At 52.6% G+C, this 115343-nt stretch carries 105 protein-coding genes, 1 tRNA gene, 2 other RNA genes and 2 pseudogenes (1 of these 110 running past the window's edge); 55 read left to right on the forward strand and 55 right to left on the reverse strand.

The annotated features are described in order from the left end of the window. The first annotated feature begins 488 nt into the window (after positions 1-488). From dnaA to RAHAQ2_RS00035, 6 genes are all read left to right on the forward strand, one after another. Positions 489-1880: a chromosomal replication initiator protein DnaA gene (gene dnaA, locus RAHAQ2_RS00010; protein WP_014333276.1), complete on the forward strand. Its 1392-nt coding sequence runs from the start codon at positions 489-491 to the stop codon at positions 1878-1880. Between the two features lie 4 nt (positions 1881-1884). After that, positions 1885-2985 carry a DNA polymerase III subunit beta gene (gene dnaN, locus RAHAQ2_RS00015; protein ID WP_013573353.1) on the forward strand — a complete coding sequence of 367 codons (1101 nt, stop codon included), beginning with the start codon at positions 1885-1887 and terminating at the stop codon, positions 2983-2985. A gap of 9 nt (positions 2986-2994) precedes the next feature. Next, positions 2995-4083 carry a DNA replication/repair protein RecF gene (gene recF, locus RAHAQ2_RS00020; RefSeq protein ID WP_014333277.1) on the forward strand — a complete coding sequence of 363 codons (1089 nt, stop codon included), beginning with the start codon at positions 2995-2997 and terminating at the stop codon, positions 4081-4083. Positions 4084-4102: 19 nt separating this feature from the next. Next, positions 4103-6517, forward strand: coding sequence for a DNA topoisomerase (ATP-hydrolyzing) subunit B (gyrB, locus tag RAHAQ2_RS00025; protein ID WP_014333278.1), 2415 nt, complete (start codon positions 4103-4105; stop codon positions 6515-6517). A 156-nt stretch (positions 6518-6673) separates the two neighbouring features. Next, on the forward strand, positions 6674-7489 hold the full coding sequence (gene yidA, locus RAHAQ2_RS00030) for a sugar-phosphatase (RefSeq protein WP_014333279.1): 816 nt from the start codon (positions 6674-6676) through the stop codon (positions 7487-7489). Positions 7490-7514: 25 nt separating this feature from the next. After that, on the forward strand, positions 7515-8777 hold the full coding sequence (locus RAHAQ2_RS00035; protein ID WP_014333280.1) for a YidR family protein: 1263 nt from the start codon (positions 7515-7517) through the stop codon (positions 8775-8777). 41 nt (positions 8778-8818) lie between these two features. Here RAHAQ2_RS00035 and RAHAQ2_RS00040 read toward each other — a convergent pair whose 3' ends face one another. Continuing rightward, entirely contained in the window at positions 8819-9196 is a 378-nt protein-coding gene (locus RAHAQ2_RS00040; RefSeq protein ID WP_014333281.1) for a YceK/YidQ family lipoprotein, read from the reverse strand. 380 nt (positions 9197-9576) lie between these two features. On the opposite strand from RAHAQ2_RS00040, the gene ibpA reads away from it, so the two are divergent. Both ibpA and ibpB read left to right on the forward strand, forming a co-directional pair. Then, positions 9577-9987, forward strand: coding sequence for a small heat shock chaperone IbpA (gene ibpA / locus RAHAQ2_RS00045; RefSeq protein ID WP_014333282.1), 411 nt, complete (start codon positions 9577-9579; stop codon positions 9985-9987). Positions 9988-10143: 156 nt separating this feature from the next. Then, positions 10144-10578, forward strand: a complete 435-nt coding sequence (gene ibpB, locus RAHAQ2_RS00050; RefSeq protein WP_014333284.1) for a small heat shock chaperone IbpB — start codon at positions 10144-10146, stop codon at positions 10576-10578. Positions 10579-10655: 77 nt separating this feature from the next. Here ibpB and RAHAQ2_RS00055 read toward each other — a convergent pair whose 3' ends face one another. Then, positions 10656-11909 (reverse strand): valine--pyruvate transaminase, encoded by a 1254-nt coding sequence (locus tag RAHAQ2_RS00055; protein WP_014333285.1) that lies wholly within the window; start codon positions 11907-11909, stop codon positions 10656-10658. A gap of 258 nt (positions 11910-12167) precedes the next feature. Between RAHAQ2_RS00055 and RAHAQ2_RS00060 the strand changes: the two genes are divergently transcribed. After that, a complete protein-coding gene (locus RAHAQ2_RS00060; protein ID WP_014333286.1) occupies positions 12168-13376 on the forward strand; it encodes a hypothetical protein in 1209 nt (402 codons plus the stop codon). A gap of 62 nt (positions 13377-13438) precedes the next feature. Here the strand turns inward: RAHAQ2_RS00060 and ghrB are convergent, their stop codons facing one another. From ghrB to RAHAQ2_RS00110, 10 genes are all read right to left on the reverse strand, one after another. Beyond that, positions 13439-14416, reverse strand: coding sequence for a glyoxylate/hydroxypyruvate reductase GhrB (gene ghrB, locus RAHAQ2_RS00065; protein ID WP_014333287.1), 978 nt, complete (start codon positions 14414-14416; stop codon positions 13439-13441). Further along, on the reverse strand, positions 14413-15705 hold the full coding sequence (locus RAHAQ2_RS00070) for an MFS transporter (RefSeq protein WP_014333288.1): 1293 nt from the start codon (positions 15703-15705) through the stop codon (positions 14413-14415). Before RAHAQ2_RS00070 ends, ghrB begins: the two co-directional genes overlap by 4 nt. Before the next feature lie 43 nt (positions 15706-15748). Then, positions 15749-16498: a sugar phosphate isomerase/epimerase family protein gene (locus RAHAQ2_RS00075; protein ID WP_014333289.1), complete on the reverse strand. Its 750-nt coding sequence runs from the start codon at positions 16496-16498 to the stop codon at positions 15749-15751. Between the two features lie 213 nt (positions 16499-16711). After that, positions 16712-17746 carry a LacI family DNA-binding transcriptional regulator gene (locus RAHAQ2_RS00080; protein WP_014333290.1) on the reverse strand — a complete coding sequence of 345 codons (1035 nt, stop codon included), beginning with the start codon at positions 17744-17746 and terminating at the stop codon, positions 16712-16714. A gap of 67 nt (positions 17747-17813) precedes the next feature. Then, complete coding sequence (locus RAHAQ2_RS00085; protein WP_014333291.1) at positions 17814-19100, reverse strand: MFS transporter; 1287 nt, start codon at positions 19098-19100, stop codon at positions 17814-17816. Between the two features lie 59 nt (positions 19101-19159). After that, on the reverse strand, positions 19160-21286 hold the full coding sequence (locus RAHAQ2_RS00090; RefSeq protein WP_014333292.1) for an alpha-galactosidase: 2127 nt from the start codon (positions 21284-21286) through the stop codon (positions 19160-19162). Between the two features lie 141 nt (positions 21287-21427). Next, positions 21428-22435 carry a substrate-binding domain-containing protein gene (locus RAHAQ2_RS00095; protein WP_014333293.1) on the reverse strand — a complete coding sequence of 336 codons (1008 nt, stop codon included), beginning with the start codon at positions 22433-22435 and terminating at the stop codon, positions 21428-21430. Positions 22436-22539: 104 nt separating this feature from the next. Then, positions 22540-23202, reverse strand: coding sequence for an OmpA family lipoprotein (locus tag RAHAQ2_RS00100; protein WP_014333294.1), 663 nt, complete (start codon positions 23200-23202; stop codon positions 22540-22542). Positions 23203-23422: 220 nt separating this feature from the next. Further along, positions 23423-23866, reverse strand: coding sequence for an N-acetyltransferase (locus tag RAHAQ2_RS00105; RefSeq protein ID WP_014333295.1), 444 nt, complete (start codon positions 23864-23866; stop codon positions 23423-23425). Continuing rightward, entirely contained in the window at positions 23863-24435 is a 573-nt protein-coding gene (locus RAHAQ2_RS00110; RefSeq protein ID WP_014333296.1) for a DNA-3-methyladenine glycosylase I, read from the reverse strand. Before RAHAQ2_RS00110 ends, RAHAQ2_RS00105 begins: the two co-directional genes overlap by 4 nt. A 191-nt stretch (positions 24436-24626) precedes the next feature. Here RAHAQ2_RS00110 and RAHAQ2_RS00115 point away from each other — a divergent pair, with 191 nt between their 5' ends. The 15 genes and pseudogenes from RAHAQ2_RS00115 to RAHAQ2_RS00185 all read left to right on the forward strand — a co-directional run bounded on the left by RAHAQ2_RS00115 (position 24627) and on the right by RAHAQ2_RS00185 (position 43010). After that, a complete protein-coding gene (locus RAHAQ2_RS00115) occupies positions 24627-26633 on the forward strand; it encodes an autotransporter domain-containing esterase (RefSeq protein ID WP_014333297.1) in 2007 nt (668 codons plus the stop codon). Positions 26634-26799: 166 nt separating this feature from the next. Beyond that, a complete protein-coding gene (gene glyQ, locus RAHAQ2_RS00120) occupies positions 26800-27714 on the forward strand; it encodes a glycine--tRNA ligase subunit alpha (protein ID WP_014333298.1) in 915 nt (304 codons plus the stop codon). A gap of 9 nt (positions 27715-27723) precedes the next feature. Further along, a complete protein-coding gene (glyS, locus tag RAHAQ2_RS00125; protein ID WP_014333299.1) occupies positions 27724-29793 on the forward strand; it encodes a glycine--tRNA ligase subunit beta in 2070 nt (689 codons plus the stop codon). Between the two features lie 459 nt (positions 29794-30252). Beyond that, a complete protein-coding gene (locus RAHAQ2_RS00130; RefSeq protein WP_014333300.1) occupies positions 30253-30975 on the forward strand; it encodes a DUF3053 domain-containing protein in 723 nt (240 codons plus the stop codon). 328 nt (positions 30976-31303) lie between these two features. Continuing rightward, positions 31304-31750, forward strand: a pseudogene (cmtB, locus tag RAHAQ2_RS00135) (PTS mannitol transporter subunit IIA). 30 nt (positions 31751-31780) lie between these two features. Continuing rightward, complete coding sequence (locus tag RAHAQ2_RS00140; protein ID WP_014333302.1) at positions 31781-33184, forward strand: PTS mannitol transporter subunit IIBC; 1404 nt, start codon at positions 31781-31783, stop codon at positions 33182-33184. Next, entirely contained in the window at positions 33181-34449 is a 1269-nt protein-coding gene (locus tag RAHAQ2_RS00145; RefSeq protein ID WP_014333303.1) for a zinc-binding dehydrogenase, read from the forward strand. The genes RAHAQ2_RS00140 and RAHAQ2_RS00145 overlap by 4 nt, the downstream gene beginning before the upstream one ends. A gap of 42 nt (positions 34450-34491) precedes the next feature. After that, entirely contained in the window at positions 34492-35019 is a 528-nt protein-coding gene (locus RAHAQ2_RS00150) for an MltR family transcriptional regulator (protein WP_014333304.1), read from the forward strand. After that, the gene (locus tag RAHAQ2_RS00155; RefSeq protein ID WP_014333305.1) at positions 34997-35704 is read left to right on the forward strand and encodes a nucleoside/nucleotide kinase family protein; all 708 of its coding nucleotides are present in this window, start codon (positions 34997-34999) and stop codon (positions 35702-35704) included. Before RAHAQ2_RS00150 ends, RAHAQ2_RS00155 begins: the two co-directional genes overlap by 23 nt. 114 nt (positions 35705-35818) lie before the next feature. Next, positions 35819-36613 (forward strand): DsbA family protein, encoded by a 795-nt coding sequence (locus RAHAQ2_RS00160; RefSeq protein ID WP_014333306.1) that lies wholly within the window; start codon positions 35819-35821, stop codon positions 36611-36613. A 233-nt stretch (positions 36614-36846) separates the two neighbouring features. Then, complete coding sequence (locus tag RAHAQ2_RS00165) at positions 36847-37026, forward strand: hypothetical protein (RefSeq protein WP_014333307.1); 180 nt, start codon at positions 36847-36849, stop codon at positions 37024-37026. Between the two features lie 33 nt (positions 37027-37059). Next, entirely contained in the window at positions 37060-38619 is a 1560-nt protein-coding gene (locus tag RAHAQ2_RS00170; protein ID WP_014333308.1) for an anti-phage dCTP deaminase, read from the forward strand. A 501-nt stretch (positions 38620-39120) separates the two neighbouring features. Next, complete coding sequence (locus RAHAQ2_RS00175) at positions 39121-41034, forward strand: PTS mannitol transporter subunit IICBA (RefSeq protein WP_014333309.1); 1914 nt, start codon at positions 39121-39123, stop codon at positions 41032-41034. A 142-nt stretch (positions 41035-41176) separates the two neighbouring features. Beyond that, positions 41177-42325, forward strand: coding sequence for a mannitol-1-phosphate 5-dehydrogenase (locus RAHAQ2_RS00180; protein ID WP_014333310.1), 1149 nt, complete (start codon positions 41177-41179; stop codon positions 42323-42325). 136 nt (positions 42326-42461) lie between these two features. Beyond that, complete coding sequence (locus RAHAQ2_RS00185; protein ID WP_037040815.1) at positions 42462-43010, forward strand: MltR family transcriptional regulator; 549 nt, start codon at positions 42462-42464, stop codon at positions 43008-43010. A 132-nt stretch (positions 43011-43142) separates the two neighbouring features. Here the strand turns inward: RAHAQ2_RS00185 and RAHAQ2_RS00190 are convergent, their stop codons facing one another. Continuing rightward, entirely contained in the window at positions 43143-43751 is a 609-nt protein-coding gene (locus tag RAHAQ2_RS00190; RefSeq protein WP_014333313.1) for a LysE family translocator, read from the reverse strand. Between the two features lie 144 nt (positions 43752-43895). Between RAHAQ2_RS00190 and RAHAQ2_RS00195 the strand changes: the two genes are divergently transcribed. Then, complete coding sequence (locus tag RAHAQ2_RS00195; protein WP_014333314.1) at positions 43896-45389, forward strand: aminotransferase-like domain-containing protein; 1494 nt, start codon at positions 43896-43898, stop codon at positions 45387-45389. On the opposite strand, the gene RAHAQ2_RS00200 is transcribed toward RAHAQ2_RS00195, so the two are convergent. Continuing rightward, positions 45358-45780, reverse strand: coding sequence for a hypothetical protein (locus RAHAQ2_RS00200; protein WP_014333315.1), 423 nt, complete (start codon positions 45778-45780; stop codon positions 45358-45360). The genes RAHAQ2_RS00195 and RAHAQ2_RS00200 overlap by 32 nt on opposite strands. A 166-nt stretch (positions 45781-45946) precedes the next feature. Here RAHAQ2_RS00200 and RAHAQ2_RS00205 point away from each other — a divergent pair, with 166 nt between their 5' ends. Then, positions 45947-46306, forward strand: coding sequence for a YibL family ribosome-associated protein (locus tag RAHAQ2_RS00205; RefSeq protein ID WP_014333316.1), 360 nt, complete (start codon positions 45947-45949; stop codon positions 46304-46306). Between the two features lie 83 nt (positions 46307-46389). On the opposite strand, the gene RAHAQ2_RS00210 is transcribed toward RAHAQ2_RS00205, so the two are convergent. From RAHAQ2_RS00210 to fdhD, 6 genes are all read right to left on the reverse strand, one after another. Continuing rightward, a complete protein-coding gene (locus tag RAHAQ2_RS00210; protein ID WP_014333317.1) occupies positions 46390-47328 on the reverse strand; it encodes an IS110 family RNA-guided transposase in 939 nt (312 codons plus the stop codon). 330 nt (positions 47329-47658) lie between these two features. Further along, the gene (gene yiiM / locus RAHAQ2_RS00215; RefSeq protein WP_014333318.1) at positions 47659-48339 is read right to left on the reverse strand and encodes a 6-hydroxyaminopurine reductase; all 681 of its coding nucleotides are present in this window, start codon (positions 48337-48339) and stop codon (positions 47659-47661) included. Positions 48340-48445: 106 nt separating this feature from the next. Then, positions 48446-50392, reverse strand: a complete 1947-nt coding sequence (locus tag RAHAQ2_RS00220) for a methyl-accepting chemotaxis protein (RefSeq protein ID WP_014333319.1) — start codon at positions 50390-50392, stop codon at positions 48446-48448. Positions 50393-50663: 271 nt separating this feature from the next. Next, the gene (gene sodA, locus RAHAQ2_RS00225) at positions 50664-51284 is read right to left on the reverse strand and encodes a superoxide dismutase [Mn] (protein WP_014333320.1); all 621 of its coding nucleotides are present in this window, start codon (positions 51282-51284) and stop codon (positions 50664-50666) included. A 240-nt stretch (positions 51285-51524) separates the two neighbouring features. Next, positions 51525-53066 carry a fibronectin type III domain-containing protein gene (locus RAHAQ2_RS00230; protein ID WP_014333321.1) on the reverse strand — a complete coding sequence of 514 codons (1542 nt, stop codon included), beginning with the start codon at positions 53064-53066 and terminating at the stop codon, positions 51525-51527. A gap of 202 nt (positions 53067-53268) precedes the next feature. Then, positions 53269-54111 carry a formate dehydrogenase accessory sulfurtransferase FdhD gene (fdhD, locus tag RAHAQ2_RS00235; RefSeq protein WP_014333322.1) on the reverse strand — a complete coding sequence of 281 codons (843 nt, stop codon included), beginning with the start codon at positions 54109-54111 and terminating at the stop codon, positions 53269-53271. Positions 54112-54256: 145 nt separating this feature from the next. Here fdhD and fdnG point away from each other — a divergent pair, with 145 nt between their 5' ends. The 17 genes from fdnG to RAHAQ2_RS00320 all read left to right on the forward strand — a co-directional run bounded on the left by fdnG (position 54257) and on the right by RAHAQ2_RS00320 (position 74324). Further along, the gene (gene fdnG, locus RAHAQ2_RS00240) at positions 54257-57304 is read left to right on the forward strand and encodes a formate dehydrogenase-N subunit alpha (RefSeq protein WP_014333323.1); all 3048 of its coding nucleotides are present in this window, start codon (positions 54257-54259) and stop codon (positions 57302-57304) included. 12 nt (positions 57305-57316) lie between these two features. Next, positions 57317-58228: a formate dehydrogenase subunit beta gene (fdxH, locus tag RAHAQ2_RS00245; protein WP_014333324.1), complete on the forward strand. Its 912-nt coding sequence runs from the start codon at positions 57317-57319 to the stop codon at positions 58226-58228. Further along, positions 58225-58878: a formate dehydrogenase cytochrome b556 subunit gene (gene fdoI, locus RAHAQ2_RS00250; RefSeq protein ID WP_014333325.1), complete on the forward strand. Its 654-nt coding sequence runs from the start codon at positions 58225-58227 to the stop codon at positions 58876-58878. Before fdxH ends, fdoI begins: the two co-directional genes overlap by 4 nt. Continuing rightward, positions 58875-59789, forward strand: coding sequence for a formate dehydrogenase accessory protein FdhE (gene fdhE / locus RAHAQ2_RS00255; RefSeq protein ID WP_014333326.1), 915 nt, complete (start codon positions 58875-58877; stop codon positions 59787-59789). Before fdoI ends, fdhE begins: the two co-directional genes overlap by 4 nt. An 85-nt stretch (positions 59790-59874) precedes the next feature. Then, positions 59875-60516, forward strand: a complete 642-nt coding sequence (locus RAHAQ2_RS00260; protein ID WP_014333327.1) for a glutathione S-transferase — start codon at positions 59875-59877, stop codon at positions 60514-60516. Positions 60517-60617: 101 nt separating this feature from the next. Beyond that, the gene (exaC, locus tag RAHAQ2_RS00265; RefSeq protein ID WP_014333328.1) at positions 60618-62156 is read left to right on the forward strand and encodes an acetaldehyde dehydrogenase ExaC; all 1539 of its coding nucleotides are present in this window, start codon (positions 60618-60620) and stop codon (positions 62154-62156) included. A gap of 345 nt (positions 62157-62501) precedes the next feature. Continuing rightward, positions 62502-63095 carry a DsbA family protein gene (locus tag RAHAQ2_RS00270; protein WP_238532047.1) on the forward strand — a complete coding sequence of 198 codons (594 nt, stop codon included), beginning with the start codon at positions 62502-62504 and terminating at the stop codon, positions 63093-63095. Between the two features lie 26 nt (positions 63096-63121). Further along, a complete protein-coding gene (locus RAHAQ2_RS00275; protein ID WP_238532048.1) occupies positions 63122-64042 on the forward strand; it encodes a lysophospholipid acyltransferase family protein in 921 nt (306 codons plus the stop codon). A gap of 18 nt (positions 64043-64060) precedes the next feature. Continuing rightward, the gene (locus RAHAQ2_RS00280; protein ID WP_014333331.1) at positions 64061-66199 is read left to right on the forward strand and encodes a peptidase domain-containing ABC transporter; all 2139 of its coding nucleotides are present in this window, start codon (positions 64061-64063) and stop codon (positions 66197-66199) included. After that, complete coding sequence (locus RAHAQ2_RS00285) at positions 66196-67368, forward strand: efflux RND transporter periplasmic adaptor subunit (RefSeq protein ID WP_014333332.1); 1173 nt, start codon at positions 66196-66198, stop codon at positions 67366-67368. The genes RAHAQ2_RS00280 and RAHAQ2_RS00285 overlap by 4 nt, the downstream gene beginning before the upstream one ends. Further along, positions 67355-69307, forward strand: a complete 1953-nt coding sequence (locus RAHAQ2_RS00290; RefSeq protein ID WP_014333333.1) for an ABC transporter permease — start codon at positions 67355-67357, stop codon at positions 69305-69307. Before RAHAQ2_RS00285 ends, RAHAQ2_RS00290 begins: the two co-directional genes overlap by 14 nt. Beyond that, positions 69304-70734, forward strand: a complete 1431-nt coding sequence (locus RAHAQ2_RS00295) for an efflux transporter outer membrane subunit (protein WP_014333334.1) — start codon at positions 69304-69306, stop codon at positions 70732-70734. Before RAHAQ2_RS00290 ends, RAHAQ2_RS00295 begins: the two co-directional genes overlap by 4 nt. Further along, positions 70727-71980, forward strand: coding sequence for a beta-ketoacyl-[acyl-carrier-protein] synthase family protein (locus tag RAHAQ2_RS00300; RefSeq protein ID WP_014333335.1), 1254 nt, complete (start codon positions 70727-70729; stop codon positions 71978-71980). Before RAHAQ2_RS00295 ends, RAHAQ2_RS00300 begins: the two co-directional genes overlap by 8 nt. Then, a complete protein-coding gene (locus RAHAQ2_RS00305; RefSeq protein WP_014333336.1) occupies positions 71980-72780 on the forward strand; it encodes a MaoC/PaaZ C-terminal domain-containing protein in 801 nt (266 codons plus the stop codon). The genes RAHAQ2_RS00300 and RAHAQ2_RS00305 overlap by 1 nt, the downstream gene beginning before the upstream one ends. A 17-nt stretch (positions 72781-72797) precedes the next feature. Continuing rightward, on the forward strand, positions 72798-73049 hold the full coding sequence (locus RAHAQ2_RS00310; protein ID WP_014333337.1) for an acyl carrier protein: 252 nt from the start codon (positions 72798-72800) through the stop codon (positions 73047-73049). Further along, the gene (locus RAHAQ2_RS00315; RefSeq protein ID WP_014333338.1) at positions 73049-73786 is read left to right on the forward strand and encodes an SDR family oxidoreductase; all 738 of its coding nucleotides are present in this window, start codon (positions 73049-73051) and stop codon (positions 73784-73786) included. The genes RAHAQ2_RS00310 and RAHAQ2_RS00315 overlap by 1 nt, the downstream gene beginning before the upstream one ends. Before the next feature lie 355 nt (positions 73787-74141). Continuing rightward, on the forward strand, positions 74142-74324 hold the full coding sequence (locus RAHAQ2_RS00320) for a DUF4762 family protein (protein ID WP_014333339.1): 183 nt from the start codon (positions 74142-74144) through the stop codon (positions 74322-74324). Between the two features lie 69 nt (positions 74325-74393). Here the strand turns inward: RAHAQ2_RS00320 and RAHAQ2_RS00325 are convergent, their stop codons facing one another. Then, positions 74394-75629 (reverse strand): MFS transporter, encoded by a 1236-nt coding sequence (locus tag RAHAQ2_RS00325; protein ID WP_037040782.1) that lies wholly within the window; start codon positions 75627-75629, stop codon positions 74394-74396. Positions 75630-75867: 238 nt separating this feature from the next. On the opposite strand from RAHAQ2_RS00325, the gene RAHAQ2_RS00330 reads away from it, so the two are divergent. Beyond that, positions 75868-76863, forward strand: coding sequence for an acyltransferase (locus tag RAHAQ2_RS00330; RefSeq protein ID WP_014333341.1), 996 nt, complete (start codon positions 75868-75870; stop codon positions 76861-76863). A 19-nt stretch (positions 76864-76882) separates the two neighbouring features. Here RAHAQ2_RS00330 and RAHAQ2_RS00335 read toward each other — a convergent pair whose 3' ends face one another. From RAHAQ2_RS00335 to RAHAQ2_RS00360, 6 genes and pseudogenes are all read right to left on the reverse strand, one after another. Further along, positions 76883-78874 (reverse strand): RNA-binding domain-containing protein, encoded by a 1992-nt coding sequence (locus RAHAQ2_RS00335; protein ID WP_014333342.1) that lies wholly within the window; start codon positions 78872-78874, stop codon positions 76883-76885. A 100-nt stretch (positions 78875-78974) separates the two neighbouring features. Further along, positions 78975-79889 (reverse strand): GlxA family transcriptional regulator, encoded by a 915-nt coding sequence (locus RAHAQ2_RS00340; RefSeq protein WP_014333343.1) that lies wholly within the window; start codon positions 79887-79889, stop codon positions 78975-78977. Positions 79890-79936: 47 nt separating this feature from the next. Continuing rightward, positions 79937-80479 (reverse strand): annotated as a pseudogene (locus RAHAQ2_RS00345) (isochorismatase family protein); the annotation flags it as partial. A gap of 131 nt (positions 80480-80610) precedes the next feature. Then, positions 80611-81207, reverse strand: a complete 597-nt coding sequence (locus RAHAQ2_RS00350) for a DJ-1/PfpI family protein (protein ID WP_014333345.1) — start codon at positions 81205-81207, stop codon at positions 80611-80613. Between the two features lie 87 nt (positions 81208-81294). Next, positions 81295-82326 (reverse strand): L-idonate 5-dehydrogenase, encoded by a 1032-nt coding sequence (gene idnD, locus RAHAQ2_RS00355; protein WP_014333346.1) that lies wholly within the window; start codon positions 82324-82326, stop codon positions 81295-81297. Positions 82327-82448: 122 nt separating this feature from the next. After that, positions 82449-83651 (reverse strand): benzoate/H(+) symporter BenE family transporter, encoded by a 1203-nt coding sequence (locus RAHAQ2_RS00360; protein ID WP_014333347.1) that lies wholly within the window; start codon positions 83649-83651, stop codon positions 82449-82451. Positions 83652-83789: 138 nt separating this feature from the next. On the opposite strand from RAHAQ2_RS00360, the gene RAHAQ2_RS00365 reads away from it, so the two are divergent. Together RAHAQ2_RS00365 and RAHAQ2_RS00370 are read left to right on the forward strand one after the other, a co-directional pair. Beyond that, positions 83790-84356 (forward strand): helix-turn-helix domain-containing protein, encoded by a 567-nt coding sequence (locus tag RAHAQ2_RS00365; RefSeq protein WP_014333348.1) that lies wholly within the window; start codon positions 83790-83792, stop codon positions 84354-84356. Between the two features lie 28 nt (positions 84357-84384). Continuing rightward, positions 84385-84837 carry a GNAT family N-acetyltransferase gene (locus RAHAQ2_RS00370; RefSeq protein WP_014333349.1) on the forward strand — a complete coding sequence of 151 codons (453 nt, stop codon included), beginning with the start codon at positions 84385-84387 and terminating at the stop codon, positions 84835-84837. Here RAHAQ2_RS00370 and RAHAQ2_RS00375 read toward each other — a convergent pair. From RAHAQ2_RS00375 to RAHAQ2_RS00395, 5 genes are all read right to left on the reverse strand, one after another. Then, the gene (locus tag RAHAQ2_RS00375; protein ID WP_238532049.1) at positions 84834-85307 is read right to left on the reverse strand and encodes a GNAT family N-acetyltransferase; all 474 of its coding nucleotides are present in this window, start codon (positions 85305-85307) and stop codon (positions 84834-84836) included. The two genes, RAHAQ2_RS00370 and RAHAQ2_RS00375, sit on opposite strands and share 4 nt — an antisense overlap. Positions 85308-85318: 11 nt before the next feature. Beyond that, on the reverse strand, positions 85319-85858 hold the full coding sequence (locus RAHAQ2_RS00380; protein ID WP_014333352.1) for a hypothetical protein: 540 nt from the start codon (positions 85856-85858) through the stop codon (positions 85319-85321). Positions 85859-86073: 215 nt separating this feature from the next. Further along, positions 86074-86553: an Hcp family type VI secretion system effector gene (locus RAHAQ2_RS00385; protein WP_014333353.1), complete on the reverse strand. Its 480-nt coding sequence runs from the start codon at positions 86551-86553 to the stop codon at positions 86074-86076. A 22-nt stretch (positions 86554-86575) separates the two neighbouring features. Beyond that, a complete protein-coding gene (locus RAHAQ2_RS00390) occupies positions 86576-86767 on the reverse strand; it encodes a hypothetical protein (protein ID WP_037040778.1) in 192 nt (63 codons plus the stop codon). A gap of 21 nt (positions 86768-86788) precedes the next feature. Next, complete coding sequence (locus RAHAQ2_RS00395; RefSeq protein WP_014333355.1) at positions 86789-87439, reverse strand: hypothetical protein; 651 nt, start codon at positions 87437-87439, stop codon at positions 86789-86791. A 295-nt stretch (positions 87440-87734) separates the two neighbouring features. On the opposite strand from RAHAQ2_RS00395, the gene yfcF reads away from it, so the two are divergent. After that, entirely contained in the window at positions 87735-88364 is a 630-nt protein-coding gene (yfcF, locus tag RAHAQ2_RS00400) for a glutathione transferase (protein WP_014333356.1), read from the forward strand. Here yfcF and RAHAQ2_RS00405 read toward each other — a convergent pair. The 3 genes from RAHAQ2_RS00405 to bhsA all read right to left on the reverse strand — a co-directional run bounded on the left by RAHAQ2_RS00405 (position 88356) and on the right by bhsA (position 89871). After that, positions 88356-88802 (reverse strand): GNAT family N-acetyltransferase, encoded by a 447-nt coding sequence (locus RAHAQ2_RS00405; protein ID WP_014333357.1) that lies wholly within the window; start codon positions 88800-88802, stop codon positions 88356-88358. The two genes, yfcF and RAHAQ2_RS00405, sit on opposite strands and share 9 nt — an antisense overlap. 19 nt (positions 88803-88821) lie before the next feature. Beyond that, the gene (locus RAHAQ2_RS00410) at positions 88822-89457 is read right to left on the reverse strand and encodes a LysE family translocator (protein WP_014333358.1); all 636 of its coding nucleotides are present in this window, start codon (positions 89455-89457) and stop codon (positions 88822-88824) included. A gap of 156 nt (positions 89458-89613) precedes the next feature. After that, a complete protein-coding gene (bhsA, locus tag RAHAQ2_RS00415) occupies positions 89614-89871 on the reverse strand; it encodes a multiple stress resistance protein BhsA (protein WP_014333359.1) in 258 nt (85 codons plus the stop codon). 404 nt (positions 89872-90275) lie between these two features. Between bhsA and RAHAQ2_RS00420 the strand changes: the two genes are divergently transcribed. Then, positions 90276-90524 (forward strand): GlsB/YeaQ/YmgE family stress response membrane protein, encoded by a 249-nt coding sequence (locus RAHAQ2_RS00420; RefSeq protein ID WP_014333360.1) that lies wholly within the window; start codon positions 90276-90278, stop codon positions 90522-90524. Positions 90525-90584: 60 nt separating this feature from the next. Here RAHAQ2_RS00420 and RAHAQ2_RS00425 read toward each other — a convergent pair whose 3' ends face one another. From RAHAQ2_RS00425 to atzF, 11 genes are all read right to left on the reverse strand, one after another. Beyond that, positions 90585-90923 (reverse strand): type II toxin-antitoxin system RelE/ParE family toxin, encoded by a 339-nt coding sequence (locus RAHAQ2_RS00425; RefSeq protein WP_014333361.1) that lies wholly within the window; start codon positions 90921-90923, stop codon positions 90585-90587. A gap of 1 nt (position 90924) precedes the next feature. After that, positions 90925-91185 (reverse strand): type II toxin-antitoxin system Phd/YefM family antitoxin, encoded by a 261-nt coding sequence (locus tag RAHAQ2_RS00430; RefSeq protein ID WP_014333362.1) that lies wholly within the window; start codon positions 91183-91185, stop codon positions 90925-90927. 89 nt (positions 91186-91274) lie between these two features. Then, a complete protein-coding gene (locus tag RAHAQ2_RS00435; RefSeq protein ID WP_231572399.1) occupies positions 91275-91655 on the reverse strand; it encodes a hypothetical protein in 381 nt (126 codons plus the stop codon). 88 nt (positions 91656-91743) lie between these two features. After that, positions 91744-92442: an urea ABC transporter ATP-binding subunit UrtE gene (gene urtE, locus RAHAQ2_RS00440; protein WP_014333364.1), complete on the reverse strand. Its 699-nt coding sequence runs from the start codon at positions 92440-92442 to the stop codon at positions 91744-91746. Positions 92443-92453: 11 nt separating this feature from the next. Continuing rightward, positions 92454-93251 carry an urea ABC transporter ATP-binding protein UrtD gene (urtD, locus tag RAHAQ2_RS00445; protein WP_037040789.1) on the reverse strand — a complete coding sequence of 266 codons (798 nt, stop codon included), beginning with the start codon at positions 93249-93251 and terminating at the stop codon, positions 92454-92456. Positions 93252-93259: 8 nt separating this feature from the next. Continuing rightward, positions 93260-94333, reverse strand: coding sequence for an urea ABC transporter permease subunit UrtC (gene urtC / locus RAHAQ2_RS00450; protein ID WP_014333366.1), 1074 nt, complete (start codon positions 94331-94333; stop codon positions 93260-93262). Further along, positions 94333-95901 (reverse strand): urea ABC transporter permease subunit UrtB, encoded by a 1569-nt coding sequence (urtB, locus tag RAHAQ2_RS00455; protein ID WP_014333367.1) that lies wholly within the window; start codon positions 95899-95901, stop codon positions 94333-94335. Before urtB ends, urtC begins: the two co-directional genes overlap by 1 nt. 190 nt (positions 95902-96091) lie before the next feature. After that, positions 96092-97360 carry an urea ABC transporter substrate-binding protein gene (gene urtA, locus RAHAQ2_RS00460; protein ID WP_014333368.1) on the reverse strand — a complete coding sequence of 423 codons (1269 nt, stop codon included), beginning with the start codon at positions 97358-97360 and terminating at the stop codon, positions 96092-96094. Between the two features lie 85 nt (positions 97361-97445). Next, positions 97446-98168: a GntR family transcriptional regulator gene (locus RAHAQ2_RS00465; protein ID WP_014333369.1), complete on the reverse strand. Its 723-nt coding sequence runs from the start codon at positions 98166-98168 to the stop codon at positions 97446-97448. A gap of 28 nt (positions 98169-98196) precedes the next feature. After that, entirely contained in the window at positions 98197-101829 is a 3633-nt protein-coding gene (uca, locus tag RAHAQ2_RS00470) for an urea carboxylase (protein ID WP_014333370.1), read from the reverse strand. Positions 101830-101839: 10 nt separating this feature from the next. After that, entirely contained in the window at positions 101840-103687 is a 1848-nt protein-coding gene (gene atzF, locus RAHAQ2_RS00475) for an allophanate hydrolase (RefSeq protein ID WP_014333371.1), read from the reverse strand. 285 nt (positions 103688-103972) lie between these two features. On the opposite strand from atzF, the gene RAHAQ2_RS00480 reads away from it, so the two are divergent. The 7 genes from RAHAQ2_RS00480 to RAHAQ2_RS24725 all read left to right on the forward strand — a co-directional run bounded on the left by RAHAQ2_RS00480 (position 103973) and on the right by RAHAQ2_RS24725 (position 108964). Beyond that, entirely contained in the window at positions 103973-105418 is a 1446-nt protein-coding gene (locus RAHAQ2_RS00480) for an alpha/beta hydrolase (protein ID WP_014333372.1), read from the forward strand. Positions 105419-105484: 66 nt separating this feature from the next. After that, entirely contained in the window at positions 105485-105949 is a 465-nt protein-coding gene (locus RAHAQ2_RS00485) for a MarR family winged helix-turn-helix transcriptional regulator (protein ID WP_014333373.1), read from the forward strand. Positions 105950-106083: 134 nt separating this feature from the next. Continuing rightward, positions 106084-106506, forward strand: a complete 423-nt coding sequence (locus RAHAQ2_RS00490; protein ID WP_013573432.1) for an organic hydroperoxide resistance protein — start codon at positions 106084-106086, stop codon at positions 106504-106506. Between the two features lie 271 nt (positions 106507-106777). Beyond that, complete coding sequence (gene eptB / locus RAHAQ2_RS00495) at positions 106778-108457, forward strand: kdo(2)-lipid A phosphoethanolamine 7''-transferase (RefSeq protein ID WP_014333374.1); 1680 nt, start codon at positions 106778-106780, stop codon at positions 108455-108457. A gap of 100 nt (positions 108458-108557) precedes the next feature. Next, a tRNA-Pro gene (locus tag RAHAQ2_RS00500) sits at positions 108558-108634 on the forward strand. A 35-nt stretch (positions 108635-108669) separates the two neighbouring features. After that, a non-coding RNA gene (locus RAHAQ2_RS24720) (RtT sRNA) lies at positions 108670-108799 on the forward strand. A gap of 35 nt (positions 108800-108834) precedes the next feature. Next, positions 108835-108964: non-coding RNA, RtT sRNA (locus RAHAQ2_RS24725), on the forward strand. A gap of 64 nt (positions 108965-109028) precedes the next feature. Here RAHAQ2_RS24725 and RAHAQ2_RS00505 read toward each other — a convergent pair. From RAHAQ2_RS00505 to RAHAQ2_RS00545, 9 genes are all read right to left on the reverse strand, one after another. Further along, positions 109029-109508, reverse strand: coding sequence for a type II toxin-antitoxin system YhaV family toxin (locus RAHAQ2_RS00505; RefSeq protein WP_014333375.1), 480 nt, complete (start codon positions 109506-109508; stop codon positions 109029-109031). A 6-nt stretch (positions 109509-109514) separates the two neighbouring features. Continuing rightward, positions 109515-109859, reverse strand: coding sequence for a type II toxin-antitoxin system PrlF family antitoxin (locus RAHAQ2_RS00510; protein WP_014333376.1), 345 nt, complete (start codon positions 109857-109859; stop codon positions 109515-109517). A gap of 81 nt (positions 109860-109940) precedes the next feature. Continuing rightward, positions 109941-110270, reverse strand: a complete 330-nt coding sequence (locus RAHAQ2_RS00515) for a type II toxin-antitoxin system RelE/ParE family toxin (protein ID WP_014333377.1) — start codon at positions 110268-110270, stop codon at positions 109941-109943. Then, positions 110239-110475, reverse strand: coding sequence for a ParD-like family protein (locus RAHAQ2_RS00520; RefSeq protein ID WP_014333378.1), 237 nt, complete (start codon positions 110473-110475; stop codon positions 110239-110241). The genes RAHAQ2_RS00515 and RAHAQ2_RS00520 overlap by 32 nt, the downstream gene beginning before the upstream one ends. 211 nt (positions 110476-110686) lie before the next feature. After that, positions 110687-112066, reverse strand: coding sequence for an MmgE/PrpD family protein (locus tag RAHAQ2_RS00525; protein ID WP_014333379.1), 1380 nt, complete (start codon positions 112064-112066; stop codon positions 110687-110689). A gap of 19 nt (positions 112067-112085) precedes the next feature. Next, entirely contained in the window at positions 112086-112823 is a 738-nt protein-coding gene (locus RAHAQ2_RS00530; RefSeq protein WP_231572400.1) for an ABC transporter ATP-binding protein, read from the reverse strand. A 44-nt stretch (positions 112824-112867) separates the two neighbouring features. Continuing rightward, complete coding sequence (locus tag RAHAQ2_RS00535; RefSeq protein WP_014333381.1) at positions 112868-113734, reverse strand: ABC transporter ATP-binding protein; 867 nt, start codon at positions 113732-113734, stop codon at positions 112868-112870. Next, positions 113727-114662 carry an ABC transporter permease gene (locus RAHAQ2_RS00540; protein ID WP_014333382.1) on the reverse strand — a complete coding sequence of 312 codons (936 nt, stop codon included), beginning with the start codon at positions 114660-114662 and terminating at the stop codon, positions 113727-113729. Before RAHAQ2_RS00540 ends, RAHAQ2_RS00535 begins: the two co-directional genes overlap by 8 nt. Continuing rightward, positions 114659-115343: the 3' portion of an ABC transporter permease gene (locus tag RAHAQ2_RS00545; protein ID WP_014333383.1), read on the reverse strand. Its footprint extends 401 nt past the window's final position; the window shows 685 of its 1086 coding nt (coding positions 402-1086); the start codon falls outside the window, past its right edge; the stop codon is at positions 114659-114661. Before RAHAQ2_RS00545 ends, RAHAQ2_RS00540 begins: the two co-directional genes overlap by 4 nt.

Here is a 115343-nt window from a genome sequence, read left to right on the forward strand (position 1 = left end):
TGGTTATGACCATCAGGAACACAGGCTTCACACGTAGGGCTGAGGATTATACGGACTCTGCTATAAATCGCAAGGATCCTCGGCTGATCCTTATCCACAGGCGTGAGATCTTTCTCGCAGTATGATGAAATTTAACTCAGCGGACTCCTATTTTTTCAGCAGAGTGATGATTACATCGCCTAATTTAAAAAGGATCGGCTAAGCTTACCCACTTGCCGATTGCTGCCTGTGGATAAAAAGGATCTAAACTGTCAGGAAGGGGAGGATCTCTGTGCCGGATTGCGTTATGATCCGCCATTCCGATCGCGATCCCGGCTGGGATGCTTTCGACAAAAACCGCAAAAAGCGGTTCGCACGTGACTTTACGCCGCTGACAGGGTGGTGAGAGAAATTTCCCCCATTGACGGGCGGAACGTGCGCCAAAAATCATGATTTAAAAAACATCCTGATCCTTTTCTTTTTTGATACTTGTTCGAGTGGAGTCCGCCGTGTCACTTTCGCTTTGGCAGCAATGTCTTGCCCGTTTGCAGGATGAACTACCTGCCACAGAATTCAGTATGTGGATACGCCCCCTGCAGGCGGAACTCAACGACAATACGCTGGCGCTGTATGCCCCGAATCGTTTTGTCCTGGATTGGGTTCGTGACAAATACCTAAACAATATTAACGGCTTGCTTAACGATTTCTGCGGCACGGATGCACCGTTGCTGCGTTTTGAAGTCGGCAGCAAGCCGGTGATCCAACGCGTCAGTCAGCCTGTCGCAGCCAGCGTCAGTTCACAGGCTGCGCCTGCGATTCCGCGTCTGGCACCTTCCCGTCCAAGCTGGGACAGTTCACCGGCTCAGCCCGAGCTATCCTATCGCTCTAACGTCAACCCGAAACATACCTTTGATAACTTCGTAGAAGGTAAATCTAACCAGCTGGCTCGCGCGGCGGCGCGTCAGGTGGCGGATAATCCGGGTGGCGCGTATAACCCGCTTTTCCTTTATGGTGGCACCGGTCTGGGTAAAACCCACTTATTGCATGCAGTCGGTAACGGCATCATGGCGCGCAAAGCCAATGCCAAAGTGGTGTATATGCACTCCGAGCGTTTTGTGCAGGACATGGTCAAAGCTCTGCAAAACAACGCCATTGAAGAGTTCAAACGTTACTACCGTTCTGTTGATGCGTTGCTCATCGATGACATCCAGTTCTTTGCTAATAAAGAACGTTCGCAGGAAGAATTCTTCCACACCTTTAATGCCCTGCTGGAAGGCAATCAGCAGATCATCCTGACCTCGGATCGTTATCCAAAAGAGATCAACGGTGTTGAAGATCGTCTGAAATCGCGTTTTGGCTGGGGCCTGACGGTGGCGATCGAGCCGCCTGAATTAGAAACCCGCGTGGCGATCCTGATGAAAAAGGCGGACGAGAACGATATCCGTCTGCCGGGCGAAGTTGCCTTCTTTATTGCTAAACGTCTGCGTTCTAATGTGCGTGAGCTTGAAGGCGCACTGAACCGCGTGATTGCCAACGCCAACTTTACCGGCCGTGCGATCACTATCGACTTCGTTCGTGAAGCGTTGCGCGATTTGTTAGCGCTTCAGGAGAAGCTGGTCACTATCGATAATATTCAGAAAACAGTGGCCGAATATTATAAAATCAAGGTCGCTGACCTGCTTTCCAAACGGCGCTCCCGTTCGGTAGCCCGCCCACGCCAGATGGCGATGGCGCTGGCGAAAGAGCTGACCAACCACAGCCTGCCAGAAATCGGCGATGCGTTCGGTGGTCGGGACCATACCACGGTGTTGCACGCCTGCCGTAAAATCGAGCAGTTGCGTGAAGAAAGTCACGACATCAAAGAAGATTTCTCCAACTTAATCAGAACATTATCTTCCTAGCGCTATGAAATTTATTGTTGAACGTGAGCATTTGCTGAAACCACTGCAACAGGTCAGTAGCCCGCTGGGTGGACGACCAACGTTGCCTATTCTGGGTAACCTGTTATTACAGGTAACGGATGGCGCGCTGTCGCTGACCGGGACGGATTTGGAAATGGAGATGGTGGCGAAAGTCGCGCTGTCTCAGCCACATGAAGCGGGTGCCACCACGGTGCCGGCGCGTAAATTCTTTGATATTTGTCGGGGATTGCCGGAAGGCGCGGAAATTTCCGTTGCTCTCGACGGCGATCGCATGCTGGTCAAATCAGGCCGCAGCCGTTTCTCGCTGTCGACCCTGCCGGCAACAGATTTCCCTAATCTCGACGACTGGCAAAGCGAAGTAGAATTCACCCTGCCGCAGGCTACGTTGAAGCGTCTGATCGAAGCCACGCAGTTTTCTATGGCGCATCAGGACGTTCGTTATTATTTAAACGGTATGCTGTTCGAAACCGAAGGTGAAGAGCTGCGTACTGTTGCGACCGACGGGCACCGTCTGGCTGTGTGTTCTATGCCAATCGGTCAGTCTCTGCCGTCACATTCGGTGATCGTACCGCGAAAAGGTGTGATGGAACTGGTGCGGCTGCTTGACGGCGGTGACACCACATTGCAACTGCAGATCGGCAGCAACAATATCCGTGCTCACGTCGGCGACTTCATCTTTACCTCCAAACTGGTTGACGGTCGTTTCCCTGATTATCGCCGCGTATTGCCGAAAAATCCGGATAAAACGCTGCAAGCCGGGTGCGATTTGCTGAAACAGGCGTTTGCCCGTGCGGCCATCCTGTCCAATGAAAAATTCCGCGGCGTGCGTTTGTATGTCAGCCATAACCAGCTGAAAATCACCGCAAATAACCCGGAACAGGAAGAAGCAGAAGAAATTCTGGATGTCGGCTACGAAGGCACTGAAATGGAAATCGGCTTTAACGTCAGTTACGTCCTGGATGTGCTCAACGCGCTCAAGTGCGAAGACGTTAATCTTCTGCTGACAGACTCCGTTTCCAGCGTACAGATCGAAGATGCTGCGAGCCAGTCAGCGGCGTACGTTGTCATGCCTATGAGGCTATAGTCTGAATTAATGGCTTTAACGCGCTTACTGATAAAAGATTTCCGCAACATCGAGGCGGCGGATTTAGATCCGTCGCCCGGTTTTAACTTTCTGGTCGGTCCCAATGGCAGCGGTAAAACCAGCGTGCTCGAAGCGGTCTATACGCTGGGGCATGGCCGCGCTTTTCGCAGTTTGCAGGCCGGACGCGTAATTCGTCACGATCAGCCGGAGTTTGTTCTCCATGCGCGTGTGGATGACGGCGGTGATCGTGAATTGTCGATTGGTCTGAGCAAAAGCCGTCAGGGCGACAGTAAAGTACGCATTGATGGCAGTGACGGCCACAAAGTATCTGAACTGGCGCAGATGCTGCCAATGCAACTTATCACACCCGAAGGCTTCACCCTGCTTAATGGCGGGCCGAAGTACCGGCGGGCGTTTATTGACTGGGGTTGTTTTCATCACGACCCCGGTTTTTTTATCGCCTGGAGCAACCTGCGACGGTTACTCAAGCAGCGCAACGCCGCGCTGCGACAGGTGGGTCGTTATGCGCAAATTCGTGCCTGGGATCAGGAACTGATCCCGTTAGCCGAACGCATTAGCGAATGGCGGGCAGCCTACAGCGAAGCAATCGCGGCTGATATCAGCGCGACCTGCGCGCAGTTCCTGCCCGAATTCGCCCTCAGTTTTTCTTTCCAGCGTGGATGGGATAAGGAGACTGAGTACGGTGAGTTGCTGGAGCGTAATTTTGAACGCGACAGAGCTTTAACGTATACCGCATCAGGCCCGCATAAAGCGGATTTCCGCATTCGTGCCGACGGCACGCCGGTGGAAGATTTACTGTCCCGTGGGCAGCTGAAGTTACTGATGTGTGCGCTGAGACTGGCGCAGGGTGAGTTTCTCACCCGACAGAGCGGGCGGCGTTGCCTGTATCTTCTTGACGATTTTGCCTCTGAGCTTGACGCCGACCGACGTCGGTTGCTGGCCGATCGCCTGAAAGCCACCCAGGCACAGGTTTTTGTCAGCGCGATAAGCGCTGAGCAAGTGACCGATATGATGGGTGAAAAGGGCAAGATGTTCCGCGTGGAACAAGGTAAAATAGCCGTTCTATCACAGGACTAAAAATGAGCGAGAAACGTTGATGTCGAATTCTTATGACTCCTCAAGTATCAAGGTATTAAAAGGGCTGGACGCGGTGCGTAAGCGCCCCGGCATGTATATCGGCGATACCGATGACGGCACTGGTCTGCACCACATGGTATTCGAGGTTGTGGACAACGCTATCGACGAAGCCCTCGCGGGCCACTGTAAAGAGATTCAGGTCACGATCCATGCGGATAACTCTGTTTCCGTACAGGATGATGGTCGTGGTATTCCGACCGGCATTCATGAAGAAGAGGGCGTTTCTGCTGCTCAGGTCATCATGACCGTTCTTCATGCTGGCGGTAAATTCGACGATAACTCGTATAAAGTCTCCGGCGGTCTGCATGGCGTGGGTGTTTCCGTCGTTAACGCCTTGTCGGAAAAACTGGAACTGGTTATCCGCCGTGAAGGCAAAGTGCACACCCAGACTTACGTGCACGGCGAACCGCAGGATCCGCTGAAAGTGATTGGCGATACTGACGCAACCGGCACCACGGTACGTTTTTGGCCGAGCTTCAACACCTTCACCAATCACACTGAATTCGAATATGACATTCTGGCGAAACGCCTGCGTGAACTGTCATTCCTGAACTCCGGCGTGGCAATCCGTCTGCTGGATAAACGTGATGGTAAGAATGATCACTTCCATTATGAAGGCGGTATCAAAGCCTTCGTGGAATACCTGAACAAAAACAAAACCCCAATCCACCCGACCGTATTCTATTTCTCTACGATGAAGGACGATATTGGCGTTGAGGTTGCGTTGCAGTGGAATGATGGTTTCCAGGAAAACATTTACTGCTTCACCAACAATATTCCACAGCGTGATGGCGGGACTCACTTAGCCGGTTTCCGTTCGGCGATGACCCGTACCCTGAACGCGTACATGGATAAAGAAGGCTACAGCAAGAAATCCAAAATCAGCGCCACCGGTGACGATGCCCGTGAAGGCCTGATTGCTGTTGTTTCTGTGAAGGTGCCGGATCCTAAGTTCTCTTCACAGACCAAAGATAAACTGGTTTCTTCTGAAGTGAAAACGGCCGTTGAAACGCTGATGAACGAGAAACTGGTGGATTACCTGATGGAAAACCCATCAGACGCCAAAATCGTTGTCGGTAAAATCATCGATGCTGCGCGCGCCCGTGAAGCGGCCCGTAAAGCCCGTGAAATGACCCGCCGTAAAGGTGCGCTGGATCTGGCTGGTTTGCCAGGCAAACTGGCAGACTGTCAGGAACGCGACCCGGCGCATTCCGAACTGTACTTAGTGGAAGGGGACTCAGCGGGCGGCTCAGCAAAACAAGGCCGTAACCGTAAGAACCAGGCGATTCTGCCGTTGAAAGGTAAAATCCTTAACGTAGAGAAAGCGCGCTTCGACAAAATGCTCTCTTCTCAGGAAGTGGCCACACTGATTACTGCTCTCGGTTGCGGCATTGGCCGTGACGAATACAACCCGGACAAACTGCGCTATCACAGCATCATCATCATGACCGATGCCGACGTCGATGGTTCACACATCCGTACCCTGTTGCTGACTTTCTTCTACCGTCAGATGCCTGAAATTGTCGAGCGTGGTCATGTGTTTATCGCACAGCCGCCGTTGTACAAAGTGAAAAAAGGCAAGCAGGAACAGTACATTAAAGATGACGAGGCAATGGATCAATATCAGATTTCCATTGCGATGGACGGGGCAACGTTACACGCCAACGCCCATGCTCCGGCCCTGGCGGGTGAACCGCTGGAGAAACTGGTCGCTGAACATCACAGCGTACAGAAAATGATTGGCCGTATGGAACGTCGTTATCCGCGTGCGCTGCTGAACAACCTGATTTATCAGCCAACCCTGCCGGGGTCAGATCTGACCGATCAGGCCAAAGTTCAGGCCTGGATGGAATCGCTGGTCGCGCGTCTCAATGAGAAAGAGCAGCACGGCAGTTCTTACAGCGCAATCGTGCGTGAAAACCGCGAACATCAGCTTTTCGAACCGGTTCTGCGTATCCGTACGCACGGTGTCGATACTGATTATGATCTCGATGCTGACTTCGTTCAGGGTGGCGAATACCGCAAAATCTGTGCACTGGGCGAACAGCTTCGCGGCCTGATTGAAGAAGATGCCTTCATCGAACGTGGTGAACGCCGTCAGCCGGTGACCAGCTTCGAGCAGGCACTGGAATGGCTGGTGAAAGAGTCCCGTCGTGGTCTGTCGATTCAACGATACAAAGGTCTGGGCGAAATGAACCCTGATCAGCTGTGGGAAACCACCATGGATCCTGAACAACGTCGCATGTTACGTGTGACAGTGAAAGACGCCATTGCTGCTGACCAGTTGTTCACCACGCTGATGGGCGATGCGGTTGAACCGCGCCGCGCCTTCATTGAAGAGAACGCCCTGAAAGCTGCCAATATCGATATCTGATATTAATAGCTGATTGGCGGCATGAGCTGATAAAGAGTCCGAACCGGGAAACCGCTTCGGACTTTTTTTTCGTCTGGCGCGCTCCGTATTCCGGCTGGCTTTACAGCGGCTGATCGCGTTAGCATTGATGCATGTTATTTAAATTCTGAGGATGCTATGGCTATTGAATTAATTGCAATTGATATGGATGGGACGTTGCTCAATCCGCAGCATGAAGTGACACCGGCCGTTAAAAAAGCGTTGTCAGAAGCACGGGCGAAAGGCGTGCAAATCGTTCTGGCGACCGGCCGTCCTTTTATCGGTGTGCAGCGTTATCTGATGGAACTGGATTTACAGCAGGAAGGGTGTTACTGCATCACCAATAATGGTGCGCTGGTTCATAATGCCAAAGATGGCAGCGTGATCGCCGAAATAGCCCTCACAATTGAAGATTATCATTACTTTGAAGAGCTCGCCCGTCAGCTCGGTGTTCATTTCCACGCGTTGACAAAAACCGACCTGTTTACGGCCAACCGCCATATCAGCAAATACAGCGTGCATGAATCCTTCACCACCGGTATCCCGCTGCAATTCTGCCCGGCAGAGGAAATGGATCCGGCGCTGACCTTCCCGAAAGTGATGATGATTGATGATCCACAACTGCTGGATCGCGCTATCAGCCAGATTCCGGCGGAAGCAAGGGAACGCTACACCATCATGAAAAGCTCACCGTATTTCCTCGAAATTCTCGATAAACGGGTGAATAAAGGCGAAGGCGTGAAGGCGCTGGCGGAAAAACTGGGTATCGCGCGGGAGAGCGTGATGACGCTCGGTGACCAGGAAAACGACATCGCGATGCTGGAATACGCCGGAATTGGCGTCGCGATGGGAAATGCGCTGGACAGCGTAAAAGCCGTCAGCCAGTTCGTGACCAAAACCAACATGGAAGACGGCGTGGCCTTTGCCATTGAGAAATTCGTACTCAACGTCTGATCCTGCCCTGAGGAGCCTCACGGCCATGGAAAAACAGCTAACCGCTGATGCCCGCGGGCACCAGCTGACCAACATTAACGTCTGGACGCCGGACAGTCAGTGGCTGGTGTATGACGTGCGCCCGCATGGCGGTTCTTTTACCGGCTCAACCATTGAGCGGGTAAATGTCGAAACGGGTGAGGTACAAGTGCTTTATCAGGCACCTGATGGCGCACACGTGGGCGTGGTGACCGTCAGCCCGGATCTGCCCGCCCGTTATGCGTTTATTCATGGCCCGGAAAATCCGGATGAAAGCTGGCAGTATGATTTTCATCACCGTCGCGGTGTCATCGTCTCAGAGCCCGCGCGCGAAAAGGCTGTCACGCTGGATGCGATGGACATCACCGCGCCTTTTACCGCCGGAGCCTTGCGCGGTGGCACACATGTTCACGTCTTCAGCCCGGACGGTTCACGTCTGAGTTTTACCTATAACGATCATGTATTGCATCAACACGATCCGGCGCTCGACCTGCGCAACGTCGGCGTTGCTCTGTCAGGTTATCCGGTAGTTTCTCCCAAACATCATCCGCGTGAATACGATGGTAGCCATTTCAGCATACTGGTCAGCGAAACCACGCCTTATCCTCACCCCGGCAGCGATGAAATCAACCGTGCTTACGAAGAAGGCTGGGTGGGGCGTGAGGGCTATCTGAAGCCGGATGGCCGCCGTCAGCGGTGGGCACTGGCTTTTATCGGCGACACCCTTTCTGTCCGTGGCGAAAAGCACCCTGAAATCTTCGTGGTGGATTTGCCGCACAATGATAAAGATTACCGTCAGGCGGGTGATAACCCTTTGCAGGGCACGCCGGAATTACTGCCTGCGCCACCCGCGGGCGTGAAACAGAGACGGATTACTTTTACTGAAAATGGCATTGCCCTGCAACCACGTCACTGGTTGCGCGCATCACCGGATGGCGCACAAATAGCGTTTCTGATGAAAGACCGAAGCGGGGTCGTACAGGTCTGGACGGTTTCACCGAATGGCGGCGAACCGGTGCAAATCAGCCATTCCGGGCAGGGGATTCAGTCTGCGTTCAGCTGGAGTCCGGACGGAAAATCGCTGGCGCTGGTATGCGATAACAGTGTGATGCGGCTGGATTGGGAAAGCGGAAAGATGCAGCGGTTAACGCAACGATCAGAAATCGCGCCGTGCGCCGATGCCGTAGTGTATTCACCGGATGGCAGCAAAGTGGCGTTTATGCGTCAGTGTGAAGGCTATTCACAGATTTGCGTGGCCGACAGCCATTAACGAGCGGTAAGAACCGGCCTGTTCCGGCCGGTTTATTGCGACTATTTCTTATGTGTTGGCGATTTTTGCTGACGCGGCGTGGTCGTCATGGGCGGGATGTGATCGATATCGACACCGTTGCTCATCGCAATATTGTGTTCTTCACTGGCTTTGACGCGATCGCGCGTGGTCACCTTTCCGCTGCGAAAATAGTCATAAGGCAGCAGTACCGTATCCAGCAAGGCGCTGAACGGCAAATCAATTAACAGTAGTGGCGTCATCGCCCAACTGGTGTCATCGCTTTTCATCATATTCACATCAGCGCGTGCGCCTGAATAATATCCGGTATCACCACCTGTATGGCTCATTACGCTGGAGCAACCGCTCGTCGCTAAAAAAACACATCCTGTCATCAGCGGCGTTAATGCAAATTTCATCATGTTAGAACTCATCTTATGCTGTCAGGCTGAGCTTATACGTCAATGTGACTTATACCACTCGGCCCAAAAAATTAACAAAGCAAGCTGTAGCTCTGTGGCTGCGATCCCATTAAGTGTAATTACTATTTGAAATCTTGCAGGAATCTGTCTGTTCCCCCTGGCTTTTTGCCCTGGCCCGTCATGTATTTTGGCTGTCAGCCTATAAACAACAGCCAAATTTTTTGTTTTTTCTGGCTTGAAATACGCCCTTTCGTCTCCATTTTTACTGTACGACGCAGGAGGAGCAACGCCGGAAGGGTTCTTCTGTCATCACTGCGGAGCGGGTCGGTCCGCCTGGAGGACGACTCAACAATACTCGCTGAATATCAGGAGAAGTTGTAATGCGTAATTTTGATTTATCCCCGTTATACCGTTCTGCCATTGGCTTTGACCGTTTATTTAATCTTATCGAATCGGGTCAGAATCAGGGCGGCGGTTATCCCCCTTATAATGTCGAGTTGGTTGACGAAAACCATTACCGGATTGCTATCGCGGTCGCAGGTTTTGCCGAATCTGAGCTGGACATTACTGCGCATGACAACATGTTGCTGGTCAAAGGTGCGCATGCACCGGCCGACACCGGGCGGACCTATTTATATCAGGGCATTGCTGAGCGTAATTTCGAACGTAAGTTCCAGTTGGCGGAGCATATTCAAATAAAAGCCGCCAATTTGTCGAACGGTTTGCTGTATATCGATCTGGAGCGCGTCGTTCCTGAATCATCCAAACCGCGGCGTATCGAAATCCGCTGATTTACCGGCAATAAGTACCGGCAATAAGTCACCGGCGGCCATCGTTATTGACCGCCAGAAAATGAAAAAGTTTAGGCTCGCCGTCAGGGAGCTGTACCGTCACATCCAAAACGGATGAAGGCATTAATCATCTCGCTTCAAAGAAGGAGTAACATTATGCGTAATTATGATATTTCCCCATTACTGCGTCAGTGGATTGGTTTCGATAAATTAGCCAGTTCAATGCAGGGTGCTGATCAGGTTTTTCCTCCTTACAATATTGAAAAGTCTGATGACAACCATTACCGCATTTCACTGGCGCTGGCCGGTTTCCAGCAAAGTGAACTGAATATTGAAGTCGAAGGGCCGCGATTAACGGTCAGCGGCACACCGGCTCAGCCTGAAAACCAGGTGGAATATCTGCATCAGGGGTTAGTGATTAAGCCTTTCACGCTGAGTTTCACTCTGGCAGAGCATATGCGCGTATCGGCCGCTGAATTTACCCATGGCCTGCTGCATATCAATCTGGTGCGTGAAGTACCGGAAGCGCTGCAACCGCAAAAAATTGCGATTGGCACTGAGAAACCTGCGCTGGAAAACCAGTCTGAATAAGACGATTCCAGCCCGATAAAAGAAAAGGGGAGGACATTAATTTGTCCTCCCCTTTTTGTCTGCAAAATATCGCGCCGTTAAAGATTTTCCGCGTGCGCCTTCTCCACCTCTTCCGCCAGGATCTTCACGCCGCGCTCAATTTGTTCGGCGTCAGGCACGTAATTCATCCGCATACACTGATGGGTGTGTGGCCACGGATGTTCCAGCCCCGGGAAGAAGTAATCGCCCGGTACCATCAGCACGCCGCGCTGTTTAAGCCGCTGATACAGCACTTCGGTGGTGATTGGCAAATCCTTAAACCACAGCCACAGGAAAATCGCGCCTTCCGGTTTGTGGATCAGACAACGTTCTTCCGGCAGATAACGGCGCAGCGTGGCAATGGTTTCCTGCACACGCTGGAAATAGAACGGTTTGATCACGTCTTCACTAAGGCGCAGTAAATCGCCACGGACAATCATTTCATGAGCAATCGCGGGGCCGACACTGCCCGGCGACAGGCTGATAATCCCGTTCATATTACTGATCGCTTTGATGATTTTTTCATCAGCAATGACGATACCGCAGCGTGAACCCGGCAGGCCGAGTTTCGACAGACTCATGCACAGGATAATATTTGGATTCCACAACGGTGTGGCATCCGTAAATACGATGCCCGGGAACGGCACGCCATAGGCGTTATCGATTAATAACGGAATATCTTTCTGTTGCGCCAGGGCATCGAGTCGGATCAGCTCTTCGTCGGTAATGACGTTGCCGGTCGGGTTGGTCGGGCGTGACACGCAGATCAGGCCGATGTCATCAGTGATATTGAGATGATCGAAATCGACGTGATATTTGAATTGCCCTTCCGGCAGCAATTCGATGTTTGGCTTGGCTGACACAAACAGATTTTCATCCAGACCGGCGTCGGCATAACCGAGATATTCCGGTGCCAGCGGGAACAACACTTTTGACATACTGCCATCGGCGCGACGTCCGGCGAACAGGTTGAACAAATAGAAGAAGGCGCTCTGGCTGCCGTTGGTCAGCGCGATATTCTGTGCATCGAGCTGCCAGCCCAGTTCTTTCTGTAACATTTCTGCCAGCGCATGACGCAATACGTCTTTACCCTGCGGTCCGTCGTAATTGCACAGTGCTTCGGTCAGCATGCCTGCGGCCAGCATTTCCGTCAGCAGCGTCTGGAAATAATCCTGCATCTCAGGAATTTGCGCCGGATTGCCGCCGCCCAGCATCACCGCGCCAGGGGTGCGTAAACCGTCATTCATATCGCCCATCAGGCGTGTGATGCCTGAAAAACGGGTAAATTTGTCACCGAAAGCAGAAAACGTCATAGAAAGCTTTATATGTTATCGAAATGTGATGACCACCATAACGCCTGCGGCAGGGCAGTGCAATCCGACCACCGGGTTTTGAAGCAGCATTCTTTTTCAGGGTGTTACCAGGAACGGGTGAGAATGAATGCAAGGAATTTGTACATACCTTTTACTTTATTATGTTTTGCTTACTGACAGAGTAATAAAACGCGTCTGTGTTTTCACTTTTCTCAATGGCATAATTATTTTTTAAAATATATACACCAGGTTAATGTAATGAAGAAAAGCATAATTATTATGAATTTAGTTATGGCGGGCGGAGGAGATTATGCCCTTGGGAAGAAAATAAAAGAGATTGCCCGCAGCACACAGGCAGAAGGAATGCTTTTTACTGTTGATGCAGAATCGAGACATTCCCGTATAAAAACACAAGAGCATTTTAATCCTGGAAAACCGGTGAATTACACCAACCCGATTATTATTGTGACGCCGCACAGTATCATGACGCCCCATATTTTAGCGTCTGTGTTAAAAACGTTTCTTTATGAAAATAAGATAAACGCCACAACAATTATACTTATTGATGAAATGGATGCCCTTCGGGATAATGAATCAAATGACTTGGATTATAAAGCTGTTCTCAACCATTTAGGCTTCAAGAACATCATCATTCATTCCCTGGGGTTCAGTGAGAAATCTCTGGGATATCTCCCCATGCCTGAGCAAGAGGTCATCAGCATAAAAAAATCGGCAAAGCAGGACGTTATTAAACTACTGGATAGTTATAATTTATCCCTGCCGGAAAGCTGCGCGTTGTATTTTGCTTATTTAAGTTCAGATGCCGAGGTGACTTGTTCTCAGGTTTTTATTATTAATACATTGATTGAGGAAAAAGATTTTCAGAATAATTCAGCGTATGTCTTCGTCTGCAGGGAGAAAAACGCTATTACGCGTGTGCTGAAGGGGCTAAATAATTGTTTTTCAAAACCGCCTTATAATGATCTCTTTTCTGAATGCCATTTCTCAACAATGAAAGATGAAAGTACGATCATGAGTCACGGGAATATCAGAGGGACAGGGAATAAAAAAATACATATCTGTATCACTACAACACTTCCTTCCACGACGTTCAAAAATCTTACCAGTGTGAGTAAAACCGGCATGATGTCTGGTGATCAAAGTCTTTCTGATTACTTATCATTGAAAGAAAGCTTACCTTATTACGACAAGCAAAGCTGGAAAGAGCCTCTTATCGATGGCTTGAACGCGCGCGCCCGCGAGCTGGGGGGGGAAGAATTATTCAACAAGCTTCAGACAATGGTCGCCGGAAGAAGGCCCTTCACTGGTACTATCACCTTCAAACTTTTGACAGCCGGTGATGTGCCCACTCCGACGCTGAAAAACAGCCTTTTAGCTTTTAACAATGAAATATATGCAAGAAAAGCTGACAGAAACATCAGAGAGATGTTAATGAAATATCTTTGACCTTTCAAAAAAACACAGCCAGACCGGCCACTGGGCAACACCCGGGCCGGTCTTTGTTACATTTATTTCTTCAGTACTTCCGGATTAACGCAGAATTGTTTTACGTCGCCTTTCAGCGCTGCAATCAGGTTATCCACGGCGCAGGCAGCCATGTCATAACGGGTTTCATGTGTTGCAGACCCGATGTGCGGCAGGGCCACCACGTTCGGCAGGCTCAGCAGCGGTGAATCTTTTGGCAGGGGTTCGGTTTCAAATACATCCAGACCGGCGCCATAAATGGTTTTGGCTTTCAGCGCGTCAATCAGTGCGGGTTCATCAATGACCGGGCCACGGCCAGCGTTAATCAAAATGGCGCTGGATTTCATTTGCGCCAGTTCGTTTTTGCCAATCAGATGGAAAGTCTGTTCCGTCATTGGCAGCAAAATACACACGAAATCAGACTCTTTCAGCAGTTCATCCAGCTCGCATTTACGCGCGCCAAACTTCTCTTCCGCTTCTTTATGCTGGCTGCGTGCATTGTACAAAATCGGCATGTCGAAGCCGAAATGCGCACGTTGCGCCAGCGCCAGACCGATACGCCCCATGCCGACGATGCCCATGGTTTTATGATGAACGTCGGTGCCGAACCAGTCTGCGCCAATGTTATCGTTCCATTCACCGGCTTTTACACGTTCGGCCACGTTGACCACACGACGGGCGGTGGCCAGCACCAGTGCCATCACCGTGTCAGCGACGGTATCGGTCAGTGCGGTCGGGGTATGCATCATCGGGATCTGGCGACGCGTCAGTTCTTTTACGTCGAAGTTATCATAACCCACTGAAATAGTTGAGACAGCCCGCAGGCGCGGCGCATGGTCGAAAAGTTCTTTATCAATTTTCCCGCCGGAACCCAGTAACCCTTCGGCATTTTGCAGCGCATCAAACACCTGCGAGCGGTTTGACTCCGTGATGCCATCAAATTCAGTGATGGTGAAATGCTCTTCCAGACGCTGATGCAAATCTGCGGGTAATTTTTTATACAAAACAATAGACGGCTTCATGACTTACTCCCTTGGGTTAAGGAAACTTCTTTCGGCGGAATGTTGGCCTTTCGCGGTCTCACCAGCAGGGTTAAGCCTGCAGAAACCAGTAACGACACGGCCATGAAAATGAAGGAGGCTGCCGGGCTGCCTGTATTGCCGTTGAGATAACCGACAAACCAGGAACCAAAAAACGAGCCAAGCGCGCCCAGACTGTTGATTAATGCCATTGCGCCACCGGCAACATTCTTCGGCAGCATTTCAGGAATAATGGCAAAGAACGGGCCATACGGGGCATACATTGCCGCAGCGGCGATCACCAGTAAACTGTACGAAAGCCAGAAATTATTTGTGCCAGCGGCCCATGAACCAAAGAACGCCAGCGCACCGACCAGCAATAACGGCCAGACAAATAACTTACGGTTTTGCATTTTGTCTGATGCCCAGGACACCAGGATCATGGCGAGGGTAGCGGCCAGATAAGGGGCGGAGGATAACCAGCCCGCTTCGACCATCCCCATCGATTTGCCGTCGCGTAAAATTGACGGCAGCCAGAGCACAAAGCCATATACGCCGATGCTCCAGAAGAAATATTGCAGACAAAGCAGCACGACATTGCGCGAGCGGAAAGCCTCGCGGTAACCGCCGACCGCCTGAATGTTTTTCTGCTCTTTTTCCAGCTGTGCGGCCAGCGCCTGTTTCTCCCGATCGCTCAGCCAGCTGACTTCTTCGGGTTTATCCTTGACGGTGAACCACCAGATAACTGCCCAGGCAATCGCCGGAATGCCTTCGAAGATAAACATCTCGCGCCAGCCAAACGATTTGATCAGATAGCCGGAAAGTACCGACATCCACAGCACCGTTACCGGATTGCCGAGGATCAGAAAGGTGTTTGCGCGGGAGCGTTCGGATTTGGTGAACCAGTTGCTGATATACACCAGCATGGCGGGCATAACGGCGGCTTCGACCACGCCAAGCGCGAAGCGGATCACCGCCAGCATCGGAATATTGGTTACCACGCCGGTTAAAGAGGCGAATCCCCCCCATAGCAATAAACACCAGAAAATCAGTTTCTTAACGCTGCGACGCTCGGCGTAAATCGTGCCGGGGATCTGGAAAAAGAAATAGCCCAGAAAAAACAGGGCACCCAACAGGGACGACATCCCTTTGGTAATGCCCAAATCGTCGTTGATACCGGCCGCCGAGGCAAAGCTGAAGTTCGAACGGTCGACATACGCCAGACTGTAAGTGATGAACACGATCGGCATGATGTACCACCAGCGGCGGGCGGCGATCCTTGACTGGTTCATAACTGTTTCTCCTGATAGTGCGTCAGCACGGTCCCGGTTCGGCTTACTGACGTAACAGTTCTACGTAATGGTGCGTCACCGCAGTCAGATCATCCCCTTCAAGCGGGAATTCGATACCGCGCGGAACATCCTGAGGCAGGCTTTTCAATAAAGGTTCCCAACTGCCATCGCTGTCATCGAGCGCGACGGCATGCCATTTCCCGCTACGTTTTTGTGCAGCTTTGACATGCACATAACCCACATGACGCGCCAGACGCTCAGCGGCCACGGCCGGATCCTGCCCGACCCACAGCCAGTTGGCCATGTCGAACGTCATGCTTAACGGCAGATGCAGCGACTCAGCAGCAAACATAAAGGCGTTAATGCGTGAAAGAATGCCGCAATCCGGCGACTGGTCATTCTCAACCACCAGTTTCACCGGACTCGTCGCCAGCACCACCTTCAGCGGGGTCAGATCCTGGCCCGGCACAAATTCGCCGAGAGAAAACTTGATCGTGCGGGCATTGAGAATGCGTGCCTCTTCAAAATATTGTGGTGCATCAGGATTAAGCTTGCCAGCAGGTGAAAACAGCGGAAATGGCACGGAGTACACGGCAAACAATCCATGATTTTTAATTTTTTCTGCCAGCGCCGGCAGCGAGTCCAGTTCTTCGGCAGAGAACAATTCGCGACGAATTTCCACGCCGTCGGCTTTGGCATCAGCAATCACTGAAAGCAGCTCTGCCTGGCCGCCGCGGGCTTTTACCACGCTGTTGCCGTAGGCTGCGGTGACAATGACGATTTCTCTTTTCATGAATATTTATCCTGTGAAAGCGCCCTGTAATCTGGCGCAGGCAATCATTTGTGAAATCTTATTTTAGTGGAACAAATGACAGGTCGAGCCGTTGTTAACGTTTTGTTTCGTTTTATACAACCTAATTGGAACCGGTTCCAATCGACAGAACAAAAGCGCAAAAATATGATCCCGCTCACGAAGAACGGACAGGGAACGGGAGAAGAAAAGGGATCAGCGCGCTGCTGTGGAACCGCGCGCAATCAGCTCACCGGAAAATTCCAGGTCAGTCACCGGGTCGGAATTGCCCTGAATTCGGGTCACCAGTTGTCTGAGGGCCGCAACCCCCATGTCATAGGTGGGTTGCCTGAGTGTGGTGATGCCGACGCCCGCCAGATCGGCCCATACCAGTTCATCAAAACCGGATAAACCGATGTCCGGCCCCCAGCGCAGATTCAGCCGCTGCATAGCGCGAGCGACCTGTAGCGTCAGTGCGCCGTTCACGCACATCACGGCTTTGTGTTTATCCGCATGCCGCGCCACAAACGCCTTCAGCAGATTATCGAGTCCTTCGGTATTACTCAGCTCAATTTCACCCTGTTCAGCAATGTTCTGCGGATATTGCTGCATACATTTCAGGAAGGCATGCAAGCGGTCGAAACGGGTATTAATGGTGGCGGGTTCGCTGATGAAAAGCAGGGCTTCGAAACCCTGCTTCAGGAGATGACCGGTCATCATCTGTGTGGCTTCAACGTTGTTCAGCCCGATGACGTCGCAGGCGAAATTCGCGACTTTACGGTCAATCAATACCATCGGTAAATTGGCCTGCTGCAGCGTGGAAATTGCCGCCTCGCGCATCCCGACGGCATTCACCACAATGCCATCGACGCGATAACTGCTGAGTAATTGCAGGTAATGCTTTTCCTGATCCAGCTCATTATTGGTGTTACACACCAGCAGCGTCAGTCCTTCCTGGCGGCACGCGGCTTCGACGCCACGCATCACTTCAACGGAATACGGATTAGTAATATCGGCGAGGATAAGCCCCACCAGACGCGTTTGTCCGCTTTTCAGGCTGCGCGCCATTTGGCTAGGCTGATAATCGAGCAGGGAGATTGCCCGTCCGATGCGCTCTTTCAGCGAATCGGACAGCAGGTGTTGTTCACCGTTGAGATAGCGTGAAACGCTGGTCTTACCCGTTTTTGCGGCGCTGGCGACGTCGCGTATCGTGGCTCGGACCGTTGCGCCCGGTTCCTGTTTTTTACTCACAGCCTTTCTCTCCTCATGCTTGTCCCACGCAGACTAGCACAGAGTGCCGAAAGGCTGCACCCGCAAGTCAGCGCAAGCCTTCTGCTGTTTCTACTGGCGGTACGACCTCCACCTTCGGCCTGCTGCTCAGGGTAAACGCCGAAATGATCGTAACCCCGAAGGCGATACCACCGAGGATCAGATAGGTATCGCTGAATCCGATACGGTCATACAAATTGCCCGCGAAGGCGGAAAGGAAAATCGCCGCCAGTTGTTTGGCAAAATTAAAGCCGATCAGATAAAGGGTTGCCGAGAACCGGACATCAAAAATCTGAGTGATGTATTTGAACACCCCGACCAGCAGGAACGGCACTTCCAGCGCGTGCAGCATTTTCAGCAAAATCACTTCAATCGCCGTGGTGGCAAATGACGAACCGACAATGCGGATCGACATAATGGTGCCCGCCAGCAGCAAGGTGTTTTTCGCGCCAATGCGGTTAATAATCCACGGTGAACAGAACATAATCAGTGCGTTACACAGTTCTCCCGCCGTGGTGACGTAGCCGAACATTTCCGTGCCCTGTTGGGGAGACGCGAAGAAAGTTTTGAAGAAGGTGGCGAACTGCTGATCGAACACGTCATACACACAGGCCACGCCGATGACATACAAAATCAGCATCCACAGTTTGCGTTCTTTCAGCAACATTGCCGCCGTTTTCAGTGAAAATTGCGGCTGATTGGCCCCGAGTTTATCCAGCACCTGTGCGTTTTTGTTTTCCTGCGGACGGGCAATCAGCAGTAAAATCATCAAAATGATCGCGGCCCCGGAACCCATCCAGAACACGATGTCCGGGTTGATGTTAAACAGCACACCCGCCGTTGAGGCGCAAATCCCCCAGCCGAAACAGCCGAACATCCGCGCCTTGCCGTATTCAAACGAACTGTTGCGGCTGACCCTTTCGATATATGCCTCAGTGGCACCTGAGCCGCCCGCAAATACGAAACCAATATACGCACCGCCGAGTATCGCGCCGAGCACGATATTCAGTTTTAACAATGGCGCGAAAACGTAAATGAAGAACGGTGCAAACAGAAACAGCAGCACCGCAATGATCCACAGAAGATGTTTCTTCAGGCCAAGCTTGTCAGAAATGATGCCGAAAACCGGCTGAAACAGGATGGCAAATAACGACATGCTGGAAAATACGATGCCGGTTTCTGTTTTGCTCAGGCCGATAACATCAGAAAGCCAGATCGGTAAAAACGGATAACAGGTCGCCATAATGAAGAAGTAGAGAAAGAAATAGCTGCCAAATATCCAGAAATTAGTATTGTTTTTATAAAAGCAATGATCGGAGGTTTGTGTAGGGTTCATAGTGATTTCCTTGCCGAAACCATGAAAACCGGCACTGTCGTACCGGCGTTTTTTTGTTGTTATCTGACTTCTTCGAAACCCAGAAGCAGTGCGCTTTCAGGATCCAGCACCGGCAACGTCAGCCCGGCATTTGCCAGCCATTCTCCGCTCAATACCGGAGATTCATGCAGCCACGCCGGTTGTACGCGCATGGTGTGGCCGCTGCCGCCGCCCGCCAGTAGCGGCGGTTCATCCAGCACCGTCACGCGATAACGCGCATCGGGTTTCAGCCCCGGCACCCGCAATACGCCGGGCAATGACCAGGTCGGCATTGCCAGCTGGCTGACCAGGAATACCGCGCTGTCGCGTGTTTCACTGACCACGCCGTTTATCAGCATCGTCCCGTCATGAGTATCCACGCGGTAAACATCGCCGCTGTGCAATAACGGACGAAGCTGCTGATGCAGGCGGGTGTATTTGGCGAAACCGGCGCGTTCGGCCTCGCCTTCTTTCACCGGATCCAGCTCAATGCCCATATGGCCGAACAGGGCGGTCAGGCCACGGAATTCGATGCTGTGCTGGCGTGAGGTGGCGTGGCACAGCTTGTTGCCGATATGCGATCCCATCACTTCCGGCGGGAAGAAATAGCTCATGCCGCGCTGAATTTTCTGCCGCTCCAGCGCGTCGTTATTGTCGGATGTCCAGAAACGGTGGCTGCGTTTGAGCACCTCAAAATCAATGCGACCACCGCCGGATGCACAGGATTCAAATTCAATCTGCGGGAAGCGTTCACCCAGCACGTCGAGCAAACGGTAAAACTGCTGCGTCTGCGCCGTCAGCGCCGCGCGGCCGTCATGCCCCGGTTGCACAATTTCGCGGTTCATGTCCCATTTCACGTAATCCACGTCGTGCTCGCCGAGCAGCCAGCTCATGCGTTCCACCAGATAATCAAAGACCTGCGGATTGTTCAGATCGAGCACATACTGATGACGCCCGCTCGGTTGCTGATAACCGGGCAACGCCAGCAGCCAGTCAGGATGCGCACGGTATAAATCGGAATCCGGGTTAATCATTTCCGGCTCGACCCAGATACCAAATTCCATGCCGAGTTTTTTGACATGGTCAATCACCGGTTTCAGGCCGTTCGGGTACTTTTTCTCGTCGAGATACCAGTCACCGAGTGCGGCACGGTCATGGTCGCGACCACGGAACCAGCCGTCGTCGATAATGAAGCGTTCAACGCCCAACGCGGCGGATTCTGTCGCCATCTGCATGATGTAGTCAGGATCGTGATCGAAATAAATCCCTTCCCAGGTATTGAGGTGCACCGGACGCGGTTTTTCATCCGGAAAGCGCAAAATCTGTTCACGTACAAAACGGTGGAACTGCTGGCTCATACGGTTCAGACCGCTGGCGGAATAACTGGCGTACAGCCACGGGGTTTCCAGTGTTTCGCCTTGTTTAAGGCGCTGTTCGCCGGGGAAATATAATGCTTCGGCCTGCACCAGACGGCGGCCGTCGATTTTGATATCAGCGCGCAGACGATGGTTGCCGCTCCAGCCCAGATGTATTCCCCAGATTTCTCCCTGTTCTTCGCTGAAACCCGGATGACCGATCATCATCGCCGGGAAATATTCGGAGGAGGTTTTGCCACGACGGTTTTCCTGAATGATGCCGCCGTGATCAAGCTGCGTGCGGTGCGGCTGAAATTCTTTTATCCAGCGGCCATGAAAAGCCATCACTTCGGCGGCGCGTTCCGGCAGCGGCAGTGTCACTGCCAGCCGCGTCACCTGATAGGTGCCGGGTTTGAGATTGGTCAGGCTGTTGCGCGCCTGCAACACGCCACTGTCGTCGAGGCGCAATTCGCTGCGAAATTGCAGACCGGCAAGCGGATCTTCGGTGATAAGGGTGAGCTGGTTTCCGTTGTGCTTCACCTGCGTGGTATTGAACACCGGCGACCAGTCCAGCCCGTCGCGATGGCCCTCCATGCCCGGCGTCCCGAAGGAACCGCGCCCGGTATCCGCGCTGAAATTTACCGGCGCTTCCACATCAATCCGGCCATTGGGCACTGCGCGGCTCAGGGAAATGATGTCATCTGCTGAGAACTGGCTGAGGCGCTTTCCCCAGTAAAGGATTTCGGCGAACGGGGTGCAGCGGACGATCAGGCTGGTGTGCGCGGCGGTTAAATGGACGATCTGGTTTTCCATAGTTTCACGGCTCCGTCAGAAGAATTGCGCCTGCAAAAACGCGATTTGATGACGTTACTATTGATCCGAAACGTTTCGGATTGGAAACGTGCAGCGTCAGATTTGTGATATAGGGTGGAAAAATAACCGAAATGGGAAGTATCAGCGTGGTGAATGTGCGGTAACGCCCGCCTGCAATTCCGGCTGCCACAGAACCTGTAAATTACTCAGCGGCTCGTTGCGGATCAGCGACATTGTCATATTGGCGATTTGCAGCCCGACCGCTTCGCGGGTGCCCTGACGGACAGCGGTTACCGCCACATCCGGCACGCTGTCGCACGGCAATCCGTCAAAGATGATCAGTGACACACCGCCGCTGAGCAGCAAACCGGCTTCATGTAACGCCAGTGCTGCGCCTTCGCCGTGCATGTTGCAGTCACAGACAATTGCCGTTGGCGGCACCGGTAACGCCAGCAATGCCTGCGTAGCCTGATAACCCGCGCGACGGCTTGGGGTGATTTTATGTATATAGTCCGCGTTCACCGCCAGTGCATTCGCCCGTAAACCGTCGAGATATCCCTGATAGCGCTGGCCGATAAACGATTGCTGATTATTTTCGCCGAGAAATGCAATGCGCTGATGGCCGAGCGCGGCAAGGTGATCGACTGCCATCTGCATACCGGCGCGGTTATCGAAATCAAACCAGGCGTAATCCTGCGTCAGACAGCCGCTGCGCCCGAGCGCCAGAAACGGGAAATTACGCTGCTGTAAATCCAGCAGGCGCGGATCGTTATCGAGCGTATGCGCCACCAGCATGGCATCAACGCGTTTGCTTTCAATCAGACGCCGCCACGAAAATGTGCCCAGTTCGTCCGGCACCAGTAACAGATCGATTTCATGTTTGGCCAGTTCGCGCGTGATACAACCGACCATTTCGATAAATGCAGAATTACTTAAAGGGTGGGAACTGAAGGGGAAAATGAGGCCAACGGCATCGATTTTACCCATTTTCAACCGGCGGGCGAGGGTATTGGGGCGATAACCGCGCACATTAGCCGCTGCCTGAACACGGGCTTTAGTCTCTGCTGAAACGTCATCGTAACCGTTCAGCGCACGGCTGACGGTGGTCACGGAAATACCGAGATCTTTCGCGATTGCTTTCAGAGACATACTGACACCCGTAACGCAGTTGAAAAGACACGTTGCGGGAGAATATCACAAGCTAAACAAAACGGGGCCATGCGGCCCCGTGATGACTGAGGATATGCAGAGTTTTACTGCAACGGACTCAGCGTGATTTCTACACGACGGTTTTGCGCTTTACCGGCTTCGGTGCTGTTGCTGGCGATCGGGTTATCCGGGCCTGCGCCAGTGGTACGTACACGGCTGCCTTCAACGCCCTGGGTGATCAGCGCACTGCCTACGCCGTCAGCACGTTGCTGCGACAATTTCATATTGAGCGCGCGGGTACCGGTGCTGTCGGTGTAACCGACTACGTTGACGGCGGTTTTCGGGTACTCTTTCAGCACCATTGCCACGCCGGTCAGCGTATTCGCGCCTGCCGGTTTCAGCGTGCTGCTGTTGGTATCGAAAGTGACGTTGTTCGGCATATTCAGCACGATATTATCGCCCTGACGTGTCACGCTGACGCCGGTGCCTTTCATTTTGTCACGCAGTTTCGCTTCCTGTACATCCATGTAATAACCTGCACCGCCGCCCAGTGCTGCGCCCGCTGCGGCACCGATCAGCGCGCCTTTGCCGCGATCGTGTTTAGAGGAAGACAGCATCCCGACGCCAGCGCCGAGCGCGGCCCCAATACCTGCGCCAATGCCGGATTTCCCTGCTTCTGATTCGCCGGTGTAAGGGTTAGTGGTACAGGCTGACAGGCCCAGGGTGACGCAAAGTACGCCCGCAACCACAAGTAATCTTTTGCTCATCTTATTTCCTTCAGGATATTTTTATTAAGAACTTCACCGCTGCATTATGACTGCCTGCTTTCTGACAAGTTGCACAGAAAAAGGTGTCAAAACATAAACAAATGCAACGGGAGGACATCAGTCCTGCGGCGTTCTGGCGCTCTTTATGCGCAATTTCGGCACGTTAAGCAGTAGGAGAATTCCGGATATCCGTTTTTGTATTTTTACGGATTTTTGGAACTTATTCAGAAAGGGGACGATGCCAGCGCAGAATGTACGTTGGCATATCCGTACCGGGATGGCGGGTGTTGGCGGTTATCTCAAAATTTTCCTTGCGATAGAACGAGACGGCGCGATCATTTTGCTGATAAACCTCCAGCAGCAGGACCGGATATTCCTCTTTTGCCGCCGCCATCAGACGCTGCGCGGTGCCATCTCCGTAATGTGAGGCTTCGACAAACAGCGCGCCGATAAACTGCTGATTCAGCACGCTGATAAACCCGCAAACCTGATCATCCTGGTCACAATCAACCCAGGTTCTGGCTTTGGGCAGAAAATCTTCCCTGACCATTTGCAGGCTTTCAATCCAGTAGGATTCAGCGATAAACGCGTGGGAAAGCAATGAACTGCGCAACCAGAGCATCAGAATGGCTTCGGTGTCGGCGGGCCGCGCAGCACGGATCATGACGGCTGATTCGCCGGGTGGCAGAAGCAATATGACTGATGATCGTTCACCAGCCCTGCCGCCTGCATAAAGGCATAACAAATCGTCGAGCCGATAAACTTAAAGCCTTTCTTTTTCAGCGCCTTGGACATGGCGTCTGACACGATGGTTGTCGCCGGAACGCCTTCCGGACCCAGCGGATTATTGATGACCGGTTGGCCGCCAACAAAATTCCAGATGAATTCCGAGAAGTCTTCACCACCGGCCTGCATCGCCAGATACGCCTGTGCGTTGCTAATAATGGCTTTGATTTTGCCACGATGGCGGATGATCCCGGCGTCTAGCACCAGCCGCTCCACGTCGTCATCGGTCATTTTCGCGATGCGTACCGGGTCAAAATGATGGAAATTCTGGCGGTAGCCGTCGCGCTTTCGCAGCACGGTGATCCACGACAGACCGGCCTGCTGGCCTTCCAGACACAACATTTCAAACAGTTCGCGGCCATCTTTAACCGGCACGCCCCATTCTTTATCGTGATACTCGAGGTAAATCGGTTCTTTCGAAACCCAGCTGCATCGGGTAGTCGCCATTCTGTCGTCCTTATAAGAGGCTTAAATGCGTGGCGTCAGTGTGTGGTTTCTCGGATAACTCTGCAACATCGCAATTTCCAGACCCCCTCCTTGACGCTGGTCGGATCTGAACAATATTTAAAGCCAATCATTACGCAATCCTTACGTTTAATCCGGGCGTTGAACGTCATTATTTTAGGGAAATCACCGTTATGGCAGGCAAAAAAAAGAGCATTTTGCGTCTCTCTCAGGGGGCATTTGCGGTGGCGCTGTGTCTTGGTTTACAGGCGTCCGCACAGGCTTTTGATCAGCTTTATGTTTTTGGCGACAGCCTGAGCGACACCGGCAACATTGGCCGCTGGACCTTCGACAGCAGTTCGCATCAGCTCTATGACGAAATCCTGGCGAACAACATCGGCACAACCTTAACCCCTTCCTCAAAAGGCGGCCTGAATTATGCCGAAGGCGGCGGCGTGGCGGTGCCGGGGCTGGATTCTGATTACACCACGCAGGCCCAGGTGCAAAGTTATCTGGCATCGACCGGCGGCCAAGCCGATCCGAACGGGCTGTATGTCCACTGGATTGGCGGCAATGATCTGGCGGCGGCTGCGCTCAGCCTGAACCCGGTTACGGCGGTGGAAATTGCGACCAACAGCGCGACGCAGGCGGCCTCGCAGGTGAGTGATTTACTGAAAGCCGGTGCCGGCACGGTCGTTGTGCCGACGGTGCCGAATATCGGTCTGACGCCGGTGCTGATGGAAGGCGTGATTCAGGTCGGACTGCTGCCGGTGCAGCAACAGGCGCTGGAAGCTGCGTATCGGTATCTGAACGCACAAAATACGCCAGACGCCGATGCCCGCACCGGGGCGATTCACAATGCGCTGGCGGCCGCTGCGGCGGAAGGTTCGAATATTCCGCTGGTGCAGGACATTATCGGCAAAGGGCTGGCGGCGGCTTATGACGCGCTGAAAGAGGTGGCGGGCGGGCTGACCGATACCTACAACACCACCGAAGATATCGCGCTGGCGAAAACCGGCGGCAATATTGCGCGTGTGGATATCAACGGGCTGTTCGGTGAAGTGGTGGCTGATCCGGCGTTGTACGGTTTCGCGAATACCGCAGGGACGGCCTGTCCGGTCGGAACCTCTGCGTCAGAATGTACCTCAGGTTTGCCGGGTTTCGACAGCAGCAAAGCCTTCCTGTTTTCTGACCATTTCCACCCGACCCCCCAGGCGCACGCGCTGATCGCCCAGTATATGCAGTCGGTGCTCGATGGCCCGCTGGAAGCCTCCGCGCTGAGTCAGGGGTCGCTGTCGCTGGCACGCAATACACAAGGATTGCTCGACAGCCGTTATCAGCAGTTGCGCACGCAGGATAACGATGCGGGGACGTTCGGCATGTTTGGCGGTTATGCCGGGCAAAGCGCGGACAGTAAATTCAGTCCGTCCCTGGGATTGGGTGATGGCGACCTGACATCAAACTCGCTGAATATCGGGATGGATTATCAGATGACCGATCGCTGGATGATGGGGCTGATGCTTTCCGGCTCCGATGATAAGGATGATCCGACTGACCATTACAGCTACCGTACGCGAGGCTGGATGGCGACCGCCTTCACCGGCATTAAAATCGCCGAAAATGGCTGGATCAACGGCGATGTACATTACGGCTCGCTCAATTATGACGATATCAAACGCCGCATTACGCTCGGGCCGACCACCCGCACGGAGCGCGGTGAAACGGACGGCAAACAGATCGGCGGGCGTGTCACTGCGGGCTGGGATTTTCCGGTTTTACCGGTGCTGAAAACCGGGCCAGTGGCGCAATACAGTTGGGATTACAGCAGCGTTGACGGCTACAGCGAGAAGGGCAACAACAGCACATCGATGCGTTTTGGCGATCAGACCTCCCATTCACAAATCGGTGCGCTTGGCTGGCGTGTAAATGCCGAACTTGGCATCGTCAATCCGTATGCGCAGGTCACCTATGACCGTCAGTTTGGCGATAAAACTTACAGCACCACCGGCGCGATCAAATCCACCCGCACCCGGTTCAGCCGTACCACCGGCGAGCAGGACGACGACTGGGTGGATATGACTGCCGGCCTCAACGTGCAGATCACCCACAGCATTTCGGCCTTTGCCGCTATCTCACAAACCACCGGACTGGATTCCGGTGAACAAACTTCCTACAACGCCGGGCTGAGCGCACGGTTTTAACGGCTAAAGGGGCGTTAAGCCCCTTAATCTTTGCGAAAATCTCCACCGAAACCTAAACACTGTCTCTCAGTGACGTTCAGTCGCCTGATTCTGGCTGATTATCTTCCGTGCAGCGGGTATACTGTCGCACTCTCTTTAAACCCACTTTCTCGCGTGCGAAACCAACATGCAAAAGTTTGATACCAAGACATTTCAGGGCCTGATCCTGACACTGCAGGATTATTGGGCGCAGCAGGGCTGCACCATTGTTCAACCGCTGGATATGGAAGTCGGCGCGGGCACCTCGCACCCGATGACCAGCCTGCGCGCACTCGGCCCTGAGCCTTTTGCGGCAGCCTATGTTCAGCCATCACGCCGCCCGACTGACGGTCGCTACGGCGAAAACCCGAACCGCCTGCAGCACTATTATCAGTTCCAGGTGATGATTAAACCTTCACCGGAAAACATTCAGGAGTTGTACCTCGGCTCACTGAAAGAGCTGGGTCTTGATCCGCTGATCCACGACATTCGCTTCGTTGAAGATAACTGGGAAAACCCGACGCTCGGCGCCTGGGGTCTCGGCTGGGAAGTGTGGCTGAACGGCATGGAAGTGACGCAGTTCACTTACTTCCAGCAGGTAGGCGGCCTGGAATGTAAACCGGTGACCGGTGAAATCACTTACGGTCTGGAACGTCTGGCGATGTATATCCAGGGCGTGGACAGCGTTTACGATCTGGTCTGGAGCAACGGTCCGCTGGGTAAAACGACTTACGGTGACGTGTTCCATCAGAATGAAGTGGAGCAATCCACCTATAACTTTGAATACGCCGATGTCGATTTCCTGTTCACCTGTTTTGAACAGCACGAGAAAGAAGCGCAAACCCTGCTGGCTCTCGAAAAGCCACTGGCGCTGCCGGCTTACGAGCGCATCCTGAAAGCGGCCCATTGCTTCAACCTGCTCGACGCGCGGAAAGCGATTTCTGTGACTGAACGTCAGCGCTACATTCTGCGCATCCGTACCCTGACTAAAGCGGTTGCTGAGGCGTATTACGCTTCCCGCGAAGTGCTGGGCTTCCCGATGTGCAAAAAGAACGAGAAGTGAGATAAGTCAATGACTGAAAAAACATTTCTGGTGGAAATCGGCACGGAAGAACTGCCACCGAAGGCTCTGCGCAGCCTTGCTGAATCTTTTGCAGCCAACCTGACTGCGGAGCTGGATGCGGCGAATCTGCCACACGGCGACGTAAAATGGTTTGCCGCCCCGCGCCGTCTGGCGCTGAAAGTCTCCGGTCTGCATGAATCCCAGGCTGACCGCGAAGTCGAAAAACGCGGTCCGGCTGTGGCGCAGGCGTTTGATGCTGAAGGCAAACCGAGCAAAGCCGCTGAAGGCTGGGCTCGCGGTTGCGGCATCACGGTCGATCAGGCTGATCGTCTGGTCACTGATAAAGGTGAATGGCTGGTTTACCGTGCGCACGTCAAAGGCGAAAGCGCGCAACAACTGCTGCCTGCGATGATCGCGACATCACTGGCTAAACTGCCAATTCCTAAACTGATGCGCTGGGGCGATTCAGACGTGCAGTTTGTGCGTCCTGTTCACACCGTGACCCTGCTGTTAGGCGATGAGCTGATCCCGGCGAAAATTCTCGGTATCGATTCTGCCCGCACTCTCCGCGGTCACCGCTTTATGGGCGAGCCTGAATTCACCATCGACAACGCTGATCAGTATCCGCAAATTCTGCTGGAACGCGGCAAAGTCATTGCTGATTACGAACAGCGTAAAACCCTGATCAAACAGGATGCGGAGAAAGCCGCGAAAGAGATTGGCGGTATCGCTGATCTGAGTGAAAGCCTGCTGGAAGAAGTCGCGTCTCTGGTTGAATGGCCGGTGGTGCTGACCGCGAAATTCGAAGAGAAATTCCTGGCGGTTCCGGCTGAAGCGCTGGTTTACACCATGAAAGGTGACCAGAAGTATTTCCCGGTGTACGACGCTGCGGGCAAACTTCTGCCGAACTTCATCTTTGTGGCTAACATCGAGTCGAAAGATCCGCAGCAAATCATTTCCGGTAACGAGAAAGTGGTGCGTCCGCGTCTGGCCGATGCCGAGTTCTTCTTCAATACTGACCGTAAAAAACGTCTCGAAGATAACCTGCCGCGTCTGGAAACCGTATTGTTCCAGAAACAGCTGGGGACGCTGCGCGACAAAACCGACCGTATTCAGGCGCTGTCTGGCTGGATCGCCGATAAAATCGGTGCCAATGTGGAGAACGCCAAACGCGCCGGTCTGCTGTCAAAATGTGACCTGATGACCAACATGGTCTTCGAGTTCACCGACACGCAGGGCGTGATGGGCATGCACTATGCACGTCACGACGGCGAGCAGGAAGAAGTGGCGGTTGCGCTGAACGAACAATATCAGCCACGCTTTGCGGGCGACGAGTTACCGGCTTCGCTGGTAGCGTGCGCGCTGGCAATCGCTGACAAGATGGACACCCTGGCCGGTATTTTCGGCATCGGTCAACATCCGAAAGGCGACAAAGACCCGTTCGCACTGCGTCGTGCCGCGCTGGGTGTTCTGCGCATTATCGTTGAGAAAAACCTGCCGCTTGATCTGCAAACCCTGACCGAAGAAGCGGTGCGTCTGTACGGCGACAAGCTGACTAACGCCAGGGTTGTCGATGACGTGGTTGATTTCATGCTCGGTCGTTTCCGCGCGTGGTATCAGGAAGAAGGTCACGCGGTCGATACTATTCAGGCTGTGCTGGCACGCCGTCCGACCAAACCGGCAGATTTCGATGCCCGCGTGAAAGCGGTGAGCTACTTCCGTACGCTGGATGAAGCGGCAACGCTGGCTGCGGCCAACAAACGTGTATCGAACATTCTGGCGAAATCCACCGATGTCCTGCTGGATCACGTCCACGCTTCCGTACTGAAAGAACCTGCTGAGCTGAAACTGGCGACGCATCTGGTGGTGCTGCGCGACAAACTGGAACCGCTGTTTGCGGCCGGGCAGTACAAAGAAGCGCTGGTGGAACTGGCTGCATTGCGTGAAACCGTCGATACGTTCTTTGACACCGTCATGGTGATGGATGAGAACGAAGCGGTGCGGATTAACCGTCTGACGCTGCTCTCCAAGCTGCGGGAGTTGTTCCTGCAGGTGGCGGATATTTCGCTGCTTCAGTAAGCCGTTGACTTTTTAAAGTCAAATTCAAAGTCAAGGTCGTGGGCATCGGCCCACACCGACCAGAGGGAGAATAAACCTTCTCCCTCTGGACTCCCGCGTTTTCTCACTGCGCGCTATCGCAATCACGATGGACATATTTCGGCACATTAGTGGGTGGCGCAAAATGTCATCGCTACGCGATGCCCTCATTTCAGGCTTCGAGCCTCACGTCTCGAACCGTTCATTCGGTGCCATTTTTGAGCACGCCATTCAACTTATCTAAAAGATAAACCTTTGGGCCAGTGTGGGCGGCGAGCCCGCGGTGTTGTTCCTGACCTTGAACTTCAAATTTAAAACTTTTCCACGCTTTTTTAAAAAGCGTTCTCCCCCCAATTGTTCTATCCTATAACCCGCATGGAATGCACAGCATCGGCAGGGAACTGGCCGGAAGAAGAACATTGAAATCAGGAGTCAGGACTCATGGCTGTAGGGATCAGAAGCGGTGCATTTTCTCGCTGGCTGGCGCCGTTTATCGCACTGCTGGTGGTGTTTCAGCTCACTGCTTGCGGCGATAAAGAACCGGAGCAACGCAAAGCCTTTATCGATTATTTGCAAAATACCGTCATGCGCAGCGGGCAAAATCTGCCCTCGCTGAGTGAAGATCAGAAACAACGATTTGGTAATTACGCGAATGACTACGGCATCATTCTGTCATTCTCCCGCCAGATGAAAGGTGCTGTTGAAGGCAGCCTGGTACCGGTGGTCAGCGCGATTGGTCAGGTGCGTACGCCGCAGGATTACATGACACAGCGCAGCGCGTTGCAACAGGCGGCCAGCACGCTGAGCTTGCTGAATGCGCAGCTGCGTGACTCAAAAGTGAAAGCCGACACCGCGATGGCTGCATTGAAACAGCCGGACGATCTGAAAGCTGTCTATAGTCAGGTATACAACAGCGTGGTGACCCAGCCCGCTAACGTGCTGACGCCGCTGGTACCTGCATTGCAAAGTTTCACGCAGGATATCGTGTCAGTGGGTGATTTCCTGCAACAGCAGGGCACTCAGGTTGCTTTCGCCAACGGTGGCGTGCAGTTCCCGACGCAGCAACAGGCGACGCAGTACAACACCATGATGTCTAATCTGGTGGGCAAACAGCAGACATTGCTTCAGGCGCAAAAAGTCGCGCAGGGCGATTTCAGCAACTAAGTCAGTGAGGGTTGTGATGAATTGAAGCCACGCTCAAATGCGTGGCTTTTTTATGAGTGAAAACCGGACGCAATAATGCGAATCAGATGTTGATCACAAAACAGAACAATAATAAAAAATCATAATTTGTGGTTTTTTTCACAAACAGACTATTGCGTTATTTTTCAATTCATGAAATTCATCTTGTTCGCGTGATCTCTGTTGGCTTTTGTTATTGCCATTGCCGTTTTTATAATGCAGATCACAAATTCCTGTTGGTTTGATTAAATCCATTCCAGAGAATATGCTCCTGAATATAATTTCTCATCGATAAAAATAAGGATGAATAATGTCGTCATTAATGGATTTTTTCGAACATGGAAGTATTGCGATATAATCTTCTGCTGAAAACTGGTCTCAGGCGATAGATTTATCCATGAGAAATCTGCTGGAAAGAAAATGTATTACACAGGATTACATTCAGGCGATTAAAGACACTACCTGTGAAATTGGCCCCTATTATTTGCTCGCACCCGGCATTGCAATGCCACATGCACGTCCTGAGTGCGGTGCGCTGCATACTGCACTCAGCCTCACGCTGCTACGCGAAGCTGTTAGCTTTTCTGCCGACAGTCAGCCGGTAAAACTGCTTATCGGTTTAGCCGCGAAAGACTCTGATTCCCACATTGAAGCCATTCAGTCGCTAAGCGAAATGCTTTGTGAAGATGACGTTATTGATGAATTACTTAATGCTAAAGACACCCGGGAATTAATTAATATCATTCAGCGTTATTAGTTTTATCCTAACATTAAACAGGATTTTAATATGGCTAATAAATCAATTCGCGCCAGAGTGCAAGCTTTTGGCGGTTTCCTCACAGCGATGGTCATTCCCAATATAGGCGCCTTTATTGCCTGGGGGTTTATTACAGCATTATTTATTCCTACCGGATGGACACCCAATTCGCATTTCGGACAGTTGGTCAGCCCTATGATTACCTATTTATTGCCGCTGATGATCGGTTCTACTGGCGGACATTTAATGGGCGGCAAACGCGGTGCCGTGATGGGCGGTATCGGCACCATGGGGGTCATTGTCGGTGCCGATATTCCCATGTTCATCGGGGCGATGGTGATGGGGCCGCTGGGTGGTTATCTCATTAAAGTGGTCGATAAGGCGCTGGAGAAACGTATTCCGGCGGGCTTTGAGATGGTGATCAATAATTTCTCCCTCGGCATTCTCGGCATGCTGCTTTGTCTGCTGGCGTATGAAGTGATCGGCCCGGCGGTAATGGAAGCCAATAATTTTGTGAAACAGGGCATTGAGGCGCTGGTAGCGACCGGTTATCTGCCGCTGCTGTCGGTGATTAATGAACCCGCCAAGGTGTTGTTTCTGAATAACGCCATCGATCAGGGTGTTTATTATCCGCTCGGCATGCAGGATACGGCGGTGGCCGGAAAATCGATTTATTTCATGGTGGCCTCTAATCCCGGCCCCGGTTTGGGCATCCTGCTGGCGTTTTCGCTGTTCGGCAAAGGGCTGAGCAAAAAGTCCGCGCCCGGCGCGATGATCATTCATTTTCTCGGCGGTATCCACGAGCTGTATTTCCCGTATGTGCTGATGAAGCCGCTGATGATTATTGCCATGATTGCGGGCGGTATGACGGGTATTTATGTCTTCGAACTGTTTGGGGCCGGGCTGGTGGCGGGGCCGAGTCCTGGTTCTATCTTTGCCTATCTGGCGCTGACGCCGCGCGGCGGTTTTATAGGAACCTGTGCGGGTGTGCTGGCCGGAACCGTTGTCTCTTTCGTTGTCGCCTCTGCCATTCTGAAATTCGATAAATCGCCAGCGGAAGACAGTTTTGCGGATTCTCAGGCTGCCAGCAAAAAGCGCAAAGCCGAAGGCAAAAGCGGTATACAGCCTGTGGCGGCCAGCATCCGGTTAATCGCTTTCGTGTGCGATGCGGGAATGGGCTCAAGCGCGATGGGCGCGACGACGTTTCGCAAGAAGCTGCAAAAAGCGGGTTATGAAATCGAAGTGAAGCATTACTCCATCGAAAACATTCCGGCCGATGCCGACATCATCGTGACCCACGCCAGCCTTGAAGGTCGTGCGCAGCGGGTGACCGATCGTCCGTTAATCCTGATTAAAAATTACCTCGGCGATCCGGCACTTGATGTGCTGTTTACCGACATCACTTCCCCGGCCCAGCAAGGAGCAACAGCATGAAAACCAAAGTCGCCGCCATTTACGGTAAAAAAGATGTACGCATCCGCGAGTTTGAACTGCCCGATATTACAGACGACGAATTGCTGGTGAACGTGGTGTCTGACAGCGTTTGCCTCTCGACCTATAAAGCGGCCTTGCTGGGAGAGGAACACAAACGTGTGCCGGAAAATACTGCCGACCATCCTGCCATCACGGGTCACGAATGCGCGGGTGTGATCGTGCAGGTGGGCAAAAATCTTACTGGCCGTTTTGAAGCCGGAAAACGTTTCGTGCTGCAACCTGCAATGGGATTACCAAGCGGCTATTCTGCCGGTTACAGCTACGAAACCTTCGGCGGCAATGCGACCTATATGATTATCCCGAAACAAGCCATCGACCTCGGCTGCGTTCTGCCGTACGAAGGACGCTATTTCGCCGCCGCCTCATTGGCTGAACCGATGTGCTGCATTATCGGCGCGTATCACGCCAGCTACCACACCACGCAATATGTCTATGAGCATCAGATGGGCATCAAAGCGGGCGGTAATCTGGCGTTGCTTGCCTGTGCCGGACCGATGGGAATTGGGGCAATTGACTATGCGATCAATGGCGATGTGCGTCCTGCACGGATTGTTGTCGTAGATATCGACCAGCAGCGGCTGGCTCGTGCAGAACAACTTCTGCCGGTGGCAATGGCCGCTGAAAAAGGCATCGAACTGGTGTATATCAACAGCAAAACATTATCCGATCCGGCAACGGCTTTGCGCGATATGACCGGTGGAGCCGGTTTCGATGATGTTTTTGTTTACGCGGCCGTGGCCGAAGTGATCGAACTGGGTGATGCACTGCTGGGCGAGGACGGGTGTCTTAACTTCTTTGCCGGGCCAGTGGACAAAAACTTCCGTGTTCCTTTCAATTTCTACAACGTTCACTACGCATCGACGCATATTGTCGGCACATCCGGCGGTTCGACCGGCGATATGGAAGAGGCGCTGGCGCTGACGGCGGCAGGACGTATCCAACCTTCTTATATGATCACGCATATCGGCGGGCTGGACGCCGTACCGGAAACCGTGCTCAATCTGCCTGACATATCCGGCGGTAAGAAGCTTATTTATAACGGTATTTCCCTGCCGCTGACCGCCATTGATGACTTTGCCGAATTAGGCAAAACCGATCCGTTGTTTGCCCTGCTTGCCGAACGGGTGGCGCCGACGCACGGTGTCTGGAATGAGCAGGCCGAGCAGGCATTACTGAACCATTTTGGTGTTTCTACCGGGCTGTAATATCATCGGTTCTCCTCATTACTGACGGCGTTTAAGGGAAGGATGACTGTATTAACTGAAGATCAGGTGCTGGAGACGCTTTCCGGTCAGACAAATCTCAATGATTTTCTGCATGCCGCCAATGCTATTTTACTGAGCGGCATAAAACAGTTCCTTCCCCACCTTTTTATCAATAATGACGAGGATATCCGTGAATTTGCCGTAAAGCCTTTACTCGCTAAGTCTGGCCCGCTGGACAGTATTGATGTTTCCCTGAGGCTGATTTATGCCCTCGGGAAAATCCAAAAACCGGTTTATGCAGATATTTTGCTGTTTTCTCAGTTGGACGAGCACCTGAAAGCAGGTTCAGATATTGTGGAATTTCATGAGGAAACCGCTTATGAATTTATCCAGAATTTGAGTTGTGTGAGCCATAATACACTGATGTTTCAGTCTGTTGAGAAAATGAAGTTTGCCGGTTTTGATATTTTCAATAATGCCCGCTATGGCAATCTGGTGAGAACGGCGCTGTCGCTGGCAGTGACGGATTTACTCAAGGAACTGACTAATGAACGTGACGCTGACCATTAACGGACTGACCACGCAGGCTTTTTTTCCGGACAGCGATATTGAGCAGTTACACCTCCCCCTGTTACGACGTTTTTCACGGCAGCAACGCCTGCTAAATCAGCCTCTGATTGTGTTTCTGGTCGCACCTCCAGGCACCGGTAAATCGACGTTGTCGGCATTTTGGCAAAAACTTTCAAACGAAACTCCTGATCTCGTTCCTTTACAGACCTTGCCCATGGATGGTTTTCATCAGCGTAATGCCTGGCTGGATGCGCATAACCTTCGCCATCGCAAAGGCGCACCGGAAACATTTGATGTCGCGAAACTGCGCCATGCACTGATGGCTTTACGCGAGCCGGGCAGCAACTGGCCGGAGTACAGCCGCATGTTGCATGAACCGGTTGACGGTGCGATCCGCGTGACCGCTCCTCTGCTGATCGTTGAGGGAAACTGGCTGCTGCTGGAAGATGACGGCTGGCGACAGTTGGTGGAATATTGCGATGTCAGCGTCTTTATTCATGCCAGTCCGGACATCCTGCGTGACCGGCTGACTGAAAGAAAAATCCGTGGCGGGCTTACCCCGGCGCAGGCCGGTGAATTTTATGATGTAACGGATGGCCCCAATGTGACACGGGTTCTGGCTCACAGTCTGCGGGCTGATATCAATTTGCATATGCGGGACGACGGTTCATATCATTCTGAGTGATAGCCGGAGGGATTTATAAAAAATGACAATTTTTTGCCTGCAAACCCGGCTGAATTCCTCTACTTTTGAAGGCAACTGTCCGTTTTTCCCCGTATTTCACTGTAAGGATTTTTGATGAAACGTCAGATGATGACCCTGTTGGCTTCCCTTGTGCTGGCACCGACGCTGGCGGCGGCTGCCGACAGCGCAACCGCAGATTTCACCCCGGCACAGCAGGAAGCCATTGGTAAAATTGCGGCGGATTACATGTTGCAACACCCGGAAATTCTGGTGCAGGTCAGTCAGAAATTGCAGGCACAACAGGCTGATCAGCAACAACAGCAAACCCTGAGCGCGGTACTGGCCAATTCCAAAGCGCTGGTGAACGACCCGGCGACCCCAAGCTACGGCCCGAAAGATGCCAACGTTGCTTTCGTGGAATTCTTCGATTACCAGTGCCTGTATTGCAGCCACATGGCACCGGTGGTTGAGCAGACGGTGAAAGCGAATCCAAACGTGCGTTTCGTCTTCAAAGAATGGCCAATCTTCGGTGATCGCTGGAAAGCGTCAATTACTGCTGCGGAAACCGGTATGGCTATCTGGAAAGAAAAAGGCAGCCAGGCGTATTTCGACTACCACAACAGTATTTACCGCTCCGGCCATGACGAAGGTAAGCTTACGGATGCCGATATCGCCGGTGCCGTGAAAGCCGCGAAAGCGACAGCGCCAACCGATGCACAGCGTAAAGCAACACACGAAGCCATCGCCGCTAACGATGAGCTGGCACGTACGCTGGGCTTCAGCGGCACGCCGGGCTTTGTGGTGATGCCAACCCGCGGCGCCACCGCAGAAAACACCAGCGTTCTGCCAGGTGCCGTCTCTGCCGAAGAACTGCAGGCCGCCATTGTGAAGGCGCAGGGCGGGAAGTAATCTTTGCTTCAATCCGGCAGCCTGTGCTGTCGGATTTTCTTCTCAGGTATAGTTTGGAAAGCACTTCTCAGTATTGAATGTAACGGCTGAAACTGAGTAAATTTTTACTCACTTCGTGGGTTTTGACGTGGTAACCTTCTTTTCTTCATGGATATTCATCCAATGAAACAATCTCTGATTCTGGGATCTGCCAGCGGAGTTTACTTAATTTTTACTGATTACATGGATAGCTTATGATTGTTCAATTCGCTGATTATGCTGCGTTGAAAAAAAACGAGCGCCGTGAAAACCGAAGCGTAAAAGAAGCGACAGGTTTACATAAAGTGATTGATCTTTCAGCCTGGCAAGAGTTTGCCGAGTATGAGAAAGCCAAAGCGCGAGTACAGGAAGCTGCCGCTAAACTCGACTGGTAACCCGGCCTTGTCTGTCCAGTCATTGGAGTTTTTATGACTGTTCCTGCACAAAAAATTATTCCGATTGAAAAATTAAACCGCTCTACTGAACATGACAGCATTGATGCTTTGCAACGACACCGTTCCCAGGAATTAATTATTGGATTATGTGGTGCCAGTGGCTCCGGTGTTAATACATTAAAAGAAAAGCTGATCGAACAACTTACTGCTGGGTCATACCATGTTGAGCATATCAGGCTCAGTACATTAATGGCGAACACGAAACCCCATGATATCGCGAGTGAATTAATTTCACTGAAAGGCTATGAACATTACGTGCAGCTTCAAGATCTGGGAGATGCTCTGAGAAAAGAGCATGGGGCGATGATTGCCGCTCAAATGGCTATTCGTAATATCAGTTCCCTGCGCAATAAGTTACTAGAACTACGTCAGGCAGAAGGGGCTCATGGAAAAACGACCAGCAAAGTTGCTTATATTATCGATCAATTCAAACACCCTTCAGAAATTGAATTACTGAGAGAGGTATATCGTAATAATTTCTACCTGCTTGGCGTACTTCGAACATTAAAAGAAAGAAGAAGTAACCTTAGACGAGACGGGATCAGCCGGGACGATATAGACAAGCTTGTGGAAAGGGATCGACGCTCACCTCTTAAGTATGGGCAGCAAGTAGAAGAAACATTGCAGTGCTCGGATTATTTTATAAAAAATATCAGTGACATCCGCATAGAAAATGCCGTCCAAAGGTTTGTTAATCTGATACATGGCGCAAAAAATCTTACACCCACACGAGATGAAACGGGTCTGTTTAACGCCAGCACTGCAGCATTACGTTCTGCATGCCTGTCACGACAAGTTGGGGCTGCCATCATGGATGACAACAACAATATTCTGGCAACCGGGTGTAATGACGTTCCAACCGCAGGAGGAGGATTATACTCCTGTGAAAACGTTGATAATGATAAGCGCTGCTTTGCTGATGGAGGCTGTCAAAATGATCAGCACAAAAATCTTGTCAGAAAAGAAATTGATGTTGTACTTCAGAAATTCGATTGTACCCGAACTCAATTTACAACTATTTCTGAAGAGATAATGAAAACGACTAAATTGAAATCGTTAATTGAATACTCTAGAGCAATTCATGCCGAAATGGATGCCATAACCACTATGGCAAGAATCGCTCAAGTGAGCACGGTAGGTAAGACGCTTTATTGTACTACCTATCCTTGCCATAATTGTGCGCGGCATATTATTGCCGCCGGTATTAAGCGTGTAGTGTATATCGAGCCTTACGAAAAAAGTCTGGCAGAAGATCTCCATGGAGATTCTATAAGCCACGGCGAGCCGGCGGGTGATGATATTTCTAAAGTGGTTTTCGATAATTTCGAGGGTACTGCACCAAGGAGATACGCTAAGTTCTTCGGGTACAATCGACCAAGGAAAAATCAGCAAGGCAAATCGATCACTTATGACATCAGAACGTCACATCATGTCGATTCTCAACAGCTTTACAGCTATACCGATTTTGAACTGAAAATAGTCAAAGATGTAACGACCAAAATTGGTAAAGAAATCTCATTACCTCCAGCATGATTTTGCCAATGCATTTGGGCTACAGTTTTTTGTAGCCCCGCTCCCCCCTGTAATTTTATTTCAACATCCCCTCCGTAAACTCAGTTTTCCTTTCCTAAGACACGTCTGAATGTTTTTTAAGCGAAATACACACGTCCGGCGAAAAATACTTTGTGACTAATATCACGTTTTAATGATAAAGACTCGTTAATAAAAAGTGACTTAAGTCACATTTTAGAGGGGATGGCGTTTAAATAATCGCCAGTGTAGCTCGGTTACAGGTCGTTTTTGTGATCCAAATCACCAAAATGGAGGGGGTAGCGACCCTATAGGTGTGATCTGCGTCACGGGCTGTCGGGTGGCTACGCGAGGCCTATAATCACGTGGTAGAGTCCGCCTCGCAGACAGCAATTCGACGGACGGATTTTTAAAGCAGTGGCACAAAAACCGAAACAACCGTCACCGATAATTAACTGATATCACGCGCTCTATTGTCAGCGCGTATCAATAGGGGTGCGTTTTATGTTTTCACCAGACGTTAAGATCAAAGTTCAAAACTTTGGTCGCTTCCTGAGTAACATGGTAATGCCCAACATCGGCGCATTTATCGCCTGGGGTATCATTACTGCTCTGTTCATTCCTACCGGCTGGATCCCTAATGAAACATTAGCGAAACTGGTTGGCCCGATGATCACCTATCTTCTGCCATTGCTCATCGGTTTTACCGGTGGTCGTCTGGTGGGGGGGGATCGCGGTGGTGTGGTCGGCGCAATCACCGTAATGGGTGTTATCGTTGGTGCGGATATGCCCATGTTCCTCGGCGCAATGATTGCAGGTCCGCTGGGCGGCTGGTGCATCAAGCGTTTTGATCGCTGGGTTGACGGTAAAATCAAAAGCGGCTTCGAGATGCTGGTTAACAACTTCTCGGCCGGTATTATCGGTATGTTGCTGGCTATTCTGGCCTTCCTGGCCATCGGCCCGCTGGTAGAAGCCCTGTCAAAAGTGTTGGCGGCAGGCGTGCACATCATGGTTATTCATAACCTGTTGCCGCTGGCGTCAATCTTTGTTGAACCGGCGAAAATCCTGTTCCTCAACAACGCTATCAACCACGGTATCTTCTCTCCGCTGGGTATCCAGCAGGCGACTGAAACCGGTAAATCTATTTTCTTCCTGATCGAAGCGAACCCGGGTCCGGGTATGGGCGTCCTGATGGCGTACATGTTCTTCGGTCGTGGCAGCGCTAAGCAATCTGCGGGCGGCGCGGCAATCATCCACTTCCTGGGTGGTATCCACGAAATTTATTTCCCATACGTTCTGATGAACCCACGTCTGCTGCTGGCGGTCATTCTGGGTGGTATGACCGGTGTGTTCACCCTGACGCTGCTGAACGGCGGTCTGGTGTCTCCGGCTTCCCCAGGTTCCATTCTGGCCGTTCTGGCAATGACGCCAAAAGGCGCGTACTTCGCCAACATTGCGGCTATCGTGGCAGCCTTTGCGGTGTCCTTCGTTATCTCTGCGTTACTGTTGAAAACGACCAAAGCGAAAGATGGCGACGATCTGGACGAAGCAACCCGTCGCATGCAGGATATGAAAGCCCAGTCTAAAGGCGGCAAACCTGCTGTTGCGGGCGTGGCTGGCGACCTGTCTACCGTTCGTAAAATCATCGTTGCCTGTGACGCCGGTATGGGTTCAAGCGCAATGGGTGCCGGTGTACTGCGCAAAAAAGTGCAGGATGCCGGGCTGACCAACATCAGCGTCACCAACAGTGCAATCAACAACCTGCCTGATGATGTGGATCTGGTGATTACTCACCGTGACCTGACTGAACGTGCCATGCGTCAGGTACCCCATGCGCAGCACATTTCGCTGACTAACTTCCTCGACAGTGGCCTGTACACCGACCTGACTTCCCGTCTGGTTGAAGTGAACAAAGCCAGCCAGTACAAAGAGAAAGTGACCACGACACTGGGCGACAGCATCGTGGCAGACAATGAAAACGAGAACCTGTTCCGCATCAGCGAAAGCAACATCTTCCTCGGCCTGAACGCGGCGACCAAAGAAGACGCGATTCGTTTCGCCGGTGAACAACTGGTGAAAGGCGGTTATGTTCAGGCAGAATATGTGGAAGCAATGCTGGCTCGTGAGCAACTGACCTCGACGTATCTGGGCGAATCCATCGCTGTGCCGCACGGGACCATCGAAGCGAAAGATCGCGTGCTGAAAACCGGTATCGTGTTCTGCCAGTATCCGGCGGGGATCCGCTGGGGCGATGATGAAGATGACCGCGCACGTCTGGTTGTCGGTATCGCAGCGCGCAATAATGAGCACATCAACGTGATCACCAAACTGACCACGGCGCTGGACGAAGACGGGGTGATTGAGCGTCTGGCAAACACCACCAGCGTTGAAGAAGTTCTGACTATTCTGCGCGGCTAATAAATATTGAGTGGTTAATCAGTAGAGCGTTACTAAGCGGGTCTTGCTAAAAGACCCGCTTGTTGATTCGGAGCCGGGCGGCTCCCAGCTTTACCCAAAGCTTTTTACCATAAAGTATGGCCCCCGATTTGAAGGAAATATTATGAAAGCATTACATTTTGGTGCAGGTAACATTGGTCGCGGTTTTATTGGCAAATTACTTGCTGATGCCGGGATTGAACTGACGTTTGCGGATGTCAGCCCTGCGTTGCTGGATGCGCTGAACAGCCGCAAAGGTTATGACGTGCACGTCGTCGGTGAACAGGCCACGATTGAGCCTGTCAGTAATGTGAATGCCGTGAACAGCGCCGGTCAGGAGGCCATCAACCTGATCGCCGAAGTTGATTTGGTGACCACCGCCGTCGGGCCGACCGTGCTGGAAAAAATTGCGCCGAACGTCGCCAAAGGACTGGTACTGCGTCATCAGCAGGGCAACGAAAAGCCGCTGAACATTATCGCCTGTGAAAACATGGTGCGCGGCACCAGTCAGTTCAAACAGCACGTATTCAATGCGCTGCCGGAAGAGGAAAAAGCCTGGGTTGAAGCGCATATCGGTTTTGTGGATTCCGCCGTAGACCGCATCGTTCCACCGGCGGCAGCGGGCACTACCGATCCGCTGGAAGTGACCGTTGAAACCTTCAGCGAATGGATTGTCGATAAAACCCAGTTCAAAGGTGATTTGCCGCAAATCGCCGGCATGGAACTGACCGACAACCTGATGGCATTCGTTGAACGTAAACTGTTTACACTCAATACCGGCCATGCGATCACGGCCTATCTTGGCCAGCAGGCAGGTCACGCGACAATTCGTGATGCGATCCTCGATGAGAAAGTGCGTCTGGTGGTTCGTGGTGCGATGGAAGAGAGCGGTGAAGTGCTGATCCGCCGTTATGGTTTTGACCCGGAAAAACATTTTGCCTACATCGAAAAAATTCTGACCCGTTTCGAAAACCCGTACCTGCATGACGATGTTGAACGCGTTGGCCGTCAGCCACTGCGTAAGCTAAGCGCAGGCGACCGGTTGATCAAACCGTTGCTGGGCACGCAGGAATACCGCCTGCCGAACGACAATCTGGTGAGAGGGATTGCGGCCGCGATGCATTATCGCAGCGAGCAGGATCCGCAAGCTAAAGAACTGGTAGAATTGCTGGATAAAGTCGGGCCAAAAGCCGCCCTCGCCCAGATTTCAGGTCTGCCAGAAGATGGCGAAGTTGTGGCGAAAGCCGTCGCTCTCTACGAATCGATGCACTGATACTGCGTTTATTTTGATTTCGCCAATACCAGGCAAAGAAAGCCCTGTCGGGCAGGATGTTTCTGCCCGACATGCGCGCATCATGGATGACGCCAGGGGCGCTGTCAGCACCGGCTCTTTAATGCAAGTAAGCCCTATGGAAAAAGCTCAGGCGTTTGAAAACCGTGTACTTGAAAAGCTTAATGCGGGTAAAACCGTGCGCAGCTTTTTAATGACCGCTGTGGAGTTACTGGCCGAAGCGCTGGATATTCTGGTCGTGCAGGTTTTTCGTAAAGATGATTACGCGGTGAAATATGCAGTCGAACCTTTACTGACCGGCACCGGCCCGCTCGGTGATTTGTCTGTACGTCTCAAACTGATTTATGCGCTGGGCGTGATCAGTCGTCATGAATACGAAGATGCCGAATTACTGATGGCGCTGCGTGAAGAGCTGAATTACGACGGTGAAGAGTATCGTTTTACCGATGATGAAATTCTCGGCCCGTTCGGTGAATTGCATTGTGTGGCAGAACTGCCGCCAGCACCGACTTTCCTGAAACCGGGTGAAGCCGACGAGTCGCTGATCGCCATGCAACGTCAGCGTTATCAGCAAATCGTCCGCTCCACCATGGTCCTTTCCGTGACCGGGCTTATCGCCCACATCAGTAATCAGCAGCCTTCCAGGCTATCTCCCGTTCAAAAATAAATTCCCCGTCATATTTCGAGCCGCAGATGCGTTGGTTGCGTTCAGTCACCCGAATCACTTACTTGTGTAAGCTCATCGGGACTCCATCACTTGCCGCCTTTCTGCAACCCGAACTATTTTGGGGGATTCGTTTTAGTTAAGCGCATGGCGTACTTCGCCAACCAGCAGCCAAAGCGCAGTTAACGCCATCATGCCGCCCATGATCGTGTTAAACATTTTCAGTTTCCATTCCACACGTAATGCCTGACGTAACCTGTCACCCATCACCACCCACACCAGAATGCAGGGCAGATTGATCAGCGCGAAGCCGATGCAAATCAGCAGCGTGTGATGCAGCATGTTGCCATCAGGCGGCGTAAACAGGATCGCCACGTTGGTCGCCATCAGCCACGCTTTCGGGTTCACGGCCTGAAATAACGCGCCGTTAATCATGTTCATCGGTTGCTGTTTTGCGCCTTCTTTCGGCGAGCCGGAACGGTAAATTTTCCACGACAACCAGAACAGATAGGCGCAGCCCACTGCCGCCATCGGCAGACGTACAACGGTCATCCAGCTAAGCAGAATCGCCAGCATCGAGGTCATCAGCGCACACTGCACCACGCAGCCCAGCGTAATCCCCAGCATCATCGGCACGCTGCGGCGCAGCCCGAAATTCACCCCGGAAGCCGCCAGCAACAGATTGTTCGGGCCGGGCGTAATTGACATTACGGTGACGTAACTGACAAAAGCGGTATCGATCATTTTGTTTTCCTGCATCCCCTGTTTTCCAGATAACCAGAGTAAACACTGCACAGGAAAGGTAACAGAACCAGAAATACGCTATTGTTATGGTTACAGTTTAAATAACAAAAAACTGTACCCATCACTTTTTACGGAACTGACACCATGACTGACACAGCGGATTTCAGCGACACCCGGTATAACCAGCTTGCGGAACAACTGGCGGATGCTATCCGTCGTGGCACACTCGCACCCGGCAGCCGTTTGCCGTCCGTGCGACGTAGCGCGCAAACCTGGTCAGTCAGTATCAACACCGTGGTAGCGGCTTACCGTCGGCTGGAAGATCGCGGCTTTATCGAGGCACGTCCGCAGTCCGGTTTTTATGTGCGGGCCGCGTTGCCCGCGCTGCACCATCAGCCGCAGGAACAGCCGCAGACGCCAGCGGCAGAACCGGCAGATGAAGTGCTGGATCTGATCGACAAAGTGTTCGCCTCGCAAATTGACCCCACCTACACCAACTTATCGCTGGCCTGTCCGCAGTCGAACGATTTTTACCCGACCGGAAAGCTGGGGCGGATTATGTCGTCACTATTGCGTCGCCAGCCCAATCTGATCGGGCAATACGCGCTGCCGCCGGGCAGTCCGGCGTTACGCCAGCAAATTGCCCGCCGTGCGCTGGCACTCGGCATGATTTTAGAGCCTGCTGATATCACCATTACGCACGGTTGCATGGAAGCGTTACAACTGGCGTTGCGCGTCACCACCAAACCCGGCGACAGCGTCGGGCTGGAAACGCCAACCTATTTTTATCTGCTGCCGATGCTGGCGAGTCTCGGGCTTAAAGCAGTGGAAATCCCCACCGATCCGCAAACCGGCCTGTCGCTGGATGTGCTGGAAATGCTGCTGACCGAGAAACGGCTGAATGCGGTGATCGCCATGCCAACGGCGCAAAACCCGCTGGGCTTTACCATGCCGCTGGCGGCCAAAAAACGACTGGCGCGGCTGATGAACGATCATCAGGTACCGCTGATTGAAGACGGGCTTTACGCAGAAATTCAGTTTGGTGCGACGCTGTCTCCGGCGGTAAAAGCCTTTGACCGTGACGGCTGGATCCTGTTTTGCACCAGCTTTACCAAAACGCTGGCGCCTGATTTTCGCATCGGCTGGGTGGACGGCGGACGCTTTGCCGATAAGTTGCATAAACTGAAAGCGGTATCGTCAATGGCAGAGTCCGCCTTGCTTTCCCAAACGCTGACATTGTTTCTGGAATCGGGCGGTTACGATCATCATCTGCGGGTTTTACGCAGACGCTACGCGTCGCAGGTGGAACAGGCGCGCGCGCTGATCGCCCGTCACTTCCCGCAGGGCACCCGCGCCACGCAACCGGCAGGCGGCTTTGTTATCTGGGTGGATTTCCCGCCGGGCGTCGATTGCGTCACGCTGTTCCGCCAGTTACTGAAAGATAAAATCTGCATGACGCCGGGACAACTGTATTCACCGAGTGGCCGCTACAGCAACGGCCTGCGTTTATCGTGCTGCTATGTTTTCGATACCCGCTATATTTCGGCGATGATCCGCATTGGCGAGCGGGCGTGTGAGATGTGTGGTTTGCCGCCGGGGCTGGAGGCTACAGGAACGGATTACTTCCCTGATAAATAATGTTAATTTTTGAGAAAGAGAGGTTGCCCGGATGGATCAGTTCTTCGACCGTACTGCCTGCTGAAATCAAATTGCCGGTTAAATAGGGTTCGCTGTTGAAGGTAAAGAGGAAGCAATATTTCGCGCTGTCACGGTATTTGGGTTCGCCGAGAAACAGCTGTTGAAAGGCTTGCAGGGCATTGAAGGCATGCCTGCCTCGCACCATATAGATACCTGATTTTGCGGCGGCTCCGCGTCTGTCATAATTTGGGCGAGCCATAAAACATCGGCTGGCGATAATTTTGGGAAATGTTTCAGCTGATGTGTAGTGAATATACAGTGGTTTTCCGTTGAACATGCCATTGTTCAAATGCATTTCAATACGGTGATCGCGGCTGAATGTCGGCTTCATGATGTCTCTCTCTCCATGAGGGAAAATAATGGGGGTTATCCTAGTCCCATGTGCAAATGCAAACATCCTGAAAATCTCAGAACAAAATGTTTGCCGCACAAATCGAGCATCTCGCGCATCGGGCTGTTACACTTAACCCAATTGTTCACTACACGAATTGGTCACTATGAAAGAAGTCGAAAAAGCCGAGATTAAGCGTCTCAGCGATATGCTGGATGCACTTAATCACAAAGATGCGACCGTTATTCAGGCGGGTAACGCTGAGTTAATCGCCAGCCACGAAGAAGAGAAAGAAAAACTTGCGGCAGAGATCGCGCGTCTGAAAGAAGTGCGCGTGAAAAAACTCAGCACCGAAGCGCAGAAGCTGGAAAAGCTGTTCAGCCGTGAAATCACCAAGAAAGAACAGGCTGATATGGGCACGCTGAAGAAAACCGTACGCGGTATCGTGGTGGTTCACCCCATGACTGCGCTGGGCCGCGAAATGGGTCTGAAAGCGGTGACCGGTTTCGCTAAGAAAGCATTCTGATGTAACTCCCGGGCAGACCAGTCGGCTCTGCTCCTCCCCCTGCGAAGGGGGAGCAGCTGTGTCGAATGTCAATCCGGCAGCGATTAATTTGCTGCCCATTCACGGCCATCTCGCACCATCGCATTCAGGATTGTCACCAGTTTCCGGATGCATGCTGTTAGCGCAACTTTCTTTAACTTTCCCCGAGCGATGAGACCGTCGTAAAACCTCTTGATTTCCTTATTATTCTTTTTTGCCACCAGCGCAGCCATATACAATGCAGCCCGCACCGCTGAACGCCCTCCCCAGATAGCTCGCTTCCCTTTGAGCTTTCCGCTGTCATGTGAATAAGGGCACACTCCCACCAGAGCACTAATTTTCCTCCGACTCAGTGTTCCTAATTCAGGCAAAAGTGCTAATAACGTCGCCGTCGTTGTTGGGCCTACGCCTTTGACACTGCTCAGGATTTTTGCTTTCTCCTGCCACAGTGGCATCACACGCAACTGTCGTCCAATGTCATCATCGAGATCTTTTATCTGGCTGTTCAGCCACTCGATGTGATGGTGAATGAGTTCCGCAACATCAAGATGGACACCATCAAGGCGGTTTTTTTCCATCGTCCGCATATCGATCAACTGACGCCGTCTTGTCACCATTTGCGCAAGCCGCTGGGTCTGCTCATCACTTGCTACTGTCAGCGGCGGCAACACGACTTGTGCAAAGCGACTCAGCACCATGGCATCAAGTTTGTCCGTTTTCGCGAGATTCCCGAGCGATAAGGAAAAATGCTTAACCTGCCGTGGGTTTACGACCGATACGGGATAGTTTTCCACAGATAAATTTGCGGCTAACACACAGTGATAACGACCCGTAGCCTCCATGACTATCTGTGCAACCTCATAATTTTTAAGCAAATTAATGAAGTCGACATGGCCAGTTTGGTTGTTAGTAAACTTCTGATAGAAATTGCCAACGTTAATAAAAACATCGAAGGTTTCTTTAGAAATATCGACGCCGACAAATGCTTTTGGGGACTGATTCATTATTTCCCGTCCTTGTAGATACGGGCTGGTGCAGGCACCGCCCAGGCAGCTGTTCGGGTTAAAAATGAGCTGACGTAACGCAGGAATGCTCCCCCACGGGCTTGATGTCCCAGAGGCCGGACTTGCTGCTACATCAGTTTAGAACTCGTTAAAATAATAGATGCTTGAAAGAGATTTCAATGATCAACGACGTAAATCAATCATTGAAATGAACATACAAGGCCGGGAGGGGGTTTAGCAGGCGACACAATAGCTAAAGCATTCTTTAACTTTTGTTTTGACCTTAATACCCCACCCAACCCTCCCCTTCGCAGGGGAGGGAGCGATAAATCATTTCCCTTCCGCCCCGAATAATCTCCGCCCAAAATCCTCGATCTTGCGATTCACCAGCCGCATCTGCATGGTTTTACTCCAGCTGGCGGAAATCCCTGCAGCAGACATCAGACGGCGATACTGTTCCTCATCAAACGGCATGTTGAAGGCAATAGAAATGGCTTGTGCAACCGACACTTCGCTGTTGCGCGTCAGCAGTTCCAGTGGCCGGTCACCGCTGACATTCCCCGTACTCACTACCCGATATAACCAGCCGCATCGTCCGCTTTGTTGTAACAGCGGCGAGAGGTTTTTACAGTCGAGAAAATGGTTCAGTTTGTAGCAGGGGGCGCGCGGCTGCGTGACCTGAATCAGTGCGTCGCCCCAGCGGAAAATATCGCCGATAAACACGTTATCTTCTGTCATGCCGAGCGTCGAAAGATTTTCACCAAACGCAGGCGGATGAAAACGGTCTTCTTCTTCGGGAAACTGCTGACGCAGCCAGGCGTAATGCTCACGGGGAAAATGACACAGCGCGCGGTCAGCGCCGCCGTGATAAGCCTTCTCGGCCTGCTGATCGCCTTCCAGCCCGCAAGGCGTTAAGGCGACGCCGCCATCAACCTGACGTTTGGCAATCGCACTGGGTGAAAAATCGGGATACTGCTCGATAGTACCGATGTACACGTCGGGATAATGCATACGATCTCCGCTGCTGAAATGTCACTCATACCAGCATAACCTGCATTCGGCAGCGGGAGTAGAAGGAATACCTGCACACATACGGGTGCGCAGGCTAATCAGACAGTCAGAACGTTTCCCAGTTATCCTGACTGGTTTTGCCTTGAACCGGCAGTGGCAGGGCCGGACGGCGCAGCGCGGCGGATGCCGGTGCGGCCAGCATGTCGCCGTTATCGGCCAGGCGGAAGACCGAGACTGCCTGCGTCAGCGTCGCGGCCTGATCTTCCAGAGAATCGGCAGCGGCAGAAGATTGCTCCACCAGCGCGGCGTTCTGTTGTGTCGTGCTGTCCATTTCGACAATCGCCTGTGAAATCTGGCTGATGCCACGGCTTTGCTCGTCAGAAGCAGAGGCGATTTCACCCATAATATCGCGCACATGCGAGACAGATTTGACGATGTCCTGCATGGTGCGGCCGGTATTTTCTACCAGCTTCGCGCCGGTATTCACCCGCTCAACGGATTCGGCAATCAGTCCTTCAATCTCTTTCGCTGCCTGCGCACTGCGCTGTGCCAGTATGCGGACTTCCGAGGCGACGACCGAGAATCCCCGGCCCTGTTCACCGGCTCGTGCAGCTTCAACGGCGGCGTTCAGCGCCAGAATATTGGTCTGAAATGCGATGCTGTTGATGACGGACGTAATTTCGGCAATACGTTTTGAGCTGCCGGAAATCTGTTGCATGGTATCGACCACTTCGCCGACCTGTTTACCGCCGAGCGTTGCGGTACCGGAAGCTTCGCTGGCCAGTTTGCTGGCGTGATGGGCGTTATCGGCGTTCTGTTTCACCGTCGCGCTCAGTTGTTCCATGCTGGCGGCAGTTTCTTCAACGGCCGCAGCCTGCTGTTCGGTGCGTGAGGACAGATCAGTATTCCCGGCGGCGATTTCAGCCGCCGCGTGAGAAACCTGTGAAACGCCGGAGCGGATTTCATAAATCATGGTGCTGAGGTTCTGGCTCATCGCAGATACCGCGTTCATCAGCATACCCAGTTCATCACGACGTGTGGTCGGTTGTGCGACAGTCAGGTCGCCCCGTGCAATTGCCTCCGCCGTTTTCAGCGTATCGCGCAGCGGCTGGGCAATCTGGCGGGTGATTCGCCATGCAATGATAATCCCGGCCAGCATGACGATCAGCGTAATGACCATCATGAGCATCTGTGCATTACTGATGTCTTTATGCGTGTTATCCAGTTCGTTTTTAAAGATTTTCGCTACCAGTGCGTTCATCTCAGCGGCTTTTACTGACAGCAGTTGCGAGTTCTTTTGTTCATCTTCATAAGCTGGCATGTAGGCCATAACATGATCTTTATAGGTCGCCAGCGCACTCATCAGCGGGGCGAGTGTGGCTTGCTGATCCGGCAACAGTAATGCGTTCAGTTTTTTAGCATTGGCCTGCGTATCATCAATTGACTTCAACAGTTTGGCTTCGGATTCTTTGCTGATGTTGAGTAACAGGCCGCGCACGTCATAACGCACGTTGATCAGTTTTTGAATGACTTCGGCCAGTGAAAGACGAATGGAAGGATCGGCATCTTCAACACGCAGCTGATCCTGTAAACGCTTCACAATGGCTTCAGTTTCGGAAAGATTCCAACTGGCGCGTACTGCATCTTTGCGATCGACGGCTTGTTTAAACGCGGTTTGTGCCTGCTGATATTCATGGATTTTTACCGGCACCTGATCCAGTTCGGTCTGGCCAGCCGCATCCCATTCCAGCTTGTCTTTCGACTGCGAAATCAGTTGCGACAGCGCGTCAATATTGTCCTGATTTTGTTTGAGATACACCGGATTGTAATTGAGCTGATAAAGCGTACGGCTGAGGCGGGCATCATTGAGTAATGCATTCATCTGATTACTGAAATCGACTTTTTCCGCACGCTGACTGATGTCATTAAATTTAATCATTCCCGCAGTGGTAATGATGGCTGCGATCAAAAGCACCAGGCCGAAACCCAGACCCAGTTTGGTGCCGACCTTAAGATTGTTCATCCACTGCGAAAGACCCGATCCGTTACTCATAATCATTCTCCGTCAAACATCCCTTTTAAATAGACATGCGGTTTTGTGACGCCTTTGTGAACGATCTATCGGTAGGGTGTTTCATAAACTTTATAGGATCTGCGGCGTATTTTTGATTAATGCGAGCGGGGTCTAAAAAAGGTGGGAAACAGAAGAATAACTCGCTGTAAAACAGTGATCAGGCATACGAATTCAGGACATAAAAAAGGCGGGTCGCAGACCCGCCGTTGGCTAAAACATCATCGTGCCCGCGAAGGGCGGCAGGGCGAAATTACTTCGCTTCAGCCAGACGTTTTGCTGCTTCGTCCCAGTTTACAACGGCCCAGAAGGCTTTGATGTAGTCAGGACGTTTGTTCTGATATTTCAGGTAGTAAGCGTGTTCCCACACGTCCAGACCCAGCAGCGGGTAACCGGAAGCGCCGGAAATGGCTTCGCCCATCAGCGGGCTGTCCTGGTTAGCCGTAGACACGACAGCCAGTTTGCCATCTTTCAGTACCAGCCATGCCCAGCCTGAACCGAAACGGGTTGCCGCTGCTTTCTCGAAAGCTTCTTTGAACGCGTCAACGCTGCCGAAATCGCGTTCGATGGCAGATTTCAGTTCGCCCTGCAGGGTGGTGCCGGTTTTCAGGCCTTTCCAGAACAGGCTGTGGTTAGCGTGGCCGCCTGCGTTGTTACGCAGCACAACTTTTTTGTCTGCAGGAACCTGATCCAGTTTGGTGATCAGTTCTTCAACCGGCAGTGCAGCCAGTTCAGGCAGGCTTTCCAGCGCAGCGTTAGCATTGTTAACGTAGGTCTGGTGATGTTTAGTGTGATGGATTTCCATCGTTTCTTTGTCGAAATGCGGTTCGAGTGCGTCGTATGCGTAAGGCAGTGATGGCAGTGAATAACTCATGTTCATCGTCTCCATAGTGTAGGGCGGCACCGTCATTGTGAGCACCGCGTAATCAGTCGGATCATTATAGTTAATTAAATGATATTGAAAATGATTATCTATGCTCCACACTTTGTGCGGGTACGCGTAAGCGCCTGTTATATGGGGCTTAGAACAATAAAGAATAAGGGCAAGAAAAGAATTCTTGCCCTTAAGGTCGGTCAGAGAAAGCCGAGACGGAAAATAATGACATCGGTTACTTTAGTGCAGGTTTGACAGGAAACGATTCGAAAATTCATAGGGTTGAGTTTGTTCAGGATCACCTGATGCTGTGGGGGTTTCCATACCCACATCGCCCGGGAAGTCACGATTAAGTGCCCAGATTGCCAGTGTATGCATACCGCGTTCTTTGACGTAATTTGACACTAAATCGGTGTCGGCGAAGGTGAAAATCCCCATTCCTGTTCCGCCCCCATTTTGTCCAATCTCTTCAACCATCACGATCATGGCATAGATTTGAGCCGGTGTTTTATCCTTATAAACGGCGGCGAGCTGCTCATAGACTTTTTCAGCGACATCAATTGAGGCCTGGCCCACATTGCTTCGGGCAAAACACATGGTCATGATTTGAACATCAAGAACCACGTTTAAACTTTTGGCCAGTTCAACCATTGCCAGTGCTTCCGGCCTTAAGCCCTGATCATTGATTTGCATGGTGAGGCTGAATTTTACGTCAGGGTTTGATGCCTGCACTCTGGCAGCGGCGGTCAGCGCAACCGTACTGTTATATTTCGTCCCGCCTTCAAAATTCAAATCGATATGGTTTGAATGGAAATCACTTAATACTTTTTGGTACATGCCCACCAGCGTATCTACGCTCACATGATAAGACGGGTCGATGCCTTTTGCGCCGCCGAAGGCAATGACGGCCTGGGTATTAGACGTATTGATCATGTCAGTCAGGGGCTTTGCATAATCATAATCGAAATTATCATTTACCCACACCAGTCCGCCTTTAGTGACGCTATAAGCTAAGAAGGCTAAGTAAAGTTTATCGACATTATGATCTACTGCCCATTGGGTATATTGGGTGTTGACACTTATTTCAGGATACCAGGTAGCATTAATAGATACATCAAGATAAGCAGCGTATCCGGCGCTGGCGTCTGTCCCCTGAATAGTTGTAACACTGACAACTGAGGTAAATGGCGATTCATTTCCCTGAGCATCACGTGCTTTTATCTGAATCGAGTAATTCGTTTCAGATGACAGATTTTTTAACGTGATATTTGTTGTCTTCGTTGCAGTCGTTAATGCAAAAGAAACATCTGTTGCGGTTGGATAATAATAAACAACATAATCATCAACGCCGACATTATCGGTTGCCGCATTCCAGCTTAATGAAACCGTAGAGGCAGTGACAGAAGAGACAACCGGTTTGCCCGGAGCAGTAGGTGCCTGAGTGTCTGCTGCTGCGGGGGAAACTGCCTCGCCATTAACCCAGTACATCACGGGAAGATCACCCGGCGCATTCATTTCCAATATTGAAACACCGACAGCAAACTCAACCGTTTCACCGATATCTACCGGCAGGACTTCTTGCAGAAGACTGCCTTCCAGATAAACATCATTCTGTACAAAGGTATACGCAATATAAGGTGCACAAGCCTGATTTTTTGCTAATTGTACTTTAACATCAGGGAGGAGAAGTGATGCCGAAGAATTATTAGTTAAATTGAAATAAAGATGCCAGTACCAGTCATTATATCTTACCCATTTCGCCGTAATATTATAGTTGCTCATGATTATTTCCTTTATTAATAAAATCTGAGAATATATTTCGATTGACGATGATTACTATAATAGGTGGCGTAAAAGGAACTATAATCATATCTACAGTAATAGTTTAAATGAGATAAATGAGGCTATAACCCGGCGATTGTGAGAGAAAATGATAGTTCTCTTGTCAGGTTTATAAATTTATTCTTTATAAACCTGATAATTTTCACCTCAGTCTTTGCGGATGCGTATACACCGTTGCCCGGCCCGGTTTGCTGAAACCGACCAGCGTCAGGTTACATTTTTCGGCCACGTCTACCGCGAGTGTGGTGGCGGCGGAGACGGCGAACAGAATTTCGATGCCGCACATCGCGGCTTTCTGCACCATTTCATAGCTGGCGCGGCTGGATACCAGCGCGGCACCGTTCTGCCAGTCGCGTTGTTTTGCACGCATACCGAGCATTTTATCCAGCGCCACGTGACGGCCCACGTCTTCACAACCGCCTGTCAGTTCACCTTGCGGCGTGATCCACGCGGCGGCGTGCGTGCAGCCGGTGAGCTGGCCGATTTCCTGCACGGATTTTAGCTGGTGCAGTGCGTTATCCAGATTCGCCAGCTCAAACGTTTGGGTAAACGGCAGCGGTGCGAGCGGGCGGAATAAATCGCCTAACTGTTCAATGCCGCAAACGCCGCACCCGGTGCGACCTGCCATGGCCCGGCGGCGTTCTTTCAGCCCGGCGAAACGGCGACTCGACAGCTCAATGTTAACTTCAATACCGTGACAGTTAGGTGTCACTTCCATCCCGTAAATATCACTGACCGATTCAATAATCCCTTCTGACAGCGAAAAGCCCAGCGCAAAGGCTTGCAGATCTTTTGGCGACGCCATCATCACCACATGCGAAATCCCGTTATAGACCAGCGCGACGGGCACTTCCTGAGCAATCCAGTCATCTTGCGGCTCATTGAGATGCGCGCGCTGCATCACCGGTTTTTGGCTCGCTCCGATGATCTGAGTCACTTTTTTGTCATCTTTTTCGCCCAGTTCGTTTACTTGATGGACATCCATTGGCAATAACCTTATAAACATTCCGGCTACATAAGCCGTACAAAAACTATGGGTACTTAACTTTAATTTTAACGCTTTCGCATCAGTTGCGGAAAGCGCCAATTTAAAAAGCAATGTGTTAACAGATGATGGGAAGGAGTCTTTCATGCAAGTCAGCAGAAGACAATTATTCAAAATATGTGCTGGCGGTATGGCCGGCACAACAGCGGCATTATTAGGATTCACTCCGACCATGGCGCTGGCGGAAACCCGCCAATACAAACTGCTTCGCTCCCGTGAAACCCGCAACAACTGTACTTACTGTTCCGTAGGTTGCGGCATGCTGATTTACAGCCAGGGCGACGGCGCGAAAAACGTCACTGAAAATATCTTCCACGTAGAGGGTGACGCCGATCATCCGGTCAGTCGTGGCTCGTTGTGCCCGAAAGGCGCAGGCGTGCTGGATTATATTCACAGCGAAGGCCGTCTGACGCATCCCGAATACCGTGCCCCCGGCACCGATAAATGGCAGCGCATCTCCTGGGACGAGGCGATTTCCCGTATCGCACGCCTGATGAAAGATGACCGCGACGCCAACTTCGTCGAGAAAAATGAAAACAACGTGACGGTCAACCGCTGGCTGACCACCGGCATGCTGTGTTCTTCTGCGGCCAGTAATGAAACCGGTCTGCTGGATCAGAAATTTACCCGCGCACTGGGTATGGTGGCGATCGACTGTCAGGCCCGTTTGTGTCATGGCCCGACCGTGGCGGCACTGGCCCCGACGTTTGGTCGCGGCGCGATGACCAACAACTGGGTCGATATCAAAAACGCCAATGTGATTTTAATTATGGGCGGAAATGCGGCAGAAGCGCATCCGGTCGGCTTCAAATGGGTGATTGAGGCTAAAACCAAAAATAACGCCAAAGTCATCGTGGTCGACCCGCGCTTTAACCGCAGTGCTGCCGTGGCCGATATTTACGCGCCGATCCGCGCCGGTTCCGACACGGCCTTCCTGCTCGGCATGATCAACTACCTGATCATCCACAATAAAATCCAAACCGAGTACGTTCTGGAATACACCAACGCCAGCCTGCTGGTGCGTGAAGACTATGAATTTAATGACGGATTGTTCAGCGGTTTCGATGCGGCGAAAAAATCCTACAACAAAGAAAGCTGGCACTATCAGCTCGATGAAAAAGGCTTCGCGAAACAGGATAAAACGTTGCAGGACCCGCGTTGTGTGTGGAATTTGCTGAAAGAACATGTTTCCCGTTACACGCCGGAACTGGTGGAGCGCCTGTGCGGCACCCCGAAAGAAGATTTCCTGCTGATCAGTTCCATTCTGGCGGAAACCTGCGCGCGGGATAAAACCTCGACTATTTTGTATGCGCTGGGCTGGACACACCATACCGGCGGCGCGCAAATCATCCGCTGTGCGGCGATGATCCAGTTACTGCTCGGCAACATCGGGATGCCGGGCGGCGGCGTGAATGCCCTGCGCGGTCACTCTAATATTCAGGGCTATACCGACCTCGGTTTACTGTCGCTGAACCTGCCGGGCTACATGCCTTTGCCGTCTGAAAAACAGACGAATTTCACTGATTATCTGCATCAGATTACGCCCGCGCCGCTGGTGGACGGGCAGGTCAATTTCTGGAAAAACACACCGAACTTTTTCGTCAGCATGATGAAAAGCTTCTGGGGTGAACACGCCACGGCGGAAAACGACTGGGGCTTTGACTGGCTGCCGAAATGGGACAAAAGCTACGACGTGCTGCAACAGGCCGAGCTGATGACCGAAGGCAAGCTGAACGGTTACATCGTGCAGGGCTTCAACCCGCTGGCGGCGTTCCCGGACAAAAACAAATCCTCGCGCGCGCTTTCGAAACTCAAATACATGGTGGTGATCGACCCGCTGGTCACCGAGTCCTCGAACTTCTGGCAGAACCACGGCGCGATGAACGACGTGCAGACCGCTGATATTCAGACCGAAGTGTTCCGCCTGCCGTCTTCCTGTTTTGCGGAAGAAAATGGTTCGATTGTGAACTCCGGCCGCTGGCTGCAATGGCACTTCCAGGCGTCTGAGCCGCCGGGTGAAGCGCTGCACGACGGCAAAATTATCGCCCGTCTGTTTATGAAGTTGCGTGAGCTGTACCAGAAAGAAGGCGGTGCCAATCCGCTGCCGGTGATGAATATGGCGTGGGATTATCAGGATCCGCTCGACCCGCTGCCGGAAGAAATTGCCCGCGAAGCCAACGGTAAAGCCCTGGCCGACATTCATGACGAACAGGGCAATCTGCTGGCGAAAAAAGGCCAGCAACTTTCAACATTTGCCCATCTGAAAAATGACGGCAGCACCGCCAGTTTCTGCTGGATTTACACGGGAAGCTGGACCGAAGCCGGTAACCAGATGGCGCGCCGCGATAACGCCGATCCTTCCGGTCTGGGCTGTACGTCCGGCTGGGCTTGGTGCTGGCCGCTCAACCGCCGCATTCTGTATAACCGCGCCTCCGCCGACCCGCAGGGTCAGCCGTGGGATCCGAAACGCGAAATCATCCGCTGGGATGGTGCGAAGTGGACCGGTTTTGACGTCCCGGATTACAGCGCCGCTGCGCCGGGTTCCGGCGTCGGACCGTTCATCATGCAACAGGAAGGCGTCGGGCGTTTATTCGCCACCGACAAAATGGCCGATGGCCCGTTCCCTGAGCATTACGAACCGATCGAATCGCCGATTGGCACTAATCCGCTGCATCCGGCTGTGATTTCCAATCCGGTCGCGCGCATTTTTGCCAGCGATTTGCCGAATATGGGCACCGCTAAAGACTTCCCGTATGTGGCGACCACCTATTCGATCACTGAATTGTTCCGCCACTGGACCAAACATGCGTTGCTGAATGCCATCGCGCAGCCTGAGCAGTTTATCGAGATCGGCGAAGGTCTGGCCGCCTCGAAGGGCATTGCGCAGGGTGATGAAGTGAAAGTGTCTTCGAAGCGCGGATTCATCGTGGCAAAAGCCGTGGTGACCAAACGCATCCGGCCACTGACCATCGACGGTAAGCACGTTGATACCATTGGTATTCCGTGCCACTGGGGTTTTGAAGGCGCGACGCGTAAAGGGTATTTGGCCAACACGCTGACGCCGTCAGTCGGTGACGCTAACTCGCAAACGCCGGAATTCAAGGCGTTCCTGGTTAACGTGGAAAAGGTCTAACGGAGGCGAATTATGGCAATGCAATCTCAGGACATACTGCGTAAGTCCGCAACCAACGGGTTCACGCCAGCGCCGCGTGCCCGTGACCATCAGCAGGAAGTGGCGAAACTTATCGACGTCACCACCTGCATCGGCTGTAAAGGCTGTCAGGTCGCCTGTTCCGAATGGAATGACCTGCGCGATGAGGTCGGTATCAATACCGGCGTTTACGATAATCCGATGGATCTCAGCGCAAAATCCTGGACGGTGATGCGTTTCTCCGAGGTTGAAGAAAACGGCAAGCTGGAGTGGCTGATCCGCAAAGATGGCTGTATGCACTGCGCCGATCCGGGCTGCCTGAAGGCTTGTCCGGCGGAAGGTGCGATTTTGCAATACACCAACGGCATCGTTGATTTTCAGTCGGAACATTGCATCGGTTGTGGTTACTGCATCGCCGGTTGCCCGTTCAACATTCCGCGCATCAACAAACAGGATAACCGTGCCTACAAATGCACGCTGTGCGTTGACCGTGTGAGTGTGGGTCAGGAACCGGCTTGCGTGAAAACCTGCCCGACCGGCGCGATTCATTTTGGTACCAAAACCGCGATGCAGGATTTAGCCGCAGAACGCGTCAGCGAACTTAAAGGTCGCGGTTTTGAACACGCCGGATTGTACGATCCGCAGGGCGTTGGCGGCACGCACGTCATGTACGTGCTGCATCATGCCGACAATCCTGAGCTGTATCACGGCCTGCCAAAAGATCCGGCCATCAGCGCCGCAGTCACTTTGTGGAAAGGTGTCTGGAAACCGCTGGCTGCGGTCGGCTTTGCCGTCACCTTCGCCGCGGCGGCATTCCACTTCCTCGGCGTGGGCCCGAATTACGTCAAAGAGGAAGAGCATGCAGAAGAGGAAGGAAAACATGACGATGAGGAGAAACGGCCATGAAAAAAGAGAAGTTAATCCAGCGCTATAACCTGGCAGAACGCCTCAATCACTGGATTGTTGCCTTTTGCTTTGTGACGCTGGCGCTCAGCGGCATCGGCTTCTTTTTCCCGTCCTTTAACTGGCTGATGAACGTGTACGGCACGCCGCAACTGGCACGCATTCTGCACCCGTTCTTTGGCGTGGTGATGTTTGTTTCTTTCCTCGGCATGTTCTTCCGCTACTGGAAGCACAACCTGCCGGAAAAAGACGACATCGTGTGGGCGAAAAATATCGGCAAGGTGCTGACCAACCATGAAGTTGGCGACACCGGACGCTACAACTTCGGCCAGAAATGCGTGTTCTGGGCGGCGATCAGTTGTCTTGTGCTGCTGATGGCCAGCGGCGTCATGATCTGGCGTCCGTGGTTTGCAGATTACTTCCCTATCCCGCTGATCCGTCTGGCGCTGCTGGTGCATTCGCTGGCCGGAATCGGGCTGATTCTGGTGATCATCATGCATGTCTACGCCGCGACCTGGGCGAAAGGGTCGATCGCGGCGATGACCGGTGGCAAAGTGCCCGCGTCATGGGCGAAGTATCACCATCCACGCTGGTACCGTCAGGTGCGTGAGGAAGAACAGAAAAAAGAACAAGACGAGAGGAAAGCCGGATGAGCATCCAGATTGTTTCACAGGATGAACTGGCAGACGGTAAAACCACGGCGGGGAATATCCCGCCGGTACTGTTCGCCAACCTGAAAACGCTGTATCAGCGCCGCGCGGACCGCCTGCGTGCGCTGGCAGAAGACAGCCCGCTCGACGGATATCTGAATTTTGCTGCGGCGATTTGCGACGCCCAGCAGCGCGTGCTGAAAGAATTCCCGCTCAGTATCGACCTGAGTCAGGAATTAGAGAAAGCCGCCGGTAAACCGCCGCTCGATTGCCGTCTGTTTCCGCGAACGCCACACTGGCTGACCTTGCTGGATGCGCTGATCCTGGTGCTGAAACACGGGGCGTCAGAACCGGTGCCTGGCGTACTTGAGCGCCTTGAACAATCCCCGAGCCTGCAACGGGAAATGATGGCGACGCAGTTGCTGAATCAGGATTTCAAACACGTTCCCGCTGACAAAGCGCCGTTTATCTGGGCGGCATTGTCGTTGTACTGGGCGCAGATGGCGGCGCAGTTGCGGGGTGTCGGGCGGGCGGATTATGGCGAAAATCGCCAGTTCTGTCCGGTGTGCGGCAGCGTGCCGGTTTCAGCGGTGGTCGCGTTTGGCGCTCACAGCGGCCTGCGTTATCTGCACTGCAATCTGTGTGAAAGCGAATGGCATGTGGTGCGCGCGAAATGCAGTAACTGTGATGAAATGGAACATGTCAATCTCTGGTCCATCGACGATGAGCAGGCGACGGTGAAAGCCGAAGCCTGTGACGATTGCGGTGCTTATCTGAAAGTGATTTATCAGGATAAAGACCCGCAGGCTGACGCAGTGGCGGACGATCTTGCCACGCTGTTACTCGATGACCGGATGGAAGACAAAGGCTTTTCCGGCAGCGGCATCAACCCGTTCCTGTTTCCCGCTGAGTAACCGGTAAATCTGGCAGCCGTGACTGGTAAACCCCGGCATGGCTGCTAGCTTTAAAAGAGGTTCCGGCGAAAGCGAGGAGGGTCTGATGAAGTTGATCGGCAGTTATACCAGCCCGTATGTGCGCAAAATTTCGGTGATGTTGCTGGAAAAAGGCATCCCGTTTGATTTTATTAACGACACGCCCCATGAACCGGGCTGCAAAATTATACAGTACAATCCCCTCGGAAAAGTCCCCGCGCTGGTCGCCGATGACGGCGAAGTTTTTTATGATTCCCCGATCATTGTGCAGTTTATCGAACTGATGAATGTCGCGCCCACGTTGTTGCCGTGGCAGCCGCTGGACGCGTTACGTGTGAGGCAAATCGAAGCGCTGGCCGACGGCGTCACTGATGCCGCCGTAGCGCTGGTGCTGGAAGGCCGCCGCGATGCTGATAAACGTAATGAAGCCTGGATTTTGCGCCAGCGGGAAAAGCTGCTGCGCGGCCTGGATGCACTGGAAAAGCATGCGGAAAACCGTACATTGCTCAATTCTGAAAGCCTCAATGTGGCCGATATTGCCGTCGCCTGCTGTCTGGGCTATCTCAACTTCCGGCGTATCGCGCCGGGCTGGTGTGTCGAGCATCCCGAACTGATAAAACTGGTTGAACGCCTGTTCCAGCGCGAGAGTTTTGCGTGCACCACCCCCCCCGGAAGTGGTAACGCCAGCTTTGCAGCAAAAAAGGTGTGAAGCCGCTCGAAGAGTTCTCTTTACATCCCGCCTGTTAGATTTTTACTGCCTAGACTTTATGCAGCGCTCTGCTAATCCCTGCTGTATAAAGGAGTTCCATCATGGCTTATGATAAAAATCCTCATGCCGTCAAACCGGAAGAATACGGTTTCCCGCTGAAACTCAAAAAACAATACGACAACTTCATTGGCGGTGAATGGGTCGCGCCGGTGAAAAAACAGTATTACGACAACCTGACGCCGGTGACCGGCGAGGTATTGTGTCAAGTGGCAAGTTCCAGCACCGATGACGTCGATCTGGCGCTGGATGCCGCCCATCAAGCGAAAGACGCATGGGGAAAAATGCCGGTGCAGCAGCGAGCAAACTTATTGCTGAAAGTCGCCGATCGCATGGAACAAAACCTTGAACTGCTGGCAAATGCTGAAACCTGGGATAACGGCAAACCGATCCGCGAAACCAGCGGCGCAGACGTGCCGTTAGCCATTGACCATTTCCGTTATTTCGCCTCCTGCGTGCGTGCACAGGAAGGCGGGATCAGCGAAATCGACAGCGAAACCGTAGCCTATCATTTCCACGAACCGCTGGGCGTGGTGGCACAAATTATCCCGTGGAATTTCCCGCTGCTGATGGCGTGCTGGAAAATGGCACCGGCGCTGGCGGCAGGTAACTGCATCGTGCTTAAACCGGCCAAACTGACGCCGCTGTCTGTTCTGTTGCTGATGGAACTGGTACAGGACATTCTGCCTGCTGGCGTCATTAACGTGGTCAACGGCGCGGGCGGGGAAATTGGCGAATATCTGGCGACCTCCAAACGTATCGCCAAAGTTGCTTTCACCGGTTCGACGGAAGTCGGCCAGCGGATCGCCGGCTATGCCGCACAAAACCTGATCCCGGCTACGCTGGAACTGGGCGGTAAATCGCCGAATATCTTCTTCGCCGACGTGATGGATAAAGAGGACGAATTCTTCGACAAAGCGCTGGAAGGGTTCGCGCTATTTGCTTTCAATCAGGGTGAAGTCTGTACCTGTCCGAGCCGTGCGCTGGTGCAGGAATCTATCTACGAACGCTTTATGGAACGGGCGATCAAACGGGTTGAAGCGATCAAAACCGGTAATCCGCTGGATATGGAAACCCAGATGGGGGCGCAGGTTTCAGCCGGGCAGATGAAAACCATTCTGGATTACATCGAAATCGGTAAGAAAGAGGGGGCGGAAGTGCTGACCGGCGGTGCGAAGAAAAAACTTGAAGGCTCGCTGAACGAAGGGTATTACCTGCAACCGACCATTTTGCTGGGTAAAAACAACATGCGCGTCTTCCAGGAAGAAATTTTCGGACCGGTTCTGGCGGTAACAACGTTCAAAGATATGGATGATGCGCTGCAAATCGCCAATGATACGGCTTACGGGCTGGGGGCGGGCGTCTGGAGCCGTGACGGCAATGTGGCGTATCACATGGGGCGCAACATTCAGGCTGGTCGTGTCTGGACCAACTGTTACCACGCGTATCCGGCACATGCGGCGTTCGGTGGCTACAAACAGTCCGGTATCGGGCGTGAAACCCACAAGATGATGCTGGATCACTACCAGCAAACCAAATGCTTACTCGTTTCTTATTCGAGTAAACCGCTGGGATTATTCTAACCTTAGGATAAATGTTACAAAATATATTTTTTGTTTTTAATGGCGATAACCTGAATATGCGTTATCGCCATTAAATATATTTAATACATTATGAATAATATGATAATTGCCCTTCGTTATCGTAGTGCGTAAGATGCCCTCCTTACAGTTTTATTTCATGGCTAAATAGTCTTTATTATACATCGGCTGACATATTTCATATGTTCACATAACCTCTTGATAATCATCGATTGTAAATAAACTTTATGCTGTGTCTTTTTGCATGAGAGAGCGGGAATGTCCAGGAAGCTATTATATTTTTTCATCTACACACTATTTATTTGTTTATTATCAATTGGTTGTACCGTGGCCTATTATCAATATGTGGTGCTTGATTCAGGGGCAGAATCCTTGATTCAGATGGATGAAGGAAAGGTATCGAACAGCCCGTTAAAAGACAGCGACGTGTTAGTGGAAATAATGTCTTATGGCTGCCATTTTTGCGCCATTAATGACAAAGCTATTACTGAATTAGAAACGCGGCTGCCACAAGGGGTAAGAGTTGTCCGTCTGCATCTGGAAAACACCGGTTCACGTGGTTTGGCTCGCTACGCCCGACTTTTTGCAACATTACAGGTCATGGGAATAGAACCGCAGTATCGTGAAAAAGTGTATGCCGCTATTATCGATGACAACAAAGATCTCTCTGATAATATTATCTTAAATCGCTGGTTGTCGACGAACAGTATTGATGTCGAAAAATATCACGCCGTGGAAGCATCACAGGAAACAACAGACCTTATAAAATATATGAATGATGTCAGTCATTATTATGATGTCTCCGCGACGCCTGCTTTTATTGTCAATAAGAGGTGGGTTGCGTTCCAGGATCGTGATTTCGATAAGTTCGGTGACCATTTGCTCTCATTACTGAAAAATAATAAACCACTGGAACAATGATGCGTTTCCTTCCCGTATGGATTTATATGCAGAGTCTTTTTCTGCTTTCTAAAATAGAAAGACAAGGGCTCATATTCCTTCTGCGTGGATTGAAACAAACCCGATGGGTGCTGAATAAGATACCGCTGGGTGTCATTTTCGCAGGGTTGCATACAGTGAGACTTCTCCGGCTGACCGGTAAAGATCAAAACGCCCGTTCTCTCGTCGCCAGTGAAAATAAAAGATGCTTAACAGGCGATGACGGTAAAGTGGATTTTACCTGGACGGCGCAGCGCCGTAAGGCTCTGGATTACGCGGCAACATACGGTAAAAATAAAAAGGTCATCAGCCAACTCGATGCCTGTGCTGCCGAGCTAGATAAGATTGTTGTGCCGCTTCATCAGGCTAAGAAACCGGTTATGTTGGCCCCTCTGCACATGGTGTCAGATATTCTGGCTGGCATTGTGGCCAGTAAAACCTGTCCGGGTAAAGGCACGGTGATCGTCTCTTCCAATGCTGAACACTATATCGAACAGGACAGAATGAAAGGCGGCATAAATCTTGACTATTGCTCTATTCACAATAAAAGTCAGGATGTCGCGAAAAATATGATTTCTGCCTGCATGGAGGCGGCTGAAAATAAAAGCAATATCATTATTTTTCCGGACATCACACCGGACTATACAATAGCGACTGATAGTGCTTATTCCTCCAAGCTTAAATGCCGTTTATTTGATCGCCCTGCTAAATTACATAATGGCGTGGTCAGACTGGCAAAAATGCTCTCGGCGGACGTCGTGTTTTATTATTTGTATTATGACCGTGGGTTGAAAATACGTATTTTCCCCGCCGTCAGTGCAAAGAATGTGGCAGAAAAAATGCCGGAAATTATTGAGCATTCCATCAGAAGTCATCCTCAGGACTGGCTTTTATGGCATCTCCACTCTCTTTACTTTATTAATGAATAAATTCCAGAAGAAATCATAATGAGTCGTATTATTCCAGAGATGGTTTCACAAAGTGAAATCAATGAGTGTGGTTTAGCCTGTATTGCGATGCTGGCGGATACCCAGGGAGTCAGTGTGACTCTTCCTCAGTTGCGAGACGCTTATCCTATTTCAGTACACGGCACCTCTCTGGATACCCTGGCGACCATTTTATCAGATTACGCTATTCCGGTTTATCCCGTTTTATTTTCACCCGATGAAATTCAGGATTTACCGCTTCCTGCTATTCTTCATTATGGTGCGGGTCATTATGTTGTACTCGCTTACCGTAAAGGGGAAAGGGTGTGTGTCATGAACCCCGCAATCGGTCAGCAATTTTTAACCTTCGATGCGCTTAAAAAAGATATCAGTGGATATGCCCTGATAATAGATGAAGAGGCTGAGCCGAAAGAAACAAAATCCGCACCTGACCCTGCCGCGCCAAATAAATCATTTTTTGCCTGTCTGAGTCTGGAGCAAACGTCGAAAATAAAAGGTATTTATTTTCTGATGACGCTCGCTTTTCTTGTGTCGCTGACTTTATTTATTATGCCTGCCATGGTCGGACAGGCTATTAATGATGTCTTATCTGCGGCGGGGAAAGAAGATTTTCCTTATTTGCTTTTTCTACTCGCCTTTGTGATTTCGACAGCGCTGGCATTGTGGGTGCGTTCGGTCACGGAACAATGTGTAAAGCGCTTTGCGGTACTTAATAGTACGGCCGGATTTTCGCGGCTGCTGAGCAATTCCCTGCGTTTTTTTGAACGTCGGGCACCCGGCGAAGTCTTCAGTCGTTTTTCCGCATGGGAAACCGCCGCGTTGCAAAAGATTGAGCTGGATAACGGCCTGCGTACTGACTGGATCATCGGTCTTTTGGCGTTCATCGTCATGGCTTACATGAGTTTTTCGCTGGCGCTGGTCTCCCTGGCCGGTGTGACCCTGATGGGGCTGGTGAGCGTCTGGGCTATCTATCGTGATCGATTCTATGCCCAGCAAATGCAGGAACGTATCGCTGAACAAAACGAATACATCCTTGAGTCAATTCACGGTTTCACGACGATAAAATCCGCCGGTTTATACGAGCAGCGCAAAAGCATGTTCGCCACTTATACGCTGGCGCTGTTTAACTGTATTCAGAAAAAACAAATTTATGAGCAGGTGAAAAACAGCATTTATCAGATGGCTGGCAGCCTTGAAATGGTCCTTTTCATGTTTCTGGCGCTGCCTTTGCTGAAAAATGGGGTGATCTCTTTGGGCAGCTTTTTTGCCTACAGTTTTATCCGGCAGATTTTCTCTTCTTACATCACCAAGATTTTCTTTGCAGTATTGCAGAAGAACCAGTTGCACATCATCGACCAGCGTGCCGCCGATCTGTTCCCTGCCACTGATGTCTCCGGGAAAGCGCCTGCGCGGCAGGCACAAGTTTGCGAACCGTTTTCTTTTACCGGCCAGCTAAAATTCGAGGATATCGCTTTCCGTTATGACAGCGCGAAACCGACGCTGCACAGCATGACTTTTGCGGTTGAGCAGGGTCATACCGTGGCGATAGTCGGTGAGTCAGGTGCGGGAAAAAGCACACTCATCAAAATTATCGCCGGCTTGCTGATACCGGATGAGGGGCAGATCAGTCTTCAGGGCAATGAAATCACGTCGCATCAGATTGAAAAATTATGTTTCCTGCAAAGTCAGGAAGACATTCTGTTCAATACCAGTGTGCTTGAAAACATAACTTTATTTGATCCTCACTACGATGACAGCCAGCAAAACCGTATCAGCGCATTGCTCGAAGGGCTCGGCCTGACAGGGGTCATCGGGCAGCTTCCCGGCGGGATGAATGCCAGGATCCGGGAAAGTCATACCGGCCTTTCGCTTGGGCAGCGTCAGCGCCTGTTACTGGCCAGGGCAATGTACAGCAACCGGCCGGTATTAGTGCTCGATGAACCCACGGCAAATCTGGATGATGAAATGGCATCGCAGGTCATGATGTCCGTGATGGCACATTGTCATGAACAGGGAAAAACCCTGATTGTCGTCACACACAGTAAAACTATTCTCAACCAGTTTGACCATGTTTATCACCTCGACCACGGCCACTTGTTGCCTCATGACAGCAGGGTGATTCAGGGATGTGTCGCATGAACGTCCTGCGACGCTATCGCGTGTTCAGTATTGCCAGTCTGACGCTGTGTGTGTTCATCGCCGCCACCGCTTTGCTGATAGCCCACCGCACCGACAACTCTGCAACCCGTCATCACATTGATGTCATCGGGCGTGGCGATATACAAACCACGGTGATGACGACGGGTGTGCTTCAGCCTCTGAAAAAAATAAGTGTTGGCGCACAAGTGAACGGCCAGCTTAAGAAATTGCACGTAAAGCAGGGTGACAGGGTGAAGAAAGGTCAGCTGCTGGCTGAGATTGACCCTGTTATTCAGCAAAATGAATTGCGTAACGCGCAAGCCGAACTGCACAGTAACCGGGCGCAAATGCAGTCAGATAAAGCCCTGTTAAAGCAATATCAACTGGCGTTAACGCGGCAGAATAAAATGGCGCGCGACAGTGCGGGAGTGCAGAGCGATCTGGAATCCGCGCAGGCGCAATACGACGTGCAGCGTGAACAATTGAATATGGATGCTGCGCGGGTTGTACAGGCTGAGATTTCCGTCGAAACCGCCAAAGCCAATCTGGGATACACCCGAATTATCGCGCCTATTGACGGTGAGGTATTGGGCATTATCACTCAGGAAGGGCAGACCATCGTTTCCTCCCAAACTGCGCCGACCATCATGGTGCTTGCTGATATGAGCGTCATGCGGATACAAACTCGCATTTCCGAAACCGATATCCTCAAAACGCATCCGGGCCAATCTGTGTGGTTTTATGTGATGGCAGATCCGACACGACGGTATGAAAGCGTGATGGGGGCGATTCAGGATGCGCCCGAAGAAGCGCTGCGCGAATCGAATGAGAGTTCCGGCAATACTCAGCAGTCCACTGCGGTTTATTACAACGGCGAATTTACTATCAGCAATGAGCAGCGTCGACTGAAAACATCCATGACGGCAGAGGCTTATATCATTATCGGTGAGGTGAAAAATGCCCTGCTGGTGCCATTAACCGCTGTGGGTGAACGCTCCCCGGAAGGGCGCTATCACGTACAGGTGAGAGAGAAAGATAAAATCACTGACCGGCTGATTGAGCTTGGGATCAGGGATAACAAATTTGCAGAAGTGAAATCAGGTCTGGCGCAAGGCGATCGGGTGGTAAGTACAACCTCTGCTCCGGGAGACGCAGATGCCAGCCAGTGAGCCTCTGATTTTATTACACCATGTCTCGCGTGTTTTCAGTTCGGGAGATCAGCAGGTTTCGGTGCTTGACGACGTTTCGCTGTCAGTTCAGGCAGGTGAGATGCTCGCGATTGTCGGGCCTTCTGGCTCGGGAAAATCCACCCTGATGAATATCTTAGGCGGGCTTGATATCCCGGACAGCGGCGAGGTCCGCATTGCCGGAATTGATACCCTCAACGCCTCTCATGAGCAGCTTGCCGCTTTGCGAAGCAGCAATATTGGTTTTATTTTCCAGCGTTATCACCTTATGCCTTATCTGACCGCGGCGGAAAACGTTGCCGTACCGGCTCAGTACACCGCAATGCCGGAAAACGTTCAGGAGCAGCGTGCTGCCTACCTGTTGGAACATCTGGGGCTGAAGGAGAGAATGCAGCATAAGCCCTCCCAGCTTTCCGGCGGTCAGCAGCAACGGGTCAGTATCGCCCGCGCCCTGATGAACGGGGCGCCAATTATTCTTGCTGATGAACCGACCGGTGCGCTGGATGCGCAGAGCGGTCAGGAAATGATGGCGATTTTGCACGGACTTCATCAGTCCGGACATACCATTATTCTGGTGACGCATGACCGCAACGTTGCCTCTCAGGCAGAGCGAATCATTGAAATCAGTGACGGCAAAATCATTGCGGATACGCCTAATCCCAGCGTTCACCAGGCCAGCGTGCCGGTGGTATTGCTTCCAGCGGTCAATACGGGGCGTTCTTCATGGCGGCAAAGTCTTCATGATGCGATAAAAATGGCCTGGCGGGCGCTGAACGGGCACCGGGTCAGGGCATTGCTTTCTATGCTGGGGATCATTATTGGCGTGACGTCAGTGATTACTTCGATGGCGGTCGGTGAAGGCGCTAAGCTGAAAATAATTCGTGATATCAGCGCATTAGGCACCAGTACTGTGGCGGTTCGTCCCGGTCTTGGCTGGGACAATCCGCGGCCTGATCTCAGTGACTCCCTGACGCTCGGGGACGTCAGCACGCTGTCTGAGCTGCCTTTCGCTGTTCATGTTTCACCTGTTTTCACCCGTAACCTGGAGGCTCAGGTCGGCGGACGGCAAATGTTTTTTAATCTCACGGGGGTGAGCTCAGATTATTTTGCTGTGCACGATCTGGCCTTAAAAGAGGGGCGCAAACTCAACGAACACGATGTGGATGCCAGAGAGCCGGTTTTGCTGATTGACTCAGCCTCCGCTGAGACATTGTTTCATGAAGATAAAAATCCTTTAGGGGAAACAATTTATCTCAACAATGTGCCGTTGCGTGTTGTGGGGATTACGGCACCCAAAGGTTTAAAGAACATGGGTGGAGGCCTGAACGCCTGGATGGCTTATACGACGTTACAGGAACGTTTGACCGGACGTATGCCAGTCGGCGCGATTGAAATCCAGGTCGCGAAAGGTATGACGTTGAAAGAAGCACAGCGGCGTATTGAATATGTGCTCGAAAAATCCCACGGTCGGCGTGATTTCTTCATTGAAACCGACGATATGATGCTGGAAACCCTGCAGAAAACTTCCGACTCTTTGACATTGCTGATTGCCACGATTGCGGGTATTTCACTGGTTGTCGGCGGCGTGGGTGTCATGAACATCATGCTGGTTTCGGTAGCCGAACGTATGCATGAAATAGGCATCCGGCTGGCTGTCGGTGCCCGCGCGGTGGATATCATGCGCCAGTTTCTGATTGAGTCGGTGGTGGTCTGCCTGTTTGGCTGTGTGGTGGGGGTGATTGTCACGTTTGTCGCAGGAACACTCTTCTCTGTGCTGACAAATCGATTCGAAATGGTGTTTACGCCGTTACCGATATTTTACTCCTGCTGTTTCTCGGCCCTGATTGGTCTGGGTTTTGGATTCTTTCCGGCCCGTTTCGCCGCCCGGATGAAACCGACGGAGGCGCTGGCCAGAGAATGAAAATACTCTTTACAGCGATACTGGCATGTTGTCTGGCCGGATGCGGGGCTTTTCTCAAAACACCTTATCAGCAACCTGAGTTGAATTTGCCGCAAGACTGGCAGAACAAACAAACGGGCACGGCCTGGCTTACCCATACCCCGCAATGGTGGCGTGTTTTTAATGATCCACAGTTTTCTCAGATGATCAGCGATGTGCTAATCCACAATGATGATCTGGCTATCGCCGGTTACCGGTTGCGTCAGGCTGCGCTGGATGCGGGGCTGAGCAACACGAATCTGACGCCTGATGTCAGTGCCGGGGGAGAGGCCAGCAACAGTAAAAACACCCGGCGCAATACCGCCGCCCATGAAAATTATAATGCTTCTGTCACAACGAGTTATGAGCTGGATCTGTGGGGCAAGCTGGCGCGGACGCGTGAACAGGCGCAATGGCAGATGAATGCCACCGCCCTTGACCGGCAAAATACAGCGTTAATGCTGATCGGGACAACGGGCCAGTATTACTGGCAAATCGCCGCGCTTAACGAACAAATCGGCAATACCGAAAAAAGTATTCAACTGGCAATGGAAACCGAAAGGATAACCCGTTCCGGCTATGAGGCGGGGGCGATCAATCAGCTGGATGTGCTGCAGGCGCGGCAGTCAGTGATTGATCAAACCAATAGCTTGCGTGAGCTGAACCAACAAAGAGAAGAAGCGCGTAATGCGCTGGCGATTCTTTTCGGCCGTGCGCCGTCAGCACGTGCGCCGGAGAAAATGTTTCTCGATCCCCGGCAGACCATCGGGCTGACACCTGATTTGCCTTTATCGGTCATCAGCCGCAGGCCGGATGTGCAGTCGGCTGAATGGAAACTCCGGGCTTCACTGGCGGCGTCCGATGTGGCGAGGCTGAATTTTTATCCTTCCTTGTCATTAGGTGCCACGTTGGGAGCAGGCAGTGCGGTGTTCAGCGAGTGGTTTTCCAATCCGGCACGGACGCTGAGCAGCGGCCTGACGTTACCTTTTGTGCAATGGAATACGGTACAACTGACCGTAGAACGCTCAGAACTGGATGTCAGACAGGCGGCGGCTACCTTCCGTCAGTCGGTCTACAGCGCATTGTCTGACGTTGAAAATACAACCTCACAAAGAAACACTTATCAGGCTCAGCGTGAAGATCTTCTGGTTTCTCTTGGGCTGGGTGAGCAACGGCTGCGTTTAGCCAAAAGTCAGTATCTGGCCGGGGCGGTTTCCCTGCAAACCTGGCTGGATGCGCAAAGCAGCCTGCTGAGTGCTGAAAATCAGCTGGCGGATGCCCAGGCCCGATATCTCAATGCAACGTTGCAACTGTGGCTGGCGCTCGGCGGGGAAGTCAACCTCGATGAAATTATCGCCAGTGCCCATGTTAATACCCCTCCAGGGAAGGAAAATAAGCGTAATGGATAAGTCACATTCTTTAAAAAGAGTCGTCGTCACAGGCTACGGCGCCATCACTCCGTTGGGAATGAATGCGCATCAGAGCTGGGATGCCATCATGGCGTATGAAACAGGTTACCGGTATATCGACAGGCGTTCCGGGGGGATCAAATCCCGCTTCTTTGGCCTGATAGAGGGCGAACTTAACCTGAAATTTCTACCAGCCGGTATCCGCCGCCGGTTACCACGCTTTGCGCATTTAGCGCTTATTGCGGCACGTGAGGCGATGGAGATGGCTTTCGGCGATACGTCGCTGACGCAATATCATGCCGAACTTGATCGCGGCGCCATTATCGGCACAGGCTGGGGTGGGCTGGATGAAACGGTCAGTAATCACGATAAATATCGGGCAAGCGGCCTGGGGTCAACCTTCGGATGTTTTTACTCTATGCCCAGCATTGCCACTGCAGCTTGCAGCCAGCACTGGATGCTGAGGGGCTATCAGAATACGCCTTCTGCCGCTTGTGCAACCGGTACGATCGCCATAGGTGATGCTTTCAATGCTATCCAAACCGGGCGCGCAACCATGATGCTGGCGGGCGGTGCAGAATCATTACGTACCGACACGGCGGTCTGGAATATCGATGTCCTGAGCGCCCTGACCCGCGAAGAGCAGGACATCACCAAAGCCAGTTGCCCGTTCAGCCTTGAACGTAACGGCTTTGTGTTGTCCGAAGGCGCGGCGGTGTTATGCCTGGAAGACCGGGAGATCGCACTGGCGCGTGGCGCGACCATTTTGGGTGAGATCACCGGCTACGGTAATTTCTCTGATGCCGTCGATTTTACAGCACCGGCTGAAGACAAACTGGCTCGGGTCAATACCATTCAGGCTGCACTGAGTCAGGCGGGATTAAGCGCCGGTGAGCTTGACTACATCAATGCGCACGGGACTTCCACTCAGCTCAATGACCGCAATGAAACGGAATCTGTGAAGCTCGCGCTGGGTGAAAAAGCGTATGACATCCCGGTTTCCAGTACCAAGGGTTACAGCGGCCATCTCATTGCCGCAGCAGGAAGTTTCGAAAGCATTGTCTGCCTGCAGGCGCTTGAGCATCAGATTATGCCTGCCACTCATCATTTGAGACTGGCCGATCCTGCCTGCGATCTGGATTTCATTCGCGAAGGACACCGGCCTGCATCCCTGCAAAACACCCTCAATCTGAGCTTTGGTTTTGGCGGAGCCAATGCTGCATTAGTGATCAGCAGGGGGGAGTGATGAACTTATTCTACGGTGAGCAGGATGCACAAGCATGGGCAAAATTTTCGGGTGACTACAATCCGATTCATTTCGATTTACAGCATGCGCAGGCAATGGGACTGGAGAGCCTGACGGTTCACGGTATGCGCGCGTTGCTGGATATGAAAAATCATCTGAGTCATGCCGTCGCGCCGATGAATTCGGATTACTACCAGTTCAGCGCCCGTCTGCGGCAGGCGGTGAAGTGCCAGACACCTTACCGGCTTATCTCCGCCCTGAACGTGGCCGGTTCAGCAGCCAGCAGTCAGCTTACTGAGCTGGACTCAGGATTGTGCTGTTTTAGCGGCAAGCTGAACGGCACGCTTAAGCGGCCAGACGTAGATATCCCACTAAAACAAACCCTTACGGAGGAAGAACTTGCGGTATTGATTGCGGCATATCCGTCAGAGAAGTCAGAGACGATGTCATGGGAAGTCCTGGACGCGGTTTTATTTGAGCGGATCGTGAACATTCCCGAGACACTGGATTGTGTCCGGGAAGCGATACCACACCTGTCGGCGATGTCGCTGGCCGATGTGTTTAAGCTGATCCCTGTGGTGCAAACTCATCACGACGTGTTTTTTAACCATCAGCATCTGATTACCCCGGCTCGGGAAGCTGTTGGCAGACCCTTCCGTTATGGCCTGCTGCCCGTATTGATCATCGGAAACGCAGAGCAGGGTTTTGTTATCCGCATGACCATCCAGGGAGGGTATGACGCACATCCCTCAATCATGACCGCGATAACCCTGAAAACCTGGCCTGTTCAGACACATTAAAGACTAAGGAAAGAAAAATGAGTGAAGTAATAAAAAGTGAAATTTACAGCATTGTGTGTGAAATGTTATGCGATGCGAAAGACCTTGAACCAGAAACATTAAGTGAAGATCTTCCGCTTAAAAGCCTGAAGCTCGACAGTCTGGATTATGTTGAGTTAATGGTGCTGGTGAAGCGTGAGTTTGATATTTCTCTCAGCGCGGATATGTTTATTGAACACCCCGATATGACGCTGGGGGAAATGTGTCAGATGCTGGAAGCATTACGTTAATGAATACCCGGAAATGGATACTGATTACCGGAGGTAGTCGGGGAATAGGCAAGGCTATGGTTATTCGCCTGTCAAAAAAATACGATATTGTCTTTACCTGGAATACGAATGCTGATCAGGCTCAATCTGTTGAAAAGGATTGCGCGGATACCTTTGGTGAAGTCAGAGGATATTGTTGCGATGGCAGAAATGAAGAACAGGTTAGCCTGCTTGCCCGGTTGTTGCTCACAGAACGGGGAGCGCCATACTGCATTATCCATAATGCGGGGATAACACGGGATGCTTTACATATTAAGCAGACTTCTGCCGACTGGCATGATGTTATCAATACCAATCTTAATGCGATATTTCACTGGAATCAGCATTTGCTGCCACCCATGCTGGCGCGCGGCGAAGGGAGTGTCATCATGATGTCTTCTGTTTCTGCACAGAAAGGGAATGTCGGACAGGTTGCATACAGTGCTACAAAAGCGGCAATGACCGGCATCACACGATCACTGGCGCTGGAAGTTGCCCGCTTTGGCATCAGGGTGAACAGTCTTTTACCGGGCGTCATTGAAACGGAAATGACGGCTGCCCTGAGGGATGAGGAACGTAAGGCATTACGTTCTCATATCCCTTTGCGCAGATTAGGAAAAGCCGATGAAATTGCACTGATGGCTGATTTTTTATTAAGTGAATCCGGCAGTTATATTACCGGTCAAAGTATTATTATAGACGGAGGACTGAGCGCCTGATAAGTTAAAATAAACCTTCTTAATACAGTTTATTTTTATTATTGTGATTTATTTTGCAAGGGGTTGTTGTATGCGGATAATATGATTTTAAATTTATAATTATTTAATATAAATGAGTTGATGATATTATATTATTTGTTTATCATACTGCTTATCCCGATGTTAGCTGTCAACGCAGAATATTTTACGGCAATTTATTGCTGGCGTTAAGTTTTGCAAGTATTAAATGATCTGGTGATATTAATATTCACTTCGTGAATATTAATGGGTTGGGTTATTTATAAAGTGCTGTAATGAAGTTGAAGTGAGTGTTATTTAATTAAATATGTTTAACTTTTAATAAGGAAATTAATCAATGAAGAAAATTACTACAGAAGTTGCAAAAGAAATCATCGGCGGCAAAGATTCATGTGAAAGCTCTTATCAGTGGAATGGCAACCGTTGTGAGTATCAAACACGTTGTTATGACAAGCATGGTAACCTTTCTTCTAAATCCGCTACTCAGGCTGGCAGCACCTACTATTGCCAGCCTAAATAAGCCGTTAGAAGCCAATACCTGTAATTAACGTAAAGACATGGTTGAGTTATCTTCCATGTCTTTTTATTTTCAGGCGCTCGCACCTGTAATCACAATTTGCCTGCTGCGCAGAAACACCACTACCAGCGCCAGCCAGGCGAGGCCGCTAATCAGGTTGAACAGGTTAAACATCCCCGTACCGCCTTCAACGTAAGCCACTTTTGCCAGCTCAATCCCGAGCGTGAATATCATCATGCTGATGACGCCCATTGCCGCAGAAACAGTGCCTTTGCTCATGTCGCTGGAGAACAGCGTCAGGCGGTACAAACCGGCATTCGCCACCCCAATCCCGAACGCATACAGGCTCAGACCCGCAGTCATCCACAGATACGCATGCGCGGAAAACAGCGTAGCCACTGCGGCGATCAACAGGCCGACCACCATCGGACCCGCACCCAGCTTAATCAGGTATTCGACGGTGCGTTTGCCGGACAGGCGTGCCAGCGTCACGTTACCGATGATCAGCGCGCCGAAAATTGGCACCTGCAACAACCCGTAATCGTAGGCCGCTAAGCTTTCACCGCTGATTAAAATCACCGGCGACTGCGCAATCCACGTCAGCAGCGGCAGGCTGGCAAAACCAATTGCCAGTGCGCCGCACAGGAATTGACGGTTTTTCAGCACATGTTTGTAATCGCGCAGCAGACTCGGCATGGAGAAGGGTTCACCCAGACGGGAAGCGGTCTCCGGCATGGATTTCCATAACCCCCACAGCGCAATGGCGGCAAGTACAGCGAAAATCACAAACATCGACTGCCACGGCGCAACGTGGATCAGCGCCGCACCGGCCAGCGGACCGAGCAGTGGCGCAATCAGCGCGACGTTCGCCATCATGGCGGTGATTTTAATACACACCGATTCCTCGAAGGATTCCTGTATCGCGGCATAGCCGACCGCGCCGATAAAGCACAAGCTGATGCCTTGCAGGAAACGCATCACCATAAACTGCTCGATGTTTTGCGCAAACAGAATTGCCAGACAGGTGATGATGAAAAAACTCACGCCCGCGAGCATCACCGGACGACGCCCGCGCCTGTCGGACAGCGGGCCGAGCAGCCATTGCAGGAACATGCCGCCAGCCAGATACGCGGTCATGGATGTCGGCACCCACTCTTCCCCGGCATTAAAATTAGCCACGACGGCCAGCATGCCCGGTTGGATCATATCGTTACCGATATAGGTCGCGAACTCGAACAGCACCAGGCACAGAGGGAACAAAAGCGCCTGCCGTCCCAGAAGGGACGCAGTATTTGGAGAATTATGCATTTTTAGTTATTTCACAGACGTAAGGCTAATCATTTGAAAATTAGCAGAAAATAAGAGACTGTCCGGGCGGGTTTCGCAGGCGAGGCAGTAATACCCGCTATTTTGCCGATTATTTGAGCGCAACGCAATATTCAGATTCACCTTAAGCACAATCTGAGATTGGCACTTTTGCCTTGTTAGCCGTCTAAAAGCTGGCTACGCTGCAAACAACCCATCGGTAAGAAGGAAAATGCAGGGAATGAGCCAAAAAATCAGCTGGATAGATAATCTGCGCGCGCTCGCCTGCATGATGGTGGTGATGATCCACGCCAGTACGTCACTGGTGGTCAATTTCGCTGCGGTACATACCGCTGAATGGACAGTGGCAAACCTGCTCAATTCTGCCTCACGCGTCTGTGTGCCGTTGTTCTTTATGATTTCCGGCGCGCTGTTTTTGGGGGAAAAGAGCGCGCAAAAACGGCATTTTCTGCGTGTCACATTATGTTTGCTGTTCTATAGCGCCGTCTCGCTGATTTATATCCTTACGATGACAAAAATAGGATTTTGGCCGTCTCTGCGTCTGATTGTCGAAAAACCGGTGTTTTACCACCTTTGGTTCTTCTACGCCATTATCGTGATTTACCTGCTTTCCCCGCTGATTAACGTTAAAGCTGTGTCCGGCAGATATCTGCTGATCGCCGGAATGCTGCTCGGCGTGCTGGCGAACCCGCAGCTTCCTGCCGTGACGTGGCAGAAAATCCACCTTCTGCCACTGGATTTGTACATCAGCGGCGATACCTTCTATTACGTGCTTTATGCCCTGATGGGCCGCGCCATCAGCCAGCTCAATACCGAAAAAACGGCGATTACGCTGGCCGCCAGCGGCACGTTTATCCTCAGCACGCTGGCGATTGCCACGGGCACATACCGGCAGATGCAGATTAACCAGAACTTCGCTGACACGTTTTACGTCTACAGCGGTCCGCTGGTGTTTATCTCCGCCATCGCGCTGTTCGTGGTGTTCAAAAACACGCTGGCACACCGTATTTTGCCGGGATTTGCGCTGATTTCCCGTCATTCACTAGCCATCTACGGTTTTCATGCGCTGATCATCATTGGCCTGCGCAACCAGCATCTCGACTTTCCGCAATTCCCGCTGCTGAACCTGGTCTTTTTGTTTATCTGCGGACTCGGCGGCGGGCTCTTACTGGCAATGGGGTTGGGGAAAATAGACCGGCGGAACTGGGTGAGCTGAATACTCTGAAACGCAGTTGTTATGTCACGGTATAGCCTTGTTTTGGGGTATTTGGCTTATTGGGGAAAGCCAGTTTTAATTCACCTTTTTCAACCATGGGTTTTAAATGGCTTTGTCTGATATTTTGAGATGTTCTGTTTGTAAAATCACTTAAAACTGAGATAGCGATGTAATGTTCATTACACAAAGTACTAATAACATCTCGCATCTCTTCGTTGGTTAATCTTCTTTTCACCCTCGCAGGTTTTGCAAGACTTAATAAATTGTTTTTAAATGATAATTCCAACACGTCAAGCTGATCTACAAAGGGTCTGTCTAATAAAGGGCTTATAAATCTGCCGTGAGGATCTCGATGCTCATCTATTCTCGGTATCATAGCATCATGGCTTATCGGATTACTTTTGCTATGCGTTGAGTCCCCTTCACTATGCGTTAAGTCTCCTTCACTATGCGTGAAGTCAGAGATCAGGCTTAACGCATTTGAAAATACTTCTTCGGGGGAAGGAGGTTGTTCCATTCCCGGCAGGCTGTAAGATTTATCCTTACGCTCACCACTAGAAACCAGAAAACCTTTAGCCTCAAGGCGAGGTAACGCCAGCGTGACATCCCGCGTGTGTTTGCTCGTCAGTTGGCAGGCTCTTTGGTGATTAATCCACCCTTCAATCGCCGCAGTAGTTACGATCATGCGCTCAAAGTCATCAAGAGTACTGAACCTGGTACCGAAGAGTTTTTGGAGTTGCGCTGAAATGTATTCAGGAATCAAGCTCGCAGTTGAAAGCTCTAGTAATGTTTGCTCGGTATGCTCAGTTTTCTCATAAAGTTTTGGTGCGCGCCAGTTTGCGGATTGCCAGCCGCTATAAATTTTCGGGATACCGGAACCGGCTCGTTCTCCAGCACCAATATTGAGAAACATCTGGTGCATGCGCCGGTTTCGACAATCAGTTTCACCGCCTTTTATTGCTATTTCTGGCGGGATTCTCATGAGCCCAGGGTTGCGAAAACCAAACATATCGGGGCGTTTAACTATTAATATAGATGCGCGTCCTGTGTAATCAGAATGAACGAGTGTATTAACTAAGGCTTCACGTAGCGCAACATGAATTAATGTATCATCCTGGCGCACACCATCTTTAATTTTGAATGGAATCTTTAGGTCTGTTGTTAGTTTTCGATACGTTCGTCGATAAAAATCAAAGATATTTCCTGACCAGGTGCCATCAGGGCATAAACGATCTACCCAGCGTAACTCGGTCTTTGCTTCCGGGCGTTCCTGATAGTCGACGAAGTAATGAGGTACTGCATCCTGAATAGCTTGCCAGGTTCCAAACATCAGAATACCAGCGAGAGTGATTCCTTCCTGACCCGATTGTCGATCTTTACGCCAGCCTCCAATTTTGGCCATAAGATCAAAATTATTAAGCTCTAACCATAGATGTTGTGGTTTCGCAATCGCTAAAAGTTGTTTATAAGCATTCAGACTTTCTTGTTCAATATCATTCAGGTCAAAGCCAGTGAGAATTTTATCATCTCGGCTATCCTCAACCTGTTCTGCCAGCATTCTCTTTACTTGCTCCTGAGAACAATGGCGATCGCCTTCATGAAGCCTGATATAAGTAAACTCAAGAGGATTCTTTTTAAGGAAAATAGGCTTTTGATGTCGGGTTGCAATAGGAATATGGATCACAAGGATGAGTTTGCTATCAAGAAGTGTTGTTTGCACATCTGCATCTGTTAGCAAATTTATATTTACCAGATTTGGATTGTTAAGGTTGTTAAACAACTCTTTTTTGATTTTTTCCGGATCATTAATTCCTACAGGAATGAACTCGCCCTTTTTTTCTTTGACGCCTAAGACAACATAGCCTCCTCGGGTATTAGCCATTGCACTATATGTTGGCCAAAAATCCTGAGGCAATTTTCCCTGACCATCCTGCCCTTGTGCTTGTTTAAATTCTAACTCGACAGATTCAGCAAGGGTTTGGAGGTCAATTAAGTCTGTTATCTTAAACATCTCAATTTCCTGAAGTCACGGTTAAGTCCTGAAGAAAGTTTATTCTTAATCAGGAGAAAATAATATACGTGTTCTTGTGACTTCCCAGTTGACCTGATATTCACGCCCACCGTTCCTGCGCACGGCGCAATTGCCTTGCAGAGGAGAACCCCGCAGCCAGAGCCGCTTTTTCAATCCCCGCGCCCTGCTGAAGGCGCTGTTGCGCCACGGCGATACGCAACTGCTCGTGGTAGTCACGCACGCTGATCCCCAGATGCTGGCGGAACAAACGGGTGAGGTGGCGTGCGCTGATGTGCGCTCTGGCAGCGACCTCTTCCACCTGCCAGGCGGATTCCGGTTCGGCGGCCATCAGATTTTGTGCGCGGTGAACTGCGGGGTGCAGATGATTACGGTAACGCAGCCATGGAGAGAGTTGCGGATCATCACCGCCACGGCGAAAATACACCACCATTTCGCGGGCGACATCCAGCGCCGCCTGCGGCCCCAGATGCGTGGCGATCAGGTGCAGTGCCAGATCGATACCGGCGCTGATGCCCGCGCTGGTCAGCACGGAACGGTCTTCAACAAATATCCGGTTATCTTTTACCTGTGCGGCGGGCACCTGCTGGCGCAACTGCCCGATTACGTCGTGATGTGTGGTGCACTGATAGCCGTCGAGCAGCCCGGCTTTTCCGGCCAGCAGGCTGCCGGAGCAGATACACACCAGCGTTAAATCCCCTGCGTCAATGACGCTTTTTTGCTGATGCAGCCAGTCGCAGGTCGTCTGCGCCACCATTGAGCTGAAGTTTTCAGCGGATTCCGCCACGCCCGGCATGATCAGAATGCTGCCCTCTGGCAGGCTTTGCGGCAATGGCTGCAAATGGCTGACCATCAGGCCGGTAGACATCATGACTTCCGGCTGCGGCCCGATGTAGTGCAGCCGGAATTGCCCGCTCAGGCGCAACGCTTCCGCCGGGCCGGTCAGATCCAAAGACATCACGCCGGGGAGCGTCACAAAGTAGACATTTCGCTGCATAGTGCTTCATCCGTCCGCAGGGGAAAACGCTATCTTCACACAGCGCGGTCGAGTTCCGCCAGCGCACCGGTCACGTCGGTGAGGGTGGCAAAGCGATCGGCGAGAACCAGTTCGGTACGCAATTTAATGTCCTGCGCGCTCAGCGTAACTCCGCTGGCGTGGGTCATCGGGAACGTCAGTGTCGCTTCGGTGACAAAAGTCACCGAATAACCCAGATCGGACGCCACGCGCGCCGTCGTTTCGCAGCACTGCTCGGTGCGCATACCGGCGATGATCAGATGCGTGATGCCGTTTTCGCGCAGCCAGCCGTCGAGGCCGGATTCGGTCAGGGCATTATGGACGTGTTTATGCACGACATGTTGCGGCTGGTGTGTGAGAAAAGTCATCGGCGTGACCAGACCGGAAGCCAGCGAAAAGTCGCCATCAGGATTGACGTGAAATACATCGATAACCGGCACGTTGCGGGTCTGACAGCCATCGATCAGCCGGATTAATGCTTCGCTAAATGCCGGTAAATCATCCTGCTGCCAGAAGTCTTTATGTTCGAAGGAACGTTGAACGTCGATATTTAACAGGGCACTTTGGGTCATTTCCGGACTCCATCTGGTGAATGTGAAGCCAGTGTGCACCTGAATTGAAATGAGAAGAATGCCAAAAACGGACATGATGCTGACCAGGGCGGACGACCTGCGCCATCCGCCGTCTGTTCAGAATTTTTTGATCAAAACTTCTGATCGGCGCGCCAGTGGTGATAGTCAATATGGTCGGCCTGGAAATTGGTGGTTTCAGCGTCGCCGGTCAGGCGGTACGCAAGCTGAAACGCAAAATCAAACGCCAGCCCTAATCCTTTGCCGCTGAGTAAGTTGCCGTCTTCCACAAAAGACTGATTGACGTAAACGCCGTCTTTTACGTCTTTGTATAAATCGCCGGAACAGACATAGCGGCGGCCTTTCAGCAGCCCGTTTCCGCCCAGTACGCGCGCGGCAGCGGAGCACAGCGGACAAATCAGTTTCCCGGCCTCGTCGTGACGGCGGACAAATTCCACCACCTCTTTACTGGCCGCCAGCGCCACCGAGCCTTCCGGCCCGCCGGGCATCACCACAGCATCGAATAAACGGTCGCCCTGCGCGGACAGCAGTTCGTTGGCCTGCATCTGAATGCCGTGATAAGTGCGCAGCGTCAGGCTTTTCTGGCAGGCTAATGTGGTGACCTGAATCTCCAGCCGCTCGAGAATATCGAGCACAATTACCGCTTCGCCTTCTTCAAATCCGTCGGCCAGCAGCAGCGCGACCTGCTTTTTCGCGTTGTCCTTTACCATAATGTTCATGTCCTCTGAGGATAAAAATCAGAGGACATGATAAAATGAAACGCTGTTTTGATATTGTGACTGGTATTGCAGACCCGGTTAGAAAACCAGTTGCACTTTCGACGCTTTGGATTTATCCAGGGCGTATTCCAGCGCTTCCACCAGACTTTCCTGCGGGAATTCCGCCGACAACAACGGCATCGGATCGACGGTTTTATTGGCCAGCCATTCGACTGCCGTGTTGAATTCTTCGGTGAAGCGGAAGCTGCCAACCCAGTTAATTTCTTTGGCAATCAGCATCATCAGCGGGAATTCATTCACTACTGGTCCCATGCCGACCTGAACCAGCGTGCCGCGCGCACGGGTGACTTCCAGACAACGGTGGATAGAAGAAGGATGGCCGGAGGCATCGAAGGAGACATTGAAAAAGCCTTTCTCCGCCTGATATTCGCTGAAATCACCCTGTGCGGCGTCCAGCGCTTTACTTGCCCCTACCGCCAGTGCCAGCGTACGGCAACGTTCACTCGGATCCGTCACCACGATTTGCGCCGCGCCTTTGGCTTTTGCCGCCAGCACAATCAGGCAACCAATCGGACCGACGCCGGAAACAAACACGGTTTTTCCATGAATATCTCCCGCCTGATTGACGGCATGAATGGCGACGGCCAGCGGCTCGGCGAACACCATCAGGCGGTCACTGACCTGATTGTCGTAAGCAATGCACTGGTCGCTGTCGACGATTTTATACTGGGTGAACGCGCCGTTGATGTGCGGGAAATACATGGCGCTGCCGAAGAATTTCATGGTGGTGCACTGGTTTTCGTCGCCGGACAGACAGTACTTGCAGGCTTTGCATGGCTTACTCGGGTTCAGCGCCACTTTCTGGCCGGGCTGCAAACGCGGGTTATCCGATTTCTCCACCACACCGACCACTTCATGGCCAAGCACCATCGCCTCGCGTACTCGGAAATCACCGACAGCGCCGTGTTCGTAATAATGCAGATCCGAACCGCAGATGCCGCCGCGGGTGATTTTCACCAGCGTGCCCTGGCCGGTGTAATCGAGGGTCTGGTGGATCACCGAGACGTCTTTTTTCCCGGTCACGACGCAGGATTGTGTGGCAATAGTCATGGAATTCTCGCTCTTTAAAGGGCCTGATTACGCCCAGTAAAGAGGGTTTACCGGTCAGAAAATGTGATCGTCGTCACTTTGTGCCGTGTTACGAAAACCTGTTACCCATAACTTGAACGGACTCAACTTTTCCCGGCAGATTTATCACGATTTCGCGCCGGAATGCTGAGGATCAGATGGGTTGCCACTCCGCCCGCCAGCCCCCAGAATGCCGAACCGACACCCAGCAGCGTGACGCCTGAAGCGGTGATCAGAAACGTAATGATTGCCGCGTCGCGCTGACGCTCGTTTTCCAGCGCGCGGTACAGGCTGCCTGCAATGGTGCCGAGCAACGCCAGCCCGGCGATGGTGTGGATCAGCGCCTGTGGCAGGGCGGTAAAGACCATGCCGATGGAGCCGCCAAATACGCCCGCGATCAGATAGAAAATGCCTGCCGCGACAGCTGCCATATAGCGTTTTTTAGGATCGGGATGAATATCCTCACCCATACAAATCGCGGCGGTAATGGCGGCGATACAGATGGTAAAACCGCCGAACGGTGCCAGAATTAACGCAGTGAGCGCCGTCCAGGAAATCAGTGGCGACACGGGCAGATGATAGCCGTGCGCTTTCAGTGTGGCGATGCCTGGGGCATTCTGTGAGGCCATGGTCACCACAAAAAACGGAATGCCGATGCCGATAATTGAGGAAAGCGTGAAATGCGGCATCACAAACGCCGGTGCGGCGAAGGTCAGCGTCTGGCCGTGCAGCGCAATATCACCCTGTAATCCGGCGACGGTCAGCCCGGCAACCAACGCCAGTACCACCGCATAGCGCGGCAGGGCGCGTTTTGCCAGCAGATACACCAGACACATGGTCCCTGCCAGGGCAAAATTGCTTTGCAGTGAGGTAAAGGCGTTCAGCCCGAAGCGCAACAGAATACCGCCGAGCATCGCCGCTGACAGCGCCTGAGGAATGTAATGCATCAGTCTGGCGAATAAGCCGGTCACGCCGCACAACAGGATCAGCCCGGTAGCAAACACAAATACGCCAATGGCTTCGTTAAGCGAAGTGCCGGGCAGGCTGGTCACCAGCAGCGCCGCGCCGGGCGTTGACCAGGCCGTCACCACCGGCGTGCGGTAATACAACGATAGCCCGATGCTGGTAACACCCATGCCCAGCCCGAGCATACTCAGCCAGCCGCCAATCTGCGCTACGCTGGCGCCCGCCGCTTCCGCCGCCTGAAAGATAATCGCGGCGGAGCTGGTATACCCGACTAAAACCGCGACAAATCCGGCGATTACCGCCGAAAACGTTAAATTCTGCAAACTGAGACGCGAGGCCATGGGCGAAATTCCTTCTGGTTAGCGGACGCTGGCGGTATGCTATTGTGCGTTATAGCGCACATCTGCTGCGCTCAAGATATCACTGTGCGTTATAACGCACAATCGCGATCGGTAAAAACGATGGCCAGAGGAGTCAGGATGCAGGAACTCACCGACCATATTGGCAGCCAGCTGAAAGCCGTGCGCAGCGAACGCGGCTGGAGTCTCAGCCAGACGGCAGAACATACCGGCGTCAGCAAGGCGATGCTCGGGCAAATTGAGCGCGGCGAATCCAGCCCGACCGTCGCGACGCTGTGGAAAATCGCCAGCGGCCTGAATGTTTCGTTCTCGGAATTTCTCGAAACGCCCCCCGCGCAGTCAGCGGCGTTGCATCGCCACGGCTTACTGACTACGTTCAACAGTGACACTTCGGGAATGCGCGTGGTGCCGCTGTTTCCGTTCGATACCACGCTGCGTATGGACATGTTTGTTATCGATCTCGAGCCGGGCGGATGCAGCGAATCCACACCACACGAAGCCGGAGTCATTGAGCATGTGATTGTTATCGAAGGTGAACTGATGCTGACGGTTGATGGCGTGACGCGCGTATTGCAGGCCGGTGAAGGCTTGCGTTTTGCTGCCGACTGCCCGCACGCTTACCGCAATGAAAGCGGCCATTCCGTGCGTTTCCACGACCTGATACATTATCCGCAGTCACGCCCGTAACCTTTTCATTTCCTGAGGAGAATGCCCGATGAGCCAGCCGCACGATGTGATAATCCGTCCGTTAGCCCCCGCAGATCGTGAAGGCTGGGAAGTATTATGGCGCGATTACCTGGATTTTTATCAGTCGACGCTCGATCCTGCGCAGTTTGATTACACCTTCCGGCGGTTATCGCAGCCTGATTACGCCAGTATGTTTGGCTATGTGGCGGTGCATGAGGGAAAACTGGTCGGGCTGGTGAACTGTATCAATCACGATCATGGCTGGCATATGCAGCAGGTGGTGTATTTGCAGGATTTATATGTCGATGACGGCGCGCGTAAACTGGGGATCGGGCAAAAACTGATTGAAGCGGTTTACGCCTACGCCGATGAAAACAATAAAGCTAACGTCTACTGGACGACCCAAACCTCGAATCATACTGCCCGCAAACTGTACGATCGTGTGGGCCGGCTGACTGATTTTATTAAATATGCCCGCTAGAGCGGTTTGCGCATGTTCATTTTGGTGGTGACGTAACCGAGGCTGGCGTACAGCGCCTGTGCACCGGGATTGCTGGCAAACACATTCAGTTCAATCGCCACGCTACCGAGGGCGCGCAGGCGTTCTTCCATCAGACGGAATGCCGCCGCGGCATGTCCCTGACGGCGAAATTGCGGGTACACTGTCAGTTCATACACAAACGCGCTGCGCACGCCGTAGCGTTCAATGTTGGCGAACCACAGATAGCCTGCGGTTTCGCTGTGTTCTTGCGCACGGATCTCATAAAGATAATGGTCAGGCGTATCAATGCCTTGCGGCAGTGCGCTTTGCGTGGAACTGCGTGCGCGTTCCAGCGCGGTATCCGCTTGCCACAGACCCGCGGTCACGTTCTCTTCGGCATAGTCTCTCGCCAGCTGTTCGGCGAATTCTGCATAAAATGCGGTACTCATGGGCACTAAAACGGTCATCATTTCCCTCTGAATTATTGACGGGTTTCCACTTTTTTATACGGCGTAACATAGCATTCGCTGATGGTGGTGGAATGACTTTCCATCTGCGTGATGATGTAGCCTTTATCGGTCAGCGCCACCGAACTGTAAGGGGTTTCATTATTTTTATCTGAAATTACCTCTTCAAAAGACTGAATGATTTTGGCTTTTTCACTGGCGCGCGTCGGATCATCCATCCCGTCGACCCGGATCATCGCCTGCTTAAACTGATTACTGAATCCCGTTTTCCCCGCCTTGCTTTCAATCACGGCCTTGATGTTCACCGTAACGTCATTACCGAGCAGAAATAAGCTATTGCTCTGATAAACTAGCACATTCTTGCGCTTCGAGACCACAAAACCGTTCTCGATAACTTTCATTTTGCTGTTGTTGGCGTAAGTCACGTCATCGAGACAAATGGTTTTATCCCCGACCTTGAACTGGCTGAACCGTGCTTTGATTTCTTTCGGCGTGGATGCCGCCTGCGAGCAGAGCGGCGCAAGCAGCAGAAGAGGTAAGAGCCATGACTTCATAGGAGTTTCCTGAACAGGTGCTGAATCAGCCGACATAACAGCAGTATAGGGAGGCCGGCGCAGGATGCGAACGTTTATCTTTGGCGCACCTCATACTATTCATTGCTACAATGAATAGTATGAGGTGGGTTGGAGGCGTAAAAATGCCGACTTTATATGTCGCTTTTGGATTTCCGAAGCAGAGATGGAGGCTGTAGTGGGTTGTCGCCGATCTATTAGGCGGTTATGCGTTCATTCCAGGTATCTTTATAAATGATATTCCCGTTTACATACTTCCATGTAATGCTTTCATAGCGTAGTTGGATAGTTTCAAAATGTGTTCCAGTCTGGTTGCCTGGGTATAAATTTGGTGCAATGGATGTAACTTTTACATTTTCCAAAATGATATTGAAGTATTCGGCTTCTATTCCCGCCTCAAGAATATGATACATTTTGATTGTAGCAGACTTCAGCGTTTGTCCTTCGCTCAGTGCGCGATACAAAAGCGGCGTTGTCCTATCGAATTCTTTTTGCAAGGTGATCGGAGAATGTATTCGTGTCCCTGTTAGTTTACCCGTGTTTCTGTCGGCTGGGATATGCATATTATGAGTCACTGATTTTAACTCTATCGCCCCTTCTCTGCCTGAAACCAACGAACCACCAACAATGGGCGAACCCTCTACTCCGGTTAGAAATAAATATGCTGGATTTGACATGAAATATCCTTATTTTTAATGTTTAGTTATCTTGCGGGTAATATTTATCGATTAGTTTACCAATAATCCATATGACAAATACCATAGCTGAAATGGCGAGCAATCTCTCCAGCCAGGTATCAAAATAAAATACGAAGAATAACGAAAACCAGACTGATGCACCGCCAAGGATAGCGCCTATTTGACCTACTGCAGCGTTTGCAGCTTTCTTCATAAAGCTGGGTTTCTTATCCACTTATCCACGGGCTCCAACTTTTGAATCTACAATTTTTAAGATCTTATCAAACGCGGGAGAGCCTTGTTGGTGTCGAACAGACAGGGCGTCAACAAAAGGTGACAGGGCAGGCTCGAACAGGAAATAAAGCAGATCATAATCTTTTAACCGCAAAGTAGCGTAGAGTTCAGGCACTTCCACGCTCAGCTTTTCTGATGCCCGAATGCAGCGTTCTTTCATTCCTCCGACTAATAATATGTTTCCAATGACCCCGCCTCTTACTTTCACAAAAAAGCTTGTTCCTTGAGCTATCGCGATAGCAACTTTCCCGGCAATAACTGTATTAGTTACAGTTCTGCCGACAACTGAGAAAAAAGATCGGCTGTATGTTTTGTTTTGTTCGCTTTCTGAAACATATTTATCGAAATCGTTAAGTATAGTCTGTATCGCGTCCGTAATCCGATCATGTTCCAGTATTCCACGTTTAATCGCTTCTATTATTCTTATTGTTTCTGTTTCATGTGCGTGGTATGAATCTGTATCGAAAAAACCATACGCAAGATATCCCAGATCAACGGGCACGGAAAGTATTCCATGTACCAAACCAATAGCTGAATCAGGTGAAATAATTATGTCGGCAATGCGCTGTGCTATCTCTTCTGAATTATCCATAAGGCGCCCTTTGAAGTCCGTTTATTTGGCGGTTTTTTAGAGGATATATTGACTTAAGCCAAATGGCAATGGCTAAAAAACGTGCGAAAGTTTGGTGTGGAAAATATCTTGTTTAATCAGTTTCTGGAAATTAGCTGAATGTATAAGATGATGTACGCATTCTTTAGAATGAGAAAATTTGCCCGTATCCCATCAACTCCGCACGGGTTTATCATCTGAATGAGTTTTTAACGACACCTCCCTCTTTCTGCGCTATGTTTTTCTTCCTTTGTTTTCTTTCTTTCAGGAGTTTGCTATGAGCCAGCCTTCGCTGATTTTGTATTCCGACGCCAATTTTTTCAGTCCTTACGTGATGTCGGCTTTTGTCGCGTTAACCGAAAAAGGCATTCCCTTTGAACTGGAAAAGGTAGATCTGGCTAACGCGGAAAACCTGAAGGAAAATTATTCGGCGATTTCCGTCACCCGCCGCGTACCGACATTAACCAACGGCGATTTTGTCTTATCCGAATCTTCTGCGATTGATGAATATGTCGAAGAGTTATTTCCGGCGCCTACGTTCCCGGCGATTTACCCGGCTGACCCTGAAAACCGTGCCAAGGCCCGTGAAGTACAGGCATGGTTGCGCAGTGATCTGATGCCCATTCGCGAAGAGCGCTCAACTGAAGTGGTGTTTGCAGGTGCGAAACGTCCGGCGCTCAGTGCAAACGGACAGCAGGCGGCTGAAAAACTGTATGCCGCCGCAGCGTTTTTGCTGGGCGACAAAGAACATTTATTTGGCGAATGGTGTATTGCGGACGTGGATCTGGCGCTGATGATTAACCGTCTGCATCTGAACGGTGATCCGGTACCGGAAAAACTGGCCGCGTATGCAGATGCGCAATGGCAGCGGCCATCGGTTAAGGAATGGCTGGCGCTTTCAGCTTAACGTTTTCGTCAGAAAAAAACGGGTATGCGTTGAGGGCGCATCGTCCGGTGCACGGGAGTCAGGGATATAATCCTCCAGCGCCATTTGCATGCTATAGCCCATACGTTCATAGAAAGGCCGCGCCTGAAAACTGAACGTATCAACCAGCGAGTAACGGCAACCCCGTGCTTTGGCTTCTTCTTCCGCTTCTGTAATCAGCTGCGTGCCGACATCTTTGCCACGCAGCGATTCATCGACCCACAGCATTTTTATGTACATCCAGTGGCCGACGGTTTCCGCCACGATACCCGCCAGTTTCTTGCCACTTTCATCTTCCACAAAAATACCTAACTCGCGGAATGTCGGTTTCGGGATAAAGTTTCTGTTGAAATCCCGCAGTGCCGTTTTGATCTCCTCGAGATCGCTTTCGGTCGGGGCATGGCTGAGACGAGTCTTCATGACATTTTTCCTTTTATCGTTAACGTTTTGTCGTAGCGAGGCGAACTGCAAAAGCGATAAACACGGTGCCGGTAAGGCGATCCAGCGTTCTGACCACTGCCGGACGGCGCAACCAGCGCGACAGCGGGCGGGTGGCCGAAATCATGGTGACCGACCATAACGTCCCGATCACCGCATGCATGGCGGCGAGGCCGAAAATATATGGCCCGACCGGATAGCCGGTGGCAACGAACTGCGGCAGGAAAGAGACATAAAATACGCCGACTTTCGGGTTAAGCACATTACCAAAAAGGCCTTTGACGAACGGCGAGTTTCCGATACGCAAGGCTTTGTGACGGCTTTCCGGCGCATCCATGTTCATTTTGCTGCGCGGTTTGAACAACATCTGCAGACCGAGCCAGGCCAGATACGCGGCACCAATCCATTTGAGGACATTGAATGCGATTTCAGAGGCCGCCAGCACGGCACCGAGGCCAAGTGCCACCATCGCGCCCCAGACCAGACAGCCGGAGCTGATGCCAAAAGCGGTGGACAGCGCCTTTTTACTGCCCTGACTGGCAGCAGTGCGCAAAACCAGTGCGGTATCGAGACCGGGTGTAAGCGTTAAAATGCCGGCGGCAAGCGCGTAAGAAAGCAGGGATTCGGTGACGGTCATGGCTTTTCCTGATGAGCGAAAAAACCAGAATAGTGAAGCGGACAGCTCAGATGCAATCGCGAATTTAAACGAAATTCGGCATAAAAATGCTGGAAAATAAAAAAGCCTGTGGAAGTCGGGCTTCCACAGGCTTTTCAGAGGGTTTCAGGCAGGCGATTATTTGTAGATTTCAGCGTCAGCGTGCAGTTTGTTGTTACCGGTCACGGAGATGATGCGGTAAGAAGAGGCACCGGCTTCTTGCGCTTGTTGAGAAAGTTTCGCTTCCAGGCCACTGATAGAAGTGGAGTTGGCGGCGGAAATCACTCCAATTTTCTGCATGTCACTTGTTGGCTGATTAATCTGCTGAGCCGCGAAGCTACCGAAAGAAATCAGGGAAAGGGTGGCAGCTACAGCAAAAATTTTGACGTTTTTCATGATGATTTATCCATTCAGGTTATGAGAGTGAAAGGTAGTTGCCTTTCGATGAATGTATAATAGGCGTGATCTTCAGGGATGAAAAACGGATTGATTTGAGCAACTCGTTCAAAAAATTTGTCCTATTTTTTACGCAATTTTACGTGCGAATGCGGGCAGCTGACGAAACCGCATTCGTGCTGACATAGTCTGAAACTGCCTTAGATTTCTCTGCATTTTTTCCCTTCCTGCTGATTTTGGGCGGTTTTGTAGAAAGGGTGCTAGACTTTATCTGTAGTTCAAGAAGAGGGCGTTCGTGTAAAACATGCGTTCTGCTCGCAGAGCCTGAAATGTTCTGCTCTTGTTTGGCTAACTTGGCTGAACAATATTGACGGTAACGGAAATTTATTTGGAGGAGTCGAAAAATGGGAATTTTATCCTGGATTATCTTTGGTCTGATCGCAGGTATTCTGGCTAAGTGGATCATGCCGGGCAAAGATGGTGGCGGATTCATTCTGACCATCGTTCTGGGTGTTGTCGGTGCCGTTGTGGGTGGCTACATCAGTACTTTCTTCGGCTTTGGTCGCGTGGACGGATTCAACTTCGGCAGCTTCGTTGTCGCGGTGATCGGTGCGATCGTCGTACTGTTTATTTATCGCAAAATCAGAAACTAAAGGTTTGTCATAACGCCTGAAGTGATGAAAGCCGCGCCTGTCGCGGCTTTTTTGTGTCTGTTAATCCTGAAGCATAACCTGATAACTGGCTTCAGGCTCATGCAATCTCATGGAAAGAGTATCAGCAGGAGATCGGCTCTTATGCATGATTGCAATAAATATGAGCCCGGCAGGAGTGGTTAAAAAGTACGCCACATGGTGCTGATGGGGAAACCGGAAGAGATCTTTATGGAACGATACTGGCCTTCCCATATCCGGGTGAGTCGCCAGCAGAGAAAAAAGGTCTGACAATTCAGAAAGGTACTTATCGGATTGAGCTTTTCCCCAGTGTGCTTGGGAATAACGCTGAATATCAAATAAATCATCCTGTGCCTCCCTGGCAATTTTATAGCGACTCATTTTAGTCCCGTTTTCCACTCATCAACTGAGCGAAAAAGGTTTCGCCATCCATGACGTCTCCGTGGGCAATATCCGCTTCGGCACGTGCCACTTTTTCTTTAAGAAGCCGCATCTTAATTTCTTCAAGCATCTGATAGTCTTCGATAGAGAGCATCACGGCGACGGGTTTGCCGTTCCGATTGATTTGCACAGGTTCCCGCTGGACTCTCAAAAGAACATCACCAAATTGAGTTTTGACTTCATTAGCGCTTAGTGACTTCATGTTGACTTCCTTCGAATGATTCGTTCGATTCATTCGAAATATTGTACGCCTGGTAACCCTAAACTGCCTAAGGTTTCATCAGTGAAGTTTCACTCCACCGGCGACGTCGGCAGCCGCACGATGTCCTGATTTTCATTGCCCATCCAGTAGACGCCTTCTTTCGCCCAGAACGGGCCTTCGATAAAATCGAGCAGGTCAGAATACTCCTCGTAAAACTGCTTACCGTCACGGTTATACACACGCATATAGCCGGAGTAATGTCCGCCGTCGCCCGGCATGGTCATGCGCGGGATAAATTCAAACGTTTTGTACTCGCGCACCACATACTGTTTATTCGGGCTCCACTCCTCCGAAACCAGCTTCCCCTGTTTCCACCACTGATGGCACCCGGCGATAACCGCCACCAGCACCGCCAGCATGATCCAGCGTTTACGCTGACGCACCAGGGCTTCCTGACTTTTGATTTTCATAATTTGTGTTCTTTTCAGCGTGAGTTGAGAAAAGGGCTGTCAATGTGGCTGAAAAGTAGCGGCTTGTCTTGCAAAAAGCCAGTATCGGCTAAATCGCCACCAGCCCCCGCACGCCTTCGGCTTCCATTTCGTCGCCACGGCCGCGTTTAACAATACTGCCGCGTGACATCACCAGATAGCTGTCGGCGAGTTCGGCGGCGAAATCGTAGAATTGTTCGACCAGCAGAATTGCCATGTCGCCCCGGGCGGCGAGCTGTTTAATCACCGCGCCGATTTCTTTGATCACCGACGGCTGAATGCCTTCGGTCGGTTCGTCGAGGATCAGCAGGCTGGGTTTACAGGCCAGCGCGCGGCCAATGGCCAGTTGTTGTTGCTGGCCGCCTGACAAATCACCGCCACGGCGATGTTTCATTTCCAGCAGGATCGGGAACAGGTGATAGATTTCATCCGGCACCTGTTTTGCATGGCTCCCGGAAAAACGCGAAAGACCCATCAGCAGATTTTCTTCCACCGTCAGGCGCGGAAAAATTTCGCGACCCTGCGGGACATAGGCGATGCCCGCCTGAACGCGCTGATGCGGTTTGCGGGAATTGATCACCTGATCCTGCCAGCGGATGGTGCCGGATTTGGCCGGGATCAGCCCCATCAGGCATTTGAGCAGCGTGGTTTTTCCCACGCCATTACGCCCGAGCAGACAGGTGACTTCGCCGATTTTTGCCTCAAAAGACAGGCCGCGCAAAATGTGGCTGCCGCCGTAAAACTGATTCAGTTCATTTACCTGCAACATAATGCAATTCCTCAGCGCCCTAAATACACGTCGATAACCTGCTCGTTGGCCTGCACGTCACGCAGTGAACCTTCGGCCAGAACCTGCCCCTGATGCAGTACGGTGACATGGTCAGCGATGGTTTCCACAAAGCCCATATCGTGCTCGACCACCATCAGCGAATGCCTGCCAGCCAGTTGTTTAAACAGCTCGGCGGTGTATTCGGTTTCGGCATCGGTCATGCCCGCTGCCGGTTCGTCGAGCAGTAATAAATGCGGCTCCTGCACCAGCAGCATGCCGATTTCCAGAAACTGTTTCTGACCGTGCGAAAGCAGGCCCGCAGGGCGATGCCGTTCGGCGGCAAGGCGCAGCGTGCCGAGCATTTCATCAATGCGGTCACGCTGCTCGCTGTTCATTTTGGCGCGCAGACAGGCCCACACCGACTTATTGGTTTTCTGCGCGATTTCCAGATTTTCAAACACGGTCAGGGCTTCAAATACGGTCGGTTTCTGAAATTTCCGCCCGATGCCGGACTGCGCAATCTGTACCGGATCCAGCTTCGTCAGATCGGTACGCTGATCGTAAAAAACACGGCCGCTTTGCGGTTTGGTTTTGCCGGTGATGACATCCATTAGTGTGGTTTTTCCCGCGCCGTTCGGGCCGATCACACAGCGTAATTCGCCAACGCTGATATTCAGCGATAAATTGGTCAGCGCCTTAAACCCGTCAAAGCTGACGTTGATATTTTCCAGCTGCAAAATCGGATCGGTTTGTTCACGGTGCCTGTCCGCCAGTTGCGGCTGGGTAAACAGGTCTTCGGTCATGGTCATCGGACTCATCAGGATTTCCTCTTGCGCAGCAGGCCAATCACGCCTTGCGGCAGGAACAGCGTCACCAGAATAAACATGCCGCCGAGCACAAATTGCCAGTATTCAGGAATAGCGACGGTGAACCAGCTTTTCGCGCCGTTGACGATGCCTGCGCCAATAATCGGGCCGATCAGCGTGCCGCGCCCGCCGAGTGCCACCCAGATGGCGGCTTCGATGGAGTTGGTTGGCGACATTTCGCTCGGGTTGATAATCCCGACCTGCGGCACGTACAACGCGCCCGCCAGGCCGCACAGCATGGCGGAAATCGTCCAGACGAACAGCTTGAAGCCTTTCGGATCGTAGCCGCAGAAAATCAGCCGGTTTTCAGCGTCGCGCACGGCAGTCAGCACGCGGCCATATTTACTGCGCGCCAGCGCAAAGCCGAGCGCCAGACTGGCAACCAGCACCAGAACCGTGGCTAAAAACAATCCCACGCGGGTGCCGGTGGCGGTGACCGGAAAGCCGAGCAGGGTGGTGAAACCGGTGAAACCGTTATTGCCACCGAAGCCGGTTTCATTGCGGAAAAACAGCAACATACCGGCGTAAGTCAGCGCCTGCGTCATGATAGAAAAATAGACGCCTTTGATTTTTGAGCGGAAGGCGAAATAGCCGAAAACAAACGCCAGCGCGCCGGGCACCAGCACAATCAGACACAGCGCCCAGGCAAAATGCTGTGTACCCGCCCAGAACCACGGCAGCTCGGTCCACGACAGAAACGACATAAAATCCGGCAACCCGCTGCCTGCGGCCTGCCGCATTAAATACATGCCCATCGCATAACCGCCGAGGGCGAAAAACAGCCCGTGGCCGAGCGACAGCAAACCGGCGTAGCCCCACACCAGATCGAGCGCGATCGCCACGATCGCGTAGCAGAGGATCTTACCGATCAGCGTCAGCGTGTAGGTGGAGATCGCCAGCGGATTTGTGGCGGGTAACAGCGCCAGAAACGGCATCACAATCAGGATGATGAGCACCAGTGTGCCCACCGAAATCGCAATCTTCGGCGCTTTTTGTACGCCGGTAATCGTCAGAGGCTGGCTCATCAGTCAATCACCCTGCCTTTAAAGGCGAAGAGTCCCTGCGGACGTTTCTGGATAAACAGGATTATCAGCGCGAGGATCAGGATTTTCCCCAGTACCGCGCCGATTTCCGGCTCAAGAATTTTGTTTACAATGCCCAGACCAAAGGCCGCCACGACGGTGCCCGCCAGTTGTCCGACGCCGCCGAGCACCACCACCAGGAAGGAGTCGATGATGTAACCCTGACCGAGTTCCGGTCCGACATTGCTTAGCTGCGACAGCGCGACGCCGCCCAGACCGGCAATGCCGGAACCGAGGCCGAACGCCAGCATATCGACGCGACCGGTCGGCACGCCGCAACAGGCCGCCATCGCGCGGTTTTGCGTCACGGCACGCACGTTCATGCCAAGGCGCGTTTTATTGAGCAGCAGCCAGGTCAGGCCGAGCACCAGCAATACGAAGATGATTACCGCGATGCGGTTGTACGGCAGCACCAGATTCGGCAACAGCTGAATGCCGCCGGAGAGCCAGCCGGGGTTCGCCACTTCAACGTTCTGCGCGCCAAACAGCACGCGCACGCCCTGGATCAGGATCAGGCTGATGCCCCAGGTCGCCAGCAGGGTTTCCAGCGGACGTCCGTATAAATGGCGGATCACCGTGCGCTCCAGCGCCATGCCTGTTCCGGCGGTAATGAAAAAGGCCACCGGCAGCGCGACCAGCGGATACAGCGCCAGCAACCCCGGCGCGTAGTGCTGAAACAGCGACTGCACCATATACGTCGAATAGGAACCGAGCATTAACATCTCGCCGTGCGCCATGTTAATCACGCCCAGTAAACCGTAAGTGATTGCCAGACCGAGCGCGGCCAGCAGCAGAATCGAGCCGAGCGACAAACCGGTAAATGCCTGACCGAGCAGATCGCCCATCATCAGGCGATGCTGCACCGCTTTCAGGCTGGCGAGCGCGGCGTTGCGCACCGTAGCGTCAGGTTCGGTTTTCGGATCCGTCAGGCTTTGCAGACGGCCCTGCGTATCGGGATCGCCCGACGTGCCGAGCAGTTCAACGGCTTTCAGGCGCACCTGCGGACGGGTATCGGCCAGCTGTAAATTCGCCAGCGCGATGGAAAGGGCGTCGTGCACCGTGCTGTCCTTTTCCTGTTCAAGGCGATGGGTCAGCAGCGGCAACTGATCGGCCTGCGCTTCGCGTTGCAGAGATTTGGCGGCCTGCAAACGGACGGCGCTGTCGGTGCTCACCAGACGGTGTGCGGAAAGCGCATTGGCAATCAGGATACGCAGGCGGTTGTTCAGCCAGACTTTTTTGACTTCGCCCTGCGGTTTCACATCGCCTTCCAGCGGCGTCAGCTGATCGCCATTCTGGGTGAACGCGTGCTTCGCTTCGTCGGTGACGACGTTTTCCTGCTTCAGTGCTTCGAGCAGCGGCAGCCTTTCCGGCTGTGGATCCGCCGCCCATTGTTGTAATAACGTGGCCTGCTGGCTGCGGCTGGCGGCAGCAAAGTCATTCGCCGCCCCCGCTTCGGCCAGCAACGGAAGGCAACAAAGCAGGAAAAGCAGTGATCGGATGAGGATTCTCATAATGTTCTCGCCGCATAAAGTTGATGCTGGTTTGCTTCTCCCCCTGCGAAGGGGGAGGAGTGAAAGGCACCGATCTGCTCCCTCCCCTGCGAAGGGGAGGGCTGGGGTGGGGTATTAATGGCGACTCAGTGTCAAAAACCCACACCCCATCCCAGCCTTCCCCTCGTGAGAGGGGAAGGAGCTAAAACAATCAGTTAACCGTTTTCACCGGGGTATCTGGCTTTTTATCGTTACCCGCGATGTACGGGCTCCACGGCTGGGCGCGGATAGGTTTGTCGGTCTGCCAGACCACGTTGAACTGACCGTTGGATTCGATTTCGCCGATCATCACCGGTTTGTGCAGGTGATGGTTGGTTTTATCCATGGTCAGCGTGAAGCCGGACGGCGCAGCGAATGTCTGCCCGGCCATGGCAGCGCGGACTTTATCCACGTCCGTCGTACCGGCTTTTTCCACCGCCTGTGCCCACATATGGATACCGACATAAGTCGCTTCCATCGGGTCATTGGTGACTGCATTATCGGCATTCGGCAGTTTGTGCGCTTTAGCGTAGGCCTTCCATTCGGCCACGAATTTCTTGTTGGTCGGGTTATCAACAGACTGGAAGTAGTTCCATGCCGCGAGGTCACCGACCAGCGGTTTGGTGTCGATACCGCGCAGTTCTTCTTCGCCGACTGAGAATGCCACCACCGGCACATCGGTCGCTTTCACGCCCTGATTCGCCAGTTCTTTGTAGAACGGCACGTTGGAGTCGCCGTTGATGGTGGAAATCACGGCGGTTTTGCCGCCCGCGGAGAATTTCTTAATGTTGGAAACGATGGTCTGATAATCGCTGTAACCGAACGGTGTATAGACTTCTTCGATGTCGCTGTCTTTCACGCCTTTGGAATGCAGGAAGGCGCGCAGGATTTTGTTGGTGGTGCGCGGATAGACGTAGTCAGTGCCGAGCAGGAAGAAGCGTTTGGCCGCACCGCCGTCTTCACTCATCAGATATTCCACCGCAGGAATGGCCTGCTGGTTAGGCGCGGCACCGGTATAGAACACGTTTGGCGACATCTCTTCACCTTCGTATTGCACCGGATAGAAAAGCAGGCCGTTCAGTTCTTCAAATACCGGCAGCACAGATTTACGCGACACCGACGTCCAGCAGCCAAACACTACCGCGACTTTATCCTGCGTCAGCAACTGGCGGGCTTTCTCAGCAAACAGCGGCCAGTTAGAGGCCGGATCGACCACCACTGGCTCGAGCTTTTTGCCGAGCACGCCGCCTTTGGCGTTGATGTCGTCAATAGTCATCAGCGCGATGTCTTTCAGCGGAGTTTCTGAAATGGCCATGGTGCCGGAAAGCGAATGCATGATACCGACTTTGATGGTCTCAGCTGCCTGCGCGCTCCAGGCTAAGCCCATGCTGACTACGCTGGCGGAAAGAGCAAAGGCTTTAATAAAACGTCGACGTTGCATAGATGAATCCTCTGTAAAATTGCTGTGATTTAAATAGGTTAAGAGAACGCGGGTATGGTGAAAGTCGAAACAACATTTAAAAAAGTCATGACGGGTTGCCTTCGTCACTTTCCGCCCTGGCCCGGTGCAGCATATGCAAAGTAATTTTGCGTACCTCGGCCTTACTGACGGCAATATGATCGTGTAACTGGCGCTGCGCCTCCTCAGTGTGTTGCTGGATGATGGCGAGCAAAATGCTCGCGTGTTCTTTATAAGTGGCATTCACACGCTCACCTTTGGTGAAATCCAGCCGCCGGATGATGCGGATTTTTTCCGTCAGCTCGCGGTGGATACGCGCCATTTCGGCGTTTCCGGCCGCTGCCACCAGCGTCATGTGAAACTCTTCGTCATAACGCGACACCAGCTGACCCTCCGCCAGTTGCGGCTGATCGACCCAGAAGGCTTTCAGTTCGGCCAGTTGCAGCGGCTGAGCGGCGGGCGGCAGCGCACACAGACGCTTTACCGCTTCCAGTTCCAGCACGATACGCAGATCGTACAACTGCTCGAAAAAGTCGAAATCGAACGGGCGAACCTGCCAGCCGCTGCGGAAAAACACTTCGACATAGCCTTCGTGCTCCAGCCAGAACAGCGCCTGACGTACCGGTGTGCGGCTGACTTCCATGCGGTCAGCGATGTCGTTTTCGCTGAACCGGTCACCGGGCAACAGGCGGAAGCTAAAAATGTCGTCTTTCAGCTGCTGATAGATGCGTTCCGCCAGCCCTTCCGGGCGGCTTTTACTGCGTGAAGATTTAGATCCCGTGAGTTGCATAAAATATTCCCTGTTGTTCCCGATAGTGTTAAACGGCTGCGTCCAGCCACAGCAGCGCATCACCTGGCCCGACCGGACGGCCTTGCTGGCAACTGATTTTCAGTACGGTACCGGCGCACGGCGCGTTGACCGACAGCTCCATTTTCATGGCTTCGACGACGATCAGCGGCTGGCCTTCTTCTACCTGCTGACCCGGCTGCACCAGGATTTTCCAGACATTGCCGTTAAGGTCGGCGCTGACTAAGTGCCCGTCCTGATCTGCGTCGTCTTCCACTAACTGCACGGCGTTGGCGGCGGCTTCCACTGCGACGCTTTCAGCCTCATGCCAGTGCGCCACTTCGCGGGTAAACGCATCAGCTTGTCTGGCGCGAAAATCAGCAATATCGGCGGCGTTGTCGGCAAGAAATTGGGTGTATTGCGCAAAATCGAATTCTGTCTCTTCGATGTGAATTTGTGCCCGTCCTTCGCGGAAGGCTTCGCGCTGAATGTCCAGTTCGGCTTCGGTGACCTCATAGAACCGCACCTGATCAAAGAAGTGCAGCAGCCACGGCTCGCCGTTTTTGAACTGCTCATTCTTAAGAAACTTGTTCCAGATCGGCAGCGTGCGGCCGACCAGCTGATAGCCGCCCGGCGAATCCATGCCATAAATGCACATGTACATGCCGCCGATGCCGACCGTGCCTTCGGCGGTGAAGGTGCGCGCCGGGTTGTATTTGGAACTCAGCAGGCGATGGCGCGGATCGACCGGCACCGCGCAGGGTGCGCCGAGATAGACATCGCCCAGCCCGAGGATCAGGTAGCTGGCGTCGAAAATGATGTTTTTCACCTCGTCGCGGCTCGACAGTCCGTTCGTGCGCTGGATGAAATCGACGTTATTGGGCAGCCACGGTGCATCGGCACGTACGGTTTGCTGATAGCGTTCGACCGCGCCAAGTGTGGCGGCATCTTCAAAGGCCATCGGCATATGCACGATGCGCGTCGGGATTTTCAGCTGGCTGACATCGTCCAGATTGTGTTCCAGCGTCAGTAAATGTTGCAGCAGCGCAGTCTGATGCAGTACGCGGCTGTCGTAGCGGATTTGCAGCGAGCGCACGCCCGGCGACAGTTCTTCTATCCCTTGCTGACCGGCGGCCCTGATGGCGTTCATCAGCAGGTAAATGCGCATACGCACCGCCAGATCCAGCACGTTATCGCCGTACTCAATCAGCACGTAGCCATCACCTGCCTGCCGGTATTCCACCGACGGTCGATCCGCCGTGGCCGGTAAAGCCGCAAGAACCGTGGCGGAAGCGGTGGTGTCCGGCAGCAGGGACGGCACCGGCAGCGCCATCGCATTGACCGGCATCAGCGAATCGAGCGTGCCTTGCTGCGCCCGTTCCAGCGCCTGCGCCTGTTCAAAACTGATCGGATGGAAGCGGATTTTATCGCCCGGTTTCACCTGCCCGACTTTCCACAGTTCGGCTTTGGCGATAGTCACCGGGCAGACGAAACCGCCGAGGCTTGGCCCGTCGCGGGTCAGGATCACCGGGAAGTCGCCGGTGAAATTAATCGCGCCGATGGCATATTCGCAGTCATGGACATTCGACGGATGCAGACCGGCTTCGCCACCGTCCTGCCGCGCCCATTGCGGTTTCGGGCCGACCAGCCGCACACCGAGGCGGTTGGAGTTGTAATGCACCTGCCATTCGGCGGCAAAGAAGGTGTCGATAGATTCTTTAGTGAAGAAATCCGGTGCGCCGTGCGGTCCGTAAAGCACGCCGATATTCCAGAGCTCACCGTAAGGCGGCACGATATTTTCCGCAGCCGCCTGCGGTAAACTGACTGGCGCAGGGGTGGTGCAGGCCGCGAGTTCCGGCTGCGAGACGGTCAGCATATCGGCGACGCGCAGCGTGCGGCCTGCGTGCCCGCCAAACTGCCCGAGCGCAAAGGTGGAACGGCTGCCGAGATACACCGGCACGTCGAAACCGTTACGCACGGCGAGACAGGTGCGGCAACCCTGCGTGGCGCGGCCAAGCGTCAGCGTCTGACCGGCTTTCACCTCCACCGGCTGCCAGTAAGACACGGGTTCGCCGTCAAGCGTTGCCGGGCAGCGTGCGCCGGTCAGTGCGATAACGGCGTCGCAATGAAAACGCAGCGTTGGCCCCTGTAACGTGAATTCCAGACCGGCGGCATCCGGATGATTACCGACAATGCGGTTGGCGAGACGGAAGGCAAAATCGTCCATCGGGCCGGAAGGTGGCACGCCGATATCCCAGTAGCCGAGACGCCCCGGATAATCCTGCACGCTGCTGTAGGTGCCGGGGGCGATCACTTCGATGGCGTGTGGCGCATAAACAAAACTGTCGAGCATGCGTGTCCACATTTCGCCGTCGCGGAACACCGGTGTGGCGACCACCTGTCGCAGATAATCAATGTTGGTAGCGATGCCGTGCAGGCGGGTAGCGGCCAGCGCAGCGGACATTTTCGCCAGCGCATCCTGACGATCGGTGCCATGGACAATCAGCTTGGCGATCATCGGGTCGTAAAACGCCGACACTTCGCTGCCGGTAGACACCCAGCCGTCAACGCGCACGTCGTCGGGGAAAAACACTTCGGTCAGCACGCCCGGACTCGGCTGGAAATTCTTCAGCGGATCTTCAGCGTAAATACGCACTTCCATTGATGCACCCTGCGGGGCTTTTGCCATGGCAGGCCAGTCCGCTGGCTCGTTTGCCGCGACGTTCAGCATGCATTCGATCAGATCCAGACCGGTGACCATTTCGGTGACCGGATGCTCAACCTGCAAACGGGTGTTTACTTCGAGAAAATAAAATTCATCGCGCGCGGCGTCATAGATAAATTCAACGGTACCGGCGCTGCGGTAGTTCACGGACTGACCGAGCTGCACGGCGGCGCGATGCAACGCCTCGCGGCTGGCCTGCGGCAGATTCGGCGCAGGCGTTTCCTCCACCACTTTCTGATTGCGGCGCTGCAAAGAACAGTCCCGCTCGCCGAGGGCCACTACGTGGCCTTTGCCGTCGCCAAAAATTTGCACTTCGACATGGCGGGCGCGATCGACAAAGCGTTCCAGAAACACACCGGCATCACGGAAAAACTGCTCGCCGAGACGTTTCACGCTGTCCCACGCGGCGCGCAATGCCTCTTCATCATCACAGCGCGTCAGGCCAATGCCCCCGCCGCCAGCGGTGCTTTTCAGCATGATCGGATAGCCAATTTCAGCGGCAGCTTTCACCGCGTCATCCATGCTGTCGAGCAAACCGGTGCCCGGCGTCATCGGCACATTGGCGGCTCCGGCTAATTCGCGGGCGCGGTGCTTGAGGCCAAACTCGCGGATTTGTCCGGCGGTCGGGCCGATAAACGCAATACCCGCCGCCTCACAGGCATCGGCGAACTCTGCGCTTTCGGATAAAAAGCCGTATCCCGGATAAATAGCCTGCGCGCCGGTTTCTTTCGCGGCGGCCAGGATTTTGTCGATCATCAGGTAGCTTTCGCTGGCCTTTTCGCCCCCCAGCGCGATGGCGATATCCGCCTGAGTGACGTGTGGCGCATTGCGGTCAGCATCGGAATACACGGCCACGCTGGTGATGCCCAGGCGTTTCAGCGTGCGGATCGCCCGGCAGGCGATTTCGCCACGGTTAGCAATTAAAACGGTGTTAAACATGTGCGCATCCTCAGCTTTTTACCGGTGAATTCAGGTTCTGGATATAACTTCTCCAGCCGCCAAACGCCGTGATATCCGTGGCCCCGCTGATCGCCCACGGCTCGCAGATAAAACCTTTCACCGTGCGGCCATCGGCCAGTTCGAGAGTGCCGATACCGAGCGGTGCCGGGATTTCAGCGACAAATTCACCCAGGCGCGCCAGCGGGATATCCCACAGTTCGACGACAATGGCGCTGCCGCCTTCTGCCCGCACCAGCCCCGGTTTTGGCGGTGTGGTATTGGCGAGGGCATAGAGTTTATAAGCCGCTGCAGTAGTGGTCTGTTCGACGCGCACCGCATGGCGGCGGGTGAGCTGGAAATTCAGCGGCATGCCGGTCAGATGAGCACCGACCACCGCCACGCGCACGCTGGCGGTACTGACCGGCGCGGCACTCATGAATTCTTCGGGTTTCATCGTCAGCCCGGTCGCACCGAGCGGCAGGCTCAGGCTGCGCTGCCACTGACGGCCAAAACTGGCCAGCGCATCGTCGTGCCACGCGGGGGCGATCAGCGTGATACCGGCGGGCAGGCCGTCAGCACGCAGGCCGGAAGGCAGCGCCAGCGCCGACAAATCCGCCAGATTGGTGAAGTTGGTGTAAATGCCGAACTGTGAGTTGTAAAGCACCGGCTCCCGCACCAGCTCTTCCTGCGTGCGGATGGTTGGCGACGTTGGCACCACCAGCGCGTCAAACCCTTCCAGTGCCAGATTGATTTTGCGTGCCAGTTCCGCCCGCAAATATTCGGCGCGCCAGGCATCGCAGGCGCTGTAGTTCAGACCATTGGCGACAATACCGCGCACCACGGGATCCATCGCCTCCGGGCTTTCCTCAAAAATTTCGCCGACAGCCACGGTGCGTTCCGCCACCCACGCGCCGTAATACAGTTGCTCGGCCAGTTCACGAAAAGGCGTAAAATCAATGGGTTCCAGCGTCACGCCGTGGTGGCGCATGCGATCCAGCGCCTCACTGAAAGCTGCCTGTGCCAGGTCGTCCCCACAAAATTCCAGACGGTCAGGCATGGCGATGCGCGGCTGTGCGGAAAAAGCCACCGGCGCGGTATGCGGGTTTTTACGGGAATAGGCATCGGCGGCATCATATCCGCCTGCGGCGTGGGCCACGGTTTGGGCATCGGCCACGGTCAGGGCAAAAATTGAGACGGCATCATTCAGGCGGCAGGCGGGCACCACGCCGGTATTCGACAGCCAGCCTTTGGTCGGTTTCAGCCCGACGATGTTGTTAAAGCCCGCCGGAACGCGCCCGGACCCGGCGGTGTCGGTGCCCAGCGAAAACGCCACCAGACCACGAGCCAGCACCGACGCAGAACCGGAGCTGGAACCGCCACTGACGTAATCAGGATTGAACGTATTACGCACGGCGCCGTACGGTGAGCGGGTGCCGACCAGACCGGTGGCAAACTGATCCAGATTGGTTTTACCGATCACCACCGCGCCTTTGGCTTTCAGATTGGCAATGACGGTGGCATCTGCTTGTGCTGTGTAAGCGAACGCCGGGCAGGCCGCCGTGGTCGGCCAGCCAGCAATATCCATATTGTCTTTGACGGCAAACGGCACGCCAAACAACGGCAGGGCGCTCAGGGAGCCTTCAGCCTGATCGCGCAGGGTTTCAAGACGGGTGATTTGTGCTTCAAGCTGCTCTGCCGTGGCGAGATAAATCCAGGCATTGTCTGTTTCACTCAGACTTCCCAACACCAGGGAAAGCGTACTGCGCAGACTGTCCGGCGCATTGCGGTAATGCTGCTGCCATTCCCGCAAGGTAAAACCGTGAAAGGGTGATGCGACTGTATCTGAAGCTGAGGCCATGTTTTGAATCCCATCTGGTATACAAGATTGAATTCATCTAAGCAAAGCCTGTGCCAAATCATTATCTATTGATATTGTTGGGTTTATATTTCGATGTATGACCGTGTTGACTATTTGTTGCACCATGGACGGAATGCAACTGAACAAAAATGGGGCGAGAATTTGCGCTTTGTGCAGCTACCGTTCAAGGTAATTGCATTATGATTATTTCCAATAATGCTCAGGAAGGGCATATCTTTTAAATGCTGTCTTTCTCCGAAACTGTCTTTAGGAAACCCCTATTTAATGCAACTTCGTCATCTCTCTGAACGCCTGAAAAAGCTGTTACTGGCGCTGGTTCTGGTGATTATCACGCTTTTGGCTGTGCGCACTTATGACGCCTTACAGGGGCCGCCGCTTGAGCCGTGGCATAAACTGGTGCCGGACGAGCTGAGTGTGGAACAACTGGATAAAAGCGACTGGTCCGCCTATTTACGCGCGGAGCAACAGGCGTTTGTTGAAGTGAAGCAGCAGGTGACGGACAAACTCGACAGGGAAGACCGCATTCCGCTGAACCGCTATTACGACCGTAGTCCGATTTATCCTGAACATTTTGCCCAGGACTGGAACCGCTCTTATGAGCTGATGCCCGACGGTAAACCAGCCGGTGCAGTGGTGCTGTTACACGGTCTGACCGATTCCCCTTACAGCCTGCGCCATATTGCGCAGGATTATCGTCGCCGTGGATTTGTGGTTGTCGGTATCCGCCTGCCTGGCCACGGCACCGTGCCCGGTGGCCTGACGCGGGTGGACTGGGAACAGTGGCTGGCGGCAACGCGGCTGGCGGTGCGTGAGGCGCGTCGTACCGCCGGGGCAGAGGTGCCGCTGCAACTGGTCGGTTTCTCCAACGGCGGGGCGCTGGCAATGAAATACACGCTGGATTCCCTTGATGATCCTGCACTGGCGCGGCCATCGCGCGTGGTGCTGATTTCACCGATGATCGGTGTGACGAGTTTTGCGCGCTTCGCCGGATATGCGGGCTGGCCGGCTATTTTCCCGGCCTTTGCCAAAACGGCCTGGCTGAACCTGATGCCGGAGTTTAACCCCTTTAAATACAATTCTTTTCCGGTGAAAGCCGCCCGTCAGTCCTATCTGCTCACCCATATTTTGCAGCAGCAGATCAGCAAGGATGCGCAATCCGGCAAGCTGGCGCAGTTACCGCCTTTGCTGGCGTTTCAGTCAGTTGTCGATTCCACCGTCAGTTCCCGTGCGGTGGTGACGGCGTTGTTTAATCAGCTTCCCGCCAACGGCAGCCAGTTGGTTCTGTTTGATATCAACCGCAGTGCCTATGTCGGCCCGCTGTTGCGTCCTTCCTCTGAAACTGCAGCAGAGCGCCTGTTACCTGCGCCACCGCGCACGTATCAGACGACGGTTGTCACCAATGCGTCGCCGGACGATGCCGCCGCTGTCGCGAAAACTACCGCAGCGGGGGAGAGTGCTGCGACGGTCAGCCCGCTGGGGCTGAATTATCCCCCGGAGTTCTATTCGTTATCGCATGTCTCGCTGCCTTTCCCGACTGACGATTCGCTGTACGGGCGCAATCCGCAAGGCCCGGCGCAATTTGGCATCAGGCTGGGAACACTGGCTGCCCGTGGGGAAAATGGCGCACTGGTGGTGAGTATGGATCAACTGATGCGGGTTTCATCTAACCCGTTTTATCCGTATATGTTGCAGAGAATTGAAGGCTTCTGAACCGGCTGATTGGGATAATGACAAAAAGTGCTTGCGATAATATAGCGCGCTATATATATTGACGGCATGAACATGACAACAGACACTGACTCAACACCAAACAGCATGCTGCATCTGGATCAACAGATGTGTTTCGCGCTCTACTCCGCGAATCTGGCGCTGCATAAGGTTTACCGCAAGCTGCTCGGGCAGCTCGAGCTCACTTATCCGCAATATCTGGTGATGCTGGTGCTGTGGCAGCGTGATGAAGTGACGGTGTCTGAAATCGGCGAAAAACTGTTTCTGGATTCTGCGACCTTAACGCCGCTGTTAAAACGTCTTGAAGCGGCAGGGTTGCTGGTGCGTCAGCGCGCCAAAGCAGACGAACGCCAGGTGATTATTTCCCTGACTGAGGCGGGCAAAACGTTACGCGAAAAAGCGCAGGGCATTCCTGAAGCCATTCTGTGTGCGACGGAATGTGATATCGGCGAAATCGTGGCGCTGAAACAGCAGCTCGAAGTATTACGGGCTAAACTTCAGGATAAAGCGTAAGTCTGGTTGTCTTAAACGTGTTAAACAGACGTGGCCGGAGGGACTTCTTTGGAGCGTCTGGTAGAACTTAGTAAGTAGTGTGCGATTAAATCGTTTAAAACACATAAGTATTTATCCACAATAAGGAACGAAATATGTCTATTGAAAAAGTTGTGTATCGTGCTCATGCATCCGCTACCGGTGGCCGTGATGGCCGTGCGACTTCTGATGACGGCGTTCTTGACGTCAAACTGGGCGTGCCAAAAGAAATGGGCGGCATGGGTGGCGGTACCAACCCTGAGCAACTGTTTGCCGCCGGTTATTCCGCCTGCTTCCTCGGCGCACTGAAAGCCGTGGCCGCGCAGGAAAAAATTAAGATCCCCGCTGACGCTAAAATTGAAGGCGCGGTAGGCATTGGTGCTATCCCGGGCGGCTATGGCATTGAAGTACAGCTTGATATTACCCTGCCGGGCTTTGAGCGCAGCGAAGCCGAAGCGCTGGTGGCTAAAGCACATCAGGTTTGCCCGTACTCCAACGCGACCCGCGGCAATATCGACGTCACGCTGAACGTTAAATAACGTTCTGATACACAACGCCTTCACCAGGGGAATGTTGTGATGTATAAAAGCAAAAAATCTCAGGAGGCTCCGGCCTCCTTTTTGCATTTCCAGCGCGTATCTGCAGACAAACAGAAAATATTCAGAAAGAAAATACCCCGTCGCTGCGCATGTGGAACAAGCCAGAAAGCTGCATAAAAACGCATTCTCAGCATAATCTGTGAACCAGTCCGCCATAAACATGTCACAATGATTCCAAATCTTTCAAAATACGTTAGGAAAGTCACTTTTCATGAATAGAGTGAAGACTCTATCGCAGCAAAATATCTCTTTATTGTTAGCGATTTACATTGGCATTTTCCTCAATGTCTCTGTGTTCCAGCGCCGCTTTGCTGCATTGGTCAATCATTTCACGTCGGCTGAACTGGTTCAGGCCGTCACCGAAGTCTGTGCCATCGTCTTATTTACCTTCTTTGTCCTGCGGCTGCTCTCGCTGGGAGGGCGACTGTTTTTCCGCATTATCGCCAGTTTGCTGGTGCTGATTTCCGTTGCCGCCAGTTATTACATGGTGATGTTCAATGTGGTGATCGGTTACGGCATTGTGGTATCGGTGATGACCACCGATATCGATCTGAGCAAAGAGATCATTGGGTATCACCTGTTTATCTGGATGGCACTGGTCAGCGCGATACCGCTGTTCCTCATCTGGAAAAATAATCTGCGCCTGACGTTGATCGAACAGATGAAAACGCCGGGGCAACGTGTGCTGCCTTTAGGGGTGCTGCTGGCGGCGGCATTGCTGGTCTGGTTGCCGTTGCGTACTCTGGATCACGCGCAGAGCGTGAATGAGAAGAAAACGAATGTGGATCTGCCGAGTTATGGCGGTGTGGTCGCGCACTCTTATCTGCCGTCTAACTGGCTGGCTGCGCTGGGTTTGTATGCCTATACGCAAGTGGATGAAAGTCAGGATGCCAGCCATTATTTTGATCCGGCGAAAGAATTCACCTATGTGCCGCCCGCCGATATTGATGACACCTATGTGGTGTTTATCATCGGTGAAACCACCCGCTGGGATCATCTGGGAATTTTGGGTTATGAGCGCGATACCACGCCGCGCCTGTCCAAAGAAAAGAACCTGGTCGCGTTTCGCGGCACATCCTGCGATACGGCAACCAAACTGTCACTGCGCTGTATGTTTGTGCGCGAAGGCGGTACGGTGGATAACCCGCAACGTACCCTGAAAGAGCAGAATATCTTTGCGGTGATGAAGTCGCTGGGCTTCACCTCTGAACTGTTCGCGATGCAAAGCGAGCTGTGGTTCTACAATAATGCAGATACCAATAATTTCTCCTTCCGTGAAATTATCGCTTCGGAAAAACGCAACGATGGCAAACCGGTTGATGACATGTTGCTGGTCAACGAGTTAGCGCAATCACTGAAAACGCATCCGAAAGGTAAGCATCTGGTGATCCTGCATACCAAAGGTTCGCATTATCTGTATTCCCAGCGTTATCCGCGCAGTTACGCCCGGTATACGCCGGAATGTAAAAGCAACACCTGCACCAAAGCGGAACTGATTAATGCCTTCGATAACAGTGTGTTATACACCGATACCTTTATTGACAATGTGATCGATCAGTTACGTGATAAGAAAGCGCTGGTGTTTTATGCCTCCGATCACGGTGAGTCTATCGATGAGAATTCGCATCTGCACGGTACACCGCGCGAGATGGCACCGCCGGAGCAGTTCCGTGTGCCGATGATGGTGTGGGCTTCCGACAGTTTCCTTGAACAACCGGATCACAAACTGGCGTTTGAGCAATTGCAGGCACAACAACGCGTGGGTGCTAAGAAACGTCATGTTGAGTTATTCGATTCAATTTTGGGTTGTCTGGGCTATACCTCGCCAGACGGTGGCATCAATCCGGCGAACAACTGGTGTGCTAAACCCCAGACAGAACAGAAGCTGTAGGTCATTTTGGCGGCGTATCGGATAATTTCTGGTCAGTCAGTTCGGATGTTTGAAAAAGCCATTGACGCTCTCAGGGGGTCGCAGTAAGATGCGCCCCATTCGGCGAGTAGCGCAGCTTGGTAGCGCAACTGGTTTGGGACCAGTGGGTCGGAGGTTCGAATCCTCTCTCGCCGACCATATTCGAAAAAGCCTGCTTTTTTAAAGCAGGTTTTTTTTCGTCTGTAGTAAAGAGGATGAGAACCTCCGAAGGAGGTTTGAGCTGAGCGAAGCGAGACCACGTTGCTTTAGCAACGGCCCGCAGGGCAAGCATCGAAGATGCGCATCATCCTCTCTCGCCGACCATATTCGAAAAAGCCTGCTTTTTTAAAGCAGGTTTTTTTTCGTCTGTAGTAAAGAGGATGAGAACCTCCGAAGGAGGTTTGAGCCGAGCGAAGCGAGACCACGTTGCTTTAGCAACGGCCCGCAGGGCAAGCATCGAAGATGCGCATCATCCTCTCTCGCCGACCATATTTGAAAAACCTGCTTTTTAAAGCAGGTTTTTTTTCGTCTGTAGTTTATGAGGATGTCCGGCTCAGGGCAATTTCTGTTCTGCGAGTTCATGGCTGCAACTTTCAACAAGTGCCTGCCAGTTGTCTGGCGGTTCACCGCTTTTCAACATCTTGCGAAACATCCGGTATGCGTCTGTTTTGCTTTCGTAAGCGCGTAATTCTTTATCATCATTCACCCAGGCGTAAATAATGATCCGGCTTTTCAGGTTGTAGCGGAAAAACAAACGGTACTGCTGGAAGAATTTTGCCCTGAACCAGTGTGAGAATTCCCCGCCTAACGTATCGCCCTGACGGAATTCAACACGCGCCGGATCCTGCGGGATAACGTCAAACATCAGCTTATTGATCGCAGCCAGCCGTTTGGTGGCGTTCTTACTTTTATAGCCCGCCGGATCTTTGCGGCGCAGTAAAACAACCTGATCAGTGAGTGCCTGTATTTGTTGCAGGATCAGAGGATGAGCGAGAAGGGTCCATCCGTTAATCTCCATGGCCTGATTATGCATAATCCTTTACTCGTCATCGTCAGAAAGCGGGCTCTCAAGATCGATAGCCATCCCGGCGGTCAGTACATTGATTTTTTCATGCAGGGATAATGTCACCGGCTGCATATTTTCCGGGTTGTTGAGCATATCTTTCGCCACAAAACCGAGAAAGGCACTGATAACAGGGTCTTCCGCTTCTTCGAGTTGCCTCGAAATAACCACCTGCCCGTCTGGCAAAATCTTGTACTGGATCCGATCATTTTCGGTGAGATTTAATGCCTTACGGATAGTGGCCGGAATGGTGGTCTGGAAACGGCGGGTGACTTTGGATTCGGCTTCGAATTTTATTCCCCATACTGCCGAGGCTGACATAGTGAGACTCCATAATGATGCTTATTTGAGCAATTTTGTCAGCGTAATGCATTTGCATTGCCAATGCAAATGCATTGCTCTTCACTTCATCATCTTCAAATCGCCTTTGCGGTGATTTTTATGATCCTGATAGAAATTCTCCTGCGAATCCAGGCTCAGAAGATACAGTTCAATTTTCTCTTCACGCCAGCAATAGCCCAGCAAAGCCTGCTGCTTTTCCAGTGGAAATTTATGCACCCTCAGGTAACTGAGATCGCCTTTCTTGAGTTCCCCGAGCCGTGGGTCATCCTGTATGCGTTCAATTTCATCTTCGACGATAACTTGCTGTGATAAAGGCAATCGTCCAAAAGCTTTGGTAAAGCGATGAGATTCAAATGTATCAATCCTTTGACCGCTCAGTCCTTCTGACATAGCGCGTTACCTTGTTGTTATCTGTCTCGCTTTTGGCCAATAACGTTTCCACAATAAACCGGTACGTCAGATCAGGGTTATCCTCGGCGATCCTGCCGATTTTTGCCCAGTGTTCGATCTGTTTGGGAATACTCCGGTGGGAGGCTTCCGCATGTATTTTTACATCACTCACAAAATCATCATCTAAGCGAATACTGGTTGCCATGGTTTACCTCTGGTCGTTTTTTATACCCGATAGCAGGGTGCGCCATAAAATTGCGTAATGCAACAAATTGTCGCGGACAACCATTCCGTTTTTTCTTCCCTGAGCCGCGAGAATAGGCGTTGCCTCACACGTAAGAAAGGGGCATTTTCGTCGGATTTTCATCCCTGAGAGGCATCACGTAAAAAAGCCCGGCACGGCGTTTTTCTTGCATTCAAGCCTGCGCACCGTCCCGCAAAGGCTCACCTAATAATGGGGCTAAAAACGCCAGATCTTCCTGTTCTTCCAGCCGGTTGAGCTGGCGGAAAAGGTCGCTGGCGTCGTGCATTGCCGCGCAGCAATCCGTGAATTTTCGCAACCTGTCGGCGTCACTGAACGGCTCGCGGTTGCTGCCTTTTGCCAGTTTGCGGCCTGCCTGTAACGTGCGGCCATCGCGCAGGGTAAGCGTGACTTCATGTGTCAGGCGATCGCCCGGCGGTGTTTCCGCTTCCTGCTCCGGGGTATAACAGCGCATGGAAATGCGGGCCAGACGCGCCGGTTCAGCGAGTTCTGCGACCCGCGCTGGCGTGAAATCACTGACCCCCAGCGAGCCGTGGCGCAGCCAGGTATCGACGCAGTATTGCATCGAGAAACGCGCCTGCATTTCATTGACCGGCTGCGGATACGCCAGATTACGCAGATTGGCGATGCCGACCAGCGTGTCCACCGTCAGCACGTCGTCATCGCTGAAATCATGCTGCGCACGCAGGTCGTCGAGTGCGTCGATAACCATGTGTGTCGAACCGCAGCACGGGTGACGTTTTGGCATCACGCCGGTGGTTTCAATGATATGAAGATGGGTGCCCAAAATGGCCGGAATATCCCAGCCCGGCGGTGTCAGGCCGCCAAACATCTCCAGAAAGCCTTGCGGTGCTTCAAGAATATCAATGCGTCCCTGCATCTGCTGGCGGGCGAAATTCGCCGCGTCCACCGCATTGCGGGCCGCCCATCCGGCGTGCAGCGGTTTGACCGGCGTGCCGAACTGCCCTTTGGTGCCGGAGGCAAAACTGACAGCATTGCTCAACGCGCGCGCGATACCGGCCTGATCCAGCCCCATCAGCCAGGCGACACCTGCCGCGCTGCCGATGCAGCCGACAGTCGAGGTGCCATGCCAGCCTGCGGTGTAATGTGATGGTGCGACGCCGGACCCGACAAACGCCTGCGCCTGTAAACCGATCAGATAGGCTTTCACCAGTTGTTCGCCACTGGCGCGGATGTCATCAGCGACTGCCAGTAATGCCGGTACCAGCACCGCAGACGCATGGCTCATGCCTGGCGCAAAATTGTCGTCGTAATCGATGGCGTGCGCAGCCGTACCGTTGACCAGCGCCGCGATGGCCGCCGGGGCACGTCCGCCGCCAGCTAACCGTGAACTGGCGTGCGGGGTGAAATACGTTTCGCTGGCGGCACGCACGGCACGACTGGAGAAATCATCCTGTCCGGCGTACAGGCAGGCCAGCGTATCGGTGATCGCCTCGCGGGCTTTGCGGCGGGCGGCGGGGCTGAAATCAGGCTGGCTGCAACACCAGCGGGCAATGGCTTCAATCACATTCATGATGTTTCCTTCAACGGCATCAGTGGCGGCTGGCAGCAAGAAATTGTTGGGTATACGGCTCGCGGGCCGCACCGCTGCGGATTTCGGCGGCGGTCAGTTCTTCCAGCAGTTTTCCCTGATGCATGATGGCGACGCGGTCGCACAGGTGCGCGACCACCGCCAGATCGTGCGTTACCATCAGGTAAGTCAGGTTGCGTTCGCGGCGCAGTTTTTTCAGCAGATTGAGGATTTCCGCCTGCACCGACACATCCAGTGCGGACGTGGGTTCGTCGAGCAGCAGCACCTGCGGTTCAATGATCAGCGCCCGTGCCAGCGCCACACGCTGGCGCTGACCGCCGGAAAGCTGATGCGGATAGCGGTAACGAAAGGCATCGCTCAGGCCAAGCGCATTCAGCACGTCACTGATGCGTGCTTCACGCCGGTCCATGCCGTGGATCACCAGCGGTTCCAGCAGCGTGTGATAGACCATTTTGCGCGGATGCAGCGAGGCATACGGATCCTGAAACACCATCTGTACCTGCCGGTAATAGTCTTTATCGCGCACCGGATGTTGTTCGCGGTTCTGATACAAAATCGCGCCGCTGTAGCGGGTGTTCTGCCCGGTCAGCGTGCGCAGAATGGTCGATTTTCCGCAGCCGGATTCGCCGATCAGTCCGTAACTTTCGCCTCTGGCAATGTGCATCGTGACGCTATCGACCACAGTTTTACTGTGAGTGCCTTTGCCGAACGCGATGCTCAGATCGACGGTTTCGATCATCCGGTCGGCGGTCAGTGGCGGCGCGGGGTTCATGAAGGTGGTCATCAGCAGGTTTCTCCGTAGCGGTATACCGGGCCGGTCAGCCACGCCGGGTCGCGCGCCGGAATGGCTAGCATGTCTACCGGATGCTGTAAATCCGGCTGGCTGGCAAGCAGGGCGCGGGTGTAAGGATGCCTGGCGTTATGCAGCTGATCTGCCGCGATTTCCTCGAGAATGCGCCCGGCGTACATCACCAGGGCGCGGTCGCAGAAACCCGACACCAGACTCAGATCGTGAGTGATAAACAGCAGGCCGGTTTTGCGCCGTGCCAGTAACGCATCCAGCACGCTGAGCACCTGCTGGCGCACCGTGACGTCCAGCGCCGACGTGGGTTCGTCGGCGATAATCAAATCAGGTTCAGGGATCAGCATCATGGCGATCATGATGCGCTGGCCCATACCGCCGGAAATCTCGTGCGGATAGAGATCAAAAACCCGCTCCGGGTCGCGGATATTCACCGCCTCCAGCATTGCCAGTGCTTTCACGCGGGCTTCTCTCTCGCTGACATGAAAGTGAATGCGATACGCCTCATTAATCTGATGACCGACGCGCATCAGCGGATTCAGTGAGAATTTCGGATCCTGCATAATCATCGAAATACGTTTGCCACGGATTTTACGCATCTGGCGCTCGCCGGTGCTGAGCAGATCGATATCGCCCAACTGCATCCGGTCGGCGCTGACGCTGGCACCCTGCGGCGTCAGTTTCAGCAGCGACCGGCCGGTGAGCGATTTGCCGGAACCGGATTCGCCGACAATCGCCACTTTTTCACGGCCAACCGAGAAGGAGATCCCGCGCACCGCGTGGTTTTCCTGCCGGTGGCCTTTGAACCTAATGTTCAGGTTTTGCACATCAAGCAATGTTTCAGTCATGGCGCAGATCCAGTACGTCGCGCAGGCCGTCACCGAACAGGTTAAACGCCAGGCTGGTGAAAAGAATCGACAGGCCGGGAATGGCGGCAATCGTCCAGTGGGTCATCATGAACTGACGGCCGGAAGAGAGCATCGCGCCCCATTCCGGGCTGGGTGCCTGTGCGCCGAGGCCAAGAAAACCGAGGCCGGAGGCGGTCAGGATAATTCCCGCCATGTTGAGCGTCAGGCGCACCACCACCGACGGCAGACACATCGGAATGATGTGGCGCAGGATAATGCGCATCTGCGACGCACCCTGTAACCGCACGGCGGCGACGTAATCCATTTTGCGGATAGACAAGGCTTCGGCGCGTGCCAGCCGGGCAATCGGCGGCCAGGCGGAAAGCGAAATCGCGATAATCGCATTTTCGATGCCGGGGCCGAGGGCGGCGACAAAACCCAGCGCCAGGATCAGGCTCGGGAACGCCAGAAAGATATCGACGATGCGCATCAGAATGGTGTCCGTCCAGCCGCCGACGGTGCCCGCCAGCGTGCCGACCAGCAAACCGAGCGGACCGACAATCAGCGCCGTCAGGCCGGTGATGTAGAGCGTGATGCGTGCGCCATAAATCAGGCGGCTGTAAATATCGCGTCCGAGTTCGTCAGTGCCCAGCCAGTATTCCCGGTCCGGCGGTGCCAGCCGCAGGTGCAGGTTTTGGGCATAAATATCGTGCGTCGCCAGCCACGGCGCGAAAATGGCGACCGCGACGATAAACAGGATGACGATCAGCCCGAACCGCGCCGACGTATTCCGGCGAAAGCGCCGCCACTGGTTCAGGCTTTGCTGCACACGCGCCTGCCACGGCGTGGCCGGAACCGGGGCGTCGAGCCAGGCCCGCAGGGAAAACGCCGGACGGGCAGTGAGATGAGGTTTAGCGGAGTCGGTCATGATTGCTCCTGACGGGTTCGCGGATCAAAGATGCGGTAGAGCAGGTCGCAGATAAGGTTCAGCGCCACAAAAATCACGCCGATCAGTAACGAGCAGCCGACCACAGCGTTCATATCGCCCGCCAGCATGGCGTTGGTGAGATAGCGGCCAAAACCCGGCCAGGCGAACACGGTTTCGGTCAGCACCGCGCCTTCGAGTAAAAAGGCGTAAGACAGCGCGACGACCGTCACCACCTGCACCGCGACGTTGCGAAAGGCGTGGATCCACACACTGCGCGCCCACGACAGCCCTTTGACGCGCGCGGTGATCACATATTCCTGCCCGAGTTGTTCAATCATAAAACTGCGGGTCATGCGGCTGATGTACGACAGCCCGCTGAGGCCAAGAATTGATGCCGGTAAAATCAGGTGGCTGAAAACGTTGCGAAACGCCTCCCAGTTGCCGGTTAATGCGGTGTCGATCAGATAAAACCCGGTGACTTTCTGCACGTCGAATTCATACATAAAGTCGATACGCCCCGGTCCGCCGATCCAGCCGAGTCCGGCGTAAAACAGCACCAGCCCCATCAGCCCCAGCCAGAAATTCGGCGCGGAATGCCCCAGCAGGCCGATAAAGCGGATGCAGTGATCAAACCAGGTATTGCGGTACATCGCCGACAACACGCCCGCCGGAATGCCCAGA

It is taken from the genome of Rahnella aquatilis CIP 78.65 = ATCC 33071, from assembly GCF_000241955.1.
In the GTDB taxonomy this organism is placed as follows: Bacteria; Pseudomonadota; Gammaproteobacteria; order Enterobacterales; family Enterobacteriaceae; genus Rahnella; species Rahnella aquatilis.

Excerpts from the sequence above, each read along its gene's own strand:
- dnaN (WP_013573353.1), top strand. The coding sequence starts at position 1,885 with ATGAAATTTATTGTTGAACGTGAGCATTTGCTGAAACCACTGCAACAG.
- recF (WP_014333277.1), top strand. The coding sequence starts at position 2,995 with ATGGCTTTAACGCGCTTACTGATAAAAGATTTCCGCAACATCGAGGCG.
- gyrB (WP_014333278.1), top strand. The coding sequence starts at position 4,103 with ATGTCGAATTCTTATGACTCCTCAAGTATCAAGGTATTAAAAGGGCTG.
- yidA (WP_014333279.1), top strand. The coding sequence starts at position 6,674 with ATGGCTATTGAATTAATTGCAATTGATATGGATGGGACGTTGCTCAAT.
- RAHAQ2_RS00035 (WP_014333280.1), top strand. The coding sequence starts at position 7,515 with ATGGAAAAACAGCTAACCGCTGATGCCCGCGGGCACCAGCTGACCAAC.
- RAHAQ2_RS00040 (WP_014333281.1), bottom strand. The coding sequence starts at position 9,196 with ATGATGAAATTTGCATTAACGCCGCTGATGACAGGATGTGTTTTTTTA.
- ibpA (WP_014333282.1), top strand. The coding sequence starts at position 9,577 with ATGCGTAATTTTGATTTATCCCCGTTATACCGTTCTGCCATTGGCTTT.
- ibpB (WP_014333284.1), top strand. The coding sequence starts at position 10,144 with ATGCGTAATTATGATATTTCCCCATTACTGCGTCAGTGGATTGGTTTC.
- RAHAQ2_RS00055 (WP_014333285.1), bottom strand. The coding sequence starts at position 11,909 with ATGACGTTTTCTGCTTTCGGTGACAAATTTACCCGTTTTTCAGGCATC.
- RAHAQ2_RS00060 (WP_014333286.1), top strand. The coding sequence starts at position 12,168 with ATGAAGAAAAGCATAATTATTATGAATTTAGTTATGGCGGGCGGAGGA.
- ghrB (WP_014333287.1), bottom strand. The coding sequence starts at position 14,416 with ATGAAGCCGTCTATTGTTTTGTATAAAAAATTACCCGCAGATTTGCAT.
- RAHAQ2_RS00070 (WP_014333288.1), bottom strand. The coding sequence starts at position 15,705 with ATGAACCAGTCAAGGATCGCCGCCCGCCGCTGGTGGTACATCATGCCG.
- RAHAQ2_RS00075 (WP_014333289.1), bottom strand. The coding sequence starts at position 16,498 with ATGAAAAGAGAAATCGTCATTGTCACCGCAGCCTACGGCAACAGCGTG.
- RAHAQ2_RS00085 (WP_014333291.1), bottom strand. The coding sequence starts at position 19,100 with ATGAACCCTACACAAACCTCCGATCATTGCTTTTATAAAAACAATACT.
- RAHAQ2_RS00090 (WP_014333292.1), bottom strand. The coding sequence starts at position 21,286 with ATGGAAAACCAGATCGTCCATTTAACCGCCGCGCACACCAGCCTGATC.
- RAHAQ2_RS00095 (WP_014333293.1), bottom strand. The coding sequence starts at position 22,435 with ATGTCTCTGAAAGCAATCGCGAAAGATCTCGGTATTTCCGTGACCACC.
- RAHAQ2_RS00100 (WP_014333294.1), bottom strand. The coding sequence starts at position 23,202 with ATGAGCAAAAGATTACTTGTGGTTGCGGGCGTACTTTGCGTCACCCTG.
- RAHAQ2_RS00105 (WP_014333295.1), bottom strand. The coding sequence starts at position 23,866 with ATGATCCGTGCTGCGCGGCCCGCCGACACCGAAGCCATTCTGATGCTC.
- RAHAQ2_RS00110 (WP_014333296.1), bottom strand. The coding sequence starts at position 24,435 with ATGGCGACTACCCGATGCAGCTGGGTTTCGAAAGAACCGATTTACCTC.
- RAHAQ2_RS00115 (WP_014333297.1), top strand. The coding sequence starts at position 24,627 with ATGGCAGGCAAAAAAAAGAGCATTTTGCGTCTCTCTCAGGGGGCATTT.
- glyQ (WP_014333298.1), top strand. The coding sequence starts at position 26,800 with ATGCAAAAGTTTGATACCAAGACATTTCAGGGCCTGATCCTGACACTG.
- glyS (WP_014333299.1), top strand. The coding sequence starts at position 27,724 with ATGACTGAAAAAACATTTCTGGTGGAAATCGGCACGGAAGAACTGCCA.
- RAHAQ2_RS00130 (WP_014333300.1), top strand. The coding sequence starts at position 30,253 with ATGGCTGTAGGGATCAGAAGCGGTGCATTTTCTCGCTGGCTGGCGCCG.
- RAHAQ2_RS00140 (WP_014333302.1), top strand. The coding sequence starts at position 31,781 with ATGGCTAATAAATCAATTCGCGCCAGAGTGCAAGCTTTTGGCGGTTTC.
- RAHAQ2_RS00145 (WP_014333303.1), top strand. The coding sequence starts at position 33,181 with ATGAAAACCAAAGTCGCCGCCATTTACGGTAAAAAAGATGTACGCATC.
- RAHAQ2_RS00150 (WP_014333304.1), top strand. The coding sequence starts at position 34,492 with ATGACTGTATTAACTGAAGATCAGGTGCTGGAGACGCTTTCCGGTCAG.
- RAHAQ2_RS00155 (WP_014333305.1), top strand. The coding sequence starts at position 34,997 with ATGAACGTGACGCTGACCATTAACGGACTGACCACGCAGGCTTTTTTT.
- RAHAQ2_RS00160 (WP_014333306.1), top strand. The coding sequence starts at position 35,819 with ATGAAACGTCAGATGATGACCCTGTTGGCTTCCCTTGTGCTGGCACCG.
- RAHAQ2_RS00165 (WP_014333307.1), top strand. The coding sequence starts at position 36,847 with ATGATTGTTCAATTCGCTGATTATGCTGCGTTGAAAAAAAACGAGCGC.
- RAHAQ2_RS00170 (WP_014333308.1), top strand. The coding sequence starts at position 37,060 with ATGACTGTTCCTGCACAAAAAATTATTCCGATTGAAAAATTAAACCGC.
- RAHAQ2_RS00175 (WP_014333309.1), top strand. The coding sequence starts at position 39,121 with ATGTTTTCACCAGACGTTAAGATCAAAGTTCAAAACTTTGGTCGCTTC.
- RAHAQ2_RS00180 (WP_014333310.1), top strand. The coding sequence starts at position 41,177 with ATGAAAGCATTACATTTTGGTGCAGGTAACATTGGTCGCGGTTTTATT.
- RAHAQ2_RS00185 (WP_037040815.1), top strand. The coding sequence starts at position 42,462 with ATGGAAAAAGCTCAGGCGTTTGAAAACCGTGTACTTGAAAAGCTTAAT.
- RAHAQ2_RS00190 (WP_014333313.1), bottom strand. The coding sequence starts at position 43,751 with ATGATCGATACCGCTTTTGTCAGTTACGTCACCGTAATGTCAATTACG.
- RAHAQ2_RS00195 (WP_014333314.1), top strand. The coding sequence starts at position 43,896 with ATGACTGACACAGCGGATTTCAGCGACACCCGGTATAACCAGCTTGCG.
- RAHAQ2_RS00200 (WP_014333315.1), bottom strand. The coding sequence starts at position 45,780 with ATGAAGCCGACATTCAGCCGCGATCACCGTATTGAAATGCATTTGAAC.
- RAHAQ2_RS00205 (WP_014333316.1), top strand. The coding sequence starts at position 45,947 with ATGAAAGAAGTCGAAAAAGCCGAGATTAAGCGTCTCAGCGATATGCTG.
- RAHAQ2_RS00210 (WP_014333317.1), bottom strand. The coding sequence starts at position 47,328 with ATGAATCAGTCCCCAAAAGCATTTGTCGGCGTCGATATTTCTAAAGAA.
- yiiM (WP_014333318.1), bottom strand. The coding sequence starts at position 48,339 with ATGCATTATCCCGACGTGTACATCGGTACTATCGAGCAGTATCCCGAT.
- RAHAQ2_RS00220 (WP_014333319.1), bottom strand. The coding sequence starts at position 50,392 with ATGAGTAACGGATCGGGTCTTTCGCAGTGGATGAACAATCTTAAGGTC.
- sodA (WP_014333320.1), bottom strand. The coding sequence starts at position 51,284 with ATGAGTTATTCACTGCCATCACTGCCTTACGCATACGACGCACTCGAA.
- RAHAQ2_RS00230 (WP_014333321.1), bottom strand. The coding sequence starts at position 53,066 with ATGAGCAACTATAATATTACGGCGAAATGGGTAAGATATAATGACTGG.
- fdhD (WP_014333322.1), bottom strand. The coding sequence starts at position 54,111 with ATGGATGTCCATCAAGTAAACGAACTGGGCGAAAAAGATGACAAAAAA.
- fdnG (WP_014333323.1), top strand. The coding sequence starts at position 54,257 with ATGCAAGTCAGCAGAAGACAATTATTCAAAATATGTGCTGGCGGTATG.
- fdxH (WP_014333324.1), top strand. The coding sequence starts at position 57,317 with ATGGCAATGCAATCTCAGGACATACTGCGTAAGTCCGCAACCAACGGG.
- fdoI (WP_014333325.1), top strand. The coding sequence starts at position 58,225 with ATGAAAAAAGAGAAGTTAATCCAGCGCTATAACCTGGCAGAACGCCTC.
- fdhE (WP_014333326.1), top strand. The coding sequence starts at position 58,875 with ATGAGCATCCAGATTGTTTCACAGGATGAACTGGCAGACGGTAAAACC.
- RAHAQ2_RS00260 (WP_014333327.1), top strand. The coding sequence starts at position 59,875 with ATGAAGTTGATCGGCAGTTATACCAGCCCGTATGTGCGCAAAATTTCG.
- exaC (WP_014333328.1), top strand. The coding sequence starts at position 60,618 with ATGGCTTATGATAAAAATCCTCATGCCGTCAAACCGGAAGAATACGGT.
- RAHAQ2_RS00275 (WP_238532048.1), top strand. The coding sequence starts at position 63,122 with ATGCAGAGTCTTTTTCTGCTTTCTAAAATAGAAAGACAAGGGCTCATA.
- RAHAQ2_RS00280 (WP_014333331.1), top strand. The coding sequence starts at position 64,061 with ATGAGTCGTATTATTCCAGAGATGGTTTCACAAAGTGAAATCAATGAG.
- RAHAQ2_RS00285 (WP_014333332.1), top strand. The coding sequence starts at position 66,196 with ATGAACGTCCTGCGACGCTATCGCGTGTTCAGTATTGCCAGTCTGACG.
- RAHAQ2_RS00290 (WP_014333333.1), top strand. The coding sequence starts at position 67,355 with ATGCCAGCCAGTGAGCCTCTGATTTTATTACACCATGTCTCGCGTGTT.
- RAHAQ2_RS00295 (WP_014333334.1), top strand. The coding sequence starts at position 69,304 with ATGAAAATACTCTTTACAGCGATACTGGCATGTTGTCTGGCCGGATGC.
- RAHAQ2_RS00300 (WP_014333335.1), top strand. The coding sequence starts at position 70,727 with ATGGATAAGTCACATTCTTTAAAAAGAGTCGTCGTCACAGGCTACGGC.
- RAHAQ2_RS00305 (WP_014333336.1), top strand. The coding sequence starts at position 71,980 with ATGAACTTATTCTACGGTGAGCAGGATGCACAAGCATGGGCAAAATTT.
- RAHAQ2_RS00310 (WP_014333337.1), top strand. The coding sequence starts at position 72,798 with ATGAGTGAAGTAATAAAAAGTGAAATTTACAGCATTGTGTGTGAAATG.
- RAHAQ2_RS00315 (WP_014333338.1), top strand. The coding sequence starts at position 73,049 with ATGAATACCCGGAAATGGATACTGATTACCGGAGGTAGTCGGGGAATA.
- RAHAQ2_RS00320 (WP_014333339.1), top strand. The coding sequence starts at position 74,142 with ATGAAGAAAATTACTACAGAAGTTGCAAAAGAAATCATCGGCGGCAAA.
- RAHAQ2_RS00325 (WP_037040782.1), bottom strand. The coding sequence starts at position 75,629 with ATGCATAATTCTCCAAATACTGCGTCCCTTCTGGGACGGCAGGCGCTT.
- RAHAQ2_RS00330 (WP_014333341.1), top strand. The coding sequence starts at position 75,868 with ATGAGCCAAAAAATCAGCTGGATAGATAATCTGCGCGCGCTCGCCTGC.
- RAHAQ2_RS00335 (WP_014333342.1), bottom strand. The coding sequence starts at position 78,874 with ATGTTTAAGATAACAGACTTAATTGACCTCCAAACCCTTGCTGAATCT.
- RAHAQ2_RS00340 (WP_014333343.1), bottom strand. The coding sequence starts at position 79,889 with ATGCAGCGAAATGTCTACTTTGTGACGCTCCCCGGCGTGATGTCTTTG.
- RAHAQ2_RS00350 (WP_014333345.1), bottom strand. The coding sequence starts at position 81,207 with ATGGTAAAGGACAACGCGAAAAAGCAGGTCGCGCTGCTGCTGGCCGAC.
- idnD (WP_014333346.1), bottom strand. The coding sequence starts at position 82,326 with ATGACTATTGCCACACAATCCTGCGTCGTGACCGGGAAAAAAGACGTC.
- RAHAQ2_RS00360 (WP_014333347.1), bottom strand. The coding sequence starts at position 83,651 with ATGGCCTCGCGTCTCAGTTTGCAGAATTTAACGTTTTCGGCGGTAATC.
- RAHAQ2_RS00365 (WP_014333348.1), top strand. The coding sequence starts at position 83,790 with ATGCAGGAACTCACCGACCATATTGGCAGCCAGCTGAAAGCCGTGCGC.
- RAHAQ2_RS00370 (WP_014333349.1), top strand. The coding sequence starts at position 84,385 with ATGAGCCAGCCGCACGATGTGATAATCCGTCCGTTAGCCCCCGCAGAT.
- RAHAQ2_RS00375 (WP_238532049.1), bottom strand. The coding sequence starts at position 85,307 with ATGATGACCGTTTTAGTGCCCATGAGTACCGCATTTTATGCAGAATTC.
- RAHAQ2_RS00380 (WP_014333352.1), bottom strand. The coding sequence starts at position 85,858 with ATGAAGTCATGGCTCTTACCTCTTCTGCTGCTTGCGCCGCTCTGCTCG.
- RAHAQ2_RS00385 (WP_014333353.1), bottom strand. The coding sequence starts at position 86,553 with ATGTCAAATCCAGCATATTTATTTCTAACCGGAGTAGAGGGTTCGCCC.
- RAHAQ2_RS00390 (WP_037040778.1), bottom strand. The coding sequence starts at position 86,767 with ATGAAGAAAGCTGCAAACGCTGCAGTAGGTCAAATAGGCGCTATCCTT.
- RAHAQ2_RS00395 (WP_014333355.1), bottom strand. The coding sequence starts at position 87,439 with ATGGATAATTCAGAAGAGATAGCACAGCGCATTGCCGACATAATTATT.
- yfcF (WP_014333356.1), top strand. The coding sequence starts at position 87,735 with ATGAGCCAGCCTTCGCTGATTTTGTATTCCGACGCCAATTTTTTCAGT.
- RAHAQ2_RS00405 (WP_014333357.1), bottom strand. The coding sequence starts at position 88,802 with ATGAAGACTCGTCTCAGCCATGCCCCGACCGAAAGCGATCTCGAGGAG.
- RAHAQ2_RS00410 (WP_014333358.1), bottom strand. The coding sequence starts at position 89,457 with ATGACCGTCACCGAATCCCTGCTTTCTTACGCGCTTGCCGCCGGCATT.
- bhsA (WP_014333359.1), bottom strand. The coding sequence starts at position 89,871 with ATGAAAAACGTCAAAATTTTTGCTGTAGCTGCCACCCTTTCCCTGATT.
- RAHAQ2_RS00420 (WP_014333360.1), top strand. The coding sequence starts at position 90,276 with ATGGGAATTTTATCCTGGATTATCTTTGGTCTGATCGCAGGTATTCTG.
- RAHAQ2_RS00425 (WP_014333361.1), bottom strand. The coding sequence starts at position 90,923 with ATGAGTCGCTATAAAATTGCCAGGGAGGCACAGGATGATTTATTTGAT.
- RAHAQ2_RS00430 (WP_014333362.1), bottom strand. The coding sequence starts at position 91,185 with ATGAAGTCACTAAGCGCTAATGAAGTCAAAACTCAATTTGGTGATGTT.
- RAHAQ2_RS00435 (WP_231572399.1), bottom strand. The coding sequence starts at position 91,655 with ATGAAAATCAAAAGTCAGGAAGCCCTGGTGCGTCAGCGTAAACGCTGG.
- urtE (WP_014333364.1), bottom strand. The coding sequence starts at position 92,442 with ATGTTGCAGGTAAATGAACTGAATCAGTTTTACGGCGGCAGCCACATT.
- urtD (WP_037040789.1), bottom strand. The coding sequence starts at position 93,251 with ATGACCATGACCGAAGACCTGTTTACCCAGCCGCAACTGGCGGACAGG.
- urtC (WP_014333366.1), bottom strand. The coding sequence starts at position 94,333 with ATGAGCCAGCCTCTGACGATTACCGGCGTACAAAAAGCGCCGAAGATT.
- urtB (WP_014333367.1), bottom strand. The coding sequence starts at position 95,901 with ATGAGAATCCTCATCCGATCACTGCTTTTCCTGCTTTGTTGCCTTCCG.
- urtA (WP_014333368.1), bottom strand. The coding sequence starts at position 97,360 with ATGCAACGTCGACGTTTTATTAAAGCCTTTGCTCTTTCCGCCAGCGTA.
- RAHAQ2_RS00465 (WP_014333369.1), bottom strand. The coding sequence starts at position 98,168 with ATGCAACTCACGGGATCTAAATCTTCACGCAGTAAAAGCCGCCCGGAA.
- uca (WP_014333370.1), bottom strand. The coding sequence starts at position 101,829 with ATGTTTAACACCGTTTTAATTGCTAACCGTGGCGAAATCGCCTGCCGG.
- atzF (WP_014333371.1), bottom strand. The coding sequence starts at position 103,687 with ATGGCCTCAGCTTCAGATACAGTCGCATCACCCTTTCACGGTTTTACC.
- RAHAQ2_RS00480 (WP_014333372.1), top strand. The coding sequence starts at position 103,973 with ATGCAACTTCGTCATCTCTCTGAACGCCTGAAAAAGCTGTTACTGGCG.
- RAHAQ2_RS00485 (WP_014333373.1), top strand. The coding sequence starts at position 105,485 with ATGAACATGACAACAGACACTGACTCAACACCAAACAGCATGCTGCAT.
- RAHAQ2_RS00490 (WP_013573432.1), top strand. The coding sequence starts at position 106,084 with ATGTCTATTGAAAAAGTTGTGTATCGTGCTCATGCATCCGCTACCGGT.
- eptB (WP_014333374.1), top strand. The coding sequence starts at position 106,778 with ATGAATAGAGTGAAGACTCTATCGCAGCAAAATATCTCTTTATTGTTA.
- RAHAQ2_RS00505 (WP_014333375.1), bottom strand. The coding sequence starts at position 109,508 with ATGCATAATCAGGCCATGGAGATTAACGGATGGACCCTTCTCGCTCAT.
- RAHAQ2_RS00510 (WP_014333376.1), bottom strand. The coding sequence starts at position 109,859 with ATGTCAGCCTCGGCAGTATGGGGAATAAAATTCGAAGCCGAATCCAAA.
- RAHAQ2_RS00515 (WP_014333377.1), bottom strand. The coding sequence starts at position 110,270 with ATGTCAGAAGGACTGAGCGGTCAAAGGATTGATACATTTGAATCTCAT.
- RAHAQ2_RS00520 (WP_014333378.1), bottom strand. The coding sequence starts at position 110,475 with ATGGCAACCAGTATTCGCTTAGATGATGATTTTGTGAGTGATGTAAAA.
- RAHAQ2_RS00525 (WP_014333379.1), bottom strand. The coding sequence starts at position 112,066 with ATGAATGTGATTGAAGCCATTGCCCGCTGGTGTTGCAGCCAGCCTGAT.
- RAHAQ2_RS00530 (WP_231572400.1), bottom strand. The coding sequence starts at position 112,823 with ATGATCGAAACCGTCGATCTGAGCATCGCGTTCGGCAAAGGCACTCAC.
- RAHAQ2_RS00535 (WP_014333381.1), bottom strand. The coding sequence starts at position 113,734 with ATGACTGAAACATTGCTTGATGTGCAAAACCTGAACATTAGGTTCAAA.
- RAHAQ2_RS00540 (WP_014333382.1), bottom strand. The coding sequence starts at position 114,662 with ATGACCGACTCCGCTAAACCTCATCTCACTGCCCGTCCGGCGTTTTCC.